At 67.7% G+C, this 113,967-nt stretch carries 103 protein-coding genes and 5 tRNA genes (2 of these 108 cut by a window edge); 52 read left to right on the forward strand and 56 right to left on the reverse strand.

From position 1 onward, the window contains the following. Positions 1-154, reverse strand: partial view of a DUF5937 family protein gene (locus ABTV68_RS17950; RefSeq protein ID WP_433675038.1) — the 5' portion only. Its footprint begins 857 nt before the window's first position; only the first 154 of its 1,011 coding nucleotides appear in the window; it begins with the start codon at positions 152-154; its stop codon lies beyond the left edge, outside the window. An 81-nt stretch (positions 155-235) separates the two neighbouring features. Here ABTV68_RS17950 and ABTV68_RS17955 point away from each other — a divergent pair, with 81 nt between their 5' ends. From ABTV68_RS17955 to ABTV68_RS17975, 5 genes are all read left to right on the forward strand, one after another. Continuing rightward, positions 236-592, forward strand: coding sequence for a cupin domain-containing protein (locus tag ABTV68_RS17955; RefSeq protein WP_433675039.1), 357 nt, complete (start codon positions 236-238; stop codon positions 590-592). A 21-nt stretch (positions 593-613) separates the two neighbouring features. Further along, a complete protein-coding gene (locus ABTV68_RS17960) occupies positions 614-907 on the forward strand; it encodes a DUF4287 domain-containing protein (protein ID WP_433675040.1) in 294 nt (97 codons plus the stop codon). A gap of 16 nt (positions 908-923) precedes the next feature. After that, positions 924-1,568 carry a dihydrofolate reductase family protein gene (locus ABTV68_RS17965; protein ID WP_433675041.1) on the forward strand — a complete coding sequence of 215 codons (645 nt, stop codon included), beginning with the start codon at positions 924-926 and terminating at the stop codon, positions 1,566-1,568. Between the two features lie 46 nt (positions 1,569-1,614). Next, on the forward strand, positions 1,615-2,136 hold the full coding sequence (locus ABTV68_RS17970; protein ID WP_433675042.1) for an ATP-binding protein: 522 nt from the start codon (positions 1,615-1,617) through the stop codon (positions 2,134-2,136). A gap of 159 nt (positions 2,137-2,295) precedes the next feature. Beyond that, positions 2,296-2,661: a VOC family protein gene (locus ABTV68_RS17975; RefSeq protein ID WP_433675043.1), complete on the forward strand. Its 366-nt coding sequence runs from the start codon at positions 2,296-2,298 to the stop codon at positions 2,659-2,661. 19 nt (positions 2,662-2,680) lie between these two features. Here the strand turns inward: ABTV68_RS17975 and ABTV68_RS17980 are convergent, their stop codons facing one another. After that, positions 2,681-2,986: an ArsR/SmtB family transcription factor gene (locus ABTV68_RS17980; RefSeq protein ID WP_433675044.1), complete on the reverse strand. Its 306-nt coding sequence runs from the start codon at positions 2,984-2,986 to the stop codon at positions 2,681-2,683. 82 nt (positions 2,987-3,068) lie between these two features. Between ABTV68_RS17980 and ABTV68_RS17985 the strand changes: the two genes are divergently transcribed. Further along, complete coding sequence (locus ABTV68_RS17985; RefSeq protein WP_433675045.1) at positions 3,069-4,295, forward strand: MFS transporter; 1,227 nt, start codon at positions 3,069-3,071, stop codon at positions 4,293-4,295. Here ABTV68_RS17985 and mmuM read toward each other — a convergent pair whose 3' ends face one another. Beyond that, complete coding sequence (mmuM, locus tag ABTV68_RS17990) at positions 4,296-5,189, reverse strand: homocysteine S-methyltransferase (protein ID WP_433675046.1); 894 nt, start codon at positions 5,187-5,189, stop codon at positions 4,296-4,298. Beyond that, positions 5,186-6,427: a trans-sulfuration enzyme family protein gene (locus ABTV68_RS17995; RefSeq protein ID WP_433675047.1), complete on the reverse strand. Its 1,242-nt coding sequence runs from the start codon at positions 6,425-6,427 to the stop codon at positions 5,186-5,188. The genes mmuM and ABTV68_RS17995 overlap by 4 nt, the downstream gene beginning before the upstream one ends. Positions 6,428-6,535: 108 nt before the next feature. On the opposite strand from ABTV68_RS17995, the gene ABTV68_RS18000 reads away from it, so the two are divergent. Then, entirely contained in the window at positions 6,536-6,979 is a 444-nt protein-coding gene (locus ABTV68_RS18000; protein ID WP_433675048.1) for an Lrp/AsnC family transcriptional regulator, read from the forward strand. Between the two features lie 51 nt (positions 6,980-7,030). Here the strand turns inward: ABTV68_RS18000 and ABTV68_RS18005 are convergent, their stop codons facing one another. Then, positions 7,031-8,431: an aldehyde dehydrogenase family protein gene (locus ABTV68_RS18005; protein WP_433675049.1), complete on the reverse strand. Its 1,401-nt coding sequence runs from the start codon at positions 8,429-8,431 to the stop codon at positions 7,031-7,033. Further along, positions 8,428-9,483: a homoserine dehydrogenase gene (locus tag ABTV68_RS18010; RefSeq protein WP_433675050.1), complete on the reverse strand. Its 1,056-nt coding sequence runs from the start codon at positions 9,481-9,483 to the stop codon at positions 8,428-8,430. Before ABTV68_RS18010 ends, ABTV68_RS18005 begins: the two co-directional genes overlap by 4 nt. A 277-nt stretch (positions 9,484-9,760) precedes the next feature. Here ABTV68_RS18010 and ABTV68_RS18015 point away from each other — a divergent pair, with 277 nt between their 5' ends. Genes ABTV68_RS18015 through ABTV68_RS18025 form a run of 3 tightly spaced genes read left to right on the forward strand, consistent with a single transcriptional unit; the run spans position 9,761 to position 13,167 of the window. Further along, positions 9,761-11,266 (forward strand): amino acid permease, encoded by a 1,506-nt coding sequence (locus ABTV68_RS18015; protein ID WP_433675051.1) that lies wholly within the window; start codon positions 9,761-9,763, stop codon positions 11,264-11,266. Beyond that, positions 11,266-12,402, forward strand: a complete 1,137-nt coding sequence (gene alr, locus ABTV68_RS18020) for an alanine racemase (RefSeq protein WP_433675052.1) — start codon at positions 11,266-11,268, stop codon at positions 12,400-12,402. Before ABTV68_RS18015 ends, alr begins: the two co-directional genes overlap by 1 nt. A 12-nt stretch (positions 12,403-12,414) precedes the next feature. Then, positions 12,415-13,167, forward strand: a complete 753-nt coding sequence (locus ABTV68_RS18025) for an IclR family transcriptional regulator (protein ID WP_433675053.1) — start codon at positions 12,415-12,417, stop codon at positions 13,165-13,167. Positions 13,168-13,169: 2 nt separating this feature from the next. Here ABTV68_RS18025 and ABTV68_RS18030 read toward each other — a convergent pair whose 3' ends face one another. From ABTV68_RS18030 to ABTV68_RS18040, 3 genes are read right to left on the reverse strand one after another with little or no spacing between them, the layout of a single operon-like run. Further along, entirely contained in the window at positions 13,170-13,955 is a 786-nt protein-coding gene (locus ABTV68_RS18030; protein ID WP_433675054.1) for an IclR family transcriptional regulator, read from the reverse strand. A 33-nt stretch (positions 13,956-13,988) separates the two neighbouring features. Continuing rightward, the gene (locus ABTV68_RS18035) at positions 13,989-16,394 is read right to left on the reverse strand and encodes a glycoside hydrolase family 2 TIM barrel-domain containing protein (RefSeq protein ID WP_433675055.1); all 2,406 of its coding nucleotides are present in this window, start codon (positions 16,392-16,394) and stop codon (positions 13,989-13,991) included. 13 nt (positions 16,395-16,407) lie between these two features. Then, a complete protein-coding gene (locus tag ABTV68_RS18040; RefSeq protein WP_433675056.1) occupies positions 16,408-17,052 on the reverse strand; it encodes a TetR/AcrR family transcriptional regulator in 645 nt (214 codons plus the stop codon). 175 nt (positions 17,053-17,227) lie between these two features. On the opposite strand from ABTV68_RS18040, the gene ABTV68_RS18045 reads away from it, so the two are divergent. The 9 genes from ABTV68_RS18045 to ABTV68_RS18085 all read left to right on the forward strand — a co-directional run bounded on the left by ABTV68_RS18045 (position 17,228) and on the right by ABTV68_RS18085 (position 32,133). Further along, the gene (locus ABTV68_RS18045; RefSeq protein ID WP_433675057.1) at positions 17,228-18,772 is read left to right on the forward strand and encodes an ABC transporter substrate-binding protein; all 1,545 of its coding nucleotides are present in this window, start codon (positions 17,228-17,230) and stop codon (positions 18,770-18,772) included. A 71-nt stretch (positions 18,773-18,843) separates the two neighbouring features. Further along, positions 18,844-19,785 (forward strand): ABC transporter permease, encoded by a 942-nt coding sequence (locus ABTV68_RS18050; protein WP_433675058.1) that lies wholly within the window; start codon positions 18,844-18,846, stop codon positions 19,783-19,785. Then, positions 19,782-21,665 carry a dipeptide/oligopeptide/nickel ABC transporter permease/ATP-binding protein gene (locus tag ABTV68_RS18055; protein WP_433675059.1) on the forward strand — a complete coding sequence of 628 codons (1,884 nt, stop codon included), beginning with the start codon at positions 19,782-19,784 and terminating at the stop codon, positions 21,663-21,665. Before ABTV68_RS18050 ends, ABTV68_RS18055 begins: the two co-directional genes overlap by 4 nt. Next, complete coding sequence (locus ABTV68_RS18060; protein WP_433675060.1) at positions 21,662-22,513, forward strand: ATP-binding cassette domain-containing protein; 852 nt, start codon at positions 21,662-21,664, stop codon at positions 22,511-22,513. The genes ABTV68_RS18055 and ABTV68_RS18060 overlap by 4 nt, the downstream gene beginning before the upstream one ends. Continuing rightward, the gene (locus tag ABTV68_RS18065) at positions 22,510-24,915 is read left to right on the forward strand and encodes a glycoside hydrolase family 3 protein (RefSeq protein ID WP_433675061.1); all 2,406 of its coding nucleotides are present in this window, start codon (positions 22,510-22,512) and stop codon (positions 24,913-24,915) included. Before ABTV68_RS18060 ends, ABTV68_RS18065 begins: the two co-directional genes overlap by 4 nt. After that, the gene (locus ABTV68_RS18070) at positions 24,912-26,042 is read left to right on the forward strand and encodes a serine hydrolase domain-containing protein (RefSeq protein ID WP_433675062.1); all 1,131 of its coding nucleotides are present in this window, start codon (positions 24,912-24,914) and stop codon (positions 26,040-26,042) included. Before ABTV68_RS18065 ends, ABTV68_RS18070 begins: the two co-directional genes overlap by 4 nt. A gap of 13 nt (positions 26,043-26,055) precedes the next feature. Then, positions 26,056-27,585, forward strand: coding sequence for a family 43 glycosylhydrolase (locus tag ABTV68_RS18075; RefSeq protein ID WP_433675063.1), 1,530 nt, complete (start codon positions 26,056-26,058; stop codon positions 27,583-27,585). Next, on the forward strand, positions 27,582-30,365 hold the full coding sequence (locus ABTV68_RS18080) for a family 78 glycoside hydrolase catalytic domain (RefSeq protein ID WP_433675064.1): 2,784 nt from the start codon (positions 27,582-27,584) through the stop codon (positions 30,363-30,365). Before ABTV68_RS18075 ends, ABTV68_RS18080 begins: the two co-directional genes overlap by 4 nt. A gap of 13 nt (positions 30,366-30,378) precedes the next feature. Beyond that, the gene (locus ABTV68_RS18085; RefSeq protein ID WP_433675065.1) at positions 30,379-32,133 is read left to right on the forward strand and encodes a DUF5605 domain-containing protein; all 1,755 of its coding nucleotides are present in this window, start codon (positions 30,379-30,381) and stop codon (positions 32,131-32,133) included. A gap of 43 nt (positions 32,134-32,176) precedes the next feature. Here the strand turns inward: ABTV68_RS18085 and ABTV68_RS18090 are convergent, their stop codons facing one another. Beyond that, positions 32,177-32,500 (reverse strand): hypothetical protein, encoded by a 324-nt coding sequence (locus ABTV68_RS18090; RefSeq protein WP_433675066.1) that lies wholly within the window; start codon positions 32,498-32,500, stop codon positions 32,177-32,179. Positions 32,501-32,606: 106 nt separating this feature from the next. Here ABTV68_RS18090 and ABTV68_RS18095 point away from each other — a divergent pair, with 106 nt between their 5' ends. The 3 genes from ABTV68_RS18095 (at position 32,607) to ABTV68_RS18105 (ending at position 34,517) form a co-directional block, all read left to right on the forward strand. Next, the gene (locus ABTV68_RS18095) at positions 32,607-32,966 is read left to right on the forward strand and encodes a nuclear transport factor 2 family protein (RefSeq protein ID WP_433675067.1); all 360 of its coding nucleotides are present in this window, start codon (positions 32,607-32,609) and stop codon (positions 32,964-32,966) included. A 91-nt stretch (positions 32,967-33,057) separates the two neighbouring features. Beyond that, positions 33,058-33,807, forward strand: coding sequence for an SDR family NAD(P)-dependent oxidoreductase (locus tag ABTV68_RS18100; protein WP_433675068.1), 750 nt, complete (start codon positions 33,058-33,060; stop codon positions 33,805-33,807). Positions 33,808-33,896: 89 nt separating this feature from the next. Further along, positions 33,897-34,517, forward strand: a complete 621-nt coding sequence (locus ABTV68_RS18105) for a TetR/AcrR family transcriptional regulator (protein ID WP_433675069.1) — start codon at positions 33,897-33,899, stop codon at positions 34,515-34,517. Positions 34,518-34,582: 65 nt separating this feature from the next. On the opposite strand, the gene ABTV68_RS18110 is transcribed toward ABTV68_RS18105, so the two are convergent. The 13 genes from ABTV68_RS18110 to serS all read right to left on the reverse strand — a co-directional run bounded on the left by ABTV68_RS18110 (position 34,583) and on the right by serS (position 47,463). Then, positions 34,583-36,670 (reverse strand): beta-galactosidase, encoded by a 2,088-nt coding sequence (locus tag ABTV68_RS18110; protein WP_433675070.1) that lies wholly within the window; start codon positions 36,668-36,670, stop codon positions 34,583-34,585. Between the two features lie 30 nt (positions 36,671-36,700). Continuing rightward, positions 36,701-37,597, reverse strand: coding sequence for a carbohydrate ABC transporter permease (locus tag ABTV68_RS18115; protein WP_433675071.1), 897 nt, complete (start codon positions 37,595-37,597; stop codon positions 36,701-36,703). After that, positions 37,594-38,532, reverse strand: coding sequence for a carbohydrate ABC transporter permease (locus ABTV68_RS18120; protein WP_433675072.1), 939 nt, complete (start codon positions 38,530-38,532; stop codon positions 37,594-37,596). Before ABTV68_RS18120 ends, ABTV68_RS18115 begins: the two co-directional genes overlap by 4 nt. Next, entirely contained in the window at positions 38,529-39,875 is a 1,347-nt protein-coding gene (locus tag ABTV68_RS18125) for an ABC transporter substrate-binding protein (protein WP_433675073.1), read from the reverse strand. Before ABTV68_RS18125 ends, ABTV68_RS18120 begins: the two co-directional genes overlap by 4 nt. A 61-nt stretch (positions 39,876-39,936) precedes the next feature. Then, positions 39,937-40,971, reverse strand: coding sequence for a LacI family DNA-binding transcriptional regulator (locus ABTV68_RS18130; RefSeq protein WP_433675074.1), 1,035 nt, complete (start codon positions 40,969-40,971; stop codon positions 39,937-39,939). Positions 40,972-41,175: 204 nt separating this feature from the next. Further along, positions 41,176-42,420, reverse strand: coding sequence for a hypothetical protein (locus tag ABTV68_RS18135; protein WP_433675075.1), 1,245 nt, complete (start codon positions 42,418-42,420; stop codon positions 41,176-41,178). Positions 42,421-42,582: 162 nt separating this feature from the next. Then, complete coding sequence (locus ABTV68_RS18140; RefSeq protein ID WP_433675076.1) at positions 42,583-43,188, reverse strand: hypothetical protein; 606 nt, start codon at positions 43,186-43,188, stop codon at positions 42,583-42,585. Between the two features lie 37 nt (positions 43,189-43,225). Beyond that, complete coding sequence (locus ABTV68_RS18145) at positions 43,226-43,579, reverse strand: hypothetical protein (RefSeq protein ID WP_433675077.1); 354 nt, start codon at positions 43,577-43,579, stop codon at positions 43,226-43,228. A gap of 52 nt (positions 43,580-43,631) precedes the next feature. Continuing rightward, positions 43,632-43,725: transfer RNA gene (locus tag ABTV68_RS18150), tRNA-Ser, on the reverse strand. Positions 43,726-43,812: 87 nt separating this feature from the next. Next, entirely contained in the window at positions 43,813-45,135 is a 1,323-nt protein-coding gene (locus ABTV68_RS18155; RefSeq protein WP_433675078.1) for an LCP family protein, read from the reverse strand. 75 nt (positions 45,136-45,210) lie between these two features. Then, positions 45,211-45,295: transfer RNA gene (locus ABTV68_RS18160), tRNA-Ser, on the reverse strand. Positions 45,296-45,394: 99 nt separating this feature from the next. After that, positions 45,395-46,201, reverse strand: a complete 807-nt coding sequence (locus ABTV68_RS18165) for an HAD family hydrolase (protein WP_433675079.1) — start codon at positions 46,199-46,201, stop codon at positions 45,395-45,397. Then, on the reverse strand, positions 46,198-47,463 hold the full coding sequence (gene serS, locus ABTV68_RS18170) for a serine--tRNA ligase (protein ID WP_433675080.1): 1,266 nt from the start codon (positions 47,461-47,463) through the stop codon (positions 46,198-46,200). Before serS ends, ABTV68_RS18165 begins: the two co-directional genes overlap by 4 nt. Positions 47,464-47,524: 61 nt before the next feature. On the opposite strand from serS, the gene ABTV68_RS18175 reads away from it, so the two are divergent. Next, positions 47,525-48,517 carry a diacylglycerol/lipid kinase family protein gene (locus ABTV68_RS18175; protein ID WP_433675081.1) on the forward strand — a complete coding sequence of 331 codons (993 nt, stop codon included), beginning with the start codon at positions 47,525-47,527 and terminating at the stop codon, positions 48,515-48,517. Between the two features lie 21 nt (positions 48,518-48,538). On the opposite strand, the gene ABTV68_RS18180 is transcribed toward ABTV68_RS18175, so the two are convergent. The 3 genes from ABTV68_RS18180 to ABTV68_RS18190 all read right to left on the reverse strand — a co-directional run bounded on the left by ABTV68_RS18180 (position 48,539) and on the right by ABTV68_RS18190 (position 51,011). Further along, positions 48,539-49,267, reverse strand: a complete 729-nt coding sequence (locus tag ABTV68_RS18180) for a hypothetical protein (protein WP_433675082.1) — start codon at positions 49,265-49,267, stop codon at positions 48,539-48,541. Positions 49,268-49,307: 40 nt separating this feature from the next. Then, positions 49,308-50,756, reverse strand: coding sequence for a cardiolipin synthase (cls, locus tag ABTV68_RS18185; RefSeq protein ID WP_433675083.1), 1,449 nt, complete (start codon positions 50,754-50,756; stop codon positions 49,308-49,310). A gap of 66 nt (positions 50,757-50,822) precedes the next feature. Continuing rightward, positions 50,823-51,011, reverse strand: coding sequence for a hypothetical protein (locus ABTV68_RS18190; RefSeq protein ID WP_433675084.1), 189 nt, complete (start codon positions 51,009-51,011; stop codon positions 50,823-50,825). 172 nt (positions 51,012-51,183) lie between these two features. Here ABTV68_RS18190 and ABTV68_RS18195 point away from each other — a divergent pair, with 172 nt between their 5' ends. Next, on the forward strand, positions 51,184-52,296 hold the full coding sequence (locus tag ABTV68_RS18195; protein WP_433675085.1) for a DUF4192 family protein: 1,113 nt from the start codon (positions 51,184-51,186) through the stop codon (positions 52,294-52,296). Between the two features lie 95 nt (positions 52,297-52,391). Here ABTV68_RS18195 and lysS read toward each other — a convergent pair whose 3' ends face one another. Next, a complete protein-coding gene (lysS, locus tag ABTV68_RS18200) occupies positions 52,392-53,927 on the reverse strand; it encodes a lysine--tRNA ligase (protein ID WP_433675086.1) in 1,536 nt (511 codons plus the stop codon). Positions 53,928-54,282: 355 nt separating this feature from the next. Here lysS and ABTV68_RS18205 point away from each other — a divergent pair, with 355 nt between their 5' ends. Genes ABTV68_RS18205 through ABTV68_RS18215 form a run of 3 tightly spaced genes read left to right on the forward strand, consistent with a single transcriptional unit; the run spans position 54,283 to position 58,784 of the window. Beyond that, entirely contained in the window at positions 54,283-54,759 is a 477-nt protein-coding gene (locus ABTV68_RS18205; protein ID WP_433675087.1) for a DUF2975 domain-containing protein, read from the forward strand. Then, complete coding sequence (locus ABTV68_RS18210; RefSeq protein WP_433675088.1) at positions 54,760-54,981, forward strand: helix-turn-helix domain-containing protein; 222 nt, start codon at positions 54,760-54,762, stop codon at positions 54,979-54,981. Further along, positions 54,978-58,784 (forward strand): SCO7613 C-terminal domain-containing membrane protein, encoded by a 3,807-nt coding sequence (locus ABTV68_RS18215; protein ID WP_433675089.1) that lies wholly within the window; start codon positions 54,978-54,980, stop codon positions 58,782-58,784. Before ABTV68_RS18210 ends, ABTV68_RS18215 begins: the two co-directional genes overlap by 4 nt. 1 nt (position 58,785) lies before the next feature. Here ABTV68_RS18215 and ABTV68_RS18220 read toward each other — a convergent pair whose 3' ends face one another. The 10 genes from ABTV68_RS18220 to hpt all read right to left on the reverse strand — a co-directional run bounded on the left by ABTV68_RS18220 (position 58,786) and on the right by hpt (position 67,844). Next, on the reverse strand, positions 58,786-59,523 hold the full coding sequence (locus tag ABTV68_RS18220) for a DUF2520 domain-containing protein (protein ID WP_433675090.1): 738 nt from the start codon (positions 59,521-59,523) through the stop codon (positions 58,786-58,788). Continuing rightward, on the reverse strand, positions 59,520-61,316 hold the full coding sequence (locus tag ABTV68_RS18225) for a PH domain-containing protein (protein ID WP_433675091.1): 1,797 nt from the start codon (positions 61,314-61,316) through the stop codon (positions 59,520-59,522). Before ABTV68_RS18225 ends, ABTV68_RS18220 begins: the two co-directional genes overlap by 4 nt. Further along, a complete protein-coding gene (locus tag ABTV68_RS18230; RefSeq protein ID WP_433675092.1) occupies positions 61,313-62,290 on the reverse strand; it encodes a PH domain-containing protein in 978 nt (325 codons plus the stop codon). Before ABTV68_RS18230 ends, ABTV68_RS18225 begins: the two co-directional genes overlap by 4 nt. Beyond that, complete coding sequence (locus tag ABTV68_RS18235; protein ID WP_433675093.1) at positions 62,241-62,723, reverse strand: DUF3180 domain-containing protein; 483 nt, start codon at positions 62,721-62,723, stop codon at positions 62,241-62,243. Before ABTV68_RS18235 ends, ABTV68_RS18230 begins: the two co-directional genes overlap by 50 nt. Continuing rightward, entirely contained in the window at positions 62,720-63,244 is a 525-nt protein-coding gene (gene folK, locus ABTV68_RS18240) for a 2-amino-4-hydroxy-6-hydroxymethyldihydropteridine diphosphokinase (RefSeq protein WP_433675094.1), read from the reverse strand. The genes ABTV68_RS18235 and folK overlap by 4 nt, the downstream gene beginning before the upstream one ends. Beyond that, positions 63,241-63,600, reverse strand: a complete 360-nt coding sequence (folB, locus tag ABTV68_RS18245) for a dihydroneopterin aldolase (RefSeq protein WP_433675095.1) — start codon at positions 63,598-63,600, stop codon at positions 63,241-63,243. Before folB ends, folK begins: the two co-directional genes overlap by 4 nt. A gap of 157 nt (positions 63,601-63,757) precedes the next feature. Then, positions 63,758-64,558: a dihydropteroate synthase gene (gene folP, locus ABTV68_RS18250; protein WP_433675096.1), complete on the reverse strand. Its 801-nt coding sequence runs from the start codon at positions 64,556-64,558 to the stop codon at positions 63,758-63,760. Continuing rightward, the gene (gene folE / locus ABTV68_RS18255; RefSeq protein ID WP_433675097.1) at positions 64,555-65,163 is read right to left on the reverse strand and encodes a GTP cyclohydrolase I; all 609 of its coding nucleotides are present in this window, start codon (positions 65,161-65,163) and stop codon (positions 64,555-64,557) included. Before folE ends, folP begins: the two co-directional genes overlap by 4 nt. 1 nt (position 65,164) lies before the next feature. Continuing rightward, positions 65,165-67,165, reverse strand: a complete 2,001-nt coding sequence (gene ftsH / locus ABTV68_RS18260; protein ID WP_433675098.1) for an ATP-dependent zinc metalloprotease FtsH — start codon at positions 67,163-67,165, stop codon at positions 65,165-65,167. A 127-nt stretch (positions 67,166-67,292) separates the two neighbouring features. Further along, positions 67,293-67,844: a hypoxanthine phosphoribosyltransferase gene (hpt, locus tag ABTV68_RS18265; protein ID WP_433675099.1), complete on the reverse strand. Its 552-nt coding sequence runs from the start codon at positions 67,842-67,844 to the stop codon at positions 67,293-67,295. 114 nt (positions 67,845-67,958) lie between these two features. Between hpt and ABTV68_RS18270 the strand changes: the two genes are divergently transcribed. The 3 genes from ABTV68_RS18270 (at position 67,959) to ABTV68_RS18280 (ending at position 69,072) form a co-directional block, all read left to right on the forward strand. Next, positions 67,959-68,510, forward strand: coding sequence for a DUF937 domain-containing protein (locus tag ABTV68_RS18270; protein ID WP_433675100.1), 552 nt, complete (start codon positions 67,959-67,961; stop codon positions 68,508-68,510). 128 nt (positions 68,511-68,638) lie between these two features. Continuing rightward, complete coding sequence (locus ABTV68_RS18275; RefSeq protein WP_433675101.1) at positions 68,639-68,872, forward strand: hypothetical protein; 234 nt, start codon at positions 68,639-68,641, stop codon at positions 68,870-68,872. Beyond that, a complete protein-coding gene (locus ABTV68_RS18280) occupies positions 68,869-69,072 on the forward strand; it encodes a hypothetical protein (protein WP_433675102.1) in 204 nt (67 codons plus the stop codon). Before ABTV68_RS18275 ends, ABTV68_RS18280 begins: the two co-directional genes overlap by 4 nt. Positions 69,073-69,080: 8 nt before the next feature. Here ABTV68_RS18280 and tilS read toward each other — a convergent pair whose 3' ends face one another. Continuing rightward, a complete protein-coding gene (gene tilS, locus ABTV68_RS18285) occupies positions 69,081-70,055 on the reverse strand; it encodes a tRNA lysidine(34) synthetase TilS (protein WP_433675103.1) in 975 nt (324 codons plus the stop codon). A gap of 641 nt (positions 70,056-70,696) precedes the next feature. On the opposite strand from tilS, the gene ABTV68_RS18290 reads away from it, so the two are divergent. Together ABTV68_RS18290 and ABTV68_RS18295 are read left to right on the forward strand one after the other, a co-directional pair. After that, positions 70,697-71,368 carry a TMEM175 family protein gene (locus tag ABTV68_RS18290; RefSeq protein WP_433677641.1) on the forward strand — a complete coding sequence of 224 codons (672 nt, stop codon included), beginning with the start codon at positions 70,697-70,699 and terminating at the stop codon, positions 71,366-71,368. 42 nt (positions 71,369-71,410) lie between these two features. Beyond that, the gene (locus ABTV68_RS18295) at positions 71,411-71,902 is read left to right on the forward strand and encodes an inorganic diphosphatase (protein WP_231091430.1); all 492 of its coding nucleotides are present in this window, start codon (positions 71,411-71,413) and stop codon (positions 71,900-71,902) included. 618 nt (positions 71,903-72,520) lie between these two features. Here ABTV68_RS18295 and ABTV68_RS18300 read toward each other — a convergent pair. Then, on the reverse strand, positions 72,521-73,822 hold the full coding sequence (locus tag ABTV68_RS18300; protein WP_433675104.1) for a M23 family metallopeptidase: 1,302 nt from the start codon (positions 73,820-73,822) through the stop codon (positions 72,521-72,523). 360 nt (positions 73,823-74,182) lie between these two features. Here ABTV68_RS18300 and ABTV68_RS18305 point away from each other — a divergent pair. The 3 genes from ABTV68_RS18305 (at position 74,183) to ABTV68_RS18315 (ending at position 74,491) form a co-directional block, all read left to right on the forward strand. Next, positions 74,183-74,255: transfer RNA gene (locus ABTV68_RS18305), tRNA-Glu, on the forward strand. Between the two features lie 22 nt (positions 74,256-74,277). Continuing rightward, positions 74,278-74,351 (forward strand) — tRNA-Asp (locus tag ABTV68_RS18310). A 67-nt stretch (positions 74,352-74,418) separates the two neighbouring features. Next, a tRNA-Phe gene (locus tag ABTV68_RS18315) sits at positions 74,419-74,491 on the forward strand. A gap of 198 nt (positions 74,492-74,689) precedes the next feature. Here ABTV68_RS18315 and ABTV68_RS18320 read toward each other — a convergent pair. Further along, positions 74,690-75,592, reverse strand: a complete 903-nt coding sequence (locus tag ABTV68_RS18320; RefSeq protein WP_433675105.1) for an RNA polymerase sigma-70 factor — start codon at positions 75,590-75,592, stop codon at positions 74,690-74,692. Positions 75,593-75,778: 186 nt separating this feature from the next. Here ABTV68_RS18320 and ABTV68_RS18325 point away from each other — a divergent pair, with 186 nt between their 5' ends. Continuing rightward, the gene (locus ABTV68_RS18325) at positions 75,779-76,534 is read left to right on the forward strand and encodes an SDR family oxidoreductase (RefSeq protein ID WP_433675106.1); all 756 of its coding nucleotides are present in this window, start codon (positions 75,779-75,781) and stop codon (positions 76,532-76,534) included. Between the two features lie 290 nt (positions 76,535-76,824). Here the strand turns inward: ABTV68_RS18325 and ABTV68_RS18330 are convergent, their stop codons facing one another. After that, entirely contained in the window at positions 76,825-79,134 is a 2,310-nt protein-coding gene (locus ABTV68_RS18330; protein WP_433675107.1) for a transketolase-like TK C-terminal-containing protein, read from the reverse strand. A gap of 219 nt (positions 79,135-79,353) precedes the next feature. Here ABTV68_RS18330 and ABTV68_RS18335 point away from each other — a divergent pair, with 219 nt between their 5' ends. Beyond that, on the forward strand, positions 79,354-79,815 hold the full coding sequence (locus ABTV68_RS18335) for an Lrp/AsnC family transcriptional regulator (RefSeq protein ID WP_433675108.1): 462 nt from the start codon (positions 79,354-79,356) through the stop codon (positions 79,813-79,815). 596 nt (positions 79,816-80,411) lie between these two features. Here the strand turns inward: ABTV68_RS18335 and ABTV68_RS18340 are convergent. Then, positions 80,412-81,290, reverse strand: a complete 879-nt coding sequence (locus ABTV68_RS18340; protein ID WP_433675109.1) for an NAD(P)H-binding protein — start codon at positions 81,288-81,290, stop codon at positions 80,412-80,414. A 73-nt stretch (positions 81,291-81,363) separates the two neighbouring features. On the opposite strand from ABTV68_RS18340, the gene ABTV68_RS18345 reads away from it, so the two are divergent. The 3 genes from ABTV68_RS18345 to ABTV68_RS18355 all read left to right on the forward strand — a co-directional run bounded on the left by ABTV68_RS18345 (position 81,364) and on the right by ABTV68_RS18355 (position 86,582). After that, the gene (locus ABTV68_RS18345; protein WP_433675110.1) at positions 81,364-81,936 is read left to right on the forward strand and encodes a YdeI/OmpD-associated family protein; all 573 of its coding nucleotides are present in this window, start codon (positions 81,364-81,366) and stop codon (positions 81,934-81,936) included. Between the two features lie 177 nt (positions 81,937-82,113). Next, complete coding sequence (locus tag ABTV68_RS18350; RefSeq protein ID WP_433675111.1) at positions 82,114-83,436, forward strand: SWIM zinc finger family protein; 1,323 nt, start codon at positions 82,114-82,116, stop codon at positions 83,434-83,436. After that, positions 83,433-86,582: a hypothetical protein gene (locus tag ABTV68_RS18355; protein WP_433675112.1), complete on the forward strand. Its 3,150-nt coding sequence runs from the start codon at positions 83,433-83,435 to the stop codon at positions 86,580-86,582. Before ABTV68_RS18350 ends, ABTV68_RS18355 begins: the two co-directional genes overlap by 4 nt. A gap of 53 nt (positions 86,583-86,635) precedes the next feature. On the opposite strand, the gene pyrE is transcribed toward ABTV68_RS18355, so the two are convergent. From pyrE to ABTV68_RS18370, 3 genes are read right to left on the reverse strand one after another with little or no spacing between them, the layout of a single operon-like run. After that, complete coding sequence (pyrE, locus tag ABTV68_RS18360) at positions 86,636-87,214, reverse strand: orotate phosphoribosyltransferase (protein ID WP_433675113.1); 579 nt, start codon at positions 87,212-87,214, stop codon at positions 86,636-86,638. Between the two features lie 17 nt (positions 87,215-87,231). Further along, the gene (locus ABTV68_RS18365; RefSeq protein ID WP_433675114.1) at positions 87,232-88,146 is read right to left on the reverse strand and encodes an ROK family protein; all 915 of its coding nucleotides are present in this window, start codon (positions 88,144-88,146) and stop codon (positions 87,232-87,234) included. A 60-nt stretch (positions 88,147-88,206) separates the two neighbouring features. Continuing rightward, the gene (locus ABTV68_RS18370; RefSeq protein WP_433675115.1) at positions 88,207-88,668 is read right to left on the reverse strand and encodes a MarR family winged helix-turn-helix transcriptional regulator; all 462 of its coding nucleotides are present in this window, start codon (positions 88,666-88,668) and stop codon (positions 88,207-88,209) included. Positions 88,669-88,877: 209 nt separating this feature from the next. On the opposite strand from ABTV68_RS18370, the gene ABTV68_RS18375 reads away from it, so the two are divergent. Both ABTV68_RS18375 and ABTV68_RS18380 read left to right on the forward strand, forming a co-directional pair. After that, on the forward strand, positions 88,878-89,420 hold the full coding sequence (locus ABTV68_RS18375; protein ID WP_433675116.1) for a YbhB/YbcL family Raf kinase inhibitor-like protein: 543 nt from the start codon (positions 88,878-88,880) through the stop codon (positions 89,418-89,420). Positions 89,421-89,453: 33 nt separating this feature from the next. Next, positions 89,454-90,296, forward strand: a complete 843-nt coding sequence (locus ABTV68_RS18380; protein WP_433675117.1) for an exodeoxyribonuclease III — start codon at positions 89,454-89,456, stop codon at positions 90,294-90,296. 43 nt (positions 90,297-90,339) lie between these two features. Here the strand turns inward: ABTV68_RS18380 and ABTV68_RS18385 are convergent, their stop codons facing one another. After that, positions 90,340-90,759 carry a VOC family protein gene (locus ABTV68_RS18385; protein ID WP_433675118.1) on the reverse strand — a complete coding sequence of 140 codons (420 nt, stop codon included), beginning with the start codon at positions 90,757-90,759 and terminating at the stop codon, positions 90,340-90,342. 139 nt (positions 90,760-90,898) lie between these two features. Between ABTV68_RS18385 and ABTV68_RS18390 the strand changes: the two genes are divergently transcribed. The 3 genes from ABTV68_RS18390 to ABTV68_RS18400 are packed head-to-tail and all read left to right on the forward strand — an operon-like array spanning position 90,899 to position 93,443. Further along, entirely contained in the window at positions 90,899-92,164 is a 1,266-nt protein-coding gene (locus ABTV68_RS18390) for a sensor histidine kinase (RefSeq protein ID WP_433675119.1), read from the forward strand. Further along, positions 92,161-92,841, forward strand: a complete 681-nt coding sequence (locus tag ABTV68_RS18395) for a response regulator (RefSeq protein ID WP_433675120.1) — start codon at positions 92,161-92,163, stop codon at positions 92,839-92,841. The genes ABTV68_RS18390 and ABTV68_RS18395 overlap by 4 nt, the downstream gene beginning before the upstream one ends. A gap of 23 nt (positions 92,842-92,864) precedes the next feature. Further along, entirely contained in the window at positions 92,865-93,443 is a 579-nt protein-coding gene (locus tag ABTV68_RS18400) for a DUF6630 family protein (protein ID WP_433675121.1), read from the forward strand. A 58-nt stretch (positions 93,444-93,501) separates the two neighbouring features. Here ABTV68_RS18400 and ABTV68_RS18405 read toward each other — a convergent pair whose 3' ends face one another. Then, on the reverse strand, positions 93,502-94,071 hold the full coding sequence (locus tag ABTV68_RS18405; RefSeq protein WP_433675122.1) for an NADPH-dependent FMN reductase: 570 nt from the start codon (positions 94,069-94,071) through the stop codon (positions 93,502-93,504). A gap of 211 nt (positions 94,072-94,282) precedes the next feature. On the opposite strand from ABTV68_RS18405, the gene ABTV68_RS18410 reads away from it, so the two are divergent. Together ABTV68_RS18410 and ABTV68_RS18415 are read left to right on the forward strand one after the other, a co-directional pair. Further along, complete coding sequence (locus ABTV68_RS18410; protein WP_433675123.1) at positions 94,283-95,167, forward strand: ABC transporter ATP-binding protein; 885 nt, start codon at positions 94,283-94,285, stop codon at positions 95,165-95,167. Continuing rightward, positions 95,164-96,264: an ABC transporter permease gene (locus ABTV68_RS18415; RefSeq protein ID WP_433675124.1), complete on the forward strand. Its 1,101-nt coding sequence runs from the start codon at positions 95,164-95,166 to the stop codon at positions 96,262-96,264. The genes ABTV68_RS18410 and ABTV68_RS18415 overlap by 4 nt, the downstream gene beginning before the upstream one ends. Before the next feature lie 46 nt (positions 96,265-96,310). Here ABTV68_RS18415 and ABTV68_RS18420 read toward each other — a convergent pair whose 3' ends face one another. Then, positions 96,311-98,089: a glycoside hydrolase family 15 protein gene (locus ABTV68_RS18420; protein ID WP_433675125.1), complete on the reverse strand. Its 1,779-nt coding sequence runs from the start codon at positions 98,087-98,089 to the stop codon at positions 96,311-96,313. 57 nt (positions 98,090-98,146) lie between these two features. Between ABTV68_RS18420 and ABTV68_RS18425 the strand changes: the two genes are divergently transcribed. Continuing rightward, positions 98,147-99,511, forward strand: coding sequence for a glucose-6-phosphate dehydrogenase (locus ABTV68_RS18425; RefSeq protein WP_433675126.1), 1,365 nt, complete (start codon positions 98,147-98,149; stop codon positions 99,509-99,511). 1 nt (position 99,512) lies between these two features. On the opposite strand, the gene ABTV68_RS18430 is transcribed toward ABTV68_RS18425, so the two are convergent. Beyond that, positions 99,513-100,766 (reverse strand): hypothetical protein, encoded by a 1,254-nt coding sequence (locus ABTV68_RS18430; RefSeq protein WP_433675127.1) that lies wholly within the window; start codon positions 100,764-100,766, stop codon positions 99,513-99,515. 131 nt (positions 100,767-100,897) lie between these two features. Then, positions 100,898-103,102 carry an ATP-dependent Clp protease ATP-binding subunit gene (locus tag ABTV68_RS18435; protein ID WP_433675128.1) on the reverse strand — a complete coding sequence of 735 codons (2,205 nt, stop codon included), beginning with the start codon at positions 103,100-103,102 and terminating at the stop codon, positions 100,898-100,900. Between the two features lie 228 nt (positions 103,103-103,330). Between ABTV68_RS18435 and ABTV68_RS18440 the strand changes: the two genes are divergently transcribed. Together ABTV68_RS18440 and ABTV68_RS18445 are read left to right on the forward strand one after the other, a co-directional pair. Further along, the gene (locus ABTV68_RS18440; RefSeq protein WP_433675129.1) at positions 103,331-105,544 is read left to right on the forward strand and encodes a choice-of-anchor A family protein; all 2,214 of its coding nucleotides are present in this window, start codon (positions 103,331-103,333) and stop codon (positions 105,542-105,544) included. Between the two features lie 125 nt (positions 105,545-105,669). Beyond that, positions 105,670-106,437: a hypothetical protein gene (locus ABTV68_RS18445; protein ID WP_433675130.1), complete on the forward strand. Its 768-nt coding sequence runs from the start codon at positions 105,670-105,672 to the stop codon at positions 106,435-106,437. Positions 106,438-106,492: 55 nt separating this feature from the next. Here the strand turns inward: ABTV68_RS18445 and ABTV68_RS18450 are convergent, their stop codons facing one another. From ABTV68_RS18450 to ABTV68_RS18470, 5 genes are all read right to left on the reverse strand, one after another. Then, positions 106,493-106,831: a protealysin inhibitor emfourin gene (locus tag ABTV68_RS18450; RefSeq protein ID WP_433675131.1), complete on the reverse strand. Its 339-nt coding sequence runs from the start codon at positions 106,829-106,831 to the stop codon at positions 106,493-106,495. Further along, the gene (locus tag ABTV68_RS18455) at positions 106,812-107,909 is read right to left on the reverse strand and encodes a M4 family metallopeptidase (protein WP_433675132.1); all 1,098 of its coding nucleotides are present in this window, start codon (positions 107,907-107,909) and stop codon (positions 106,812-106,814) included. Before ABTV68_RS18455 ends, ABTV68_RS18450 begins: the two co-directional genes overlap by 20 nt. Before the next feature lie 145 nt (positions 107,910-108,054). Further along, entirely contained in the window at positions 108,055-109,215 is a 1,161-nt protein-coding gene (locus ABTV68_RS18460; RefSeq protein ID WP_433675133.1) for an acyl-CoA dehydrogenase family protein, read from the reverse strand. A gap of 175 nt (positions 109,216-109,390) precedes the next feature. Beyond that, on the reverse strand, positions 109,391-110,374 hold the full coding sequence (locus ABTV68_RS18465; RefSeq protein WP_433675134.1) for a M15 family metallopeptidase: 984 nt from the start codon (positions 110,372-110,374) through the stop codon (positions 109,391-109,393). 89 nt (positions 110,375-110,463) lie between these two features. Further along, positions 110,464-111,306, reverse strand: a complete 843-nt coding sequence (locus ABTV68_RS18470) for a D-alanyl-D-alanine carboxypeptidase family protein (protein WP_433675135.1) — start codon at positions 111,304-111,306, stop codon at positions 110,464-110,466. A 76-nt stretch (positions 111,307-111,382) separates the two neighbouring features. Between ABTV68_RS18470 and ABTV68_RS18475 the strand changes: the two genes are divergently transcribed. Both ABTV68_RS18475 and ABTV68_RS18480 read left to right on the forward strand, forming a co-directional pair. After that, a complete protein-coding gene (locus ABTV68_RS18475; protein ID WP_433675136.1) occupies positions 111,383-112,300 on the forward strand; it encodes an NADP-dependent oxidoreductase in 918 nt (305 codons plus the stop codon). Between the two features lie 59 nt (positions 112,301-112,359). After that, positions 112,360-113,406, forward strand: a complete 1,047-nt coding sequence (locus ABTV68_RS18480; RefSeq protein WP_433675137.1) for an Rv2578c family radical SAM protein — start codon at positions 112,360-112,362, stop codon at positions 113,404-113,406. A gap of 102 nt (positions 113,407-113,508) precedes the next feature. On the opposite strand, the gene ABTV68_RS18485 is transcribed toward ABTV68_RS18480, so the two are convergent. Then, on the reverse strand, positions 113,509-113,967 hold the 3' portion of the coding sequence (locus ABTV68_RS18485) for a YceI family protein (protein ID WP_433675138.1). It continues 90 nt past the right edge of the window; only the last 459 of its 549 coding nucleotides appear in the window; its start codon lies beyond the right edge, outside the window; its stop codon occupies positions 113,509-113,511.

A 113,967-nucleotide genomic window follows, 5' to 3' on the forward strand; every position in this document is an offset into this window, starting at 1 on the left:
ACTGCAGCGGAAACTGGGCGGGACGCAGCAGCGCGCGCACCGCGTGCGCTGCTTCGTGTCCCGGCGAGATCCCGAACCGGACGGCTTCGATGTCTCCCGCACTGAGGCGGAAGTCCACCCGGTGGTCGGGATGCTCGACCCCCTCGCGGGGCATGTTTCGATCCACATCGAAACACTACGGTCTGCGTCCGGCGAGCGAAAGAGTGAGAGCAGCAACGGACAAGGAGCAGCGCACATGATCGAGACGCCCACCGCGGCATCGCGAGTCTCCCCCGAAGAGATCCGCATCGGTGCCGGCAACAGCAGGCGATTCCAGGGCAGCGACCACGGTGCCGCCGTCTCCTACTTCTACGTCGACAATCAGCCGGGCCAGGGTTCGGGACGCCACTGGCACCCCTACCCCGAGACGTGGGTGGTAATCGAAGGCAGCGCCACCTTCTTCGTCGGCGACGAGACGATCGAGGCCTCCGCCGGCGACACCGTCACCGCGCCGGCCTTCGTCCCGCACCAGTTCCTCAACACCGGCACCGACACGATGCGACTCATCTGCATCCACGCTTCGCCGGTCATCATCCAGACCAACCTCGACTGACCGATAGACAGGAAAGAACACATGTCATTCCAGGCATATCTCGACAACATCGAGACCAAGACCGGTCTCACCCCGCGCCAGTTCATCGAGCTCGCCACCGAGCGAGGCTTCGGTGCGGGCACGAAGGCCACGCCCATTCTCGAGTGGCTCAAGGAGGATTACGATCTCTCCCGCGGGTACGGCATGGCTCTCGTGCACGTGATCACCAAGGGCCCGAAGATCAGCGACAAGCACGTCGGATCGGGTGGCGTGCACGCCGATGCGTCCGATGAGCTCTGGCTGGACGGCGCAGCCACCAACCCCGCGAACGCCTGAACCAAGGAGCATCACGATGGCAGTGCGCATCGACCTCAACGTGTCCCTCGACGGATACGCCACCACCACCGACCAGACTCCGGAGAACCCCTTCGGTGAGGACTGGGGTCGCCTCGTCTCGGCCTACACCGCCACGCGCACGTTCCGAGCCCGCGTGCTGGGTGACACCAGCGGTGCCGGAACCACGGGGATCGACGAGAAGTACGCCCAGCAGTACTTCGAAGACCTCGGCGCCGAGGTCATGGGAGCCGGGATGTTCGGTCTCCACGACCACGGTGACGACCCCGATTGGCGGGGCTGGTGGGGAGAGGAGCCGCCGTTCCACGTTCCGGTCTTCGTGCTGACCCACACACCGCGCCCATCGATCTCGTTCGACAACGGGACCGTGTTCCACTTCGTGGACACGACCGCCGAGGACGCGCTGGCGCGGGCGACCGAAGCGGCGAACGGCGGTGACGTGCGTGTCGGCGGCGGCATTCGCACGGCACGTCAGTTCCTGCAGGCGCGACTCGTCGACCGGTTCCACCTCGCGATCGCGCCGATCGTCCTGGGGCGCGGCGAGTCGATCTGGGAGGGGCTGCGCGGGCTGGAGGACGGCTACGACGTCACGAGCGAGGTCGCCGAATCCGGCACCACGCACGTGGTCTTCACTCGGCGCTGAACACCGAGTGTCGGGCTTCCGGAGCCCGTTCGTTAGCATCGAGTCCGTGATCGTATGGCTCAACGGCGCGCATGGCGTCGGCAAGACGACGACGAGCACCCTGGTGCAGGAACTCATCCCCGGGTCGCGTGTGTTCGATGCCGAGAAGGTCGGCGAGACGCTCATGGACGTTCGGCCGGGGTTGCCCGAGATGGGCAACTTCCAGCACTGGCCTCCCTGGCGACCGCTGGTCGTTGAGACTGCTCGCCGAATTCTCGAGTACACGGGCGGGACTCTCGTGATGCCGATGACCGTGCTGGTCGAGTCCTATTGGCGGGAGATCAGCGGCGGCCTCGCGTTGCATGGGATCCCTGTGCGCCATTTCGTGCTGCACGCAGACCAAGACACGCTTCGTCGACGAATCCAGGAAGACACGGAGTTGGGCGCATCCACGTTCCGGATGAGCCATCTCGACCCTTACGCCGAGGCGTTCGACACGTGGCTTCGCGAGGAGGCAGACGTTGTCGACACGACCGACCTTTCGCCCGCCGAGGCCGCTCAGCTGATCGCCTCAGCAGCGTCGGACTAGCAGTCTCTGCAGCCAGATGGAACCCCGGCCGGGGACCGGCGAAGATGCAGGTCCGAGAGCGTCGCTGTATCGCGCACCATCACCGTCGCTGACTCGACTCTTGCCAGTGTCGGAGACCAGGTTCAGACTGGCGTCGTCAACACGACGAAAGGGAGCATCATGGCGCACGGAGACATCACTCACATCGACATCCCGGTGAGCGATCTGAAGCGCGGAGCGGAGTTCTACTCCAAGCTCTTCGGCTGGCAGATCGCGGAGATCCCCGGGTTCGAGGACTACCCCATGTGGCAGGCACCGAACGGCATCTCTGGCGGTGGGCTGGCGCCGCGTGGCGAGGGCTTTGTCGAGCCGCGGTCTTACGTCGAGGTGGACTCGATCGACGAGACGATCGCGCTGGCGCAGGAGGCGGGAGCCACGGTTGCGCAGGCCAAGCAGCCGATCACCGAAACCAGCGCGTGGGCTGTGATCGTTGACCCCGATGGCAATCACATCGGCCTGTTCGAGGGCGTGGTCAACGCGGGTTGACCACGCAACACGCCGCAACCTAGGCGTTGAGCACAGCGTCCAGAAGACCGGGGAAGCGCTCGTCGAGATCCTCACGCCGCAGCGTGAGGATCCGCCGGCGCCCGTTCGGCTCGTTGCGAATGACGCCGGCCTCCCGCAGCACCTTCATGAAGTGTGACTTCGTGGACTTCGGGAGGTTCGGGTCGGTGGCGTGGCACGCCGCCATATCCAGCGGACCACCGACGAGCTGGCGGGTGATGGCGAGACGTTCCGGATCGCTGAGGGCGAAGAGCACATCTGTGAGCTGGATCTCGGAGAGCTCAGGGTGCGGAAGGTCACCAGGCATAGTTCGAGAATAGTTGAACAATTGCACGAAGGCGAGTAGCCTCCGATAGTTCGATCTTCTTCGAACCATTGAGGAGCCCGCCATGACCACCACTGAGCCCATCGTCTCACCACGGTTGGTGACCGCCGACGCCGCCCTGTCGCAGCGCCGTCGCTTCGGTTTCGCACTCGCGATCGTCGCGCAGATCGTCATGATGTTCGCAGCGAGCGCGCCATCACCGTTCTACCCGGTGCTGGCGCAGCAGATCGGTTTCGATGCGAGCGTGATCAGTGCGGTGTTCGCGGTCTACGCGGTCATCCTTCTGTTGACCCTGCTCACCGCCGGGTCGCTGTCGGACCACGTTGGTCGTCGACCGGTCGCCATCACCGGATTCCTCCTCCTCGCTGCCAGCATGGTGCTGTTCTGGCACGCCGAGACCGTGCTGCTCCTCATTCTCGCGCGCGCTCTGCAGGGTGCCGCGAGCGGACTGCTCATCTCAGCACTCTCCGCGGCCGCGCTGGATCTGGCACCTGCCGGCCGGCCGGGAATCGCGGCGCTCTGGAACTCGCTCAGCCCGGGCATCGGACTGGCATCCGGCGCACTGGTGTCCGGCATCGTGCTGGATCTGACGAGCGCACCGCTCTTCGACGTCTTCGCTCCGCTCACGGCCGCCTACATCGTCCTGGCAGCGCTGTTCCTCCTGGCACCGGAAACCGCGCCGCTCCGGCCGGGCGCGTGGGGCTCACTGAGTCTCCGGCTCTCGATCCCCGCTCCCATCCGCGCCGACTTCTGGCGCGCGGCGCCCGCCGTGATCGCCGGTTGGGCGACCGGTGGCCTCTTCCTCTCGCTCGGTGCCAACATCGTGCGCACCGAACTCGGTGGCGAGGCTCATCTCTGGCAGGGGCTCGCCGTCGCCCTGCTCGCCGGAGTCGGAGCGCTCACAGCGCTCGCGCTGCGGAAGGTCTCGGCCCGATCCACCGTGCTGTTCGGCACCGCGGCTCTCGCCATCGGAACCCTGCTGTCGCTCATCGCCCTGCGGTCGGGATCGCTCGCGTTCTACCTCGTGGCAGCAGGTGTGACGGGCATGGGCTTCGGCACCGCGTTCGCCGGTGTCGTCGCATCCTTGGCGCCGAAGATCCCCGCCGACGCACGGGCAGACACCTTCGCCGTCATCTACCTGCTCGCCTACCTCGCGTTCGGTGTCCCGGCGGTCATCGCCGGAATGCTGGTCGGAGTGGTGGGCCTTGACGCCGTCTGCGTCGGCTACGGCATCGTGGTCATCACCCTCGCCGCCACCGCCTTCACGATGCGGTTACGGCGGCGCAACTGACTACTCGCCGAGCGCCTGGGCCATCGCGGCGATGCTGGCGGGGCCCACGCGACAGCAGCCGCCGATGAACGTGGCACCGGCGTCGGCCCACGACGCCGGAAGCGACGGGTCGAAGGCGGAGGAACCGAACCAGCGACGGGCATCGCCGTCCCACGTCTCCCCCGAATTGGGGTACGCGATGGCGGCTTTGCCGCTCACCTCGATCGCCGAACGCACCGCGGGCAGCACGTCCGCCGGTGCGCAACAGTTCACGCCCACGGCGACGATCACATCGTGGCCGGCTGCAAGCGCGAAGGCCTCGGCGGCGGGCCTGCCGTCACGGAGGTCGGTTCCCGACACGGTAACGGACAGCCACGCGGGAATCGCGAACTCATCCGCGAGCGCGACCAGCACGGCCGCCTCGTCCAGATCGGGAATCGTCTCGAAGGCGAACATGTCCGGTTCCGCACCGGCAAGCAGTTCGAGTCGGGGCGCGTGGAAATCGCGGAGCTGAGCACGAGTCAGTCCGTAGCGTCCCCGGTACTCCGCTCCGTTCGCGAGCACCGCACCATAGGGACCGACGGAGGCGGCAACGAGCCGGGGCACACCATCGCCTGCGGAGGCGGCGAACTCGTCCCGCACCCCACGGGCGATCACCACGCTCCGCCTGATGAGTGCTTCCGCCTCGGAGCGGATCATGCCGTGACGTTCGAACCCGGCGACGCTGGCCTGGTAGCTCGCGGTGGTCGCGACGTGGGCGCCGGCTTCGAAGTACGTGCGATGCACGGCGGCGACTTCGCCGGGGGCGTCGCGCAGCAGACGCGCGGTCCACAGGTCGTCGGTGAGGTCATGACCGCGTTCCGTGAGCGCGTTCGAGAGCCCCCCATCGAGCACGATCACGGAACGCCGGGTCACGCGGACACCGTCTCCCCTGCCGGCGCGACAACGTGCGACGGGAACGTCGCATCGAGCGCCGCCGCCAGATCGGCCAGCAGATCGTCCGTGTCTTCGATGCCGACCGAGAGCCGCAGGTGTCCGAGCGTGCGGAACGGCAGCGGATACGTGGCCACGCGCCCGCCTTCGGTCCCGGTGTGCACGATCAGCGAATCATCATGCCCGAGGGAGAAGCCGGACGTGATGAGTCGGAGATTCGCGACGAATCGGTTCTGTGTCTCGGGATCGCCGACCACCGCGAACGCCATCATCCCCCCGTACCCACGACCGCCGAACTGCCGCGTGGCCAGCTCGTGGTCCGGATGCGACGGCAGGCCCGGGTAATAGATGTACGCGACCCGGGGGTCACTCTCGAGGAACTCGGCGATGGCGAGCGCCGACTTCAGGTGCTGGGCGAGGCGCAGCGGGAGAGTCACCGAACCGCGATGGATCTGCCAGGCGTTGAAGGGCGAGATGATCCCGCCGACATCCACCATCGCGTCCGCCTTGATCGGCTCGATGAGCTCGCGCGTGCCGATGACCGCACCGCCCATCGCGTCACCGTGACCGTTGATGTACTTGGTCAGGGAGTGGACGACCAGGTCCGCCCCATCAGCGATCGGACGATAGAAGGGCGGCGGGGTGAAGGTGGAGTCCACCATGAGGATGGCGCCGGCGGCGTGACTGATCTCTGCGATCGCCGCGACGTCCGCCACCTTGGTGGTGGGATTCGCGATGGCCTCGATGCACACGAGCTTCGTGTTCGGACGGATGGCCGCGCGCAGTGCGTCAAGATCGCCGACATCCACGAAGGTCGCCTCGATGCCGTATCGCTGCGGCAGGAGTTCGGTCCACAGCCGCCACGTGGCCTCATAGGTCACATCCCCCACGACGACGTGATCGCCGACCCGGACGTGCGTGAAGAACACCGCGTGCAGTGCCGCCACACCCGATGCCAGCACCACGGCGTCCTCCCCGCCGTCGAGGGCAGCGAGCTTGTCCTGCAGCGCCGCCTGGTTCACACCGGTGTTGCGGGTGTAGAGGCCCGGCGCTGTGGCCGACCAGCTGATCTCGCTCGGGTCGTCGGGGAGCTCATACGAGTTCGCCATGACGAGAGGCGTGCGCAGCGCCTTCGTGGAGTCCATGCGATTGCCCGCGTGCACGGCGAGGCTGAGGTCCGACAGGGTCTCGGCCCGTCGGCGGTCCGGTCGTTGCGACATTGCATTCCTACCTTCCACTGGGCGATGGCATCTGCTGTGGACGACATCGCGGATCTACGATAACGTGTGCGATTAACACTTGCAATTGCTAATAACGCACGGAGCGAAATGGGCGCATCGAATCTGGACGACATCGACCAGCACCTGCTCGCCGCATTGAGCGCAGGGGCCCGGGTATCGATGGCGACGCTGGCGACGCAGGTGCACCTGTCACGCAACGCCGTGCGCCAGCGCATCGAGCGCATGGAGCGCGACGGGGTCATCGCCGGCTACACCGTGGTGCGCGGGAACGCCTCCCGCCCCCGCGTCACTGCGATGGTCATGGTCTATCGCGCCGATCGGATGCGTGGCGAGCACGTGATCGATGCGCTCCGCGGCATCGCCGAGGTCACGCGCTGCGACGTGCTCTCGGGCGCCTACGACCTGTTCGTGACCATCGAGGCCGACTCGATGGAGCGCGTCGGGCAGATCTGGGAGCAGATCGCCGCACTGCCCGGTGTCGCCGACACCGTGACGTCCGTGTCGCTGTCCCGGGCCATCGATCGACGCTGACACGCGAGCCCGCGCCCGCGATCCGCTCGCGGGCGCGGGCTCGTGCGCTCGTCAGGCGTTGATGCAGACGACCTTCGGCTGGGTCATCTCCTCATAGGCGAAACGCACACCCTCGCGGCCCATGCTGCCGTACTTCGCACCGCCGAACGGCATGCTGTCGATGCGGTAGTCGGAGGAGTCGTTGATCATCACTCCCCCAGCTTCCAGCTGCTCCGATACCCGCAGCGCGCGGCCCAGGTCGCGCGTGAACGTGGCGGCGTGCAGCGCGTAGTCGATCTCGTTGGCCTGCGCGATCGCCTGCTCCTCCGTATCGAAGGGCGTCAGCACGACCACCGGCGCGAATGCCTCGTCCGCCCACAGCTCGCACGAGAACGGCACGCCTTCCACGACGGTCGGCCAGTGCACCGCGCCCTCCCGGCGCTGACCCGCGAGCACGCGGGCACCGGCAGCCACCGCGTCGGCGACCAGCCGCTCAGCGCTCTCCGCGGCGGCGACGGAGATCATCGGACCCACGTCGGTGGCCTCATCCCACGGATCGCCCGCCTTCAGCGCCGCGGTGCGGACCGCGAACAGGTTGCGGAACTCCTCGTAGGCCGAGCGCTCCACCAGGATGCGCTGTGCTCCCACGCAGTTCTGGCCGGCCGCCCAGAACGCGCCGGACACGCACGCGTCCACCGCGGCGGGGATGTCGGCGTCGGAGAAGACGATGACCGGAGCGTTGCCACCCAACTCCATCGCGAGCTTCTTCAGACCGGCGGAGCGCGCGATCGCCTCGCCCGTGGCGAAGCCGCCGGTGAAGGACACCATGCGCACCTCGCGCGCGGAGATGAGAGCCTGCGCCAGGTGGCGATCCCCGTGCACGACGGTTACGACCTCTTCCGGCAGGCCGGCGTCGACGAGCAGGTTCACCAGGAACCGCGCGGTCAGCGGGGTCAGCTGGGACGGCTTGAGCACGACCGAGTTTCCCCCCGCGATCGCGGGGCCCAGCTTGTGCGCGACGAGGTTCAGCGCATCGTTGTACGGGGTGATGGCGACGATGATGCCCAGCGGCTCACGCGTGAACCAGCCGCGGCGGTTCTCGGATCCCTCGAACGCGTCGAAGGGAATCACCTCGCCCGCATCGGATCGGGCGGCGTCGGCGGAGAGCGAGAGGGTCATGACGGCGCGCGCCACCTCGCGACGCGCCTGCCGAATGGTCTTGCCCGCCTCACTGACGATCAGACCGGCGGCCGTCTCCGCACGTTCGCGCAGCAGCGCGGAGGCGCGATCGAGAATCGCGTGCCGCGTGAAGCGCGACAGCGCGCGCGAACGCTGCAGCCCCGTGCGAGCGCGGTCGAGGATCTGGTCGAGCTGGTCGGGTCCGGACTGCGGCACCACACCGATGGTCGCGCCGTCGAACGGGTTGGTGACCACGAGGTCCGGGTAGGCCGGAGCGCTCACCACGTCGCTCACGAGGAGACCTCCACCTGCGCGCGCTGGTGCGCGTCGATCGCGATGATGTCGGACAGCAGCGCGTACGCGGTCTCGATTCGGCCGGCACCCGGACCGGAGACGGTCACGGTGCCCAGCAGATCGGTGTCGAACGACACGGCGTTGGTGGGGCCGCTGATGCTCGCCAGCGGGTGCGTCAGCGGGAGCGCCATCGGCTCCACCTTCGCGGTGACGCCGCCCGCCGCGTTGCGGAACGCCGATCCGATCAGCTTGTAGCGCTTGCCCTGCGCAGCCGCCTCGACGATGTCGGTGGCCGAGAGCTCCGAGATGCCGCGTCGACTGACATCGGCGGTGGTGAGGTTCGCGCCCAGGATCTCGTTGGCGAGGATGACGACCTTCAACTGCACGTCCGATCCCTCGATGTCGGCCGTCGGGTCGGCTTCCGCGTATCCCAGCGCCTGCGCCTCCGTCACCGCGGCCTCCAGGGTCATCCCCGACTCCATCTGGCCGAGCACGTAGTTGCTGGTGCCGTTCAGGATGCCCTCGACCGCGTTGATCTGCAGACCCGTGAGGGTTTCGGATGCGAATCGGAGGATCGGGGTGCCGCTCACCACTGACCCCTCGTACTGGAACGTCACGCCGTTCGCGGCGGCGAGGCGGTTGAGCTCGACCCCGCCCAGGGCGACGGGACCCTTGTTCGTCGTGGTAACGCTCTTGCCGCTCTCCAGTGCGGCACGGACGTGGGAGATGCCCGGCTCGCCATCGATCGGGTTGGTGAAGGTGGCCTCGACGACGATGTCGGCGGTGGTGTTGCGGATCACGTACTCGTTCTGCGGCTCAGCCGCGCCTCCCGACATGCCGGCGAAGGTCTCGCCGTCCGTCATGGCGAACACGTGCGCGAGGTCGATACCGTCGGCCTGCATCAGCGACCCGAGTCGGAGATCGGTGATGGCGACCACGCGCAAGGCGAAGCCGAGGTCGGTCGCGAGTTCGTCACCGCGATCGAGAATGATCTGCGCCAGCGCACGGTTCACGCCGCCGAAGCCGATCAGTGCAATGTCATGACGGTTCACGTCGGGCTCCTTTGAAGGATCAGGGGAAGGACTGGCTCAGCCTCTCCGGTGATCGCGTCCGTGCGCGCCTGTCGGATCGCTCACGGCGGATGCCGATTCGACCATCTGACGGAGGGTCTGCTCGAATCACCCCCGACGGTGTCGGATTCTGCGGATTCGCTTGTGTCACTCACCCGGCGCAGGTAATCTGCCGACACGCCACGTGCACCATTGACACAAAGTTGTGATGATTTAGCACAGGCCTTCACCCTGATCTCCTCCTCGATTGCGAGAAATCATGAGCCCGTTGCCCGAACAGAGTGCGCTGCCCAACGCCCTCCCTCACACCACCGCCACCCAGGTGCCGCTGCGACGTCTGCAGCGATCCATGGACGCACGACACCTCATCATGATCGCCCTCGGCGGCGTCATCGGCTCGGGCCTCTTCCTGAGCTCCGGCTACACCATCAGTCAAGCGGGCCCCCTCGGCGCGATCATCGCCTACCTCATCGGCGCGTTCGTCGTGTGGCTCGTGATGGCATGCCTCGGTGAGCTGGCCCTGGCCTACCCGGTCTCGGGCGCCTTCCACATCTACGCGTCGCGCTCCATCGGTCCTGCCACGGGCTTCGCTACGGCCTGGCTGTACTGGCTGTGCTGGGTGGTAGCCCTCGGCTCGGAGTTCACCGCAGCCGGCATCCTCATGCAGCGCTGGTTCCCTGGCGTCGACGTCTGGGTCTGGTGCCTCATCTTCGCCGTCGGGCTGTTCAGCATCAACGCCATCTCGGCGCGCGTGTTCGGCGAGGCCGAGTTCTGGTTCTCGCTGATCAAGGTGGTCGCGATCGTCGCGCTCATCGTCTTCGGCGCCATGGCCATCTTCGGATTCACGCCGCTGTCCACCGAGCACCCCGCCGCCCCGCTGTTCAGCAACTTCGTCACCCCCGAGGGACTCTTCCCCGGCGGCATCGCCGGTGTCGTCGTGACCGCTCTCGCCGTCTTCTACGCGTTCAGCGGGTCGGAGCTGATCGGCGTGGCTGCGGGCGAGACCAAGGATCCGGGAAAGAACATCCCGAAGGCCATCCGTTCCACGGTGCTCCGTCTGCTGATCCTGTTCGTCGGATCGATCACCGTGATCGCCGCCATCCTGCCCTACGAGGACGCCGGCCTCACCAGCAGCCCCTTCGTCGACGTCTTCGAGTACGTGGGCATCCCCTACGCCGCAGACATCATGAACTTCGTCATCATCACCGCGCTGCTCTCGGCCGGCAACAGCGGCCTGTTCTCCTGCGCGCGGATGCTCTTCTCGCTGGCGGAAGAAGGGCACGCCCCGGCGGTGCTGGGTCGTCTCACCCGGCGCGGGATCCCGCTGGTGGCCCTGACGGTGAGCCTCGGCCTCGGCCTCGTCTCGCTGGTCTCCAGCGTGATCGCGCCGCAGACCGTCTACCTCGTGCTCGTGTCGATCGCCGGCTTCGCGGTGGTGGCCGTGTGGATGTCGATCGTGGCGTCGCTGTTCTTCCACCGCCGCCGCTTCGTCCGCGAGGGCGGTGACGTCACGAAGCTGGCGTATCGCTCGCCGCTGTATCCGGTGCTGCCGATCGTCGCCTTCGTGCTGCTGTCGATCTCGCTCGTGGCCATCGCCTTCGACCCGAACCAGGTCGCCGCACTGTACTTCGGCGTTCCGTTCGTGGGTCTCTGCTACCTGTACTTCTGGTGGCGCTATGGTCGTCGCGGCGCGAAGCCCGTCACCGTCCTGTCGGAGGAAGCCCCGATCGACGCGGAGCAGCCGGCGTCCGACCTGTCGCGCTGATGAGCGCCGCCACTCCTGTCTGGGTCGAGATCGACGCCGGAGCCATCGCCCACAACCTCGACATCGTCCGGAGCCGACTCGGCGAGACGACCCGGTTCTGCGGCGTGGTGAAGGCGGACGCGTACGGGCACGGCATCTCAGCCACCCTGCCGGTTCTGATGGGGGCGGGCGTCGACATCATCGGCATCACCTCGAATGATGAGGCCGCCGAGGCGCGGCGACTCGGCTTCACGGGGCGCATCCTGCGCGTCCGCGTGGCGCTGCGCGAGGAGATCGAGGAGGCCGGCGAACTCGGCATCGAGGAGTGGCTGGGCGGCGGTGATCACGCACGCGTCGTGACCGCCGCCGCCCGCACCCTCCGGCGCCCGATCCGCGTCCATATCTCGCTCAACTCCACCGGCCTCACCCGGGACGGCATGGACGCGGAGGACGCGCAGACGCCCGCCCTGCTGGGACAGATCGCCGCGAGTCCAGAGCTCGCGGTGGTTGGCATCTGCTCGCATTTCCCGTGCGAAGATGCCGACGATGTCCGCGCCGGCACCGCAGCGTTCCGGTGGCAGGCCGCCTCTGCCGCTCGGATGCTGGGTGCCGGGGCGGATGTCGAGCTGCACAGCGCCACCTCTTTCGCCGCCTTGACCGTCCCCGAGTCGCGCATGGACCTGGTCCGAATCGGTGCCGCGCTCTATGGCGACACGTCGGCACCCGTTCCGGAACTGCGCTCCGCGATGCGCCTCGTGTCGCGCATCGCGGCGATCAATCCGTACCCCGCGGGTCGGACCGTCGGATACGACCGCATGGCACGACTGGACCGCGCCAGCCGGCTGGCCGTCGTACCCGTGGGCTACGCCGACGGCTACCCGCGCACGCTCGGCGGCCGGGGTCACGCCCTGGTTCACGGGCGGAAAGTGCCGGTGGTGGACCGCCTCGCGATGAACAGCCTGGTGATCGACGTGTCCGACGTCCCCGCGGTTGGCATCGGTGACGAAGTGGTACTGTACGGGCGGCAGGGATCGGCGGAGATACGCTCCGCGGACATCGAACGCGACAGCGGCAGCATCGCCGCCACCGCATACGCCGCTTGGGCTCGACTGAACCCGCGGGTCGTCGTGAACCTGCCGACTCCCGCGATCCGATAGAGGCATCCACCAATGACACCCCCGTCCTCACTCCTGCAGGGACTCGCGCTGCTCGAAGCGGCCGTGGCCCAGGAGCGATCGGGGCGGCAGGGTCACAACGCCTCACGACTGTCTGAGGCCACCGGCATCGAGCGCAGTCGCGTCTCACGCCTGACTCGTGAACTGCGCGAACTCGACTATCTCGATCGTGACGAAGCCGCGGTGCTGAAGGCCGGCACCGGGTACTTCCGCACCGCGGGGGCGCTCAGCCGGCCGTGGCTGCGAGCGGCGCGGGAGAGTCTGCGGGTGCTGGCGTCCACGCTGGGCGTATCCGCCCAGCTGGTCGCCGCGGATGGGCCGGCTGCGATCCTGCTGCGCACGGAGAAGGGGCCCGGGGTCTCGGCGGATTACCTGCGTCCGGGAAGCCTGACGCCCATCTGGTGCACGGGCCCCGGCCGCGCGCTGTTGTGGGACCACGCGCGTGAGAGTCTCGACACGCTCCTCGCAGGCGTGCAGTTCGTCGGCGTCGGCGGCCCCGGCGCGGCGCATTCCGTCGACGAGCTTCAGGAACTGCTCGACCGCGACCGCGGATCGGGCATCATCGATGCCCGCGACGAGTATGTCGAGGGCGTCCGCGACTTCGCCCTTCCGATCCGCGACCACCGCGGCATCGTGGTGTCGATCGGGATCAGCGCCGGCAAGCTCTCGCAGCGACGCACGCAGGAGGCCCAGAGCGCTGTACGCGGTGCAGCCGCGCACCTGAGCCGACTCATCCAGGCTTCGTGAGATCAGCTCTCGCGCGCACCGAGCATCGCTGACAGACGACGCGCCGCGTCAGCGCACGCCTCCCCGAGGGCCGGGGACCGCGGTTCCAGTCGCCGACGTTCCCCGACGATCTGCATGCCGGCGATGACTTCGCCCCGGAAGTCCCAGACGGGTGCCGATACCGAGTACAGACCGGGCTCGGCTTCCTCCGCCACGATGGCGTAACCCCGCTCTCGTGAGGCCGCAAGGCGCCGCAGGAACTCGTCCACGGACGTGGCCGCGTTCGGCCCGGCGCTGCGGAACTCGGTGCGGCTGAACACTCCGCGGACCTCGTCGTCCGACGCGTCCCACAGCACGGCCTGGCCGGCATCGCTGCAGAAGGCCGGGTAGGCGCGCCCGATCCACGAACCGATCAATCGGGCAGCCGTCGGCACGCTCTCCACGATCGTGACCGTGGCATCGCCCTCGAGCACGCCGAGGAAGCAGGCCTCCCCCGCGCTCTCCGAGAGTTCGTCGAGAATGGTGCGACCCTCGACGCGCAGTCGCCGCTCCACCAGCTGCTCCGCCGAGGCGTACCAGCTCCACGCCAGTCGGTAGCGACCGTCGGAGCCGCGCGAGACGAGCTGCTCCTCGGCCAGCGCGGCGAGCGTGCGGGAGATCTGCGACCGATCCCGCTCCAGCGCCCGCGCGATGTCCTGAACCGACACACCCTGCTCCCCGGCCGCCGACATGTCAGCGAGGCACGAGATGACGTCCATCCCACGCCCCATGCTGGTGCGTTCGGAGATGGCGTCATCAGGCAGGCTCACACCGCGATGATATCGGGGGCAGCGCCGCTGGGCTCAGCGGACGCCGATGACGGCATCCGCGGAGCCGAGGCCGTCGGCGGTCACGCTGATGCGCACCTGGTCTGCCGTGGGATCAGCGCGCACGATGGCCAGCGCTCGTCCGTCGAAGGTGGTGACGGCATCAGCCCCGAACGACTCCTCCGTGCGTGCTCGCCCCGAGCCGAGCCCCGCCAGAGATCCGCCGGACACGGTGACGGAGACGAGGCGGTCCGCATCGCAGAGCAGGACTCCGTCGGCGTCCGCGATCGCGATCTCGACATAGCCCAGCCCGTCGGCCGCCATCTCCGCGTGCTCCGCTCGCACCACGAGCACCGGATCCGCGGCGGACCGCAGCGACGAGCGTCCGATCTCCACATGGTCTCGATATGCGACAGCGGTGAGCTCACCGCGGCGGTACGTCGTCTCGAATCGGGCGATCAGTGCACGCGGCGATCCGACCGCGGACCGACCGATCGACACACCGTCGAGCAGCAGGTCGACCTCCTCCGCGTCCGCATAGACGTCGACCGTGACCGGTGAGCCCGGTGCCACATCCCAGCTCCAGCTCGACACCACGTCATCCCACGACCACGGCGTCTTCGCGACGGGACGGCCGTGATGCTGCGGGCGGTGCACGGCGATGGTCGGCTCGGTGCGAAGGCCGTACGCGATCTCGCGGTAGAAGGATGCGGGGAGTCGATGCCCGGTGATGTCGATGTCACCGCAGGCCGCGAGGAGGTACGGGAAGGGACCGGCGGTGCCGGTCGGCTCGTAGCCGGGTGCATCGGTGTAGTCCACGCGTCCGATCCCCGCCTCGCCGATGTAGTCCCACCCGGTCCAGGTGAAGTCACCGATCACGTGCGGCAGGCGCCGAACGTCCGCCCACAGCGAGGCGATGCGATCAGGGAAGGTCTCCGACCCCACGATCACGCGGTTCGGGAACAGCTCCGCGTCCAGGTCGTAGCGCGAGTCGGCGTAGTTGAAGCCCACGACGTCGAGGACGGCCGCCGACTCTTCGATCGAATCCGTGATGAACGCAGACGCGTTCATCAGCGCCATCCGCTCGCCCATGTCGGCCATCATGGTGTTCGGATCGGCGGCGGCGATCTCGGCGAGGTGACCCAGGTTCGCGATGATCCCGTTGATGCCGTTGGTGACGAATCGAGTGGGGTCCAGGCGACGGAACTCCTCGGCCAGGCGCCGACTCCACGTCGCGCCGTGCGGCGTCGCGAGTTCGAGGATCTCGTTGCCGATCGAGTACAGCACGACGCTGGGGTGCGAGCGGTCCTTCGCGACCAGTGCAGCGACGTCGCACCGCCAGCGCTCGTCAAAGCCGATCGAGCTGTCGAACGCCGTCTTGGATTTCGTCCACACGTCGGTGAGTTCGTCCATCACGAGCATGCCCTCGCGGTCACAGGCGTCCAGCAGCGCACGACTGGCGGGATTGTGAGCGCTGCGGATCGCATTGAACCCGGCTTCCTTCAGCCGACGCACGCGGCGCTGCTCCGCATCCGCCACCGATATCGCGCCGAGCGGACCGTTGTCGTGATGGATGCACGCGCCACGGAGGTCAACGGTCTCACCGTTGATTCGGAGACCGCGAGCAGCATCGAGCTGCAGCCGGCGGATACCCAGGGGGGTCTCGTCCTCGTCGATCACTGCGCCCGCAGCGTCGGTGAGTTCGGTGCGCAGGCGGTAGAGGTACGGAGAGTCGGGCCCCCAGAGGCGCGGTTGCGCAACGGGCACCCGGAGCCGCGCGGTGGCCTGCTCACCGGGGAGCACCGTGATCGGCGCATCACCTGTCGCCACCGCGGCGCCGTCGGCATCGACGATCGACCAGCGCACCCTCCGCGTGGCGGTGTGACGGGTGCCGTTCTCGACGATGGTCGCGATCTCGACGATCGCTCGGTCGGCGTCGATATCCGTGGTGGTCGCCGTCGTGCCGTCGAGGGCGATGTGCACGGGATCGGCGACCACGAGATGCACCGGCCGATAGATTCCGCCGCCGGTGTACCAGCGACTGTCGCGGTGAACGCGCGCCTCCACCGTGAGGGTGTTCTCCTCCCCGAAGCGCAGGAAGGGATCGGCATCGACCACGAACGCCGTGTAGCCGTTCGGCTCGTGCGCGGCAAAGTCGCCGTTCACAAACACGGTCGCATCCCGGTACACGCCCTCGAACTCGATGCGCACGGTCTTGTCCGCCCATTCGCGGGGCACGTCGAAGCTGCGGGCGTACTCGAACACGCCACCCGGGATGTACCCCGCGTGCACGCCCTGCCCGCTCTCCGCGGAACGCGGCAGATTGCGCAGCGCGTCGTGCGGGAGCGTGACGGGAACGGAGGCGGTGGCCGCAGTGCGCGATTCGAACGCACCGAGCTTCGGGCCGACACTCCATCCGTCGTGGAAGGGGATGCGGATCATGTCTCTCCTCGGGTCAGGCGGGCGGGTCTTCCACGTCCCAGTCGATGTCGACGAAGCTCGCGATCAACCGCTGCAGAGTCTCCGCCATGTCGACAACATCCCGGTCCAACAGCCACTGCACCTGCAGACCGTCCATCATGGCGATCAACGTGATCGCTGCGCGTTCCGGGGTCAGGCCCGCCGTGACGCGGTTCACGGCGGCGAGCGAGGCGAAGGCGCGTGTGATGTTGTCGCGCGTGTAGTTGTAGCGGCGGACGAAATAGGCGTGTGCGGGATGGTCGGGCGACGTCGCCTCCGCCGACAGCGTGCAGAACAGCTCGACGACACCGGGCACAGATGCGTTGTGCGCGGCGAGGCGAACGAGACCACGCAGCAGCGCAGCGCCGTCGTCCCCCTCGATCGGCACCAGCTTGCGCGACATCTCGTCGCGTCGATCCAGCACGGCTTGCAGCAGCGCCACCTTGTTCGGGAAGTGGTGCAGCAGTCCGGCCTCGCTCATCGACACGCGTTGAGCGACCTCGCGAAGAGAACCAGCGCGATAGCCCCCCTCGGCGAACACCTCGAGCGCGGCATCGAGGATCGCCTCGCGGCGTTCCTTCGTCTTGGCATATTCTCCGCGCGCTCGCCGCGGTGCTGTGGTCGTCATTGCCTTCGTCATCGCTGTCACCGTACCCCAGGTGCCCGCGGCATCGCGGGCTTCGGGATACTCCTCACAACCGTTCTATAACGAAATTCTAAGAAGCACTAGGTTTCTCTTCCAAAAAGCTAGTGCCCACTCGTTTTTGCTGCTAGCTTCGCTCGACAGAGGCGATCCGCAGGGGTATCGCCCACCGATGAAGGGACCAAAGATGTTCCGCTGGAAGGCCACAGCAGCAGCCGCCATCGCCATCGCAGCTCTCGCTCTCACCGGTTGCGGCAGCGCAGCCGACGAGGGCGGTTCGAGCGGCGGAAGCGGCGGCACCCTCACCCTCGGCGCGATCATCGCCCCGACCACCCTCGACCCGTCCGGTGCCGAATGGGGCAACCGCGCCCCGTACTACCAGGCCGTCTTCGACACCCTGCTTCTCGCCACCCCCGAGGGCACCATCGAGCCCTGGCTCGCGACCAAGTGGTCGTACAACGACGACAACACCGTGCTCACGCTCACGATCCGCGACGACGTGACGTTCTCGGACGACTCCAAGCTCACCGCGCAGGTCGTCGTCGACAACCTGAATCGCTTCAAAGAGGGCACCTCGCCCGACGCGAACTACTTCGCCGGCGTGACGAGCTTCGAGGCTCCGGACGACACCACCGTCGTCATCACGCTGGGCGCGCCCGATCCCGCGCTGTTGAACTACCTGACACGCGACCCGGGTCTGGTCGCCAGCGGCGAATCGCTCGGCAACGACGACCTCGCCACCAACCCCGTCGGCTCCGGCCCCTACATCCTCGACACCGCCGCCACCGTCACCGGCACCAGCTACTCGTACACGAAGAACCCGGACTACTGGAACCCGGACGCACAGCACTACGACAAGCTCGTCATCAACGTGCTGGCCGACGCCACCGCATCGCTCAACGCGATCAAGGCCGGCGAGGCCAACGGCGTCAAGCTCGCCAGCAACGACAACCTCGCCGAGGTCGAGGGCGCCGGCTGGACAGTGAACGCCAACGAGCTCGACTTCCAGGGTCTGCTGCTCCTCGACCGCGCGGGAACGATGAACCCGGCGCTCGCCGATGTGCGTGTCCGCCAGGCCCTCAACTACGCGTTCGACCGCGAGGGTCTGCTGAAGGCGCTGCAGCTCGGCAACGGCACGGTGACCACGCAGGTGTTCCCGAAGTCGTCCGCGGCCTACGATCCGGCACTCGACGACTACTACACGTACGACCCGACGAAGGCGAAGGAGCTCCTGGCCGAAGCCGGGTACGCGACGGGGCTCACCCTGTCGATGCCGTCGTCAACCCTGCTCGGCGCCACGACGTACACGCTCATCGAGCAGCAGCTCAACGACATCGGCGTTCAGGTCGAGTACACCGACCCGGGCAACAACTTCATCGCCGACCTGCTCGCCCCGAAGTTCGCCCAGTCGTTCATGGCGCTGGAGCAGAACCCGGACTGGCAGCTGATTCAGTTCATGATCGCCCCCACCGCGATCTTCAACCCGTTCCACTACGACGACCCGAAGGTCGACGAGTACATCAAGCAGATCCAGTACGGCGATGAGGCGACGCAGGCGTCGGTGGCCAAGGAGCTGAACAAGTACATCGTCGAGCAGGCCTGGTTCGCCCCGTTCTACCGCGTGCAGGGAAGCTTCGCCACGGACGCGAACACCACGGTCAAGGTGCTCCCGACAAACGCCTACCCCGCGATCTACGACTTCACGCCGAAGTCCTGATCGGCCCGTCCGGCCCGCCCGCATCGGCGGGCGGGCCGGATCCCGATTCCTCTGAGACACAGGAGCGCAGCATGCTCATGTTCATCGTCCGCCGTGTGATTTCCGGCGTCGTCCTGCTCGTCGTCATCTCGATCGTGACGTTCGGGCTCCTCTTCCTCGACAGCGCGAACATCGCGCGTCGCATCCTCGGCCAGAACGCCACCGCCGAACTCGTCGCCCAGAAGTCGACCGAACTCGGCCTCGACCGCCCGCTCGTGGTGCAGTACTGGGACTGGCTCACCTCCGCACTCGCCGGCGACCTGGGTCGATCGTGGTTCAACGGGCAGCTGGTCGCCGTGAGCCTCGGCGGCCGCCTGAGCGTGAGCCTGTCCCTCGTGATCGGCGCGACCATCATCTCCGCCGTGCTCGCCATCGTGCTCGGCGTCCTCGCCGCCCGTCGCGGCGGCTGGGTCGACGCGCTGGTCCAGTTCATCTCGGTGGTCGGCTTCGCGATCCCGGGCTTCCTGATCGCGCTGTACCTGGTGCTGATCTTCGCGATCAACCTGCGCCTCTTCAAAGCCACCGGGTACATACCCATCACCCAGTCGTTCGCCGGCTGGCTGGCATCGGTGACGCTGCCGATCATCGCCCTCTCGCTCGGCGCGATCGCCGCCGTCGCACAGCAGATCCGCGGCTCCGTCACCGACGCGATGTCGCGCGACTACGTCCGGACGCTGCGTGCACGCGGGCTCTCCTCGGGAAGCGTGGTCTACAAGCACGTGCTGCGCAACGCCGGCGGCCCCGCACTCGCCGTGCTGGCCGTGCAGTTCATCGGCCTCCTCGGCGGAGCCGTGATCGTCGAGCAGGTCTTCGCCCTTCCCGGCATGGGCCAGCTCACCGTGTCGGCCACCACGCAGGGCGACATCCCCGTCGTCATGGGTGTCGTGATCGCCTTCGCCGTGATCGTGCTCATCGTCAACCTCGTCATCGACCTCGCGCAGGCCGCTCTCAACCCGAAGGTGCGACTCTCATGACCGCCATTGCCACGCCCCCGGCGGTGCCGACGCCCGCCGTCAAGACCTCGCTGCTGAGCCGGCTCGTGCGCCGTCCGGTCGCGCTGGTGTCGCTGATCTTCCTCCTTCTGGTAGCCGTGATCGCGGTCATCGGCCGGTGGATCGCTCCCTTCGACCCGAACCTGGCCTCGCTCGACCTGGTGCTCGCCACCCCGAGCGCCGAGCACCCGCTCGGCGCCGACAGCGCGGGCCGCGACGTGCTATCCCGCCTCCTGGCCGCCACCCAGATCACGCTGGCTGCCGCCATGGTCGCCGTCGTGACGGCCCTGGTCATCGGCGTGGTCTCCGGCCTGATCGCCGGCTACTACCGCGGTCGTTTCGACACCGTCGCCTCGTGGGTCACGTCCCTGGTGATGGCGCTTCCGGGCATGGTCGTGCTGCTTGCGGCACGCACGGTGCTCGGCCCCAGCGTGTGGCTGGCGATGTTCATCTTCGGCATCCTGCTCGCTCCCGCGTACTTCCGCCTGGTGCACGCCGCCGTGACCGCGGTGCGCGGGGAGCTCTACGTCGATGCGGCCCGTGTGTCGGGACTGTCCGACCTCCGCATCATCGGTCGACACATCCTCTCTGTGGTCCGCGCACCGATCATCATCCAGTCGGCGATCATCACCGGCATCGCGATCGCGATCCAGTCGGGGCTCGAGTTCCTGGGGCTCGGCGACATGAGCGTTCCGACCTGGGGCAGCATGCTCAACGATGGCTTCGCGAACATCTACAAGCAGCCGCTCCTCATGGTCTGGCCCTCGCTCGCCATCGCGGTCACGTCCATCGCGCTGACGCTGCTCGCCAACGGCATGCGTGATGTCCTGGAGCGCACGACCGTCGTCCGCCGTCGTCGCCGCCGCGCTGTCACCACCGCCACCGGGTCGATCGCGGCTGTCACCACGTCCGTCAACCTGTCGGGCGGAGATGCCGACGCGCTCGAGGACTCGGCGGAGCTGCCGATCATCGGCGAGACCATCGTCCATCCCGACGATGAGCGCACGAGCGCCCTGGGCGGCGCACCGATCCTCTCCATCGACGACCTGCGGGTGGCGTATCAGCAGCCGCGCGGTGCCGACATCGAGGTGGTGCACGGCGTCTCCCTGCAGATTCGCAGAGGCGAGGTGCACGGCCTGATCGGAGAATCCGGATCCGGCAAGACGCAGACCGCGTTCGCCGTGCTCGGGCTGCTCCCCCGTGGCGGGCAGGTCACCGGCGGCTCGATCCTCCTCGAGGACACGCAGCTGGCCGGCGCCTCCGAGCGGGCGTACTCCGGGATTCTCGGAACGCGGATCGGCTACATCCCGCAGGAGCCGATGAGCAACCTGGATCCCTCGTTCACCATCGGCTACCAGCTGATCGAGCCGCTGCGCAAGCACCTCGGACTGTCCAAGAAGGACGCCACCGATAAGGCGCTCGCGCTGCTCGACCGGGTCGGCATCCCGAACCCGAAGCGCACGTTCGACGCCTACCCGTTCGAGGTCTCCGGAGGCATGGCGCAGCGCGTCCTCATCGCGGGCGCCGTGTCTACCGATCCCGATCTGATCATCGCGGACGAGCCGACCACCGCTCTCGACGTGACCGTGCAGGCGGAGGTGCTCGATCTGCTTCGCGACCTGCAGCGTGAGCGCCAGATGGCCATGCTCCTGGTTACGCACAACTTCGGCGTCGTCGCCGACCTCTGCGACCGCGTGACGGTGATGCAGCAGGGTCTGTTCGTCGAACAAGGCCCGGTTCGCACGATCCTGCGCACCCCGTCGCACCCGTACACGCAGTCGCTGCTCGACGCGATCCTCGACGAGGGACCGGCCCGCGGGCCGCTCGTGAGCGCGACCACCACCGAAGGAGGCCGGTCATGACCGCCCTGCTCGAGGTCTCCGACCTCAACGTCACCTACCCGGGCAAGGGATTCCGCGCCCAGCCGTTCCACGCCCTCAAGGGAGTGTCGATCGACATCCGCCCCGGCGAGACGATGGGGCTGGTGGGCGAGTCCGGATCTGGCAAGACCACGCTGGGCCGCGCCGTTCTCGGCCTCGCTCCGGTGACGGGCGGCTCGGTGACGTTCGAGGGTCGCGAGATCGGTCATCTGAACCGCCGCGAGCGCCGCGGACTCGCGAGCGACATCCAGGTCGTGTTCCAGGACCCGTACTCCTCGCTGAATCCGTCGATGACGATCGCCCAGATCCTCGCCGAGCCGCTGACCGCGCGGGGGGTCGCCTCCCGTGAGGCTCTCGCTCGCGTCTCCGACCTGCTCGATCGCGTGGGCCTGCCGGCGGATGCTGCCCGTCGACTTCCCCGCGAGTTCTCCGGCGGGCAGCGCCAGCGCGTGGCGATCGCCCGCGCGCTGGCGCTGGATCCCAAGCTGATCGTGTGCGACGAGCCCGTGTCCGCCCTTGATCTCTCGACCCAGGCTCGCGTGCTCGACCTGTTCATCGAGATCCAGGAGCGCACGGGCGTCGCCTACCTCTTCATCTCGCACGACCTCGCCGTGGTCCGCCACATCAGCCATCGCGTGGCTGTCATGTTCCGCGGCGAACTGGTCGAGACCGGCGATGGTGATCAGGTCACCTCCCGCCCGCAGCACCCCTACACCCAGCGACTGTTCCTGGCAGCGCCCGTCCCCGATCCCGACGCGCAGCAGAAGCGGCGCGCAGACCGCCGCGCCCTCATCGACGCGCAGACCTCCGCGGAAGGAACCGCAGCATGACCGCGACCACCGATCACCTCCTCCCGCTCCTGGCGAAGCTGACGCTCGAGCAGAAGGCGGCGCTCATCCAGGGTGCCGACTTCTGGACGACCACCCCGCTGCCGGAGATCGGCCTGCGTGCTCTCACCCTCTCGGACGGCCCGGCTGGCGTCCGCGGACCCCGGTGGGACGAGCGCGAACCATCGCTGAACATGCCGTCGGGTTCGGCGCTGGCCGCGTCCTGGGACATCGATCTCGCCTACCGCTACGGCGCGGCTGCGGCATCGGAGGCTCGCAGGAAGGGCGTCGACGTCGTTCTCGGTCCCACCATCAACCTGCATCGCTCGCCGCTCGGTGGACGCCACTTCGAGTGCCTGAGCGAGGATCCCGAGCTCACCGCTGAACTGGGCGCCGCCTACGTCCGCGGGCTGCAGGAGAACGGCGTGGCCGCCACACCGAAGCACTACGTGGCCAACGACTCGGAGACCGATCGCTTCACGGTGGACGTCGAGGTCGACGATCGAGCGCTGCGAGAGCTCTACCTCGCGCCGTTCGAGCGTGCGGTCGAGGCCGGCGCGTGGTCGATCATGAGCGCGTACAACTCGGTGGACGGCGTCACGATGACCGAGAACGAGCTGCTGGAAGACCCGCTGAACAGCGAGTGGGGCTTCGACGGCGTGGTCGTCAGCGACTGGACGGCCGTGCGCTCGCTCGACGCGATCGCCGCCGCGCAGGATCTCGCGATGCCCGGTCCCGCTCCCGCCTGGGCGGATCTCGTCGCGGCGGTCCGCGACGGCCGAGTGCAGGAAGCCGACATCGATCGCAAGGTGCTTCGCATCCTGCTGCTCGCCGAGCGCGTGGGCGCGCTGGAGGGTTCCGACGCCATCGTTCCCGCCCCGCTGGACGCCTCCGCGTTCGCACGGGAGGCCGCCATCGAGGGAACGGTGCTCCTGCAGAACTCCGGTGTCCTCCCGCTGGATGCCGCCGCGCTTCGCCGCGTGGCCATCATCGGCCACAACGCGAAGGATGCCCGCACCCAGGGCGGCGGCTCCGCCACGGTGCTGCCGGAGAGCGTGGTCTCTCCGCTCGATGCCCTGCGCGCGTCGTTCGCGTCGGCCGACGTGCACTACGAGATCGGCGCCGTCGTGCAGGAGGGCGTCGCCGAGATCCCGCTGGGGGCCATCACGAACCCGGTCACCGGCGCACCTGGCCTGCGCGTCTCCTTCCTCGGGGCGGACGGCACCAAGCTGTTCGCCGAGGATCGCCGCTCCACCGCCCTGGTCTGGTTCGGCGGCGACGCTCCGATCGGCGCGAGCCGCACGGTCGTTCTCGAAACCCGTTTCACGCCGAGCGAGAGCGGCGAGATCCAGCTCGGCTTCGCCGGCGCCAACCCCGGCCGCGTCTTCGTGAACGAACAGCTGGTGCTGGACGACGTTCCCGTGCTGGAGGGCACAGACCTCGGTGCCGCGTTCCTGAACCCGCCGTCGGTCACCGCCGCCGTCCGGGTCGAGGCGGGCCGAGCGGTGGACATCCGCGCCGAGTTCACGCGTGAGTCCCGCGGTGCCATCGACGGCGCGCTCAGCGTGACCCTCGGCATCGCCCCCGAGCGCACCGACCCCGACCTCCTCATCGCGCGCGCTGCGGAAGCAGCACGCGCGGCCGAGGTGGCCATCGTCGTCGTAGGGACGAACTCGGCCGTCGAATCCGAGGGCTACGACCGCGCCGATTTGGACCTGCCGGGCCGCCAGGATGATCTGGTCCGTGCTGTCGCCGCCACCGGCACTCCCACGATCGTCGTGGTGAACGCCGGCTCTCCTGTCGTGCTTCCGTGGGCGTCGAGCGTCGCCGCGATCGTGCAGGGCTACTTCGGCGGGCAGGAGTTCGGTCACGCCGTCGCGGATGTGCTCACCGGTGCCGCCGAGCCCGGCGGTCGACTGCCCACCACCTGGCCCGCGACCCTCGCCGATGTGCCGGTGAGCGATGTCACCCCGGTCGACGGACGTCTCCACTACGACGAGGGCATCAACATCGGCTACCGCGCCTGGCTCAAGAACGCGGCCGAGCCGGCGTTCCCCTTCGGCCACGGTCTCGGCTACACGCAGTGGTCGTGGGATGCGGCCCGCCGCACCGGCGACACTGTCGAGGCGACCGTCACGAACACCGGCGAGCGCACGGGCAAGCAGGTCGTTCAGGTATACGCCGAGCGCACCGACTCCCGCGTCGATCGCCCGGTCCGCTGGCTGGTCGGCTTCGCGGTCACCCAGGTGGCGGCCGGCGACACGGCGACGGTCACCATCCCCGTCCCCGCCCGCCGCCTGGCCCACTGGGCCGGTGAGTGGGTCGTCGAGCCCGGCACGTACACCCTCGCCGTGGGCTCCTCGGTCGCCGAGCTTCCGCTGCGCGTCGAGTGGACGCAGGAGTGACTCACTCCGAGCTCACGGGTCTCCTCCGGGGGCGCGCCGACGATCGACTCTCCGATGTCGTCGCGCGCCTGGAGGGCTACCTCGCCCACGACGCCGACCTCTCCTTCCAGGTGGCGGCCTACCACGACGGTCACGTCGTCCTGGATGCCTGGGGCGGACCTCACCTGGGTGAGGACTCTGTCACGGTCCCGTTCTCGGTCACGAAGAACACCATCGGGCTGTCGATCGGACTGCTGGTCGAACGGGGCGAGCTCGACCTCGACCAGCCGGTCGCGCACTACTGGCCGGAGTTCGCCGCGAAGGGCAAGGCCGCGGTCACCGCGCGCCAGCTGCTGTCGCACCAGGCGGGGCTCCCCCAGACCTCTCCCGCGCTGACCACGGCGGAGCTGCTGGACCATCACGCCGCCGCCGAGCGTCTCGCGGCCAGCCGGCCGTTCTGGCATCCGGGATCCGCCTTCGGATATCACGCGCTCACGATCGGCAACCTGGGCGACGAGCTCGTCTTCCGGGTGACGGGACGGACGCTGCACGAGTTCTACGAGCAGGAGATCCGCGCCCCGCACGACATCGACTTCTTCCTGGGACTCCCCGAGACGCAGGAGCATCGGCTGGTCACGCTGCTGCCGATGGTGCGTCCGGTATCTGACACGACCGTGCCGTCGTTCTCGCCGCTCGGCCCGGTCGTCTTCGCCTCGCCCGGCGGCGACGTGGACCTGGGACGGGATCCGTCCAGCTGGCGTTACGGCCACCCCGGCGCCTCGGGAACCGGAAGCGCGCGGGGCCTCGCCCGACTGTTCGCGGTGACGGTGACCGGAGTCGAGGGAGCCGCTCCCCTGCTCGGGGCCGACACGACGGAGATCATCGGGCAGCAGCAGATCCGCGGCTACGACGAGGTGCTTCATCAGCACGACCGCGCGCACGCGATCGTGTTCCAGAAGCCGTCCCAGGCTCTGCCCTTCGGCGGACCTCGCGCGTTCGGCCACGACGGCGCGATGGGCGCGTTCGCGTGTGTCGACCCCGACACCGCCTTGACATTCGCCTGGACCATCGCGCGCGGCCCCTGGCCCGGCGGCGCGGACCCGCGCGCCACGGCGCTCGCCCGTGACCTCGGTCGCCTCCTGGCATGATTCATCTCCCGATGTGGAAAGCACTCTCATGACGACGCTCTACAACCCGCTGATCAACGGCTTCCACCCCGACCCGTCGGTGGTGCGCGTGGGGGACGAATGGTTCCTCGCCACATCCACGTTCGAGTACCTTCCTGGCATCCCGATCCACCGCTCGACCGACTTCGAGACCTGGGAGCTCATCGGCCATGTGGCCACGACCTCCGATCAGCTCGCCGTGGCCGAGGTCCCCACGGCGGGCGGCGCGTGGGCGCCGACGATCCGGCATCGCGACGGCGTCTTCCATCTCGTGATCACCGATGCGATGGGCCGCGGCATGCTGCACTTCACGGCGACGGATGCGGCAGGGCCGTGGAGCGACGGCGAACTGATCCTGAAACAGGACGGCTCCGCATCTCTCGACGGGATCGACCCCGACATCGCGTGGGGGGACGATGGCACGGTGTACATCACGTTCTCGGGGCTGATCCTCTCCGGCGAGGGTGCCGGACAGCACCTCGGAATCCAGCAGGTGCGTGTCGATCTCGACGCCCATCGCGCTCTCGAAGAGCCGCGCTCGCTGTGGTCGGGAACGGGCGGACAGTTCCCCGAGGCACCGCACCTGTATGCCGTGAACGGCCGGTGGTACCTCATGATCGCCGAGGGCGGCACCGAGCGCGGCCACGGCATCTCCATCGCGCGCGGCGACGCTCCCGACGGCCCGTTCGAGACCGCGCCGCAGAACCCGCTGGTCTCCGCCCGATCGACCATCCGCCCGATCCAGAACACCGGCCACGGCGACCTGGTCGTCGGCCCGGACGACGAGTGGCTGTGCGTCCTGCTCGGGGTGCGACCCCGCAGCATGACCCGCGCTTTCTCGGCGCTCGGTCGCGAGAGCTTCGTCACCACCGTGCGCTGGGAGGAGGACGGCTGGCCGGCGATCGATCCGGTCCTGCTGAACCCGCGCCCCGGCACGCGCGTGGACATCGATTTCGGCGAGACGCGCGCGCTCGACGGGGAGTGGATCGCCGTGCGCGCCACTCCCGCATCACTCGCCGACCTCGACGCGCGCGCCGACGCCGTCGTCCTGCACGGTGAGGGCCGAACGCTCGACCACCCTCGACCGGTCTTCCTCGGCCGACGGCAGGAGCACCTGACCAACGAGGTCACCGTCCGCATCGATGCGAGTGCAGGCGTCGGTGGGCTTGCGGTGCGCTACGACGAGCGCTTCCACGTGGAGGTGGAGGTCGGCGGCGGCACGGTGACCGCCCGTGCGGTGGTCGCCGATCTCGTGCAGGAGTGGTCGGTTCCCGCCGGGGACGGAGTCATCGATCTGCACATCGCCTCGCGCAAGCCCGCGGCGAGTGCGGGCTTCCTGCGGACCAGCGACGTGTTCCATCTGGGCGCGACGATCGCCGGTGAGCGGGTCGAGATCGCACAGGTCGACGGGCGCTTCCTGTCCTCCGAGACCGCCGAATCATTCACCGGTCGCGTCATCGGCGTGTACGCCGTGACCGGCGATATCGCGCTGCTGTCCTGGCACGCGGAGGGAGACGACGAATGAACGCTGCAGCACACGTCAGTCAGCTGAAGGCCGAACTGCGCGATGACACCGCGATGGTCGCCACCGCGACCCCCCGGCTGAGCTGGACGGTGTCGTCGGTCGAGCCGGGGTGGCTGCAGGCCTCCGCGGAGCTCTCCGACGGCGATCAGACGATCCTCATCGATGGTCGCGACAGCGTGCTGGTGGCGTGGCCCTTCCGTCCGCTCGTCGCCGGTGAGATCCGGCCGGTGCGGGTCCGCGCGACCGCTGACTCGGGTACGCAGACCGAGTGGAGCTCACCGCTGCCGGTCGAGGCCGGGTTCCTCGCCGAGGGCGAGTGGATCGCCGAACCGATCGGGCTCGCTGACCCCGATCGAGAGGCGCAGCCGGCCGAGGTGCGCACGACCTTCACCGTCGAGCGTCCCGTCGCCCGCGCGGTGCTGTTCTGGACCGCGCTCGGCGTCGCCGAGCCGACGGTCAACGGCGCGGCTGTGTCGTCCGATGTGCTGGCACCCGGGTGGACGGCGTATCGCGACCGGCTGGTGCACGAGAGCGTGGACGTCACCGCGCTGATTCAGGACGGTGTGAACGAGCTCGCGGCGACCCTTGCGGGCGCGTGGTACACCGAGAAGTACGGGTTCTTCACCTTCACGAACCGCCTGTACGGCACGCAGCCGTCGTTCCTCGCGCAGCTGCGGGTGACCTATGCGGACGGTGGGACCGAGACGCTTGCCGCGACGGGTGCCGATTGGGAGGCAGCCGGAGATGGTCCGGTGGTCGACAGCGGCATCTACGCCGGCGAGCATCAGAATCTCCGACGCGCACCCTCGTCGTGGGCTCCGGCTCGTGTCGGAGCAGCGGCGCTGCCCGGCTTCGAGAACGTCCCGGTGCCCGAAGCGCGCATCGCTCCCCCGGTGCGTCGGATCGAGGCTCGTCCGGTCGCCGACGTCATCACGACTCCCGACGGCCGGACCATTCTCGACTTCGGCCAGAATCTGGTCGGGCGCCTGCGGATCCGCGCGCGGGGGACCGCCGGAACCCGCGTGGTGGTCCGTCACGCCGAAGTGGTCGAGAACGGCGAGCTGGCCCTTCGTCCTCTGCGCAATGCCGCGGCCACCGCGACCTTCGAGCTATCCGGGGACGACGACGTGCTCGAGTCGCGCTTCTCGTTCTACGGCTTCCGCTATGCGGAGATCTCCGGCCTCGAGGTATCCCCCGGCGATGTCGACGCAGTCGTGCTGCACACCGACATGACCCGGTCGGGGTGGTTCGCGACCTCGGACCCGTTGGTCAACCGGCTGCACGAGAACGTCGTGTGGGGCATGCGCGGCAACTTCCTCTCGATCCCGACCGACTGTCCGCAGCGCGACGAGCGACTGGGCTGGACCGGAGACATCCAGGTCTTCGCGCCGACGGCGAGCTTCCTCTACGACTGCAACGCCTTCCTCACTTCCTGGCTGCGCGATCTCAGGCACGAGCAGAGGCGCGAGGGCGGGTCGGTTCCCGTGGTGATCCCGGCGGCTCTCCCCGGCTTCGCCGGTTCCGGCGGCGCTGCCCCCGCCGCGTGGGGTGATGCCGCCACCGTCGTGCCGACCGTGTTGCACGACCGCTTCGGCGATCTGTCCGTGCTCGCGGCGCAGTACTCGAGCATGCGCGACTGGGTCGACACCGTGCTCCGCGATGCCGACGATCGGGGGCTCTGGGCCGGCCGCATGCAGCTGGGCGACTGGCTCGACCCGGACGCACCCGCTGATCAGCCCGGCGCGGCGAAGGTTGATTCCGACATCGTCGCTTCGGCCTACCTCGCACGCTCGCTGCGGCAGGTGTCGCAGGCAGCGGCGCTGCTCGGTCATGACGCGGATGCCACGCGTTACGCGGAGCTGTCCGAGCGTTCCCGCGCGGCCTTCGTCGCCGAGTACGTGACTCCCGCCGGTCGCATGATGAGCGACGCGGTCACCGCCTACGCACTGGCCCTCGAGTTCGACCTGGTGACGGTTGCTGCGCAGCGCGTGGCCCTCGGCGATCGCCTGGCGGCTCTGGTTCGGGAGGGCGGCTACCGCATCGCCACCGGTTTCGTCGGTACACCGCTCGTTGCAGACGCCCTCACCTCCGCCGGTCATCTCGCGGCGGCCGAACGACTGCTGCTGCAGACCGAGTGCCCGTCGTGGCTGTACCCGGTGACGCAGGGAGCCACCACGGTCTGGGAGCGCTGGGATTCTCTCCTGCCCGATGGGTCGGTCAATCCGGGTGAGATGACCTCCTTCAACCACTATGCGCTGGGAGCCGTCGCCGACTGGCTGCACCGCTCGGTCGCGGGCCTCGCGCCTGCGGCACCCGGGTATCGTCGGCTGCGGATCGCCCCGCGGCCGCTCGCGGCACTCGCGCACGCCGAAGCCCGACACGAGACGCCGTATGGGACGGCGTCGGTGTCATGGGTGCGCGAGGGCGACGAGATCGTCGTGACGGCCGTCGTGCCAGCGAACACCACCGCGGAGGTCTCCCTCCCGGGGGCGCCCGCCGAGGTCTCCGCCGGCACGCACGTCTGGCGGTATCACGCCGAGACGACGCCCGTGCGTCCACCGCTGCCCGGCCTCGCCGCATCGCTGGCCGATGTGATCGATGACCCGCGCGCGTACCGCGCGCTTCTCGACACGTTGGCGGCCATCGATCCGGACCGTGCCGAATCGGTGCGCGCCGGAACCGTGTGGGGCGCGGGTCGACCGCTGTCGACCGCCCTCATGTTCACCCCACCCGACGTGCTGTCCCGCGTCGATGACGCCATCCGCACCGCGACCGCCTGACGAAGGAGACTCCATGTTCGATCGCCGTTCCACCTTCGGAGAAGCCCTGGACAACCCCGCGGCTCGTGCCGTTCTCGAGCGTCTGATGCCGGGCTTCGCCGCGTCCCCCATGGCCGTGCAGTTCCGTGATGGTCGCCTGGGTTCTCTCATCGCCCTCGTGCCCGCGCTGGAGACGGAGGAGGCGCGCGCGCAGCTATGGGCGGAGCTGGCCGAGATCGATGACGATGTGGTGCGTCCCCCGTATGCGCCGGCCATCGATCCCGATCCGGCATACGAGTCGGACGATGTCCCGCGAGCCTCCGCCGTCGTGACTCTGCCGCACGACGTCACGCTGTGGGCTCCGCTGCAGATCCGCCTCGCGGGCCCCTCGCACGGCAATCCGTTCGTCGATGTCGAACTCGACGCCGTCTTCACGCGCGCCGGAACCGAGATCCGCGTGGGTGGGTTCTACGACGGGGACGGCACCTACGTGATCCGCGCGCTGGCTGACGCGGAGGGCGAGTGGAGCTTCGTCACGCGATCGACCGCGCGTTCTCTGGATGGGCTGACGGGGACGGTCACGGTCGGCAGCGCAGCCGAGGGAGCACACGGCCCGGTTCGCGTCGACGGGTTCCACTTCCGGCACGCGGACGGCACGCGGCATCGTCCCCTCGGCACGACGGCGTACGCCTGGACTCATCAGCCCGACGAACTGCAGTCCCGGACCCTCAGCACGCTGGCCGAGGCACCGTTCACGAAGATCCGCATGTGCGTGTTCCCGAAGTCGTACCTGTACAACGCGAACGAGCCGGCCGACTTCCCGTTCGTCGGATCACTCGCGGACGGCTTCGATCTGGAGCGCTTCGATCCCGAGCACTTCCGCCGCCTGGAGCAGCGCATCCGGGAGCTGTCCGAGCTCGGCATCGAGGCCGATCTGATCCTCTTCCACGCCTACGATCGCTGGGGCTTCGCCGATCTCGGACCGGCCGTGGACGACCGCTATCTGCGCTACGTCGTGCGCCGGCTGTCCGGCTTCGCGAACGTGTGGTGGTCGATGGCCAACGAGTACGACCTGCTGTGGGCGAAGGACACCGCGGACTGGGAGCGGCTGGCCGCGATCGTGGGTGCCGAGGATCCGTTCGGGCACCTGAACTCGATCCACAACTGTCGTCCGTTCTACGACTATTCGGCGCCCTGGATCACGCACGTGAGTGTGCAGCGCGTGGACGTGTATCGCACGGCGGAGAACACCGACGAGTGGCGCGAGCGCTGGGGCAAGCCGGTCGTGATCGACGAATGCGCCTACGAGGGCGACATCGACCAGGGCTGGGGCAACATCACCGCCGAAGAGATGGTCCGGCGGTTCTGGGAGGGTGCGGTGCGCGGCGGCTACGTCGGCCACGGGGAGACGTACCTGCCCGCGGCCCTGGGGCTCGACGACGAGGTGCTGTGGTGGTCGAAGGGCGGGGTTCTGCACGGCACGTCCCCGGAGCGCATTGGCTTCCTCGAGCAGCTGCTGGCCGAGGCGCCGGAAGGTGTCTGGGACCCGCTTCCCGGCGACTGGGACGTGCCGTGGGGTGGTGTGGCCGGCGAGGTGAAGGTCGGCTACTTCGGTTTCAACCGTCCTCGTTTCCGCAACGTCATGCTCGACCCCGGCGAATGGGTGATCGACGTCATCGACACCTGGAACATGACCGTCGACCGGCTGCCCGGCACCTTCGCGACCGGATCCGCACGGATCGAGCTGCCGGGTCGGCAGTTCATGGCGGTTCGTCTCACCCGCGTGTGAGAACAACGTGGCGGCGCATCCTCGATGCGCCGCCGCGCTGTTCTCACGCGATCCGCGTCGCCGCCAATACGATCACGGCGACGACCACGATCAGCACCTCGACCGTGAGGAGAGCGACGGCGTGCGTGCGGCGCCCGCGCGGTGAGCGACGCACGAAGGGAACCGTCGCGAGCCCCACGAGCAGCACGGCAGCGCTGCCGAAGAGCGTGGAGGTCGTCGCGTAGTCCAGTCCGTGCGCGGCAGCAGTGGTCGTCGGCCACAGTGCGATGCCGGACACGATCATGACGCCCGGTGCCAGGAACACGAGGATGAGCGTCACGACCCACAGCGTCGGCGCGAGCTCCCGGGTGTTCGTCTCGGTCATCATGTCGAGGCCATTCTGCTACGGGTCGCCGTCACAACGACCCTGAGTCCACCGCACGCGAGAGATCATAGGCCAGGACGCCGTCCGCAGCCGCCCCGAGAGGACCCTCATGCCTTCTGTCGCCGAACTCCTGACCGCCAACCTCCACCAGGTCTTCAACAATCGGGACGCCGATTCGCGAGCGGCTGCGATCGAGAACGTCTATGCGGAGGACGTGTCGTTCACAGATCCGGAAGGCACTGTCGTCGGGCGCGCCGAGCTCGGATCGAAAGCCGCCGCACTGCTGGCCGACGCTCCGGCGGACTTCGTCTTCACCGAGGACAGCATCGCGTATGTCGGTGAGGACACCGGTGCGCTTGCGTGGGCGTTCGGGCCGACAGGCAGTCCGGTGGTGCGCGGGATCGACATCATCACGGTGCACGACGGCGTCATCACCGCCCTGCGCACCCTCGTCGTACCCGTCTCGTAATTCAATACCGATCAGTACGGAATATCTTCGGCCAGCACTCCGTTTCCCCCTCTATCCGTACCAATCGGTACGCAATGAGATGGGAAAGATCATGGCAGAACTTGCCGAAAAGACAGCGCTCGTCACGGGCGGCACCTCCGGCATCGGACTGGCGGTTGTGCGCCGCTTCGTCCAGGAGGGCGCGCACGTCTTCGTGACGGGGCGCACCTCAGCCAAGCTCGACGCGGTGAAGGCAGAGCTCGGTGACGCCGTCACCGTCATCACCGGCGATGTGTCCCGGCCAGAAGATCTGGACGCCCTCTTCACCACCGTGAGCGAGTACGGCAGGGGCATCGATGTGGTGCTTGCCAACGCGGGTGGCGGCGAGTTCGCCGCTCTTGAGGAAATCACCTGGGAGCACTTCACCGAGACGTTCGAATCGAACGTCGGCGGCACCGTCTTCACCGTTCAGAAGGCGCTGCCGTTCCTGAACCCTGGCGCGTCGATCGTCCTGACCTCCTCGAACATCGACGTCAAGGGCAGCCCCTCGTTCAGCGTGTACGCGGCGTCGAAGGCGGCCATCCGCAGCTTCGCCCGCAGTTGGGCGGCCGAGCTGGTGGACCGAGGGATCCGTGTGAACGCCGTCGCCCCGGGCCCGATCGCCACCCCGGGATTGGCCGGTCTGGCTGCGGAACCCGAACAGGCCGAAGCCCTGCTCGGCGGACTGGCCGCCGGAGTGCCCATGCGCCGACTGGGCTCGCCCGACGAAGTGGCGGAGGCGGTGCTCTACCTCGCGTCCACGCGCAGCTCCTACGTCACCGGCACCGAGCTCTACGTGGACGGTGGCGCGAGCCAGATCTGATGCCAGGTCAGGCGCGGCGGCTGTCCGACGCGCCTGACCGCAGCTCGGAATCACCTAGGTTGGGAGGGTCCACCGGCGAGGAGGTATCCATGAGCGCGAAAGGTCGACCCCGCGAGTTCGACGTCGACGAAGCACTCGATCGCGCCATCGAGCTGTTCTGGCGACAGGGATACGAGGGCACGAGTCTGACCGATCTGACCGACGCACTGGAAATCACCCGTCCTAGCCTCTATCGGGCGTTCGGCAGTAAAGAGGGAGCGTTCCGTCTCGCCGTCGACCGATATGCCCGCATCGACATGGCCTACGTGGAGGACGCGCTCGCTGAGCCCACGGCCTACGGCACCGCGCGTCGCTATCTGCTGGACAATGTCGATGCGATCACCACCCCCGGGCGCCCGCCCGGATGCCTGTCGATCCAGGGCGGGCTGGCCAGCGGTCCGGCGGATGCGGGCGTGGTGCGCTATCTCGAAGAGCGTCGGGCCGAGGGGCAGGCTCGCTTCGCGGCCCGTTTCGCTGCTGCGATCGAGGCCGGCGATCTCTCCCCCAGCGAGGATCCCGCCGAGCTCGCGCGCTACCTCTCCACCGTGTCGGCCGGTCTCGCCGTTCAGGCGGCTGCAGGCGCGAGTCGAGAAGAGCTGCGCGCGGTGGCGCTGCGGGCGCTGCGCGGCTTTCCCGCCTCACAACCGCGCATCTCACAACAGCCCGCCTGACACAGTCGACGGCTCCGGCACGGACGCGGCGGCGCATCATCGATGCGCCGCCGCGTCCGTCTCTGTCACCGGGACGCGAACACTCGCACGTCCCACGCCCCGAGTCGCACCTCGGCACCCGCGGCGAAATCCTCACCGCTCAGCACGTCCTGCGCGGACGCGGGCAGCGTGTAGCTGCTGGCGTCCCACGACCAGTTGTGCACCACGTGGATCTGCTCACCCGCCGCGTTCGTGGCGTTCTGCACCGACTGCGTGTCGTGGTCGGGCCGCCACCCGGGCTCTCCCGCGCCCACCCGCACCGCCCACTCCGCCAGAGTGGCCGCGAGCGCGCGATCGGGCACGGTGCCGACGTAGGTGACGCGCCCGGCTCCATGCTGACGCGTGGTGACGGCAGGCCAGCGTCCGAAGTGCGGGTGCACGTACGAGGCGAGGATCTCCGCGTCCTCGACCTGCAGGCCGTCGACCCACAGCGTCGCGTGTGCGTCGGCGGGAACCTCGAACGCCTCCGTTCCGACCACGCGAAGCGGCGTCGTCAGGTTGGAGAACTCGTCATACCAGACACCGGCGGCGTCGTCGAGAAGGGCGGGCTTGCGCTCGAGACGAGCCCGCGCCTCCTCGTCCTCGTACCCGGTCCGCACCCCCACCACGAGGTGTCCGCCGGCCGCCGCGTACTCGCGCAGCCACACGAGGTCCGCGTCGGTCGCGATGGTGAAGGCCGCGGCGATCAGCACCGGGACCTCCGCCGCGTACGCCGCCGGGTCGATCTCGCGTAGCTGCGCGGGGTGCACCGCGCGGCCCTGCAGACCGGCTTCGAACACGCCGCGGGTGAAGGCGTCGCGCACCGTCTGGAACGCGCGTCGATCCGGCTCACCGCTGCGCGCCAGCGACGGATGCTCCGCCTGCGCCCACTTGCTGTCTGTATCGAACAGGATCGCGATGTCCGCGGCCGGCGTCAGTCGCGTGACACGGTTTCCCGCCGCGGCGAACTCCGCGCCCAGCCGCGCGATCTCGCGGTACACCCGCCCGGGCTGCTGGCTATGCGGCAGCACGCCGCCCCAGTAGGTCTCGGCCCCCGCGTGGAGGGTGTGGAAGTGCCAGTACTCGATCATCGTGGCCCCGCGGGAGACCAGGGCCCAGGCCGCCTGACGCCACTGGCCGTCGAAGGCCGGCTCGTTGAACCAGGGCATCCCGATGGCCTGTGCGTTGGTCTCGGTGACGAGGAACGGCGCCTGTTTGGTGCCGTACATCCGATCGGCGGAGTTGATCAGCGCCCAGACTCCCGTGCTGGTCCAGTACTGAGCCGCGTCGTCGCTGCTGGGCAGTTCGAACGCATCCTGCATCCGGTAGTACGGGTTTCCTGCCGTGATGTCGAGGTTGCGGGTGAGCTGCACTTCGTCCGCCGTTTCGCGATCGTACGAGATGCAGGTGGTGACGAACTGGTCCTCCCGCGCGTACTCGCGCACGATGTCGGCCTGCCAGGAGATGAAGGTGCTGGTGATCTCCCCCTGGAACCGACGCCAGGCCAGCGAGTACTGCGGCTGCGCGTTGCCGTCGGGACGCCAGAGGTCGGCCCAGTCCGCCAGCCGGTGCGACCAGTAGGTCAGCCCCCACGCGTCGTTCAACGCGTCGACGGTGCCGTACTCGCGCCGCAGCGCATCGACGAACCGCTGGAACACCTGATCGTTGGCGAACGGCACCATCCCGGGCTCATTGTCCACCTGGTAGCCGATCACCGCGGGGTGATCGGCATACCGTGCGATGATGCGTCGGATCACGCGCTCCGCGTGGAACAGGAACGCTGGGTGGGCGTAGTCGATCTCCTGACGTGCGCCCCAGCCCATGCGCTGCCCCGTCCGCCGCTCCACGTTGATCTCCGGCAGCTGGCGCACCAGCCACAGCGGTGCCGCGTAGGTCGGGGTGCCGAGAATCACGCGGATGCCGTGGGCGTGGGCGGCATCGAGCACCGGCGCGAGCCACTCGAGGTCGAACACCCCATCGTCCGGCTCCCACGTAGACCAGACCGACTCCCCCACGCGGATGACCGTGAACCCGGCCTCCTTCATCAACCGCATGTCTTCCTCGAGCCGCGGCGTCGGAAGGTATTCGTGGTAGTACGCGGCACCGAAGAGTACGGACTCGTCGAGATGGGACATGGAATTCCTTTCGGGAGTGGTCATGGCGGATCAGCCCTTCACAGCACCGGCCGTGAGGCCTTCGAGCAGCTGCTTGCGCAGTAGGATGAACACCAGGATGGTGGGGATGGAGGCGAGCACGGCGCCCGCCAGCACGAGGTCGTAGGAGCGGTTCTCGGACGCGAACAGGATGTTCAGTCCGAGCGGCACGGTGTACTGGTCGGCGTCGGAGACCAGCACCAGCGGCCACATGAAGCTGTTGTAGCTCTGCAGGAAGCTCCACACCGCGAGCGCGCCGAGCGAGGGTCGCAGCAGCGGCAGGACGACGCGGGCGAAGGTTCCGAACTCGCTGCAGCCGTCGATGCGAGCAGCCTCGATGATGTCGTCCGGCACCGCCTGCACGATGAACTGCTGCATCATGAAGATGCCGAACGCGGGTGCCACCCAGGGGACGATGAGCGAGAACCACGGATTGGCGAGTCCGCTCTTGACCACGAGGATGAACAGCGGCACCAGGATCACCGCGAACGGCACGGACAGCGAGCTGAACATCACGGCGAACAGCACGCGCCGTCCGCGGAAGCGGAACTTCGCGAACCCGTAGCCGGCGAGCGCGCAGACGAACACCGAGACGATCGTCGCGATGAGTGCCGTCCCCACGCTCATCCCGAACCATGCGAGGAAGGGCTGCGTCGAGAGCAGGTTGACGTAGTTCTCGAACGTCACCGGATCCGGGATGAGCGTGGGCGGCACGGCGAAGATATCGCCGCGCCGCTTCAGAGATCCGCTCACGGCCCACACCAGGGGTGCGATGAACACCAGCAGCAGCGCGATCAGGGTTGCGTACAGCAGGACGCGCCGTGCCGTTCGTCCGGCCATGGGCCGGCGACGGGTGACTGGAGGCACCGGAGGCGTTGTCACGGGGCGTTCCACGGTGAGTGCGGTCATGATTCCCTCCCGATGCCGAGCAGGCGGTTGAGCCCCTGGCTGACGATGAAGACGACGGCGAACAGCACGACACCGGCTGCCGCTGCGTAGCCGAACTGCTGCCGTTCGAAGGCGGCGCGATAGATGAACATCGCGACGCTCAGGGTCGCCTCTCCCGGTCCGCCCTTGGTGAGCAGGTAGGGCTCGTCGAACAGCTGCGCCGCGCTGATGAAGGACGTGACGATGACGAACGCCGTCACCGGGCGGATCGACGGAAGGGTCACGGTGACGAAGGAGCGCACCGGTCCTGCGCCGTCGAGGGCGGCCGCCTCGTACAGCTCCTGCGGCACGTTCTGCAGTGCGGCGAGGAAGAAGATCGTCAGGTAACCGACCGTTCGCCACAGCAGCACGAAGCCGATGGCGCCCTTCGCAAGGGTCGGATCCCCCAGCCAATCGACGTTCGGAACACCGATCACGGCGTGCAGGGTGGCGTTGAGGAGCCCGTAGTCGCGATCGAAGATCAGGCTGTAGATCAGGGCGATCACGATCGGCGAGAGCACCATCGGCACGAAGAACGCGACACGGAACAGGTCACGCAGCTTCAGTCCGCGGGCGTTGAGCGCCTGGGCCACGAGCAGCGCCACCGGGACGACGATCAGCACGGCGATGAGCGTGTAGATCGCGGAGTTCACGAGCGCATTGCCGAAGCTGGTGTCATGCGCGAGGTCGACGTAGTTCTGCACGCCGATCCAGTTCGGAACCCCCAGCCCGACCCACTCGGTGAGGCTGAGCACGATCGCGGCGCCGATCGGGATGATCATGAACAGCCCGTACAGCACGTAGAACGGGGCGATGAACAGATACGGTGCCGCGCCGCCGCGGATGCGGCCGCCGCGCTGGCGTCCCCCACGCAGTCGGGGAACGGTGTTGGTCTCGGTGTAGGTGGTGGCGCTCATCCGCGGGCCTGCCCTCGGTAGTCGGCTGCCGCGTCGCGCAATGCCTGTGCCGGGGAGACCTGCCCCTTGTAGGCACGCAGCAGGTGACCGGACAGCACGGTGGTCATGATCGAGCTGTTGGCGCTCTGGTGGACCTCGGGCACGTCATCGACGATGTCCTTGTACGTCTCGAAGAGCCGCTGGCCGCCGAAGTACTCGTCCTCCAGCGCGGCCAGTTCCGCGGACTCGAACACCGAACGCCGTGTCGGCAGGTAACCCATCGCCTTGTAGCGGGCGATCTGCTGTTCTGGTTCGAGGTAGGCGGTGGTGACGAGGGCGATGCCGGCATCGGTCGCCGACTTGTCACGAAGTGTGCCGAAGCCGGTGCCGCCGCCGACAGCCGTGCGTCCGCCGCCACCTTCGAATCGAGGGAGCGGGGCGATGCGCCACATTCCCGACTGCTCGGGCACGTTCGGCTTGATTCCGTAGCTGGCGTACCAGGACGGCATGTTGACCCCGAGGATCTTGCCCGACTTGAGTCCGCTCTGAACGCTCGGGCCATACATGTCGGCGACCGTGGCGATGGCGCCGGACTGCACGCCCTGTGCGACGAACGTCAGGGCATCTTCCGCCTCCGGCGTCTCGAGTGTGGCGTTGCCGTCCGCGTCGAAGAGGTCGCCGCCGCGCTGGAGCAGGTGGATGTGCCAGTTCTGCACGGTGCCGCCGGGGTCGCTCGTCGCGACCGCGCTGAGAGCCACGCCCTCCTTCTCCGCGATGCGCGCACCCACCCTGCCGAATTCCTCCCAGGTGCCGAAGTCGGTGGTCAGCCCGAGCCTCTTGTACTCGTCAGCGCGGTGGTAGAGCACGGTGAGTGGGGTGTCGGAGTCTAGGGCGTAGACCTTGCCGTCCTTACTGAACGGGGTGAGTCGTGCGGTGATGAGATCGTCCGCGATCGGGGCGATGGCATCGCTGAAGTCGGCGAGCAGCTCCGGGGCGATGTCGCCGCGCAGCATCCGTGCGAAGGCACCGATCTCCAGACCCACGACGTCCGGCGTGCCGGTACCCGCGACGGCCTGGGCGATGAGTTTGGTGACGATGTCGGAGGCACCGGCCTTCGTGATGTCGAGGTGGTAGCGGAAGGCTGAGTTCGCCTCGGCAAGCGGAACGGCGTCGGTGAAGAAGGCGATGTAGCCGTCGTCGTGCGTCCAGAAGGACAGGTCGACATCACCCGACGTCGACGGGCGAGTGTTGGCGGGAGCGCAGCCAGCGAGGCTCGAGCCCAGCAGAGCCGCGCCGCCGCCGATGGCGAAGAGGCGGAGGACGTCCCTGCGCGTCAGTCCTGGTGGATGAGGGGATCTGGTCATGCGAAATCCTGACTACGTTGTCATATTGCGGAACGCCGACGCCTCCGGGGTGGGGAGAACGTCAGCGGATGGAGGGGTTTCGGCTCGACTCGCGGATGACGAGGTGAGCGCGGAGGGTGCGGTGCGTACTCTCGGGCGCGTGCCCGTCGAGCGCGCGCAGCAGCCGGTGCATTCCGATCCGGGATGTCTCGGCGAAGTCCTGGCGAACGGTGGTGAGGGGAACGGGGAGGTAGGCGGAGACGTCGATGTCGTCGAATCCAACGACGGCGACGTCCTCGGGGATACGAAGCCCGGCAGCCTGGATGGCGGACATCGCACCGATCGCCATCTGGTCGTTCGCGACGAACACGGAGGTGCACGGGCCGGCCTCGAGAATCGCGGCCATCGCGGCGTATCCGCCGGCCGGGGTCCAATCCCCTTCGACCGGCTCGGTGACCGGGGCCCCTTCATCGGCGAGCGCCCGCTGCCACCCCTCATGGCGTCGCTGACTGGAGAGCCAGTTCATCGGGCCGGAGATGTGGTGCACGGTGGCGTGCCCCTGGACCAGGAGGTGCTCGGTCGCGTCGCGAGAACTGGCCTCTTCGTCGGCGCCGATCACCAGTTCGCGCGGACTGCTGGTGACGGGAGCCATGCCGAACGTGAGCACCTCGACGCCGTCGGGAATGCTGAGCGGCCCGCGACCGAAGTCCACCGGCTCCGAGATGACGATCGCCTCGGCCCCCTGACCCGCGAGTGCATCGATCGCCGCTTGGATGTCCGCTCCCTCGCCCGGGTCGGTGCGCATGACGCTCAGTGCGTAGCCCGCACCGCGAGCGACGGACTCGACGCCGGCCAGCACGGAGGTGGGGCCGTAGAACGCGGTGCCGCCCATGGCGACAACACCGATCCGCCGGGTCCGCTGGGTGACGAGCGCGCGAGCCGCTTCGTTCGGGCGGAATCCGACGCGATCGATCACCTCGAGCACTCGCTCTCGGACGGCGTCCGTAACATACGGCTCGTCGTTGATGACCCGTGAGACGGTCTTCTGGGAGACGCCGGCGATGCGCGCGACGTCCGTCATGGACACGCGTCGTGCGCGGGGAGCCGCTTCGCTCACAGCCTCTCCTCTCTGAATGGGCGTGGCCATCGTATGGTGATTCTGACTACGTAGTCAAGGATTGAAACTTAGAGGCTGTCAAGGAGACCCAGTGATACATATCCCCTGCCCATGGGAAACGGGATGAGGCGAGCTCTGCGAACAAACGAAGGACGCCTCACACGTGATCATGCGAGGCGTCCTTTCTTGCTGCAGGGGCTCTCGTTAGCTCAGGTTGCCCTGCTTGCGGGTGCGGTACAGAGCCACTCCGCCGATCGCGAGCAGCAGGGTCGCAACTGCGCCGAACCCGACTGCCGCTGCACCGTCAGCGCCCGTCTCCGCAAGCACACGCGTCGGCGCGCTCGTCGATGCGGTCGAGACAGGGACGCTGGTGCTGGGCACCGGCGATGCGGTGGGCTCCGACGTCGGCGTGGCAGTCGGCGTTGCCGTGGGCGTCGCGGTCGGCGTGGCCGTGGGGGACGGAGTGGTCGTGGGCGACGGGGTCGGGGTGCTCGCAAAGGTTACGGACGTCGTCACGGGGTCAGTGATCGCCACGAGAAGGAAGAGCTGTGCCGTGACGTCGTATGTGTCGTCCGCAAAGTCACCCGGGAGGACGGCCGAGATCGTGCCATCTGCACCAACCGGAACCGAAACGGTTGCACCGTTGCTCGCCGTGATCACGACATGCAGCGACTCAAGTGCCTCACCCGTGACGTATGGCAGGTCGGCCGTGCCAGTGACCACAATGCTGCGCTTGCCACCGTCGATGATCCCAGCCGCGGTGACGCTGGTGATCGTCGCGCAGGGAGCCGGCGTGAACGAGGGAAGACCGGGCCAACCGGCCGGTGGGACGACGTTATCGCCGAACTCGAAGCCGACAACGATCGGATCCGGTCCCGTGGCGATGATCCCACCGATCGACGGGGTGCCGTTGATCGTGTAGGTGCCCATGGCAGAGTTGATCGTCGGCAGCGAGACGCGAGTCTGCGGCCCCTGCTGCTGATGGCACACGATCTGCTCGAACGTCGGCGCCGGCGGCGTGAAGGTGGTCGGCTCCTCGGTCGGACAGTCGTCCGGGATGGTCACCGCCTGATAGTCCACGAAGCGCAGCCCATCACCCACCTTGTAGTTGTACAGGTATCTACCCGGGCCGTCCGCCAGCTCCCAGGAGTCGACGTACTCGGAGGGCAATGTGATGGCCTTCCGCTCGAACTCCGTGCGCGTGCCGTCAGGCGAGACGATCGCCGCGGTGAAAGACGATGGTCCGCTGGTGTGACCCTGATTGTCGCTCGTCAGAGTTCCCGAGAAACCGAGAACCGGAACAGGACCCGAGCAGTCGAGGGAATAGCCGGCGGAGAGACCGCCATCCGTGTCAGCGGACGCTGCCTGTGGGGCGATGAAGGCGGTGACCGCAGCGACGGCGGCAATGCCTGCGGCCGCGGCGATGCGCCGGAGAAGGGATCGGGACATGTCGTGTGCTCTCCAGAACGGTGGACGGGAAGCTTGAAACGACACGACACGCGGCCGCCGCCCCTCAAGCCACTTTTATTATGCCTTTCTCATATGACTCACAGCAAGCACGCTCCCCCGCTGTGATCACAGTCGGTCACTCACTCGCACAGGAGACGAGATCTAGCTGAACGTGACGGTGAGCATGCCGTCGATGAGTTCCCACCTGTTCCACTGAATGAGCGCGGCCCGGGTGGTCACGTCGTCGGGGGTGCGCGTGAAGTGGATCTTTCCCAGTTCGGCATCCACCGTGATGAAGGCGTACAGGCCCGTGGCTTCCAAACGGCCAGTGAGATCGTTCGCGAGTTCGTCCGTCGGCGAGTCCCACCAGAAGTCGGTCTGCCACACGTCGCCCGCGACAAGCTCGCCGACGGGGGTCACGACGATGAGGTCCGTCGCGCAGATCGCGCCGGCGGCATCGAACCCGTGCCGGGCAGCAGCCTCGGCGATGTCAACCTCAACAGCCTTCACGCTCGTGTCCGCCGCATACAGCTGCAGCATGTCCTCCGTGCACCCAGCGGCATCGATCGGCGCGGACTGCTCCTCGGTTTCCTCCACGACTGGCTCTTCCGAGGGCGGCGCTTCGCTCGACGCCGGCGCCGACGAGGGCTCTTCGGCGACAGAAGACTCATCACTCCAGTCGTCCACCGCCGATTGAGCCGAACAGCCGGACACGACCCCGCCGATCAGGAGCAGCGAAACCGCAAGTGCGCGCACGGATGTCTTCATGACGTTCCCCTCTCGCCGTGAACGCCGCTGAGGACGATCACAAAGCCATATGAACGAGGCCTACCGTATCAGCGACAAGCACCGAGAAACGCGTCTCGCGTGAACGACACGTCGCCCAGGCATCCGAGCCCTGAGCAGAGCCAAGCATCCAAAGCAGCGCCTCGTGCAGAGCATGCACGAGGCGCTGCCTCGATCGAGCCAGCCGCGGCGCTCGGGACCGTGGAGTGTGGCAGTTGTTGATCTCGAGAAGCGACCGATCCTTGGTCCGCACGCCGAGGCGGATGAGGACTGCCGCGACGACCAGCAGCGCGATCATCGTGATCCCGGCGGCGACAGCCTCCGCATTGATCATGATCGGGAGGATCACGAACGGCGCGACCGATAGAGTCATCGACCGACGACGCTATCAAGAGCACAGAAACCAGTGCCAAGCAGGGGATAAATGGCGGAGACGGTGGGATTTGAACCCACGGACCCCCGTAAGGGGGTCTCCACCTTAGCAGGGTGGTGCACTAGGCCGAACTATGCGACGTCTCCGTGATTTTCACTCTGACGAGCGAAGCACACCTGGCAATACTAACGGGTCTCGCCGCGATGCGCGAATGCACGCACGCCGGGCGGGGCTCAGTTGACCTGACCGTTGGAACAGGTGCTCTGCGCGGCCGTCGTTCCGGTGATCTGCGAGGGCAGCAACACGGATCCGTCGGCGGCGGTGGACGGCGTCGGCTCGATCACCGCACCGTCCGCGGGGGCCTCGCCAGCTCCGGTGTCGGTACCGTCCGTCGCGCCGTCGGTGGACGTCGCGCCATCCGTGGACGTCGCGCCGTCGGTGGGCGTGGCACCCTCCGCCACGACTCCGACGCCGGCGTCACCGGTGATCTGCAGGGAGTTGTTGTTGGCCAGCGCCGTCAGGAGAACACCGGCGGCTTCCTCATCGGGAACCACGCGGTTGGGGTCGTAGGGGTCGTCGTACACGGGGTACTGCACGAACACGATATCCTCGAAGGGGACGTCCTTCACGGCCATCGCCAGCTGAACGAGCGTGACGGGGTTGGTCAGCGAGGTCGACGGATCGATGGCCGACAGCGTCGTCTTCGCGAGCTTGAGCAGGGTGGCCGGGTTGGTGAGCACCTCGGAGCTCATCATCTTCTTCGCGAGCCGCGACATGTACTGCTGCTGGTTGCTGATCCGACCCAGGTCGCCACCGTTGCCCACACCGTGACGGGTGCGCAGGAACTGCAGCGCTTCATAGCCCTGGATCGTGCGCTCGCCGGCCGGCCAGTCGATGCCGGTGTAGGGATCGCGGATCGGTGTCGCCAGACACACGGTCACGCCCCCGACAGCGTCGGTGATCGCCATCACACCACCCCAGTTCACCGATGCGGCGTACTGGATGTCCATGCCCGTGAGCTGCTCGATCGTCGCGACGGTGCACCCCAAGCCACCGGTGTCGAAAGCGGAGTTGAGCATCTGCTTGCTCATCGCCGAGGTGACGTTGCCGTTGGCGTCGGTGCACTCCGGGATCGGCACCATGAGGTCACGCGGGAAGCTGATGACGGTGATCTTGCGCGGCTCGTCCGAGATGTGCACGAGCAGGTTCACGTCGCTGCGCGCGCCTTCTTCTGCAAGGCCCTCGGCGCAGCGGTCGCCGAAGTACTGCGCGTACTGCGGTTCGCAGACGTCGGTTCCGGCGACGAGGATGTTCGCGCCGCCCTCGATCTCCGCGATCGACGGGGGCACTTCCCCACCGATGTCGGTGGCGTCCGCCGCGTACGACGACGCGAGATCATACGTGACGTACCCGGCGAGGCCGATGCCCGCGACCATCACGGTGGCGACGGCGACACCCACCAGGGTGAGCAGCTGCGCGATCGGTCGCGGACTGCGGAGCCGACCGTGTCGTGCGATCGTGCGACGACGAGAGCGTTCGGGGGACGCTGCGCTCACACGCTTCCTTTCAGCCTCGGGACCTGCAGCCCCGTGGCGTGCAGGCGGATGCTCCCGGGGTGAACCGGATCAGAGCGGAGGGTGTGGGATTCGAACCCACGGGACATTGCTGCCCACTGGTTTTCAAGACCAGGTCCATCGGCCGCTCGGACAACCCTCCCAAGCGGCGCACCGCTCGTGAGGACGAGTCTATCCGACCTCATGCTCCCCGATTGCGCTGGGCGCGCGCTGGACAGGTGCTCAGTGCGGGCTGTGCGCGTCAAGACGCATCGAGGAACAACCGGTGCAGGATGTGAGCAACGCCGCCATCAGCCACCGAGTGTGTGACGATCGACGCGGCCGCACGCACCTCGTCCGGTGCCTGCCCCATCGCGACGGCAGTTCCCTCATGCGAACGCGACCACTCGAACATGCCGAGATCGTTGCGACCATCACCGATCACCACGGAGTGCGCGGGGTCGAAATCGGCCCACTCGCTGATCAGCTTGAGAGCGGTTCCCTTGTCCACACCCTGCGGCGCGATATCCAGCCACGCCGTCCAGCCGATCGCGTACGAGACCTGGTTGAGGCCGATGTCCTCGATCAGGCGCGCGAAGTCGTTCTCATCGTGGTCAGCAGAGACCACCACGACACGCGACACATGCTGCGCCGAGAGCTGGGAGAACGGGACCTGGTGTCCCGACTTCACGTTCCAGTGCTCCATCTCCTCGGTGAACAGGCGCGTGCCGTCCTCGAGCTCCACCATGTAGTGCGCGTCGGGGAGCTGCTCGCGCAGCAGCTCCAGAGCGGTCGTGGGGTCGAAGGTCTCGGTGTGGAAGCGCTCGTAGTCCTCGCCGACACGGCGATAGACGACGGCACCATTCGACGACACGACGTAGTCGGGCGTGATGTCGAGCAGCTCCAAGATGGGCTGGGTTGCATTCCAGCTGCGGCCCGTGGCCAGAGTCACCTCGTGCCCGGCTGCGATAGCGGCGTGCACCGCGTCGATCACTCCCGGGCTCGGCGTGCCGTCTTCCAGGACGACAGTCCCGTCGACGTCCAGCGCGATCAGCGCACGCGTGGTCACTCGGCGGGCTCCATCACCTCGAGTCCACCGAGGTAGGGACGAAGCACCTCCGGCACAGTGACAGATCCGTCGGCGCGCTGATGCGTCTCCAGCAGAGCCACGATCCATCGCGTGGTCGCGAGCGTTCCGTTCAGGGTCGCGACGGGCGTGGTCTTGCCGCCGTCGGGACGATAACGGATGTCGAGGCGGCGCGCCTGGTACGTGGTGCAGTTGGAGGTGGAGGTGAGCTCGCGGTACTTCCCCTGCGTGGGAACCCACGCCTCGATGTCGTACTTGCGCGCAGCGGAGGATCCGAGATCGCCCGCGGCCGTGTCGATGACACGATAGGCGAGGCCCAGATCCGCCATCATCTGCTCCTGCAGCGCCAGCAGACGCTGGTGCTCGGCCTCGGCGTCTTCCGGGGTGGTGTAGACGAACATCTCCAGCTTGTTGAACTGGTGCACGCGGATGATTCCGCGGGTGTCCTTGCCGTAGGAGCCGGCCTCGCTGCGGTAGCAGGTGGACCAGCCCGCATAGCGCTTCGCTCCGCGACCGAGATCCAGGATCTCGTCCATGTGGTATCCGGCGAGAGGAACCTCGCTGGTTCCCACCAGGTACAGGTCCTCCTTGTCGAGGTGGTAGACCTCATCGGCGTGCTCGCCGAGGAAGCCGGTGCCCTGCATCACCTCGGGGCGGACCAGCGTGGGAACGATCATCGGGGTGAACCCCGCCTCGATGGCGCGGTTGAGCGCCAGGTTCATCAGCGCGATCTCCAGACGTGCACCGATGCCCGTGAGGAAGTAGAACCGCGAGCCGGACACCTTGGTGCCGCGCTCCATGTCGATAGCGCCGAGCTTCTCACCCAGCTCCAGGTGGTCGCGCGCCTCGAAGTCGAACGCCGGGATGACGCCCTCCTCGCGCAGCACGACGTAGTCATCCTCGCCACCGGCGGGAACACCGTCGATCACGATGTTCTCAATGCGCGCGAACGCCTGCTGGGCGGCTTCTTCCGCCGCAGTGACGTCACCCTGGGCGGCCTTGACCCGGTCGGAGAGCTCCTTCGCCTGCGCCACGAGAGCGGGCTTGTCCTCCTTGGGAGCCTGTGCGACGGTCTTTCCGAACGCGTTCTGCTCCGCACGCAACGCCTCGAAAGCGTTGATCGCGGCACGGCGCGCGGTGTCCGCGGCGATGGCCTCATCGACCGACTCCGGCGAGTTGCCACGGGCCTGCTGAGAGCGGCGGACGAGGTCAGGATTCTCACGGAGGAGTGCGGGATCGATCACCCTCATCAGTGTAGTCGGGGCCACGGACACGCCGCGCGAGTGCGGGGGCTAGGCTGACCCCATGCCCGCGCCCTCCTCGTCCGCCGCCGAGCGGGACGATCGGTTTGCGGCACTCGTCTACAACCCGGTGAAGGTGGACGGCGCCGATCTGCGCTCCGCCGTGATCGCCGCATCGCATCGCGCGGGCTGGAGCTCGCCGATGCTGCTCGAGACTACCGTTGAGGATCCGGGGCAGGGCGCCACACGCGCGGCGCTCGATGCCGGAGCCTCCGTGGTGCTGGTCGCGGGCGGCGATGGCACGGTTCGCGCCGTCTCGGAGGCGATCGCCCGGACCGGCACGCCGCTGACCATCATCCCCAGCGGCACCGGTAACCTCCTCGCCCGCAACCTGCAGCTCCCCCTCTCCGAGCCGGAGCGGATGATCCGCGCTGCATTCAGCGGCAGGCGGCGCGCTGTCGACATCGGGTTCGCGAACGTGAAACGCGCCGATGGGTCGGTGGAGGAGCACGCGTTCGTGGTGATGGCCGGCATCGGGCTGGACGCGGCGATGATCCGCAACACCCGCGACGACTGGAAGAAGTCCTTCGGCTGGGTGGCGTACATCGATGGCGCTGCCCGCTCGCTGACCACCGTCTCACCCTTCCGCGTGATGTTCCAGGTGGACGACGAGCACATCCTGACCACCCGCGCGCACAGTGTGCTGTGGGCCAACTGCGGCCAGCTTCCCGCGGGGATTCAGCTCCTGCCGGAGGCCGCGATCGATGACGGCCTGCTGGACGTCGCGATCTTCCGCCCCCGCTCCTGGTGGGGCTGGCTGGCCGTGTGGCGAACCGTCTGGTGGCAAAACAGCGTGCTGGGTCGCACCCGAACCGGTCGGCGAGTGATCGCGATGAGCCGCGGCAGCAAGGCGGTCAAATTCCTGCAGGGTGCGCGCATGGACGCGGCGGTGTCCTCACCCCAACCAATCGAGTTCGACGGCGACGAGTTGGGCGAGGCGGTGGGACTCGACGGCCGGATCGAGCAAGGCGGCCTGGTGGTGATGGTCCCCGCCTGAGCGGGAACCATCACCGAAGTCTCAGTCCTGAACCGTGACGGAAACCGGATCGGCCGATCCGTCCAGATTCACCAGGCTGAGCTGCGATCCCACGGCGGCACCGTCGATCTTCAGGGGCGTCGCGCGCGGCGAGTAGTCCATCGTGCATGCCTGCTCGATGGTCTTGAAGGTGATCGTCGTGCCGTCGATCGTGTCGACCACCGGTGGGCAACTCGACGAGCCGTAGGTGATCAGCACCACACCGAGCGGTGTGAGGGTGGCGGACGGCTCACCGACGGGCGTCGTGGCGGCATCTGCCGGACGCGGTGCCAGCGCGATGTCCTGCGTCTCCTCCGCTGTGGTCAGCGTCACCGTGGCAGCGGCCTTCGAATCGACACCCTCCGGCAACCCCACCAGAATCAGTTGCTCACGCAGGTCCTCCGTGCAGACGCCGTTCACCGTGGGCCCGGTCAGGGTGACGGTGATGTCCTGGTTCGCAACGGTCAGATCCTGCACCACGGGATAGCACGATCGACTGCCGCTGCCCCAGGTGACCACACCGAGCGACTTCCCACCGTCGAGCCAGACGACCGAGGCGTTTTCGAGGCTGGGCGGCGGTGCCGTCCACTCGTCGCTGAGCGACGGCTCCGTGGGCGTGGGCGTTGGAGATTCGGGAGCATCCCCGGGGGCTGCGGCGTTGGTGGCGCAGCCCGTGAGAAGCGCGGCTACGGCCAGCACGGATCCGATGAGAAGGGGTCGCATGATGCTCATACCCTTCAGTGTCCCGGAAGACGAGATCGTCTCGCCACGGCTACTGCAACGCCGACGTGAGGCGGGCGAGGTTGTCGAGCACCGTGGAACGCAGCGGCTGCTTGGACCACTCCTCCGCCGTCAGCTCGCGGCTGAGCTCCCGATACTGGTCTTCGACTTCCCGCATCTCCTGCACGAATCCGGCGTCGCGCACGAGCAGCGATACCTCCAGGTTCAGACCGAAGGATCGCATGTCCATGTTGCTGGAGCCGATCACGGCGATGTCGTCATCGATGGTCAGGCCCTTGGTATGCAGGATGTACGGCTGGCGGTACATCCAGATGCGAATTCCGGCTCGAAGAAGCGCTTCATAGTAGCTGCGCTGGGCGTGCCACACGATGGCCTGGTCGCCGATCTCGGAGACGAACAGCTCGACCTTCACACCGCGTTGCACGGCCGAGGTGATGGCGATCAACAGCGCTTCATCGGGGACGAAGTACGGGCTGATGATGTTGATGCGCTCTTGCGCGGCGTAGACCAGTGCGACGAACATTCGAAGGTTGTTCTCCACCTCGAACCCCGGGCCCGACGGGACGATCTGGCACTGCAGATCGCCGTCCGCGCTCGGGGGTGCGATGGCGACATCGCCGTCCGAGATCAGCTCGTCGGTCTCGGTGAACCAGTCGGTCAGGAACACGGCCGCCACCGAAGAGACGACTGGGCCCTCCAGCCGCACCATCAGATCCACCCAGTGCAGACCGCGCTTGATGTTCTTCTTCAGGTTGTAGCTGGAGTCCGTGATGTTCTGAGAGCCCATCCACGCCACGATCCCGTCGACGACGAGGAGCTTGCGGTGGTTACGCAGATCCGGACGCTGTGTCTTCCCGCGCAGCGGCTGTACCGGAAGCATCAGGTGCCACTTCGCCCCCATCGCGTCCAGCCGACGCAGGGTGGCCCGGTAGTACGGCTTCCAGCGGTTGGCCCAGTGATCCAGCAGCACGCGCACGGTCACGCCGCGCGCGGTCGCATCCTCCATCGCCTGGAACAGCGTCTCCGTGGTGTGGTCGGCCTGGAAGATGTAGAACTCGATGTAGACGAACTTCTCGGCACGACGGATCTCATCCGCCATGCGGTTGATGCTCGCCTCGTAGTCCGGCTCCAGGTGGGCGTCGTTGTGATCCAGCATGGGCATCGCACCCAGTCGCCGATTCATGCGCACGAGAGACGTGAACCACGCGGGCTGCCCCTCCTCCGACGAGCGCGCGTCGAGATTGGCACTGGCCTCACGGATGTAGTCGTTGACCAGCGACTGCTTGCGGCGACGGGCGCGGGGCAATCGCGGGTTGCCGATGAGGAGAAACAGGAGCACCCCGAAGTACGGGATGAAGTAGATCGCCAGGAGCCACGCCGTGGCGGAGGTGGGACGCCGGTTGCGCGGCACCACGATGATCGCGGCGATGCGGATGGCGAGATCGACGGCGATGCCGATCACGACCCACCATGTGATCACGTGTCCTCCCGGCCTTCAGCCTAGCGTCCGGGTACGACACTCCCTGATGCGTACTTCCCGGGCGCGTCAGTCGACCTTCGTCGCGCCGTCCGAGGCGGGCATTCCGCGCTTGGCGCGCTCTTCCGCTTCGATCTGCGCGTACACCTTGCGCTCGGACCGATCGAATCGAATGATGCCGCGCAGCACGAAGAAGAACACGACAAGGACCACGGCCGTGGGAAGGAGCGACCAGAGAGCTGCGAGCCAGAAGTCCATGCCCCCATGCTACGCCGAGCCTCCTGGACACAGGATCGGAGGCATCGCTTCCTCCCCAGGCGAATTTCTTCCGCGCCACCGCGGCCGGATCCGCGTCATCTCGCCGATCCTGTGCGCGATGCCTGTCGACAGCCGCCGAGCCGGGCACGCGACCGTTGCAAGCATCGAGCGCATGAGAACGATCATCACTGCTGACTCCTCCGCCGAGCTTCTCGCACTCATCCCTCACCTCTCCGGCTACGTCCCTCGGGAGAGCGTCGTCGTGGTCCCCTTCCGCGCAGGCCGCTCGCTCGCCATGCTTCGGGTGGATCGGGTGACTGACGACATCGACGCCTTCGCCGCGACGACCATCGGGACGGCGTGTCGAGTGCCGGATGTCGATGCGGTGGTCCTCGTCGTCTACGCGGATGGCGTGCTCGAGACGAGCGGGGCTCGGGACGTTCTCGAGGCCCTGCGCATTCGTGCGGATGCGTGCGGGCTGTTCGTCATCGACACGCTCGCCGTCGCGGAGAACGGCTGGGCGAGCTACCGCGTCGATCAGGACCCCTCGCCTCGTTCTCTCGACGAGATCGCGCGAGCGGCGCCGGCCGGCCTGCTGCGACCTCGAGATGACCAGGCGGGTGGGAGCACGCTCGTCCGCGCACCGAAGGAACGCCGACGACGGGTGTCTGCGGCCCTGGTGGACACCGAGCGGGCTGCCAACCTCCTGCTCATGCAGGCGCGCGCCTCGACCGAACCGTCCGACGAGGTGGACGCACGAGCGGCGCGAATCCTCGCCGCGCTGACGGACGTCGCAACCTCCTGGGAGACGGCGCTCGAGTTCACCTCCCTCGACGACGACATCCTCACCGACGAACGAGCCGCGCTCCTCCTGTGGTGCCTGGCGCGGCCGTCGCTGCGCGATGTCGCGCTCGCACACTGGTGCCATGGCGCAGACGCCGCTCGTCGGGTTCTGAGCGCCCAGCTGGAGTGGGAGGAGTCGGGCGACTATCCCGCGGGTCCGCTGTTTCTCGCCGGGGAAGGACCGCGGCCTGACCCGGTCCGGCTGCATCGCGCTCTGCGGATGCTGCGGGGACTCGCTGCGCTCGCCACGGGTCGATCCCGTGGCACGGCACTGGCATCGGCCGCGTGGGTGGCGTGGGCGCTCGGTTGGGGGACGCATGCCGGCGCATACGCCCATGCGGCGCTGTCCGTCGACCCTGGCCAGCGCCTGGCGGAGATCATCGACGAGTTGTCATCGCACGGACATCTGCCCGGCTGGGCGTTCACACGGGCGGAGCCGTGATGCCGAGGTGCGCGTCGGCGGTGAGCACGACGCGGCCCGCCAACCGGATGGTCGACGGGCCGCGTTCAGTCCGGGTGTCGCAGCACCCGGCAAGCTCACTTCACGAGCGGGAAGAGGATCGTCTCGCGAATGCCCAGGCCGGTAATGGCCATCAGCAGACGGTCGATTCCCATGCCCATGCCGCCCGTGGGAGGCATGGCGTGCTCGAGCGCACGCAGGAACTCCTCGTCCACGCTCATCGCCTCATCATCGCCCTGCGCGGCGAGCTTCGCCTGCTCGACGAAACGCTCGCGCTGGATGACCGGATCCACAAGCTCCGAGTAGCCGGTGGCCAGCTCGAATCCGCGGATGTACAGGTCCCACTTCTCGACGACGCCGGGAATGCTGCGGTGCTCGCGCACCAGAGGGGAGGTGTCCACCGGGAAGTCCATCACGAAGGTCGGACGCTCCAGTCCACCCTTCACGAAGTGCTCCCACAGCTCCTCGACGTACTTACCGTGCGTCGCGACCTTCTCGGGGACCTCGACGCCCACCGACGCCGCGAGCTCCTTGAGCTCCGAGAGGGAGGTCTGCGGCGTGATGACGACGCCGGCCGCGTCAGAAAGCGAGTCGTACATCGAGATGCGCGCCCACTCGCCGCCGAGGTCGTACTCCGTGCCGTCGGCCCAGGTCACCACGGTGGAGCCAGAGACGGCGATCGCCGCGTTCTGCACCATCTCCTGCGTGAGGTCGGCGATCCCGTTGTAGTCGCTGTAGGCCATGTACGCCTCGAGCATGGCGAACTCGGGGCTGTGCGTGGAGTCGGCACCCTCGTTGCGGAAGTTGCGGTTGATCTCGAAGACCCGTTCGAGTCCACCCACCACGGCGCGCTTGAGGTACAGCTCGGGTGCGATGCGCAGGTAGAGCTCGGTGTCGAACGCGTTGGAGTGCGTCACGAAAGGACGAGCCGAAGCGCCACCGTGCTGTACCTGCAGCATCGGCGTCTCGACCTCGATGAAGCCGTGGTCGGCGAAGGTCTGACGGAGGCTGGCGTTCGTCTTGGCACGCGCGATGACGTTCTCACGCGCCTTGTCGCGGACGATCAGGTCGAGGAAGCGGCTGCGGACCCGCGTCTCCTCGTTGAGATCGGCGTGGAAGTTGGGCAGCGGCAGAATGGCCTTGGCGGCGATGGTCCAGTCGGCGACCATGATGGACAGCTCGCCACGACGGGAGGAGATCACCTCACCCGTCACGAACACGTGGTCGCCGAGGTCGACGAGCTCCTTCCACGCCGCCAGCGACTCCTCGCCCACGTTCGCGAGCGAGACCATCGCCTGAATGCGCGAGCCGTCGCCGGCCTGCAGCGTGGCGAAGCAGAGCTTGCCGGTGTTGCGGCTGAATACGACACGACCCGCGACACCAGCGGTGACGCCGGTCGCGGTGTCGGCTTCGAGCTCGCCATACTGCGCACGCAGGTCGGCGATCGTGGTGGTGACGGGAACGGAGACCGGGTAGGCGCCGCCGGCAGCGTCGGAACGCTGCTCGATGAGCTTCGCACGCTTCGCCAGACGCACCGCCTTCTGCTCGAAGATGTCCTCTGCGGTGGGCTCGTCAGCGGCTCCGCCAGGCGCGGCGGACGGCGTTTCAGTCATGCGGGGCTCCTTGTGAAAGTCTCTCCAGTCTATCGAGGCCCGCACCGCGGCCCCCGCCCACCTCCGGCCCGCAGCCGCGGCCGCAGGAGTGCAACCAGAATCCGCTGCCAACGGGCGACGGGCGACGAGCACCGGCAGAGCGGAGACGCGGTGATCGCGAGACGCCGCCGAGCGCGGTGACGCCGCCGTTGGGCGATAGCCACGGGCACGGTTTCCCGGAGATTCGCCGGCCACGGACAGACGTCGCCGCCTTGGAATCTGCTGTGCGCGGCTGGCGGAGTACTCCCCTGTTCCCTATTGTTTCGCGATAGGTACGTATCGAAAAACGATAGATATCGATGGTTCAGGGGGAATCATGCACGTCAGAGTCGTCATCGCACTCAAGGTCCTGCTGGTCGTGTTGCTCGCGATCCTCGTCGCGTGCCAGATCTTCCTGGTGCCCAGCTTGGCGGCGGTGACCGCGGCTAAGGAACCGCAGGTGGCGTACCTGCAGGTGCCGGGAGTGATCGTCGCGGACATCTTCCTGCTGTGCGTGCAGATCGCGCTGCTCTGCCTCTGGCGCCTGCTGTCCCTGGTGGCTGAGGAGACGATCTTCTCTCCGCGGTCGTACCTGCTGGTGGATACGATCCTCGTGCTGGTCCTCATCGCCACGGGCATCGTCATCACGGCGACGATCGGCCTCCTCGCCTTCGGCATCGGCTCGGGTTCCGTGCTGCTGGTGTGCCTGTTAGGGGTGGTGCTCGGGCTGTCCAGCGCGCTGCTCGTCATCGTCCTGCGCGGGCTCGTGCGCAAGGCCGCCGCGTTGGAGCAGGATCTGTCGGAGGTGGTCTAGGTGGCCATCGTCATCAACCTCGACGTACAGCTGGCGAAGAAGAAGATGTCGGTCGCGGAGCTGGCGGCAGCCATCGAGATCACTCCGGTGAACGTGTCGGTGCTGAAAAACGGACGAGCCAAGGCCGTGCGCTTCAGCACCCTGGATGCGATCTGTCGCGTGCTCGACTGTCAACCCGGCGACATCCTGGTCTGGGTTCCCGATGAGGAGGCGGGCGCATGACCCCGGATTCCCGGGCGGGAGCAGCCTGGACCGAGCAGACCATCGCGAAACTCGCGGATCGCCAAGCGTGCCCTCTGTGCCTCACCGGTGTCGTTGGTGACGGAGTGTGCCTGGAGTGCACGGCCGATCTTCGCGGCGAGCGTGGCGCCGAGCTGTGGCGCATCACGGCGGCTTCGATCGACGCCTTGTCCGCACGACGTCGATGGATGGCCACGATCCCGACATCGCACGCCGCAGGGTGGAGCAGCGCCGGACAGACCGCCGCCGTTCCGATGCGGTCGCCAGGCGGTGCCCCTGCGAGCGACGGCTCGACCACTTCTCCCACCGCGACCACGGTTCCCACGACGGCGGGACGCGTGAGCATCGGCGGCGGCAGCACCTCCGGGGGCCGCCGTCCCAGCCCACCGCCCGTCGCGCCGGCAGCGACGAACCCGCCACGCCCTTCGAGCCCGCGCTCATCGGCCTCGCTGCAGTCCGTCCTCGCCGTGGCGGGAGCCGGCCTGTTCGCCGTCGCCGCCGTGGTGTTCTCGTTCTTCAACGCCGACCTGTCGTCGCCGTGGCAGCGGCTGCCCATCCTGGGCGGAATCGCCGCCGCGTTCATCGCGCTGGCGTGGGTGCTCTCGCGTCGACGGCTCGCTTTCTCGGCCGAGGCGATCGGCGCCTTGGGCATGGTGTTCGTGGCCCTCACGATCGCGTCCGTCGCACAACCCGTCACCTACCCGTGGATTGCGGCCGCCGTCGGCACAGCGGTCGCCGCTCCCGCAGCCATCGTCCTCGGCCACCGAATCCGCCTGCGCAGCTGGCTCTGGATGGGACTCGTGGGAGCCTCGATGGTCCCCGCCATGGTGAGCTGGGCGGCTGTCGGCGGTGCCGGACAGGTGCTCGGACATATCCTCACCGCCGCGACGGCGTGCGCCCTGATCGACCTGACACGACGACTCGCACCCCGGTTCGATGCTCCCCTGAACGCCGAGCAGCGTGCTCTCACCACGGTGCAGTTGTTCATCGGGGCGACGGTTCTGCCCCTCGCCCCGTTCGCCGGTCGGGACTTCCCGGCTCTCACCGACAGCGTGGCGACGTGGGTGCCGATAGCGGTCACGGCAGCCGCCCTCGGCCTGATCGCACGGGCGTCCGTTTCGCACCCGCTCCCCCGTTGGTGGAGCTTCGTCTCTGGCGCACTGCTCACCGGCAGCCTCGTCTTCGGCGCGCTCGCCTTCGCTCCGCAGGAGGACGGCACAGCCGTAGCCATGACAGCCACGGGTGCCGCACTCGCACTCGTGGTGTTCGGAGTCCTGTTGCCGATGCCGCGAGCGACCAACCGGACGCTCTTCCTGGGTGGCATTCTCGCCGTGGGAGTCTGGCCTGCGATGCTGGCCTTCGTCGTCGCATTCCGGGTCGGTGCGCTGACCATTGGTGAGGCGCTGATCCCCGACCGCATGCACGACGTTGTCTCCACCACAACCACCATCGCGGCGGCGATCGCGCTGCTGATCATCTCCGCGGGTGTGGCGCTGTTCGGCCGCCTGGACGCGGGACGAACGACCGGAGCGGCCGCTGTCACCCGGCCACTGGCCCTCGCCCTCACGGGAGCCGCGTCGCTCGTCATCGCCTGCCTGCCCGTCTTCCGACCCACCGGAACCGTCATCGTGGCGCTGCTCATCATCGGCGCTCTCACCCTTCTCGGACGTACGCGCTGGATCGCCTCTCAACGCCGCGCCGATCCCACGCGGATCGTCATCGCGGTGGGAGCGCATGTCGCCCTGGCGCTGGCCGGCGTCGTCTCGTGGAGCTCGCTCGAGTCGGGAACGGCGTTCGGACTCGCTGTGATCGCCGGCATCGCCGGCATCGCACCCCTCGTCCCGGCCAGCATCCGGTTCTTGCATGTCGGCGCCGGCTACGCGTACGCCCTCGTGGTGATCGCTGTCGGTCTGCACCTCCTGCGCCTCGACGACGTCGTCGTGCTGTGCGTGACCTCGGCGCTCGGATCGCTCGGGGCCGTCGCCGCCACATTCCTTCCGCGCCCGCGCTCCCGCGGCTGGACGGCGATCCTCGCGGTGACGGCCGTCCCCTACCTGCTCGGGGTTGTCCAGGTGTTCTTCGAACGCAGCGGATGGACCGCGCTGGCCACCGCCGCGATGTTCATCCTCACGCTGACCCTGGTGCTCACCCGCCACCGACCGGTGAGCACGCTCGTCCGCAGCGCCGCCGCTTTCCTCCTGGTGCCCACCCTGGCGGTCATGACCACGTGCCTGTGCGCTCAGCTGCCCGCCAGCGGATCACCCGTCGCGCTGCCCATCATCGCGGTGCTCGTGGCGCTCACTCTGGCCAGCGGTTCGACGATCGAAGACGTGCTGATCGCACGACGGCTGCCCGCAACGAGCATCGGCGCGAGTCGACTGGCGATCGAGGCTTCGGCCCTCGTCACCGGCGGACTGGCCGTTCTTCTCGCGCTGTGGCGCGTGGCGGCAGGCCTGCCCACCGCGAGCCTCGTGCTGCTGATCCTCGCGATCGGGGCGGCGGGAGCTGCCATCTGGTCGCATCGGCCGTACGGCTGGTGGCTGGCCGGTGCCAGCGCGACAGGAGCCCTCTGGTGTGTTTGGGGCTTGCTCAGCATCGGAGAGCTGGAGCCGTATCTCCTCCCGCCGACCATCGCCGCCGTGCTCGTGGGGCTCTGGCTCACGGCGCGCGGACGGCGCTCCACCGCGCTGTATGCCGCTGGGCTCTCCCTAGCGATTCTTCCGATCCTGGTGATCCTGGCGATCCGCGGCACGCCCGGCGACGGCCCGGTTCCGTGGCGAGCCTGGGCGCTCATCGCGACAGCGTGGGTGCTCACTGTCGCTGCGCTGCTGCTGTTCCGCCGCTCTGCCCGCTGGCAGAGGCTCGTCACGCCGACGCTGGGGATCGCGATCCTCGCCGCAGCAGCGGCCGTGGTGCAGAGCGTGCGGTGGGGCGTGGGCCTCGATCCCCTCTACGTCGGCTTCCCTCCGCTGTTCGCGGGTCTGATCATCGGCACGGTGGCAGCCATTCCCGCGGCGGCGGCTGCGGGTGCCCTTCCTCGGCGGTGGCGCGGGGTCGCGCTGCTGGCCCCGGTCGTCATCGTGCTGGCGAGCGCATGGCCGCTCATGCGCGATGATGACGTCTCGATGTGGACCATGTGGGCCGTGATGATCGTGACGCTGACGATGATGGTGGGCGTGGGCATCCTGCTGCGACGCGGCGTCCGGGATCTCCCGCCGATTCCGGCTCTCTTCCTGCTGGCGTTCGTCACCTCGATCGTCGCGTGGTCCACGCGGGAGCTTCGCGTGGAGTGGTTCTCACTACCGCTCGGTCTGTTCCTCCTCAGCGCCGGCCTCGTGTTCCGCGATCGCATCGCCCCCAACGGTGTTTGGAAGGGTGCTGCACCGCTCACCGATCAGACCCGACTGCTGACCTGGCCGCTCGGCGCCACCGGGTCCTGGCCGATTCTCGGTCCGGGTGTCGCCATCACCGTGCTGGCCTCGATCATCGCGACGTTCACGGACCCGCAGACGTGGCGGGCGATCCTCGTGATCGTGCTGGCGCTCATCGGCATCCTGTGGGGTGCGCGGGCCAAGCTGCGCGCTCCGTTCCTGATCGGCGTGATCGTGTTGCCGGTGGAGAACGTCTGCGTGTTCGCCGTGCAGTTCGGTCGCGGCATCGAGTCGATGCCCTGGTGGATCACGCTCGCCGTGGTGGGTGCGGTGCTGCTGATCCTCGCCGTGACCTATGAGCGACGAGAGGGTGAAGAGGCGGGGATCACGGCACGGCTGCGCGATCTCCACTGATTCACTCCTCCTCGTCGTCCTCATCGGGGTCGTCGAGGAAGCCGGCCGCGAGCATGTCATCGCCGCGGCCGGCCGCCGTCAGAGCGCTGTCGATGCTCGAGTGCGCGAGAGCTTCGAGGTATCCGCCGGGGTTACCCACCCCGATGCTGCGAAGCAGATCCGCCGACTGGCGCACCACCTCTGCGGCCAACGTGGTGACAGTGGCGATCGCCTCCGCGTACACCGAACGATCCTCTTCCGCCACCACCACCGGCTCGCAGCCCATCTCCACCGCGAGCGCCTGCGCGATCGGCAGCACGGGTCCAGGTGCCGTCACCGCGGCGTATGCCCCGGAGAGCCGTCGCAGGTCCATGCTCGTGCCGGTGAAGACGATTGCCGGGTGAACGGCCAGCGGAATGACCCCCGCCGGCCGAGCGGGTGCGAACACGTCCACACCGTACGCGGGGTCGGTGTGCATCACGAGCTGGCCCATCTGCCACGCTCCGACGGCAGCCAGCCCGGAGATCAGTTCGGGGAGCTCCTCATGCGGCACCGCGATGATGACGAGCTCGCTCCGGCGAGCCACCTCCACCGCGTCCACCTGAGGGACGTCGGGAAGCATCGCCGCCACACGGTCCGGGTCGGATCCCACGGTCACTGCCGTCACCGCATGGCCCGCGCCGGCGAGGGCGGACGCCACAACAGGCCCCACCCGTCCGGCACCGATCACGCCGATGCCGAGCCGTCCGTCCCCGATCACCGAACGATCTCCGCCCAGCGGTGGGTCCGGTCGGCACGGGCCGCATTGATGGCGCGAGACTGCGCGTCCTGGAACAGGGTCATGAGCTGTGCACGATCGACACCCGACAGCACGCCACTCACCTGACCGGGCACCACGTGCACGTGAAGCGTTCCGATGCGCGCTGCACGCGCGAGCGGCCCCTGGCGCACATCGATGCTCTGGGATCGCGCGAGCGGGAACATCGCGAGCGTGCGCACGAGAGCGCCTCGGCGCAGCAGCAGGAACTCTCCGGTGAGAACGAATCCGGTGCGCTTCCAGCTCAACGGGTGCACCCACCAGGCGCGTGCCGGGGTGTTGACGTACGGATCGGACGACGGCCGTTTGCCGAGGCCGTCCACCAGCATGCGGTCCACATCCGCGGTGGCGAGCTGATCGAACAGCAGCATCAGCACACGCTCCACGTCGGCGCGCGTTCCCACCGGGAGGATCGTGGTGAACGGGTCGGTCTGCTGGCTCTCCGCACTCTTGCCGCTCAGCCGGTTGATCTTGATCGAGTACCACCCGAACGGCCGCCAGAACAGCGACTGGTGCACCTCGACGGCGTGAACGCGGCCCGGCGGGATGGTCTCCGTGATGGTCGTGGTCAGGCCGAACGTGATCCGCAGTCCGTCGGGGGTGGGTGCGATCGAGTAGCGCAGCACCTTCATCAGGCTGCGGAACCAGTACAGACCGACACCGAATACGGCGGGAAGCAGCGCGAACAGAACGTACTCACTGCCGAAGATGGAGCCCACCACCACGATCGCGATGTAGATGAGCAGCATCAGCGTGGTGGGGCTCCACAGGTGCGAGCCGATCAGCCGCCCGACCGGAATGTGCACGACGCTCGCCGGCTCGGCAACAGGTGCCTCGGCCCCATCGATGATGCCGGTGATGCCGCCACCCACCGTCTGGATGAACTCTTGCGCGCGGGTCTGCGGCACGGGCTGAACGCTCTGGCGCTGTTCGCGCGCCCGGCGCAGTCCCGACGCGCGACCGAGGATGTCGGCACGCACTGCCTCGGCGTCGGCGGTCCGGAGATACTCCAGCTTCACGTTCGCGTCGGCGCCGGCGCCGACGACCTCGAGCTTCGCGAGCCCGATGAGGCGTGCCACGAACGGCCTGGTGAGGTTGACGCCCTGGACGCGGTCCAGCGGAGCGCGGCGCTGCTTGCGCATCAGCACGCCCTGCTTGACCTCCACATCCGAATCGGAGATGCGGAACTGGTGGAAGCGCCACGACATGTAGAACGCGGCGATCAGAAGCACGAGTACGGCGAGCACGACGCCCAGCGCGACGAGCACCAGGTTGTTCGTGAAGATCCAGTCGACAGGATCTCCGGCATAGCGGTCTTCATAGTCGCGGAACTGGGGTACGAACAGGGCGATCAGGCGGTCGCGCATGTTCGCGACCACGATGCCGATCACGACGATGAGGAACAGCCCGCCCTGCATCAGCGGAGTGAGCGGGTGCATGCGGTGCCACTCGCCGTCGGCGAGATCACTCTCGACCCGCTGCGGCTGGGGCACGCCTCCCGCGGGTGCGGCAGGGAATCCGGCGCCGGGCAGGGGTGCACCGGGGAAACCGGCACCGAGGTGAGGTGCTTCGGGCAGTGCGCCCATCGGTGCGCCAGCGTTCGGCGCGAACGCCGACTGCGCGGGAGCTGGAGGCAGGTGGGCGGGTGCCTGCGGCGGCACGACAGGGGTCTGCGGCGGCATGTCGGGTGCCTGCGGCGGCACGTCCGCGCTCGGATACTGCTGGTTGTCGTTCACAGGCCGGTCCGTCGAGACTCGGCCACTTCGATGAGGGTGTCACGGAGCTGCTCGGCACCCGCCTGGGTCAGGCCGGGGATCGTCGCGCCCGTGGTGGCCGCGGCAGTCACCAGCTTGAGCTGCGCGATGCCGAAGGCGCGGTCGAGCGGACCATGCGTGACGTCAACGAGCTGCATCCGACCGTAGGGAACGGCGACCATGCGCTGCCACAGGATCCCGCGGCGGAACACGATGTCGTCGGCGCGCAGCATGTAGCCATACGCGCGTGCCTGGCGAGGCAGGATGGCCATGGCCCAGCCGGTCGCGACCACGACAGCGGCCGCAGGGATGAACGCCCACATCTGGTGGAAGACGAGTCCCACCACGATCGCCGCGGCAATCGCCAGAAGCAGCACGAAGCCGTTCGTGATCAGTTGCACGGCGACGTACTTCCGCGAGATCTGGTGCCATGAGCCGTCCAGCTCGAGGCGTGCGGCGCCGCGCGGCTCCTTCAGCGCCGTGAAGGTCCCGTCATCCAGCACGGGCGATGCGGGCACTGGTGACGGGGCTCCGGGAACCTGCACCGGAGGCACCTGAGCCTGATCTCCGAAAGCGGGAGACCCGGGCTGAGGCGCCGCGGGGAACCAGGGTGCGGGCGCGTCGGGCATCCCGAAAACCGGCGTCGGTGAAAGCTGCGCGATCGGCTCGTGTGCGGCCGCCGGCTCACCTCCAGGAACCTGAGCAACGGGAGCAGGTGCCCCCGGAACCTGGGCCCCCGCACCCGCGGGTGCGGGCACGTCGGATGCGGCCCGTCGGGCGTCCGACCGGCGGAGCACCGGGGCCGCAGACGGCTGCACGGCTGCGCCGGAATCTTGGGTCGGAGCCGGAGGAACCGAACCGTTCGTTGAGGAAGCGCCGGCCGCGGGCTCCGCCGCCGGGAGGAGGTCAGGGGTGGGCGGGAGCTGCGGGTTCGTCGGGTCCTGGGGCGTTGTCATCGTCGTCCTTCGGGAGCGTGCAGAAACTCTCGGCCACCAGCGCCGCGATGACAAGCAGTACGCCCGTCCCCACGGTCACGGCGATGACCGTAATCGAGCCTACCCGGGGTGGCACCGGTCGCAGCAGCAGGAAAACCGCCAGTCCGAGGGCGAATCCACCGATGGCGGACCCCAACACGCTCGATGCTTTGGCCAACACCGCCACCCGCAGCGCCCGGAACGGGTCGACGCGCGCACCGCCGTGAGTCGCGCGACGGATCGGCCAGGCCAGAACCAGCACGGCGATCGCGATGATCACCTGCGCCACCGAGAGCACCCAGTCGGGGGTGAAGGTCGGTCGCCCGAAGCTCGTCAGCAGCAGATCCGTACCGTAGCCGAGCACCGCGGCGATCACCGCGATCAGTGCGAGCACCGCTCCCCGGGTGCGCTTCATGACCGCAGCCCGGCCAGCAGATCGGCGACCCGGCCGCGCCCCGGAAGGACAGCGTCCGGATCGAGCTCGGACCACGGCCCCAGAACGAACTCACGCTCGTGCGCGCGGGGGTGCGGCAGCGTGAGTTTCGGGTCGGTGCTGTGCAGGTCTCCGTAGGAGATCATGTCCAGGTCCAGCGTGCGATCGCCCCACCGCTCGAGGCGAACACGACCGTGCTCGCTCTCGATGCGCTGCAGATAGCCCAGCAGCACCGTCGGTGCGAGTCGGGTGCGAATGATCGCGATCGCGTTGAGGTACTCCGGCTTGCTCGGGTCGGGGCCGGTGGGCGTGAGCGCGACCGACCGGATCACCGGAGAGAGCCGCACGTCGTCGACCAGGGGAAGCCGACCGATCTCCGCGGCAGCCGCCTCCAGCGTGCCTTCGCGATCGCCGAGGTTGGACCCCAGCGCGATCACGACGTCCACGGCTTCGCGACCGACGCGCTCCGGAGTCGGCAGGGTGCGGGCGAGGTCGCGGCTCATGAGCGCTCCCGATGCACGGTGACCGAGACGTCGGAGAAGGCTCGTTCGATCGGCGCGTGCGGCTTGTGCACGGTGATCGACACCGACCGCACGCGTGCGTCCGCGAGCGCCGCGGTGGCGAGGCGATCGGCCAGCGTCTCGATGAGGTCCACGGGCTCGCCGCCGATGATCTCCGCGAAGGCCTCTGCGAGCTCGCCGTAGTGGACGGTGTCGCGGACATCGTCACTCGCGGCGGCGGGTGCCAGGTCGAGCCGCAGCGTGGCGTCGACGGTGAAGTCCTGTCCCTGCTCGCGCTCGAAATCGAAGACCCCGTGCCGTCCGAAGACGGTGAGGCCGGTCAGCGTGATCTCATCCATCACTGCCACCCTCCCATGCCCGGCATGCATCGCACACGCCGAGGGTCGCGCGCCGCCTCGACCGGTTCACGGAAGGCGGCGCGACCGACGGGAATCGGTGCGCGAAGTTCCCGGCGGCTGAGGTCCGACGGGAATGGCTCCTTGCGGAAGTGCTCGGTCATCGCGTCTCTCCCTCCCAGGCCGATCGCACGGCGAGGGCATCGCGCGTGGCTGCGGCGTTGTGCACGCGCACAGCCCATGCACCGGCATCGGCGGCGAGCACGCTGGTGACCGCGGTGGCGAGATCCCGACGTTCTTCTGTCGCATCGTCGCCGAGCACTGGCAGCAAGAAGCGCTTGCGACTCGTGCCGATGAGGACGCGCAGCCCCAGGGCGGTGACGGCGTCGAGTTCGCGCAGCAGTGCCCAGTTCTGCGCGGCCGTCTTCGCGAAGCCGATGCCCGGATCCAGCACGATGCGCGAGGGGTTGATCCCGGCGGCGGCTGCCTGCTCGACGCGATCGAGGAGTTCCGCGGCCACCTCATGGCCGATGCGCGTGTACTCCGCCCGCGCGTACATGTCGGACGACGGGCCGCGCCAGTGCCCCAGCACGTAGTCGGCATCGGTCTCGGCCACGGCGGCGAGCATGTCGGGATCGGCCAGACCGCCGGCCACGTCGTTCACGTATCGAGCGCCCGCGGCCACCGCTGCGACTGCCGTGGCTGCGTTCATGGTGTCCACCGACACCGCGGCGCCCTCCGCCGCAAGTGCCTCGATCACCGGCACCACGCGATCGATCTCGACGGAGACGGGAACGCGCTCCGCGCCGGGCCGCGTGGATTCGCCGCCGATGTCCAGCACGGTGGAGCCGTCGGCGCGGAGGCGACGTCCGTGCTCCAGAGCGGCGGTCTGCTCGAGGTAGCGCCCGCCATCGCTGAACGAGTCGGGGGTCACGTTGACGATGCCCCAGATGCCGATCATCGGCGGTCCGTTCCGGGATCCTCGCCACGGGCGATCAGCGCGATGATCTCGCTGCGGGCAGCGGGCTCCGCGAGTGCGCCGCGTGCCGCAACGGTGATCGTGGAGGCCGCGGGCTGACGGCCACCGCGGGCGGTGACGCACTGGTGGCTGGCGTCGAGGACGACGAGCACTCCGCGTGCCTCCAGAGCGGTGGCGATCGTGTCGGCGATCTGCTCGCCGAGTCGCTCCTGCACCTGCGGCCGCGCGGCGAGGATGTCGACGACCTTGGGCAGCGCGCCGAGCCCCACCACCGAGCTTCCGGGCAGATACGCGATGTGGGCGATTCCGAGGAAGGGCAGCAGGTGATGCTCGCACGTGGAACGGAACTGCACATCGCGCATCACGACCGCACCGCTCGGCTCGGTCTCCGGCGCCGGGCCGTGCGCCACGCTGATCGTGTGGGCAAGCGGAGCTGCGGGATCCTCACCCACCCCGGCGAAGAACTCCGCGTACGACGCCGCGACCCGGTCCGGTGTTCCCACCAGACCGGGACGTGCGGGGTCTTCGCCGATCGCCTCGATCAGCTCCCGGACGAGGGCGGCGACGCGAGGCTGGTCGACGCTCACGTCAGGCGGTAGCCGGTCGGGGGTGTCCGCCACCCGTCTCGGGCTGCGCCGCACTGGTCGCGGCGGCGGTGTGCGCATCGGCCTGCTCCGCCGCGGCGTTCGCGGCGCGCGGGATCTGGATCGGAGGCAGCGCCGACACCGGACGCTGGTCGCTGGAGAGCCACTGCTGACGCGGCGGCAGCTTCTTCACGTCCTTGAAGATGTCCTCCAGCTGCACGTGATCCAGCGTCTCCTTCTCCATCAGCTCCAGAGCGAGACGGTCCAGGATGTCACGGTTCGCGTTGATGACTTCGTAGGCCTCGTTGTGCGCCTGCTCGATGAGCTCGCGCACCTGCTGGTCGACGCGCTCGGCGACCGACTCGGAGTAGTCGCGATCGTGACCCATGTCGCGGCCGTAGAACATCTCGCCACTGCCGCCGCCGAGCTTCACCGGACCGACAGCGGCGGTCATGCCGTACTCGGTGACCATCTTGCGGGCCGTGGAGGTCGCCTTCTCGATGTCGTTCGCGGCTCCCGAGGTGGGGTCGTGGAACACGATCTCCTCGGCCACACGACCACCCATGGCGTACGCCATCTGGTCCTGCAGCTCGTTGCGGGTGACGGAGTACTTGTCATCCAGCGGCATCACCATCGTGTAGCCGAGCGCCTTGCCGCGGGGCAGGATCGTGATCTTGGTGACCGGGTCGGTGTGGTTCATCGCCGCCGCGGCGAGAGCGTGACCGCCCTCGTGGTACGCGGTGATGAGCTTCTCCTTGTCGTTCATCACTCGCGTGCGACGCTGCGGACCGGCGATGACGCGGTCGATGGCCTCGTCCAGCGCGCGGTTGTCGATGAGCTGAGCGTTGGAGCGCGCAGTGAGCAGCGCGGCCTCGTTGAGGACGTTCGCGAGGTCGGCACCGGTGAAACCGGGGGTCTTGCGGGCGACCACCTCGAGGTCGACCGAGTCGGCCAGCGGCTTGCCGCGTCCGTGCACCTCGAGGATGCGCAGGCGGCCCTTGAGGTCGGGCGCGTCCACACCGATCTGTCGGTCGAAGCGCCCCGGGCGAAGCAGCGCGGGGTCGAGGATGTCGGGACGGTTGGTGGCCGCGATGACGATGACGTTGGCCTTAGGGTCGAAGCCGTCCATCTCCACGAGCATCTGGTTCAGGGTCTGCTCGCGCTCGTCGTGACCGCCGCCCATACCCGCGCCGCGGTGGCGACCGACGGCGTCGATCTCGTCGATGAAGATGATGGCGGGAGCGGAGTCCTTGGCCTGCGTGAACAGGTCGCGGACACGGCTGGCACCCACACCGACGAACATCTCGACGAAGTCGGAACCGGAGATCGAGTAGAAGGGGACGCCTGCTTCGCCGGCGACGGCACGCGCGAGCAGGGTCTTACCGGTTCCGGGAGGGCCGTACAGCAGCACGCCCTTCGGGATGCGGGCGCCGAGCGCCTGGAACTTGCTGGGCTCCTTGAGGAAGTCCTTGATCTCCTCAAGCTCCTCGATGGCCTCGTCGGCACCGGCCACATCGGCGAACGTGACGCTGGGCATGTCCTTGGTGGCGAGCTTCGCCCGCGACTTGCCGAACTGCATCACCTTGCCGCCGCCCTGTGCGTTGGAGAGCATCAGCCAGAACAGCAGACCGAGCAGCAGCATGGGGATCAGCAGCGACAGCATGCTGCCCCACCAGTTGGGCTGCGGCACCGCGTCGTTGAAGCCCTCCTTGGGAGCGGCTTCGTTGACGGCCTCCACCACATCGGCCGCACGCGCTCCGATGTAGTAGAACTGCACCGAGGTGGCACCCTCGTACGCCTTGTCGAGCTTGAGGTCGACGCGCTGGTCGCCGTCGGTGATGACCGCCTCGGTCACCGTGCCGCTCTTCAGAAGGTCGAAGCCCTCCTCGGTCTTGACCTCCTTCGCGCCGGTGAGGCCTGAGATGAGGAAGAAACCGACCAGAAGCAGCACTCCGATGAGCGCCACATAGATGAGCGGGTTGCGCGTGAGCTTCTTGAAGTCCATGGTGCGGGGATTCCCCGATGCCCTTCTGTCGACAGACGCCTCTCGGCGTATCCCTCAGGCTATCGCGACGTTCCTTTGCCCTTGCTGGTATTCGCCCACGGCGTACGTGTGCGAATACTGCGCCGACTCAGCTGTAGACGTGCGGGGCGAGCACCGCGACGTCGCGCAGGTTGCGGTAGCTCTCGTTGTAGTCCAGGCCGTAGCCGACGACGAAGTCGTTCGGGATGTCGAAGCCGACGTAGCGGCAGTCGATCTCCACCTTCGCCGCTTCGGGCTTGCGCAGCAGCGCGAGCACCTCGACGGAGGCAGCGCCGCGGGACGCGAAGTTCTCCAGCAGCCACGACAGCGTGAGTCCGGAGTCGATGATGTCCTCCACGATCAGCACGTGCTTGTCGTGGATGTCGGTGTCGAGGTCCTTGCGAATCTGCACCACACCGCTGGACTTGGTGCTCGCGCCATACGACGACACGGCCATGAAATCGAGCGGAACCAGGATGGGCAGCGCGCGGATGAAGTCGCTCATCACCATGATCGCGCCCTTGAGGACACCGACCAGCACGAGGTCCTTGCCCTCGTAGTCCACCGCGACCTGCTGCGCGAGTTCGCGCAGCTTCTCGTGGATCTGTTCCTCGGTGACGAGGACGTCGGTCAGGTCATCGGCGATGTCGGCTGCACGCATGGAGCAATTCTACGGGCCGCGCCTGTTGTGCATTTCGCCGGCGGTACGGCACAGTGGGCTTGCGCGGGCTGCCCGATGGCCGATCACGCGCGCCTCTCTACGAAAGGATCTCCCATGGCTGGGATTGAGGACATCCTCGCGAATCTTCCGATCGGCGACATCGCCGCGAAGCTGGGCGTGGACCCGGCAACGGCGACGCAGGCGATCAAGGAGGGTGGAGCGACCATCCTCGGCGGTCTTCACCGCAACGCCGAGAGCGAGGATGGCGCTGCCGCCATCCAGCAGGCGCTGAAGAAGCACGACACCGACATCGACGTCAGCAACGTGGACGAGGCCGACGGTCAGAAGATCCTCGGGCACATCTTCGGATCCGACAAGCAGGTCGTCGAGCAGAAGCTCACCGAGGACAAGGCCACGGCCGGCATCGACTTCGGCAAGCTGCTGCCGATCCTCGCGCCGATCATCATGAACATCCTGGCGAAGCAGTCCTCCGGCTCTGCGCCCGCCACCGCGGGTGCCGAGAGCTCGGGCGGCGGCATCGGTGACATCATCGGCGGTCTGCTCGGTGGGCTCACGGGCGGCGGCAACTCGTCGTCCTCGGCCGGCGGCATCGACCTGGGTGGTCTGCTGAGCGGGCTCGGCGGCCTCTTCGGCGGCAAGAAGTAAGAACTCCTGCGAACGGCGGTGCTCCTTCGGGTGCACCGCCGTCTGCTGTTTTCGAACTGACCTCTGGTGCGATGCCGTGGCGGTCGCCATGATGGGCGCAAGCGGTCGCTGAACATATGGGGGTCGGTATGAACGCGCAGGAACGAGGCACGGGGAAGCAGGGTCGCGAGCGGATGGGGCCGTGGTTCGCAGCGCGCGTCTACGGCTTGGCCGGGATCTTCCTCATCGCCGTGGTGGCTCTGATGATCGGCTGGACGCAGGGTGCGGGCGGTCAGGCGGCCCTCACCGTCGGCATGATCGCGCTGGGTGTCTGCGGTGCTATCGGCATCACGTTCGCGATCTTCCCGGGGAGCAAGAAGTGACCGCGGCTGTGCCGGGATCGATCATCATCGTGCTGGCAGTGGTCGGCGCCCTGGCGGTCGTCGCGGCGGTGGCCTGGTTGATCGTGGGGCTCACGACATCGTGGAGGTCACGCCCCGCACGCGTCGTGCGGATGATCTTCTTCGTGCTGGGGATCGCGTGCGCCGTGCTGGGGGCGATCCTGGCCTGGGCCCGCCCCTGACCTTCGGTTCAGCGCGCGGTGAAGGTCAAGCGGATTCCGGCGCGAGCCGCGGTGCAGGACGGCAGATCGATCGGCCCTTGTCCGCGCCAATCGGTGACGAGTCGCGCGACCTCGAGGGTCTGAGCACGGGTGAGGCTGACGCCGAACTCACTCGATACGACGTGTCGGATGATGCGGTTGCGAAGCGCAGCGGGGTTCGCGACGAGCGCGGGCACCGATACGGCGATCCCGGCCTCGGCATGTTCGACGATGTCCTCGATGGTCTCCTCGATCATCTCGGCGAACGCCTCGTTGTCTTCACGCAGCTGTTCTGCGGTGCGGGCGAGTGCTTGCGCGATCCCCGGACCCAGCTCCGCCTCCAGCACCGGAAGCACCGTGGTGCGCACTCGGACGCGGGTGTATCTCTCATCGACGTTGTGGGGGTCGTTCCACGGTTCGAGGTCCTGTGCGATGCAGGCTGCCCGAACGGTCTCGCGACGGACGTCAAGCAGCGGACGGAGTCGACGGCCAGCGACCGGTGCCATCCCCTGCAGACTGGCAGCGCCCGACCCCCGCGCGAGTCCGAGCAGGACTGTCTCCGCCTGATCGTCAAGCGTGTGGGCGAGCAGGATCGGCCCGGCTTCCGCTTCATCGGCCGCGCGCTCGAGGGCGTCGTACCGCGCTGCGCGCGCGGCTGCCTCGGGCCCGTCGGGGTGGTTCTCGTCGACCGCGACGGGGACGACGACTGCCTCGAGACCAAGCTCACGCGCCTGAGTTGCTGCGTGCGCGGCAACCCCTGCCGAACCGTCCTGGAGGCCGTGGTCGATCGTGACCGCGAGGGCACGGATGTCGAGCTTCGGCGCCTCGAACGCGACCGCGGCCGCGAGGGCGAGAGAATCAGCTCCCCCCGAGAGGGCGACGATGACTGCCGTACCGCGATACGACTCCAGCGCGGTACGCACGGCGCGTCGGATCTCAGCGACGGCGGGGTTCAGGGACGGCACTCCCCCACGCTACCCGCTGCGTGCCGCGTCGCCCGTGGGGGAGCGCGTGCGGTGGCGTGCTGAGGTGAGGACGATGTCGTGGGGATAGGGCCTCCATCCGCGTCTCGTCCTCATCTCGCGACATTCCCCTCCGCTCGCGACCGAAGTCGCCCCGACGTACTGGGTTCGCGCTCGACTTCCGGCCCCTTGGAGGATCAGGGCCATCGCGGTGCTCGCCGCCCGGGAGCTCAACTCTCGCCCACGGCTGGTCGGAGGAGGTGTGTCACGAGAATAGGACGACGTCGCGGAAATAGTGCCAGCACGCAGGCCGCGTCCTAGATATGTGACGTTCCCCTCCGCTCGCGACACCACAGCGAGGCTTACGAGCAGAGTCATGCGTGGGAAGACCAACACCGCACCGCTTCCTCGAGAGGGCCGAGCCACCGCACTCTCGCACACGGATCGGCCGCTGTCGCGAGAAGAGGACGATGTCGTGGGGATAGGGCCACCATCCGCGCCTCGTCCTAGATCCGCGACATTCCCCTCAGCTCACGACCCACGTCACCGCCCCGAGGTCCTGGAACTCGCCTCCCCGCAGATCCGGACCAGTGCGCGTCGATCCTCGCGCCGCCCGGCGTTCCGCGTAGATTCGCGCCGTGACCATGACGGAACTTGTCGCCTGGGGTGCGGAGCGGTTCAAGGCCTTCGCCGACGCGGTCGTCGCCATCGCGATGACGCTGCTGATCCTGCCGCTCATGGAGGCTGTGACGGACGCGGCGCGCTCCCAGGCGGCCGACAGTTCCTACGGAACGGCGGATTTCCTCGCCGAGCATCAGGGTCAGATCGTCAGCTTTGCGCTGAGTTTCGTGCTGATCGCGGTCTCGTGGCTCAGCCATCATCGTCTCTACGACCGGGTGGAACGGATCACCTCACGCCTGCTGTGGATCAACATGGCGTGGATGTTCACCATCGTCTGCCTGCCCGTGACGACGGCGCTGCTCGGAGCGATGTCGGCCGATCCGCTGCAGGCGATTCTCTACATCGGAAACCTCGCCCTCACACAGATCACCTCGCTGATGGCGCGCGTCTACCTGCTGCGACATGACGGGCTGAGCACAGCCCCACGAGAGAGCATTCGCCGCGGGGCGATCGCCGACGCCGCCACCGCCACGCTGTTTCTGGTGGCGATGGCGATCGCGACCATCGTCCCCGGGCAGGGCTACTCCGCCCTCTTCCTGCTCCTGCTGACCCCGTTCCTGACGTCGCTGATCTCACGGGTGTGGCCGGGGAGTCGGTCGGATGCGCGGATGAAGCGCGCAGACTCGGGCGAGTAGGCTGGTCCCGCATTCCGTCCTGACTTCTCAAGGAGCACACGCATGGGCGCTTACACCGCCACCATCGAGATCCCCCGCGGCAGCCGCGTCAAGTACGAGGTCGACCACGAGACCGGCCGCGTCATGCTGGACCGTGTTCTCTACACGGTCTTCGGCTACCCGGCTGACTACGGCTTCTTCGACAACACGCTGGGTGAGGACGGCGACCCGCTCGACGTGCTTCTGCTCCTCGACCAGCAGCTCTACCCGGGCGTCGGCGTCGACGTCCGTCCCGTCGCCGTTCTGAAGATGAGCGACGAGGCCGGCGGCGATGACAAGGTTGTCGCGGTTCTCGCGAAGGACCCGCGCTGGGCTCACATCCAGGACGTCGACGACATCCCGGAGTACACGAAGAAGGAGATCGCGCACTTCTTCGAGCACTACAAGGACCTCGAGCCCAACAAGTGGGTCAAGGTCGACGAGTGGGCCAACGCTGCCGAGGCCGAGCGCCTCGTCACCGAGGCCTTCGACCGCGCCAAGACCGAGGGTCACTGACCCCACACGTCGAAACGGCCGTCCCGCAGGGGCGGCCGTTTCGCGTTTCCAGGGGCTGCAGAGAACTTCGGCCCGTTCCGGCGCAACACGGAGCGCCGGAACGATGTGCACGCCCGCTGGTTCGCGTCCTCAACCACCAGCTGCCGACCGACGGCGTCGATGCGGCGACGCGGGTTGGGCGTGCGCTGCGCACCGCAGGCTGGCACCCGCTGGGATGACTGCCGCGGCCATTGGTCTCACCAACAGCAGCCGCCGCGTCCTTGGCCGACCGTTCTTGAGACCAATTATGCGATTGGTCTCAGATGATGCAACCAGCAGGCGACATGAGCGCGGAATCTGAGACCGCATGCTCACGGCACGGCCTCCCCCGCGATGCGTCGTGTCCTGGCCGCACACCGCGGGCGCAACTCCCTGGGTTCCTGAGCGAAGAGTCCTGACGCCGGACACCACGGCGCCCCGGTTCCTGAGCGAGCGGAGCGAGACCAAGACCCCGGTGACGACGCAGCCTTCTCAAACTCGAGCGAGCTTGATGACGCCCAGCATCCGCCGTGCATTTCCAAACTGCCACAACGACGAAGGCCCCCGCCGAAGCGGAGGCCGTTGTCGTGATGCTGCGGATCAGACGTCGATACCGAACTGCGCCATGAACGGCGTCGGGTTCGTGGTCGAACCGTTGATATAGACCTCGTAGTGCACGTGGCATCCGAAGGAGTTGCCGGTGTTGCCCTCAAGCGCGATGACGTCGCCGGCGTTGACCCACTGGCCGTAGCTCACGAGCAGGCCACCGTACTGGATGTGTCCGTAGCCGGTTGCGATTCCGGTTCCGTCGTCGTTGGAGATGCGGATGTAGTTGCCGTAGCCGCCGTTGTAGCCGGAGTACGCCACGGTGCCGGAGTGTGCGGCGTAGATGTAGCTGCCGCAGCCAGAGGCGAGGTCGACGCCCTCGTGGAAGCTGGATGCGCAGTAGCCATTGCCGCACTGCGAGTAGCGGGGGCCGTAGTCGGAGGTCTCGACACCGTTGCTGGGTCGAACCCAGCCTCCGCTGCCGTTTCCGCCGCCGCCCGAGCTCGGCGGGGTGTAGTCGCCACCACCGGAATCACCACCGCCGGAGTTGTTGTTGTTGTTCTGCTGCTCCTGCTCGCGACGCTGACGCTCTTCCTCGGCTGCGCGCTGGCGCTCTTCCTCGGCGGCCTTCTCGCGGGCGATGCGCTCCTCTTCGGCAACGCGCACGCCTTCTTCGTAGGCGGCGACGACCTTCGTCGTGTTGTCCTTGAGCGCGGCGAGCTGTGCCTGGAGGGTGGCGAGGTTTGCCTGCTGCTCCTCGAGCGCGGCCTGGGCGGCCTGCGCTGCTTCCTGGGCCGCGGCGAACTTCTCCTGTGCCTCGATCTGGAGCCGGTCACGCTCGGCCCGCTGCACCTCGGCCTGGTTGGTGAGGGACTGTGCGTTGTTGCGAGCCAGAACGGCGGCGTCGTAGATCGCCTTGTTCTGCTCCAGCAGCATGTCGGCCTGACCCAGTTCGCTGAGGATGTCGTCGGCCGACTTCGCGGAGTCGGAGAAGAAGAGCTGGAGCGTGGTGTCGTCGCCACCGTTGCGGTAGAGCTGCGCGGCGACTTCGCCGGCCTTCTTCGCTGCGTCGGTGGCGGCCTGTGCCTGCTGGTCGGCCTGCGACTGGAGGGTGTCGGCCTTTGACGATGCGAGCGCGAACGCCTGCTGCGCGTCGAAGTAGGCACTACCGGCGTCCTGCGCGGCCTGCTGTGTCGTGGCGACGTTGTTGTTGAGGGTCGTGATGAGTCCCTCGATCTCGGTGATCTGTCCTGCCTTGGCGGACTCGTCGTTCTTCGCTGCCTGCACGTCGTCCCACGACGGGTAGGTCACCGCGAACGCAGCCGGCACACCGGGAGCCATGATGGTGCCCGTCACCGCGAAGGTGAGTGCCGCCAGGCCGACAATGAACCGGCGCTGTCGGGGGGATGTGTGGCGCGAGCGTGCGCTCGACGCGCCGCGCTTCCGACGCGCGTCAGTACCCGTAAGCAAGATGAGTCCTCCAGACTGCAGGGTCAGTCACATCAACCACAGTAACAACACGAGTCACATTTGTAACGGGCCGATCTCGAACTTTCTTGTGCACCTTGCACATGCGAGCGGCTCGCTTCCGGTCCGACCGGGGCTTTTCTCCGCTGCGGCGAGGCTCGCCACACCCGGGCGTGGGCCAGTTTGTTTTTCGCCTCAGTTTCCGCTTATGCTGGATCGTCGGCAAGTGCGGGACGCAAGCCCCGCTCCGGCCCCATCGTTTAGTGGCCTAGGACGCCGCCCTTTCACGGCGGTAGCACGGGTTCGAATCCCGTTGGGGTCACTCTATAATTGAATATCATCATGGCCCTGTAGCGCAGTTGGTTAGCGTGCCGCCCTGTCACGGCGGAGGTCGCGGGTTCAAGTCCCGTCAGGGTCGCTCCACAGCGACGGGCCCTTTCTCTGAGAGGGCCTTTCGTGTCGGATGCGGCAACATCAAGCCGTACGGCTCTGTAGCTCAGTTGGTAGAGCGCACGACTGAAAATCGTGAGGTCACGGGATCGACGCCCGTCGGAGCCACAAGGACCGTCGTTACAACGGTCCCAGAAACCCTCGCGTAGCTTCTACATCGCGGGGGTTTTGCTTTGGGCTGGTGAGGAGCTCAACCCACGCCGATCACCTCTACCGCATAGCAACGCCGCCGAGCCTGCACGTTCCGGTCGAGCTGAGCGCGACGTCTGTGGAGGCAGAGCGATCCACGGGCACTGCGGGCGTCAATCAGAAGCGTTCACTGGCATGCCCGAGCTTCGCGGGGCTCATCACCCAGAGCAATTGCTCGATCCCGTCGCCGCTGACGGTCACCGTCACCGCCGTAGTCACGGCACCGCCCTCAACAAGCAACGCCGCCGGCTGACCATTCACCTCCGCCCAGGTGATCACCTTCCCCGCCCAGAAGTGGTGCGAGAACGCGGCCACGAACTTCGCCACCCGTCCACGCCCCGCCACCGGGATCCGGGCCGCGAGCTTCACACCGTTGCCATCGGTATAACTCACCACATCATCCGCGAACAGCTGCTCCAGCTCCTCCGCATCACCTCGTCGTGCGGCCACGAGGAACGCCTCCAACAACCGCCGCTGCCGAGAGGGGGATATCTGCGCACGCTTCGCCGACGCGAGATGCGCACGCGCGCGGCTCACCAGCTGCCGCGCACTCACCACACTCGACGAGATGACCTCCGCGATCCGGTCGTATGGGTAGTCGAACGCCTCGCGCAGGACATACGCCGCGCGCTCCGTCGGTGTGAGTTTCTCCAGCAGAAGAAGGATCGCGAGCTGCAGCGCCTCAGCTCGCTCAGCGCCCAGCGTCGGATCCGCTTCCGTGTTCACCGGCTCGGGCAGCCACGGACCGATGTAGGTCTCGCGCTTCACGCGCGCCGATTGCAGAACGTTGATCGACAGTCTCGTGATCACTGTTGCGAGGAAAGCCGCGGGCTCCTCCACGTCACCACGGTCGGTGTTCTGCCACCGAATCCACGCTTCTTGGACGAGGTCCTCCGCGTCCGACACCGTGCCGAGCATCCGATACGCGATTCCGAACAGGCGACCACGTTGCTCGGCGAAGATCCGTACGGCCTCGTCAAGGTCAGTACCGACCTGACGCTCGTCGCCCACCGCAGTCACGCTCAACACTTTCCACCCGTCCCACTCACGCTGGCAACACCGACGACCGAAACTCCACACACGGATCCTCGACAGCTCAGACCGACGACGGCACCGATCTGTGACAAGTCGTCACACCTGCGAACTCCGCCCGGTCATCCCTGAAAGAGGCGCCGACATCGACGCCTCCCAAGGAAAGGCTGAAACATGGCAAAGATCGTCGTCATCGGAGGAACGGGTCTCATCGGCTCGAAGGTCGTCGCGAAGCTGAGCGAGCACGGGCACGAGGCCATCCCCGCCTCGCCCAACACGGGCGTGAATACCCTCACCGGCGAAGGGCTCGCGGAGGTGCTCGTCGGCGCAGACACCGTCGTGGACGTCTCGAACTCGCCCTCCTTCGCACCCGCAGACGTGCTCGCCTTCTTCACGACCTCGACCCGCAACCTTCTGGAGGCCGAGGCGACCGCAGGCGTCACGCACCACGTCGCCCTCACGATCGTCGGAACGAACCGACCGCAGAACATCCCCTACTTCGCCGCGAAGACGGCGCAGGAAGAGCTGATCCGCGAATCGGCGATCGGCTACTCGCTTGTGCACGCGACGCAGTTCTTCGAGTTCGTCGGCAGCATCGCGGACATCTCGACGGAGGGTGACGTCGTGACGCTTCCGGGCGCGCTCATCCAGCCGATCGCGGCCGAAGACGTCGCGACGGCCGTCGCGCGTACCGCGGCCGGAGCCCCCGTCGGCGACATCGAGATCGCTGGCCCCGAGCCGTTCGGGATGGATGAGTTCGCGCGTCGTGCTCTCGCGTTCCGCGGCGATGCGCGCACGGTCGTTCGCGACGACTCCGCTCCTTACTACGGCGCGCGGATCGAGGAGCGCACGCTGATTCCCGTCGAAGGCGCGCAGATCTTCGCGACGACGCTCGAAGAGTGGCTGCCGCTGAACCCGCCGCGCAGCTGAACCGTGCGGGGCGCGGCCGGAACGTCGCGCCCCGCAGGTTCCACCGCACCGAATCCGATCTCTCGCGACTGATAAGCGCGGGCGCGGCGGGCTCGGAGCCTGGATCTTCCGCGTTGATATTGGACACCGTGCTCGCCCAAAAGAACAGCAGCGCGGGAGACGTTCGTCGGGTCTCGAGCTCCCGAAAAGGCTGAGACCGCGCGAGCGCGATCCGTGCGGATCTAGAGCGCGTAGCGACGCAAGGTTCCCATCAGACCGCCTGAAGAGCGCGGATACGTCACGCCCGCAGTTCACCCCACAAGATCCAGCACCGCGCGCACCTGGGCGTCGGCGTCGATGCCGTGCCACCGATACACGTCCGCCAGATCCCCCGCCTGCCCGAACCGGCTCACCCCGAGGTGCCGCGCCGGCACGCCGTGCACGCCGGCAAGGAACGCGAGTGCATGCGGGTGACCATCCAACACCGTCACCATCGGAACAGCGCGGTCCGCCGGCAGCACCTGATCCAGGATCCACGAATCCCCGCTCCCCTGCCCGCCGCGTGCCTGCAGCGCCTCGAACAGCAGACCCGGACTGGTCACGCACACGACATCCACGGATACCCCGAGACCGGCCAGCCGCTCCGCCGCCGCGAGAGTATCGGGGACCATCGCACCCATCGTGACGAGAGTCGCATCCGGCGACGCCGCCGATCGCAGACGATACCCACCGGCCACCACCTGGCGACGCCGGCGCTCGCGCGCCGCCGCATCCGTCGGGATCGCGGCGAGCGACTGGTCCACCGGCTTCGTCGACAGACGCAGATAAGCAGACTTCCCGCCTGGCCGCCCCATCTGCGCCATGGCAGCCAGCAGCGTCCACTCCACCTCCTGCGCGAACGCAGGCTCGTAGCTCAGACACTCCGGCTGCTCCAAGCCGATTGACGGCGTCTTGATCGACTGATGCGCACCGCCCTCGGCAGCGAGTGAGACACCCGACGGAGTGCCGATGAGAATCGACTGCCCGCCGGCGTACATCCCATACGACCACGGCTCCAGCGCGCGCTCGACGAACGGGTCGTAAAGTACGCCGATCGGGAAGAGCGGCTGTCCCCACCGGCTCCACGTCGACCCCAGCTCACCCAGCAGGCTGACGAGATTCACCTCCGCGATCCCCAGCTCGATGTGCTGGCCGCTCGGCCGCTCCCGCCAGTGCATGATCGTCTCGGGATCGTCCTCGAACCAGTCCTGACGATCGCTCGTCGACCAGACACCCACCTTGTTGAGCCAGCCGGCGAGATTCGTGCTGGAACTCACATCGGGGCTCGCGGTGACCACCCGACGCGCCACCTCCGGCGCCGAACGCGTGAGGTCCAGCAGCACTCGACCCAGCGCCGCCTGCGTTGTGCCGGTCCCGCCGGGTGTGCGGCCGAAGTCCGCAGGAACCGCGGGCGGCGATGACGGAACGACCGGTTCCCGACGCAGGTTCGTCCCCGCGGCCGCGCAGAGCAGGCCCTCCGGAGAGTCCTCGTCGAACCGCTGCCACGGCGCAGACGGATCCATCCCCACAGCGGTCGCGAGTTCCGTGTACTGCTCGTGCGTCAGCAGTGATGAGTGGTTCTGCGGGTGACCCGCCGTCGGCAGGCCGTTGCCCTTGATCGTGTACGCGATGATGACGGTCGGACGATCGTCGTCGATCTCTGCGAACGCCTCCCGCAGCGCGGCGAGATCGTGGCCGCCCAGGTTGCGGATCGTCTCGACCAGCTCGGCATCAGACACCTCCGACAGCAGCGCGCGGATGGCGTCATCTGCTCCGGGGAGCCGATGACGCAGCTCGCTGGCCGAGCAGCGCAGCAGGCGCTGATACTCGGCGTTCGGCATCGCCAGGATCCGCTCGCGAAGCCGCCCGCCACCCGGACGCGCGAAGAGCTCCTCCAGCCGCGCCCCGAACGGCACCGTGATCACCTGCCAGCCCGCCGCGGCGAACATCCGCTCGAGCTTGCCCGCGGCGATGTTCGGCACCACACGATCCAGGGACTGACGATTCAGATCGACGATCCAGACGATCTCGCCGAGATCCGGCACGTGCGGATCCAGCAGCGCCTCCCAGACGGCCCCTTCATCGAGCTCCGCATCGCCCACGAGCGAGTACTGCCTGCCACGCGGGGAGTCGCCGGAGATCGTCGCGGCGTAACGACGGGAGATCGCTCCCCAGATCGGAGCCGTGGCACCGATGCCCACGGAGCCCGTGGAATAGTCGACCGTATCGGGGTCCTTCGACCGGCTCGGGTAGCTCTGAATCCCCCCGAACTGACGCAGTGAGGTCATCTGCGCATCGGACAGCTCCCCGAGCAGGTAGTGGATCGCGTGCAGCACCGGAGACGCGTGGGGCTTCACCGACACCCGATCCTCCGGCCGCAGCTGCTCGAACCAGAGCGAGGTCATGATGGTCGCTATCGAGGCGCTCGACGCCTGATGACCGCCGACCTTCAACCCGGAGACGTTGGGACGAACACGGTTGGCATGATGGATCATCGACGTCGCGAGCCACAGCACGCGCTTCTCGATGGCCGCGAGCGCGGTCAGATCCACGGGAGACGGAGCGAGGGCGGAAGAGGACATGACAACTCCTCGGAAGGCCGACGCGTCGTCGCGTCGGCAGCTGTGCTCCTGCCTTTCTGAGGCATCGCGCCGAGCGCGTTGTGAGCGAAGCGGCGGGGAGCGGTGGGAAGCAGATCTGTCGGATAGTCGACCAGCGAGTGTCGCAATGAGCAAGTTCCGACTTGTAGATTGATCGGAACGCGCAAATTCCGCCGATGTAAGCAAAGGAGCCTGATCATCGTGAAGCACCCTGCGGCCGCCGATCGAACGGACCGTTCGCTCCTGCGCCACCTCATCCGCGACCCCGGGGCCACCATCGTTGCCCTCGCGGAGCGCACGGGACTCGCCCGCAATACCGTGCGAGCGCGACTCTCGCGCTACGACGAAGACGGCACGCTCCGGTCGTTCGAACGCCGCATCGATCCCGCCGCGCTGGGGTACCCCATGAGCGCGTTCATCCTCACCCGCGTCACTCAGCGCAAGCTCGACAGCGTCGGTGCGGCGCTCGCCACGATCCCCGAAGTGGTGGAAGTGCTTGGCCTCTCCGGCATCACCGACCTCATGATCCGCGTGGTGGCTCGCGACGCCGATGATCTGTACCGGATCGCTGGTCGAATCCTCGACGTCGACGGCGTCAAGCGGACGACCACCGGGCTCATCATGCGGGAGATGGTCCCACATCGCGTACAGCAGTTGTTGTGACGACCGTCTCGGATCCTGTTCTGAAACGAGGAGATTGTCGTGAAAAGAGGACGACGACACCGAGTTGGCACTCCACTGGCGTCATCGTCCTCCTTTCGAAGCACGGTGCCGGCCCGGCGAGCGGGGGCGGGCCTACGCCCCCGCTCTGCAGGCGTCGTCGGGTCCGCCCTGCACCGGGGCTCTGAGGTCAAGCCGACGGCTAGGGTCGGATCCGCGCTCCTTAGTCAGGTCTATGCGTGACGGCTGAGGCTTTGCGCCGACATCGCGCGCACATGCCTCGTCCGGCGCACACCTTCTGAATGCGGTCCTCGGCGCAGAGCCAAGGCGCGGGCTCGGCTCGACTCCGATCTCGGTGCTACCGCCGCACTCAATCCGGCGCGCCGGACGCTGCCCACCTCGCCGGGCTCGGACGCTCGCGTCGCGATCAGTCCCTCGCCGTGTGAGTCGGAACCACGCTCTCACTCAACCGACGCGCGGGGCTCGAGTCCATACTGAAAGGAACTCTGCGCGCCGGGCTCGGCCCGACTCCCACCTCAGCGCTGCCAAGGACGCTTCGACGTCTACGCAACGCCCGACTCAGGTCCAGCGCTCCGAACTCAGCCCTGCGCGCCGGTGCGCTCCTCGAGGTACGTGCCGTCGGCCAGCTGCTCCAGCAGCGGACGCGCGACCGGCTGCCATCCAAGCTCAGCCCGCGCCTTCGCGCCGGTGGCCTGCTCGTCGAGCAGCAGGGCGTCGGCGAACGCCTCCCCAAGGCGTGCACGGCTGTCGTCAACGCCCTCCGCGCGCACGCCCGCGGTCACGCCGAAGCCGGTAGCGATCGCCTCACCCAGTTCGCGAACGGTCGGGTTGTGCCCCGAAGCGCCGATGTACGTCTGACCCGCGCGACCACTCTCCAGCGCACGAACATACAGCGCGGCGAGGTCATCGACGTCGACCGTGCTCCAGTGCTGACTCCCGTCGCCGATCAGCTGCACGCCGCCCTCGGTGTTGTCGGTGAGCAGGCGAATCAGACCAGCACCGCGGCCGGAGACCAGCGCGGGCACGACGACCGTGCCGCGGACGCCGGGTGCACCGAGCACTGCGGCCTCGCCCGCGCCGCGCCACGCGGTGAGAGCTGGCGGATCGATCGGGGACTCCTCGGTGATCGCACTCCCGTTGCCGTAGCTCCAGATGCCGCCGGTGTGCACGAACGGCTTGTCGGTGCCCTCGATCGCACGCAGCACCGCATCGATGAACGGACCGTCACCCTCGGGGGTCGAGGCCGTGTGGATGACGCCGTCCGCGGCCGTTGCCGCCGCGCCGATGAGCTCAGCATCGGTGACGTCGCCGATGAGCGCGGTCGCGCCGGCCTGCTCCACGATGCGGGCCTTCGCCTCGTCGCGCACGAGGGCGGTCACGTCGTGCCCCTCCGCGCGCAGGCGCTCGAGAACGGATGTGCCGATGTAGCCGGTCGCGCCGGTGAGAAGAACCTTCATGCTTTCGCGAACGTTGCGCGGACTCGGTCGTATTCCCCGTCTCAATGTCAGACGTTCCTGCCATGATCGGGGCATGGGGAAGCTCGAGGATGCCGAAGAGGTCGTGATCACGTCCGCGGCCGAGTGGCGCGCGTGGTTGGAGGCCAACGCCGCTACGTCCACCGGGGTGTGGGTGTCGATGGCGAAGGGGACCTCGTCCACACGCGGCGAACTGTATCCACCGCTGGTGGAGGAGGCGCTGTGTTTCGGGTGGATCGACGCCGTCGTTCGGGCCACGGAGACCCACTCGAAGCTCTGGTTCGCGCCGCGCTCGCCGAAGAGCGCGTGGGCGGCCTCCAACAAGGAACGCGTCAGCCGTCTCCTCGCCGAGGGACGCATGACCCCCGCGGGCCAGGCCCTGATCGATGCTGCGAAGGCGAACGGCATGTGGACAGTGCTCGAGGGTCCGGAAGCGGGGATCGAGCCTGATGAACTGCGCGCAGCCCTGGATGCGAACCCCGACGCCCGCGCCGCCTGGGACGCGTTCTCTCCCAGCGCTCGCAAGCTCGCGCTCACGAACATTGCCATGGCACGAACGCCCGCAACCACCACCCGACGAATCGACGCGATCGTCGCGGCGGCGGCCCGAGGAGAGAAGGCACTGTGACTGAGCGGGACCTCATGTTCATCGTCGCGATCACCATCGTCGGCGGAACTCTGGTGGCGTTCCTCGTGAACTGGTGGCGCGGTCGCGGCGGCGGAGACGGCGGGCAGCAGTGAACGCGGAGTATCCGAGCCGCGCGGCCCGGGGAGTGAGACACACGTGCTCGATAGGCTGGGCCGCATGAGCGCCCGCGGATACGCCACCGAATCCGAAGCGACCGATACCTCCCTCTCCCTGGCTCTCGCGCCAGCCCTCACGCCGGACGGGCTGACGGCGTCGCCCAGCTTCTTCCACGGCTTCGCCACCGAACCGCGAGCCGTGGCGCAAGGGTTGGTCACGCTCGCTGACATCACGGCCACGCGCTACTTTCAGCCCACGCCGACGACGATGCGCGACCCGGTTCTGACCGCCCACGGTGATCGCCTCCGCGCGGAGGTGTTCTCCGCTGACAACAGCGTCTACGCGCGTCTCGACCTCCTTCCCTCCGGTCTCGACGGCGGCGAGATCTCCTACGGGACCACCAACGTCGATATCGGCACCACGATGCGGCGAACGCTGGCCGCCATCACGCGTAACGAGCTCCTGCACCTGGACGTCGGAGCCGACGGTCTCACGGCATCCACCCCGGACGCATCTGCCGTTGAACGGCCGGTCACGATGCCCGATCGCTGGGTGCGTGCGCTGGGGAACGCGGCCGAATTGCACGCGTCGCTGGTCCCACGCTTCACCATCGCTGCGGCACCGGCCCGCGCGTTCGTGGCGTCGCTGCCGCCCGCCACCGGCAGCGGTCGCGACGGCTGGCTGACCCCGACGCCCACCGGCATCCGAGTGTCACCGCGTGCGAGCCCCGACGCGGTCCATGTGAGCGGACTGCACCGGCTCAGCGGTCTCAAACGTCTGCTCACCCAGTTGCAGTCCCTCACCGTGTATGGCCCGGCCGACGGAAGTGCCGGGGGTGCCGCGGTGGAGGTCGAGATCCCGGGTGCCCGGCTGTTGATCGCGCTGACCGAGAACGCGACGCGCGGATACTCCGGCGAGGGCGCCCTGCTCGCATCGCTTGCCAGCAGCGACGTTCTCGACAACGCTGCCATCCTGTCCGCGCTGCTGTCCTTCGACCCGCACATCGACATCGGTCGCCTCGCCGCAGATGCGGCACTCACTCCCGCAGACACTCGCGAGGCGCTGGCCGTCCTCGCCGCTTCCGGGCGCGTGGGCTGGGACATGCGGGAGCAGGCCTTCTTCCACCGTGAACTGCCGGATGATCCGGACCGCGTCGACGGCGACAACCCGCGACTGGTCCGCGCCCGCCGTATCGTCGATGCCGCCGGAGTCCGCAGCGACGGCGACACCTGGACCGTGGAGGCTGCGACCAGCACACATGTCGTCCGGGCCACGTCCGCGGACTTCTCCTGCACCTGCGTCTGGTACGCACGCCACGGCAGCGGCCGCGGACCGTGCGCCCATGTTCTCGCCGTGATGATCGCCGAAGGGACGGCCCGATGACCGCCACTGACACCACAGACCCAGCCCTGGCCGAATCGCTCCGGCTCTTCCGCGAGCTCGGGTGGGAGGAAGGGAGCGCCGACGACATCCTGACGCTCCCTCTCGGCGACGTCCAGCAGCAGAAGACGGCGAAGGCCGGGCTCCTGACGGGCGAGTGGTCGTCGCTCGGACAGACCAGCGACAACAGCTGGGGTTGGATCAATCACGTGGGTGTCGACACCGATCTCCTGGGTGCGTTCGCCATCCGACTCGGAGTGCCTGTGAAGCGGGCGCTCGAGGTGTTCCCCACCGGGCTCACCGTCGCAGCGCAGGGCGAACTCCTCGCGTCCCGCGGCGAGCAGTTCGTCACGCAGTTCCTCGCTCAACGGCGCGCCCGCGTGCGGTTCGCGGGTGCTATCGCATATGCCATCTCCAGCGCACCCGACATCGCCATCCCGAACGACCCCGCCTACCTGGAGAGTTGGGCCACGCGCGCCGACTCGGCCATCCGCGTCGCGGACGGCGAGACCACCGGATTCCCCGAGCATCTGCTGCCCTATGACACGGTGGCCGCTCGATTCGCGGATCACCTCCGCACGGCGCTGACCTCCGGCATCACGACCTCCGGGAACTGGATCGGCGTGATCGCCCGCGGCGTGGGCCGCGACCTCATCGACCGCGACGAGGTGCGCGATCTGGTGCTGCACGCCATGGAATCCGCGCAGCGGCCGATCGATCGCAAAGAGTTCGCGACGGTCCTCATGGACGACCTCGCAACCACCGATGCGTACGTGCTCGACAACGTCGGCGTCGTGCTGTCAGCGCTCTCCTTCGGTGACGACGCCCTGATCAACCGGTTCGCGCCGACGCTGCTCGCCGCGGGCGACGACGATCTCACGCTCCAGGTGATGCTGATCGGCCTCTCCGCCAAGAGCGCGAAGGCGAAGGCGGGCGTGCTCGAAGCGGCGCTCGCGCACCCCGCTCCATCGGCCGAGACGGCCGCGATGATCGGCGAATCGGCGGCCGAACTGCGCACCGCCAAAGACAAGAAGGTGAGCAAGCTCGCCGAACGCCTGCTCGACGAGTGGGGGATCAACGCCGAGGCTCCCGTCGCCGCCGCTCCCACCGGAGTCCGCGGACTCTGGCAGCCCACGCCCCCGCTGGCACCGGTGCCGCGCTTCGATGCCGGACCGCCGACCATCGAGAACCTCACCGCGCTCACGTCCACGCTGCTCGCCGGGCCCGGTGAGTCCTTGGACCTTCCGGTTGAGCGATTCCTGGCCACGGCGAATGCGGTGGCCAGAGAGGACATCGAAGCCGTCCGTCGAGCTCTCCGCGCCGTCCCGCAGCGGTGGAACCCCGGGCTGCACCCGGTGCACGGCTGGCGCACCGGCGGCTCGATCATCGGCTCCGACCAACCCGACGACAGCTCGAACCGTCGTCACTATGACAGCGCGCCCCGTGCGGCCGCCGCAGCCGTGTTCCAGCGCCTCGGGGAGATCCCGCTGCTGCTTTCCACGCCCAGCTGGGACGACTATCGCATCGACCCGGACGAGCTCGCCGACCGGCTCGACCGCTACGCCGCCGATGGCATCGCCGTGCTCGAAGCGGACCTCCAGCTCGCGCTCCCCCGTGTCGACCCCACCCTCCTCAACGAGGACGTTCGCGGGCGGCTCGAATCGTCCGCGGTTCCTATCGCGCTGCAGGACGGCAGCACGTTGCCCGTGACGACGGGCCAGGTCCTTACGACATGGTTCGCCACCCCGTTCGAGCACCCCGGCGAGGACAGCGACGGGTTCGTCAATCCGATTCCCGCGCATCCGGCACTCGTCGACTTCCCGGATCGTCGCGGCACGGGCCGCACCGTTCCGCTCACCGAGTACCCGAACTGGCCCGACAGCGAGCCGGGGTGGCGACAGCCGGAGCCCGCTCTCCTGCGAACCATCCCCAACGGTGAGATCCCGGCGTCCGCGTTGCTGTCGTTCGGTGAAGATGATGGCTACGGCCTCGACGCGGCCATCACCGCTTGGCAGAACGGTGTCCTGCTGCCAGGGGTTGCACGTGCGCGTCAGCTGAGTTGGCAGGGCGGCATCTCGGCGATCGCAGCACGGGTGCGTGCCTGGGAGGAGTTGGCCGAAGCCGGGATGCTCTCGGTGGTGTGGCCCCTCACGGCGGAGGTCGTCGAAGTGAGTGCGTCGGGTGCCCGCATCCCTCCCGGCGTCGCCGAGGCGATCGAGTTCCTGGAGCGCATGCTGCCCGAGATCGAGGCTGCCATCGCGGCCGGGCTCACGACGACCGACGCGCTCGCCCTGCCCGGAGTCCGCGTCATCGCCGCACGAACCGGGTCCTCCAACGCCGTTGTCGCAGCGCGCCGGCTCGTCGCCCAGCTGCCCGAGATCGCCGAGGCGCCCGCACCGGAGCGTGAAGAGCTGACCGACGACGAGTTCGTCGCCGCCTGGCCCACCGTCCCCGACCCGGAGGTCGTCGAGGACGGCGCCTCACTCAGCTTCTCGACCGTGCCGGCCAAGCGCGGCTCCGTGTTCCTCGTCACGCTCACCCTCGCGGACGGCAGCGTGCACGAGTTCAGCAGCGGATGGGCCTACGGGCTCGCCAACGAGGGGATCGCGTCACTCGACAGAACGTGGTTGGGGTACGACTCCGAGCAGAGCGCACTCGTTCAGCTCACGGAACGAGAGCGCTCACGGGAGCCGATCCTGTCGCGATCCCTCGTGGTGCTGTTCTTCGCCACCCAACTGCAGTCCACGCCCGAGACCTACTACTTCGCCGAGGCCACGGCGAAGATCCTCGGCCCGACCCGAGTCGCCGACGCTGTCGACGTCATGTTGGCGTTCGAGGAGTTCGATCCGTCGATGCTCGTGCGCCGCCTCTCGCACTACCCGGCCATGCTGCCGTCGCTGTATCCGGTGCTCACACACGCGATCCGTCACGCCAGCACCCTCGACGGCACGCCGCCACGCTGGCTGGTGCGGATCATCGACGTCGCCACGGAGTTCGCGCCCGCGCTGCGAGCCGCTGCTGCCCGCGGCCTCATGTTCCCCGAGGATGCGGGGTGGCCAGGTCTGGCGCATATCGCGGCCACCACGAAGTCCGCCGCGGTGAAACGCAAGTCCGCGGCGCTTCTCGACCTGCTCGATCTTCCACGCTGAGAACGAACGAGGGGCGCCCGGTCATCCGGACGCCCCTCGTCGAACAACTCAGATCACTGCGGCGCGAGCCCCAGGTCGTCGAGGTCGATCGCCGAACGCCACTCCAGGCCCTCCGCCTCGATGGCGGCCTGCGCTCCGGTCTTGCGATCGACGACGACGGCCACAGCCACGACGTTCGCGCCGGCAGCCCGCAGGACCTCGACGGCCTTCAGCGCCGACTGCCCCGTGGTGGACGTGTCCTCAACCACGACGACATCCTTGCCCTCGACCTCAGCCCCCTCGATCTGACGACCGCGACCGTGATCCTTCGGCTCCTTGCGGACGACGAAAGCATCCAGCGGCGCCTCCGACTCGGACGAGGCATGCATCACGGCGTTCGCGATGGGGTCGGCCCCCAGCGTCAGACCGCCGACAGCGGTGACCGTGGGGAAGTCCCGCAGCAGTTCACGCACGATGCGACCGATCGCCGGTGCCGCGCGGTGATCCATCGTGAGCCGGCGCATGTCGACGTAGTACGAGGCCGTCTTGCCGCTCGAAAGGGTGAAGTCACCGTGGAAGACGGCCTCGGCCTTCACCAGATCGATCAGCTTCTGACGGTCGGCTTCGAGCTCAGCGGTCGGCATCGTGGTCATGCTCCGATTCTACGGTTTCAGTCCGCACTCGCCGCGCGCAGGGCCACCGCCGCAGCACCGATCAACGGTCCCTCACCATGCAGCGCGCTACGCACCACACGGGTGGCGCGCGCGTAGTCGAGCACGGCATGCTCGCTGAGGGCCGCCTGCACCAGATCGATGTAGTCGGGTGCCGCCTGCGAGAACCCGCCGCCGATCGCGATCACCTCGAGATCCAGCAGTGTCGCCGCGTCCGCAAGTCCCCGAGCGACAGCGTGTGCCGAGCGCACGATTGCCGCACGCGCCACCTCGTCGCCCGCGGCGGCATCGCGGGACAGGTCTTCGCCGGTCTCCCCGAACCAGCCCTGCGATCGCGCCCAGGTGACGCTCGCAGGGCCCGAGGCGATCTCCTCCAGCATGGCGCCGTACTCGGCGATGTGCGTCTGGCCCAGATGGCCGGCGTTGCCCGAGCCGCCCGCGAGCAATCGCCCGTCCATGACGATGCCGCCGCCGATGCCCGTGGACACCACGATCGACATGGATGCCCGCGATCCCGCCGTGGCACCCAACCATGCCTCGGCGAGAGCCAGGCAGCTGCCGTCGTGTCCGATGCGCACGGGCACCACGCGTCCGAGTGCCGCCGCGGCAACGCCCGCCGCATCGGCCGCGAGGCGGTATCCGTGCAAGCCCGGCATGTTCACGGGCGCGATGGCATCCCCGCCCTCTCGGAACGGTCCCGCCGAGCCGATGCCCACGGCGACCACGTCCGAGGAGTCGGCGGTGGAGAGGACGCCCGCGATCACCTCCGTCAATGCAACATGCAGAGACTCGGGGGTGGAGTCGCGGCCGGTGGGACGTCGCACGCGCGTATCGGGGCGCACGGTGCCATCGGCTTCGATGAGCGCGCCTTCAAGCTTGGTGCCGCCGAGGTCAAGTGCCAGAACGGAAGTCATGCGTCCACTGAATCATCCCGCGCGGGCGCTGTCGTCGTTGTGACGACAATTGGCGGCGTGTCAGGACGCGGGACGCTCCCAGCGCCGATTCTCGAGGCCTTCGAAGGACTCATTGAACCGGCGTGCCAGCAGGGCGAATGCTCGGCTGTCGTCCTCTCCCCATTCGGCCGTGACGCGCTCGAGGGCTTCCTCATAGCGGGCCCGCTCTGCGATCAGGCGGTTGCGCCCGGTGGCGGTCACCCGGAACTTTCGAGCCACTCCGCCCTCCGGGTCCGGGATGCGCTCCGCGTGTCCGTCGCGAACGATCGCGGCGGTCTGACGGTTGAGGGTGGAGTCGTCCAGCCCGAGTGCCTCACGCAGTTCACGGATGGTCATCGGCCCGGAGAGGTCAAGGCGATTGAGCAGGAGGTAGGCACTTCGGTCGAGAGGAGGCTGCTCCCACTTCACCTGACGGTGCAGATGGTTGAGATGCCGCAGCATCATCATCATCTCGAATTGGAATGCGCTCGATGAATCGCTCATTGTGCCCCCGCACGTTCAGCCGGTCTCCGTCCCCCTGGAGACCCTGACCGGTTTCCCCACCGGTCGATACCCAACTTCTCCTCGCGTTCACGAGTACGTCAAGTCTGGCACAACCTCACCCCGCGAGCACCGCGGATTCCACTGTTCCGATCCCGGTGAGCGATCTAGGGTTGCACTGACGACCTGACGTCCTCACGAAAGGAGTCGATGTGTTCGATTTCGACCCGTACCAGCAGCTCGCCACCCTGCGCTCGTTCGATCGCCTGGAGCTCACCAGCGCGGACTTCGAGCATGGTTCTCCCCTGCCTCCCTCAGCATGGGGAGCGGGCACGATCGCGGAAGGTGCCGACGTGTCGCCCCAGCTGTCCTGGAGCGAAGTTCCGGAGGGCACGCGGTCGCTGGCGCTCAGCGTGTTCGATCCCGATGCGCCGACCGGCTCCGGGTTCTGGCACTGGGCGGTGTTCGACCTGCCCGCAGACCTCCGTTCGTTGCCCGCGGGGGCAGGCTCGGGGGACCCGACCGCGCTTCCCGGCGGGTCTGTCACGCTGCCGAACGAGATGCGACTCTCGCGATTCATCGGCGCCGCGCCTCCCGCCGGAACAGGCACCCATCGCTACTTCTTCGTGATCGACGCGCTCGATGTGACGCACCTGGACATCGCGGAATCCGCGACGCCGGCGATCCTCGGGTTCAATCGCCACTTCCACTCGCTCGCCCGCGGCGTGCTGATGGGTACCGCCACCCCCGAGTGAAGCGATGTCCGACGCACGACCTAGGCTGGTTGTATGCGTCTGGCCACCTGGAATGTCAACTCCGTCCGCGCGCGGGTGAACCGCATCGTCGACTTCGCCGTGCGCGAGAACATCGATGTGCTCGCCATGCAGGAGATCAAGTGCAAGCCCGAGCAGTTCCCCTACACGGAGTTCGAGGACGCGGGCTACCAGGTTGAGGTTCACGGGTTGAATCAATGGAATGGCGTCGCCATCGCCAGCCGCCTTCCCCTGGAAGACGTGCAGATCGCGTTCCCGGGAATGCCGGGGTTCGCGAAGGGTCACGAAGGACCCGATGCCCCGCAGGAGGCTCGCGCGATCGGTGCCACGGTCGACGGTGTACGGGTGTGGAGCCTGTACGTGCCGAACGGCCGCGCTCTCGATGATCCGCATATGACGTACAAGCTGCACTGGCTCGGCGCCCTCGCCGAGCACACGCGGTCTACCCTCGCCGCCGATCCTCACGCACGGTTCGCGCTCGTGGGGGACTACAACGTGATCCCTTACGACGAGGACAACGGCGACCCGGAAATCGTCGTGGGCCGCTCCACGCACGTCTCCCCCGAGGAGCGCGCCGCGTTCTTCGCGCTGCAGGAGGCGGGCGTCACCGATGTGGTGCGTCCGATCGTTCCCGAGGGCTACACGTACTGGGACTACCAGCGCCTCAAGTTCCCGCGCAATGAGGGTATCCGCATCGACTTCGTGCTCGGGTCGCCGACCTTCGCAGACGCGGTTGCTGGCGCGTTCATCGCGCGAGACGAGCGAAAGGGTGAGCAGCCCAGCGATCACGTGCCCGTGGTCGTCGATCTGGACCTCAACCCGTCCGATGACGACGACGTGCCGATGATCTTCGGCTGATGCACGTGAGGGCCGCCCCCTGCAGGGGCGGCCCTCACTCGCGTCAGGCCATGTCGGGCGGGCCAGATTCCGCCGTGGCCGGATCCATCCACAGGAACTCCAGCAGGTTGCCGTCCGGGTCGGCGATGGTGCGCGAGTACATGAATCCGAGGTCCTGCGGGTCCCGCGGCTGCGATCCACCCGCGGCGAGGCCCGCAGCCACCACAGCGTCCACGTCCTCGCGCGATTCCCGGCTCAAGGCGACGAGCACCTGGGTGCTCTGCGTGGCGTCCGCAACGGGCAGTGCGGTGAACGTCGAGAAGAACTCGCGGGTGAGCACCATGAAGTAGATGTTCTCGTCCCACACGATGCTCGCGGCGTTCTCATCGGTGAACAGCGGATTGATCTCGCATCCGAGCGCCGTGTAGAACGTCTTGCTGCGCTCCAGGTCGTTCGAGGCGAGGTTGACGAAGATCTGCGTCATAAACCGGTCCTTCCATTGTCGATTCGCGGGGAGCGAGGGCTTCGTGGGTCATCGTGCCACGGGCAGCCGACATCGGGAAGAGCGCATCTCCCCCGCACGACGGATCCGCCGTGTCGGACCCTCCCGCTACGGTGGACGGATGAACACCCCGCAGCGCGCAGCGGCGACCCCGCACGAGTTGCGGAACGACGTCTGGCTCGCGTGCGTGATCTTCGTGAGCGCGGTGATCAGCGCGGCTCTCACATCGGTGTCCGGCATGTTCGGTGCCCAGGCGGACCGTCTTCCCTGGGCTCTGCTCGTCGCCGTGGCGGTCTCGCTCCCGCTGGCCTTCCGTCGTCGGTACCCGGTGAGCGTGATGGTGGTGGTCTGTGTCGCCTACTTCCTCGCCGTCACCTTCCACATTCCGGAGGTCTACGCCGGCAACGTGTCGATGTTCATCGGCATCTACACGGTGGGCGCCTGGGTGAATGATCGACGCCGCGCCTTCATCGCGCGGGTCCTGATGATCGTCGCCATGTTCGTGTGGCTTCTGATCACGATGTTCATCTCGGCGACCGACCCGGATCCTCAGATCGATGAGACGTTCTCGCGCGCGGGAGTCTTCAGCCCGTTCGTCGCGTACATGCTGATCCAGCTGCTCATCAACGCCGGTTTCTACGGCGCGGCCTATTACCTCGGCGACCGTGCCTTCCGCAGCGCGCTGGAGCGCGAGGCACTGGATCAGCGCCAGCGGGAGCTCGAGCACGAGCGCGAGGTGACAGCGGCGCAAGCCGTCGCTCTGGATCGGGTGAACATCGCGCGTGAACTGCACGACGTGGTGGCACACCATGTGTCGGCGATGGGCGTGCAGGCGGGCGCGGCACGTGCCGTCATGGCGATGAATCCGGACGCCGCAGCAGAGGCGCTGCGCGGGATCGAGTCGTCGGCACGCAGCGCCATCGACGAACTCCACGGGCTGTTGGAGACCCTGCGAGCCCCCGGCGACACCGGCGCACCCGCCGACGTCGCGCCATCCACGCTGCGCGTCGAGCGGATTCCCGAACTGGTGGCGCGCGCTGTCGAGGTCGGCATGCCCGCACGATTCACCGAGGTGGGTCCGGCGCGCGAACTGCCGGACGTCACCCACGCCAACCTCTATCGCATCGCCCAGGAAGCGCTCACCAACGCCCGCCGCCACGGCGGTCCGCATACCGAGGCCGACGTCCGGCTCCGCTGGGAGGCGGAAGCCGTGGAACTCGAGGTGGCCAACTCCGGGCGCGATGCACGCGCGTCCCGCGCCGGTCTCGGGCAGCTCGGCATGCGAGAACGCGCGGCCGCCTCCGGCGGAACCATCGAAATCGGGCCACGACCACGCGGCGGATTCCTCGTCCGTGTGCGCGTGCCTCTGACCCCGGGAGCCGCATGATCCGCGTTCTGCTCGTCGACGACCACGCCGTCATGCGGTCGGGGTTCCGCATGATCCTCGAGGCGGGCGGTGATGTGACTGTCGTGGGTGAGGCGGCGACCGGTGCCGAAGCCGTGCAGCAGGCGATCCTGCTGCAGCCCGACGTGATCTGCATGGATGTGCAGATGCCCGATATGGATGGTCTGGAAGCGACCAGACGCATCGTTGCAGACCCCGCAGTCACGTCTGCGGTGCTCATCGTGACGACGTTCGATCGCGATGATTACCTGTTCGCGGCGCTGGAAGCGGGGGCTAGCGGCTTCCTCCTGAAGAACGCCGGTGCGGACGAGCTGGTGTCGGCCGTGCGAGTGGTCGCGGGTGGCGATGCGCTGCTCGCGCCGGAGGTGACGCGGCGCGTGATCGCCCGCTTCGCCACGACAAGTGCCGTTCCGACACCTGCCCCTGTGCCCGACGGCGCCTCACTGGTGACCGCCGCGGGTGTGCCCGTCGAGCTGACGGAGCGCGAACGCGAAGTGTTGCGCCTGCTGGCGCAGGCCAGCAGCAACGCGGAGATCGCCGCAGAGCTCTTCATCGGTGAGGCCACCGTGAAGACGCACGTGTCGAACCTTCTGGCTAAACTCGGCGTGCGCGACCGCGTGGCAGCGGTCGTCTTCGCGCACCGCAACGGCCTGGCCTGAGACGCCCGAGCCACTGGAGAACCATGACGATCCCATCCCCCGAACTCGCAGGACTTCTCGGCGACGCCGAGCGTGTCCCATCCTTCGTGGTCGACTGGTCCGGTGAAGACGAACCGGGCGATATCGCACGGTTTGCGCAGCGACGCGCCGAGGCACTCGGACTGGGCACCTTCGACTGGACGGCGGAGCAACAGGAGGCCGCGACGAGCGCCGCCGTGCGCGGCGATGCGGTACCGCAGCTGCTCGCGGCCGTGGACGCGGCACTCCGTGTGGTCGGCGGCGCCCTCAGTCAGATCGAGACGGGTGCGGACTACTACGAGCTGCTCGTCACGCGCGAGGCCGATGCCGAAGCACTGCGCGCCTTGACGATCGACGGTCAGCGCATCGTGCCGGTGGCACCGATCGCAGCGGGGGCACCGGTGCGCGAGCGCCTCATCACGGTCGTGTGCCCGACGTGCGGCGCGATGAACGTGTGGCAGCTGCCGGTCCCGGGCCCCGAGATGGACGACGGAGACACGTGCAGCTCCTGCGACCGCGCCTTCTTCACGCCCGAGGGTGATGCCCTCGACGGCGTCACCGTGGAGATCGACGAGCTCACCTGAATCCCGAACGCGAGACAGCGCAGGCCCCGAGATTCCCCGGGGCCTGCGCTGCAGCGGGTCAGGCCTCGACGAGCTCTGCGGCGGGCACGTAGCGCGCGATGAGGCGCTCGAAGGCCTCGAGGTAGGACACCAGGAACGCGGCGGTGTTCTCGTCGGCGATCTCACCGTTGTCGCCGAACAGGCCGGGGGTCGACTGCACGTAGCCCTCGGGCTGGCCGAGCGTGGGGGCATCGAAGTGGTTCAGGATCGCCTTCAGGTGCTGCTGCGCGGCGGCGGTGGAGATGTTGCCACCCGAGGTGCCGATGATGGCAGTGGGCTTGCCGGCGAAGGAACCCTGGCCCCACGGACGAGCGGCCCAGTCCAGCGCGTTCTTCAGCACACCCGGGATGGAGCGCGAGTACTCCGGCGTGATGATGATGACGCCATCGACGTCGGCGATGGCCTGCTTGAACGCGAGAGCCTCGGCCGGGTAGTTCGCGTCGTGGTCCGGCGAGTAGAAGCCCAGCTCGGCGATCGGAATCTCCACCAGTTCGGTGCCCTCGGGTGCGACGGCGGCCAGCGCCTTACCCAGCTTGCGGTTGATGGAGGTGCTCGAGATCGAGCCGACGATGTAGCCGATGGTGCTCATGTTCTTCTTTCGTGTGAGGGGTGGGCGTCCTGCTGCCCACGGGCCACAACAGACGGTCCCATCGTCCCTATTCCCGATTCATGCGAATGAATAGTTTTCGGGCGTGTCGGAAGCACCCCCCTGACGACGGAGACCCAAGATCCCCCTGACGGGGGAGGCCGCGAGCGCGGCGGATTCGTAGCGTGGAATCAGCGAAGAGAGAGGGCACGAGATGCTGCATCTGGAAGGACTGGTCAAGACCTACGGCGACCGGCGCGTGCTGGATGACGTGGGATTCGACGTGGCGCAAGGACGTCTCACGGGGTTCGTCGGCGGCAACGGCGCGGGCAAGACCACGACCATGCGCATCGCGCTGGGCGTGCTGAGCGCCGATGCCGGAACCGTGACGCTGAACGACGCTCCGATTACCGGCGATGACCGTCGGCGATTCGGCTACATGCCGGAGGAGCGCGGTCTCTATCCGAAGATGAAGGTGCTGGAGCAGATCGTCTACCTCGCCCGTCTGCACGGATTCAGCCGCACCGAAGCCGCCCGTCGCGCCGAGGCGCTGCTCACGGAGCTCGGCCTCGGCGAGCGCCTGAACGACAAGATCGAGACGCTGTCGCTGGGAAACCAGCAGCGCGCGCAGATCGCCGCGGCGCTCGTGCATGATCCAGAGGTCCTCATTCTCGACGAGCCGTTCTCGGGTCTGGACCCGATGGCGGTCGAGGTGGTCGCCCGGGTGCTGCAGAGTCGCGCCGCCGCCGGCGCCGCGGTGCTCTTCTCCTCGCACCAGCTCGATGTCGTGGAGCGTCTCTGCGATGACCTCGTCATCATCGCCGCCGGCCGCGTGCGCGCCCAGGGCACCCGCGATCAGCTGCGCGACGAGTTCTCCGAGCCGCGCTACGAGCTGGTCACCTCCGGGGACATCGGCTGGCTTCGCGATGAGCCCGGCGTCACCGTCGTCGAGTTCGACGGCGGCTACGCCCGCTTCGATGTTGACGACGACACGGCTGCACACCGCGTGCTGCGTCACGCCGTGGAGCGCGGCGACGTCACCGCATTCACCCCCCAGCGTCCCACGCTGGCCGAGATCTTCACGGAGGTCGTCAAGTGAGCACCGCAACACCCACCCGCGCCGTCAGCCCCCTCCAGGGAATCGGACTGGTCGCCGAGCGCGAGATCATGTCGAAGCTGCAGAGTCGGGCATTCGTGATCTCGACGCTGGTGCTGTTCGCTCTGGCCCTGGCCGCGGTCATGTTCGGCGGTTTCGCCGCGAAGCAGACCTCGGACACCCCGGTCGCGGTGACAAGCGACGCCTCGGCGTTCGTCGCGAACATCCCGGGGCTGGAGATCACAACGGTCGATGACCGTGCCGCTGCGGAGAAGGCGGTGAGCGACGAGAGTGTCGACGCGGCCGTCGTCGCCGATCCCGCGAGCCCGACCGGGTTCACCGTGATCGCGAAGACCTCGGCGCCGGACGGCCTCGTCATGCAGCTCGCCGAGCGCCCCACCGTCACCCTCCTGGAACCGGACACCACCAATCCGGGGCTGCGCTACATCGTCTCCTTCGGGTTCGGTCTGCTGTTCCTGCTGGCCGCGTCCACGTTCGGCGGCACGATCGCCTCGTCGGTGGTGGAGGAGAAGCAGACGCGCATCGTGGAGATCCTGATCTCGACGGTCTCCACCCGCACCCTGCTCGCCGGAAAGGTGCTGGGCAACACGGTGCTCGCGATCGCTCAGATCGTCGGCATGGTCGCCATCGCCGTCATCGGCCTCATCGTCACGGGGCAGACAGAGGTGCTGACCCTGCTGGGCTCGGCGATGGTGTGGTTCGCGATCTTCTTCCTGTTCGGGTTCATCCTGCTGGCATCGCTCTTCGCTGCGGCGGCGTCGCTGGTGTCACGTCAGGAGGATCTCGGCTCCACGATCACGCCGATCACCATGCTCGTCATGGCACCGTATTTCCTCGTGATCCTGTTCAACGACAACCCGCTGGTGATGACCATCATGAGCTACGTACCGTTCGCGGCTCCGGTCGGGATGCCGGTGCGGCTGTTCCTCGGCGAGGCGCAGTGGTGGGAGCCGGTACTGTCGCTGCTGATCCTGGTCGCCTCCTGCGTGCTGGCGATCCTCGTGGGGGCGCGGATCTACGATCGCTCGATCCTGCGCATGGGTGCCCGCGTGAAGCTCAGCGAGGCACTTAAGGGCTGATCGCCGACCGACACCTGTGGCTCCGTCTCGCGAGACGGAGCCACAGTCATTCCCCGATCGTGCCGTCGTCCGCGAGCGCGTCGGCGGCGCGCACGAGCGCGAGGTGGGAGAACGCCTGCGGAACATTGCCCGCTTGTCGACCCGCGTCCACGTCGTACTCCTCGCTGAGCAGCCCGAGGTCGTTCGTGAGCGCGCAGAGGCGATCCATCAGCTGAACGGCGTCGTCACGACGACCGGTGCGCGCGTACTGCTCCACGAGCCAGAACGAGCAGGCGAGGAACGGATTCTCCGGCTCGTCGATGCCGTCCACGCCGGTCGCGGCACGGTAGCGCATGAGGAATCCGTCGCGCATGAGGTCTGCCTCGATGCGGGCGACCGTGGCGAGCATGCGCGGATCATCCGCCGCGCAGAAGCCGATCTGCGGGAGCACGAGCAGCGACGCGTCGACCTCGTCGGTGCCGAAATACTGCGTGAAGTGTCCGCCCACGGATACGCCCTGCGCATCGATCTCCGCGCGCACCTCATCGCGCAGCCGCTCCCAGATCTCCAGATCGCCGTCGAGTCCGAACTCATGCATGGCGCGCACTCCCCGATCCAGCGCCGCCCAGATCATCGCGCGGGAGTGGGTGAAGCGCTGCGGCTCGCCGCGGATCTCCCAGAGGCCCTGGTCGGGGCGATCGACGGTCTCCACCACACGCCCGATCAGAGCCCGCTGCAGCGACCAGGATGATCCCTCCTCCGCGAGCCCCGCACGACGCGCGTCGTCCAGCGCGACGATCACCTCACCGATCACGTCCGCCTGGAACTGGTCCACCGCGCCGTTGCCCACGCGAACCGGACCGGATCCCTGGTAGCCGGGAAGCGTGGTGAGCTCGCGCTCGGGAAGGTAGCGTTCGCCCGCGATGCCGTACATGATCTGCACGTCTGCAGGGTCGCCGGCGATGGCCCGTAGCAGCCAGGATCGCCAGTGCCGCGCGGCCGTGAGGTGATGGTGTCGGATCAGCGACATGAGGGTGAGGGAGGCGTCTCGCAGCCACACATAGCGGTAATCCCAGTTGCGGGTGCCGCCGAACTGCTCGGGCAGGGAGGTGGTGGCCGCCGCGACGATGCCTCCGGTGTCGCGATGGGTGAGCGCGCGCAGCACCAGCAGCGAGCGCTTGACTTCATCGCGGTAGGGGCCCTCCCGGTGCAGGTCGGTGGACCACCGCTGCCACCACGTGCGGGTGCGTCGCAGCAGCGCGTCGACCTCGGGCATCTCCGGGTGGGGTTCGAACGACGGATACCAGGTGAGCACCAGGTCCCGTACCTCCCCCTCCGCGACGGTGAAGGTGCCCACGTGGCTGTTGTCGCGCGCGGTGAGGGTCACCCCACGCAAGAGCATGGCGTCGGGACCGGCGATCGCGGCGATCGCGGGCGGGCCGGCATCGCGGTGCTGGCGCACCCACGGGAGAGCTGCGGCATAGTCGAATCGGAAGCGGACGATGGTCTCGAGCTCGACCGATCCGCTGATGCCGCGTACGCGACGGATGATGTGCGTGTGGGGTCCGTCGATCGGCATGAGTTCGGTGATCTCGACCACCCCGCTGTCGGTGGTCCAGAGCGTGACCAGTGTGAAGTCCTCGGATTCGTACCGTCGCTGCGCCTGCCCGCCGCCGACGGGAGCGAGGCGCCAGTGGCCGTGGTCCTCGTCGCCGAGGAGGGCCCCGAACACGCTCGGCGCGTCGAAACGGGGTGGACAGAACCAGTCGATGCTGCCGTCCCGCGAGACCAGGGCACCGGTGCGCGCATCACTGATGAGGGCGTAGTCCTCGATTGCTGCCGACATGCCCCCGATTGTGCTCCCCCCTGCCTGGAAGCACCATCCGAGTCATAGGGTGTGGATGTGACCAACGAAAGCACTCTCGTGATTCTGGGGGCGACGGGTGATCTCACGTCGCGTCTGCTTCTTCCCGCTCTCGCACAGCTCCTGGAGCGCCAACAGGATCTGCGCATCCGCCTGGTGGGTGTGGGGCGTGAGGACTGGGACGAATCCACGTGGGTGACGCTCGTGCGTCGCACGTTCGAGGAGAACGCGGGTGCCGGATGCCTGCGCTCGCTGACATCGATCGAGTACCGACAGGCGGACATCACCGCGTCGGCGGATATGTCGAGCCTGCTCGGCGAGCTGTCCGGCTCGATCGCGCTGTACTTCGCCGTGCCGCCCGCGGTGGCCGCCGCTTCGTGTGAGGCGCTGCGCTCGGTCGATCTGCCGCCGGGCATCATGTTGGCGCTCGAGAAGCCGTTCGGGACGAACGCCGCGAGCGCGGAGGCGCTGAACGAATTGGTCGCGACCCTCGTTCCGGAGAATCAGATCTTCCGCGTCGACCACTTCCTCGGTCGCTCCACGCTCCTGAACCTTCTCGGCGTGCGCTTCACCAACCGTGTGTTCGAGCCGCTGTGGAACGCCGAGCACATCTCTCACGTCACCATCTCGTACGACGAGCAGCTGGGGCTGGAGAGTCGAGCCGGCTACTACGATCATGCGGGTGCGCTGGTGGACATGATCCAGAGCCACCTGCTGCAGGTGCTCGCGTTCGTGGCGATGGAGCCGCCGGCGACCCTCAACGAGCGCGACCTCCGCGACGCCACCGGAGCCACGCTGCGTGCCACCCGGGTCTGGCGCGATGACCCCTCGTCGTTCACTCATCGCGCCCGTTACACGGCGGGCTCGGTGGACGGACGCGAGCTGCCCAGCTACGTGGATGAGAAGGGTGTCGATCCGGCGAACGAGACCGAGACCCTCGCACAGGCCACGTTCGGCGTGGACAACGCGCGGTGGGAGGGAGTGCCGTTCACGCTGCGCTCGGGCAAGGCGATGTCGCACCCCCGCCGTGAAGTGGTGGTGCACTTCAAGCCCGTGCGACATGTCCCCGCCGGCTTCACGGGGAAGGCGGAGGGCGCCGTGCTGCGCTTCAACCTCAACCCGGACCAGATGTCGCTGGAGATCAACGTCAACGGTGGCGAGGATCCGTTCGCGCTGCACCGCGCCGAGCTGGATGCCGACCTCGCGGGAGGGAATGCCAAGGCCTACGCCGAGGTGCTCTCCGAGCTGCTGCAGGGAGACCCCGCACTGTCGGTACGTGGCGACGCCGCCGTCCAGTGCTGGCGAATCATCGAACCGATCCAGAAGGCGTGGCGGGACGGCATCGTGCCACTGCAGGAGTACCCGGCGGGCGTCACCGACACGGTGACGTGGCCGGCGCACTGACCTACTTCAGGATGAGGTTCGCCAGGATCTCCGCCCGGTCGCCGGTGAACATCAGTGCGAACTGGCGCCCGGAAGCAGGCTCGACCCGCACCATCACGCCCATGCCCTCCGATTCGGTGGCAAGGAACTCGTAGCTGCGCCCGTCCGCCCCGGTGACCCACACGCTCTCGACGCCCTCGACCGAGCCGACGGACAACAGCCGGAGGAGGTCCTCCGCCGCTGCCTGTGCGTCTTCGCCACCGATCTCGCCATACATTCCGGTGAGAGACGTCGCCCAGAACTCGCCGTTGTCGCCGCCGAGGAAGGTCGAACCGTAGTCGGCCCACGTGCTTCCGGGCGCCACGGCGAAGTCGGCTCCTTCCGGAAGGCCGGAGGCGACGTCAAGCGGAACCTGTCCGCCCGCCGACTGCTCTGCCGGCGTGGTGGGTGCTGTGGACGGATTCTCTGTGGACTGCGGAGCGGAAGGTGTCGGCCGGGGTGCTGCCGACTCCGAGGTCTCCATGACGGGCTGACCGGCTCCGCTGAACAGGGACTGCGCTTGATTGCCGATCCAGATCGCGAAGATGACGATCAGCGCGATCACCACAGCCACGATGACGGCGCCGACTCCGATCCAGAGCCCGGTTCGACGGCGCGGCTCGGGGACGGGTGTCGCGGGGTAAGCGGGTGATCCGTAGCCGGGTGGAGGGGTCTGGCTCGGCGGTGTGGGGGCGCCATACGGCGGTGAGGAGTTCGTCACCGGGGGCACACCGTACGGCTCAGCCGCGTACTGTCGGGATGCGTACTGCGCCGGCGCGTACTGTGCGGGTGCGTACTGCGGCGGTGTCCCGTATGGGGCCGGAGGCTCGTACTGCGGGGGCGCGACCGTGGGCGGCGGCGGTGCGTAGACGCCAGCGAGCGGCTCCGTCGGTGCCGTGAGCTGGGGTGCGTACACACCGGTCAGCGGTTCCGTCGGCGCCGTCGGCTGCGGCGTGGCGTCGGCCGGAAGCGGCACCGTCGGCGCGGTTTCCGAGGGCGTGCCGCCCTGCCACAGCGGGTTCGGCCGAGTGTCCCAGCTCTGCGGAGCCCCGGTCTGCCAGGTGTCGTTGGGGCGTGTACCCCACGCTTCGGGTGCACCGGTCTGCCACGCGTGGTTGGGACGTTGTTCCCACTCGTGCGCCGGCTGCGCCTGCCAGCCGTTCGGCTGCTTAGGGGAATGGGGGTTCGAATCCCCCGTGGGGTCAGGCTGCGGTTCTCGCGTCGATTCGTCGCTCATGCTCGCTCCTCTTCGCGCGAAATCTCGTCCCTCTATGATGCCCGTCGCCGTGTCCGCGTGGAATCCACCCCGGCGCGGCGAAGGCCCACCCGGATGCGCCCGGGTGGGCCTTCGCTCTGCTCAGCAGTGTGTCACTCAATGATCTCCGCGTCGACCACGTCGTCATCGTCACTCACCGGAGGAACCGGTGCCGCAGTCGCGCTGGTGAGCGCGAGCCCCTGCCCGTCGGCTGCAACATCCACCGTGACCAGGGATCCGTCGCGCACGTTTCCGGAGAGGATGCCCTTCGCCAGTCGGTCCTGGATCTCCTTCTGCATCAGGCGACGCAGCGGACGCGCTCCGAACAGCGGGTCGTAGCCGCGCTCGGCAAGCCAAGCGCGTGCGTCCGGGGTGACAGCAAGGGTGAGTCGGCGATCGGCGAGTCGCTTCTGCAGTGCGTCCACGGCGAGCTCCACGATCTGGGCGAGGTCGTCCTCGGTGAGCGCGTGGAACATCACGACGTCATCGAGTCGGTTCAGGAACTCCGGGCGGAACGCGTGACGGAGCGCCTCCATCACAGCCTCCCGCTTGACCTCCGCAGACAGCGTCGGATCGATGAGGATCTGCGAGCCGAGGTTGGACGTCAGGATCAGGATCACGTTGCGGAAGTCGACCGTGCGGCCCTGCCCGTCGGTGAGCCGGCCGTCGTCCATCACCTGCAGCAGCACATCGAACACCTCGGGGTGCGCCTTCTCCACCTCGTCGAGCAACACCACCGAGTATGGCCGGCGCCGCACGGCCTCGGTCAGCTGACCGCCCTGCTCGTAGCCGACGTAGCCCGGAGGGGCACCGACCAGTCGCGAGACGGAGTGCTTCTCGCCGTACTCGGACATGTCGATGCGGACCATCGCCTGCTCGTCGTCGAAGAGGAACTCCGCGAGGGCCTTCGCGAGTTCGGTCTTGCCGACGCCCGTGGGGCCGAGGAAGAGGAAGGAGCCGGTGGGACGGTTGGGGTCGCTGATTCCGGCACGCGAACGTCGCACCGCATCGGATACCGCAGCTACCGCCTCCTTCTGGCCGATGATGCGCTTGCCGAGCTCGGACTCCAGGCGAACCAGCTTCTCCCCCTCGCCCTGCATGAGTCGGCCGACCGGAATGCCCGTCCACGCGGAGATGACGTCGGCGATGTTCTCGTCAGTCACCTGGTCGTTGACCATGCGATCCTCGTTGTTCTCCGCCTTCTCGGCCTCTCCCAGTTCGCGTTCGAGCGCGGGGATGTCGGCGTAGAGGAGACGGGACGCGCGTTCGAGGTTGCCCTCACGCTGGGCACGCTCGGCTTCCGAGCGCGCCGCATCGAGACGGGTCTTCAAGTCACCCACGCGGTTCAGGGACGCGCGTTCCTCATCCCACCGCTGCTGCAGATCGCGCAGGCGCGACTCCTGCTGCTCGAGATCCTCGCGCAGCTTCTTCAGGCGAGCGCGCGAAGCCTCATCCTTCTCCTTCTTGAGCGCGAGCTCCTCCAGCTTCAGCCGATCCACATGACGGCGTAGCTCATCGATCTCCAGCGGTGCGGAGTCGATCTCCATGCGCAACCGGGATGCAGCCTCATCGATCAGGTCGATGGCCTTGTCCGGCAGCTGGCGCGACGGAATGTAGCGGTGCGAGAGAGAGGCAGCGGCGACCAGGGCGTTGTCAGCGATAGCGACCTTGTGGTGCGCCTCGTAGCGCTCCTTCAGCCCGCGGAGGATCGCGATCGTGTCCTCCACCGTGGGCTCTCCCACATACACCTGCTGGAATCGTCGCTCGAGGGCCGCATCCTTCTCGATGAACTCGCGGTACTCGTTGAGGGTGGTCGCGCCGATGAGACGCAGCTCACCACGAGCCAGCATCGGCTTGAGCATGTTGCTCGCCGCGACAGACCCTTCCCCGCCACCAGCACCCATGAGCACGTGCAGCTCATCGATGAAGGTGATGATCTCGCCGTCGGATTTGGTGATCTCCTTGAGGACGTTCTTCAGACGCTCCTCGAACTGACCGCGATACATCGCACCGGCCACCAGCGCGGACATGTCGAGCGAGATGAGGCGCTTGCCCTTCAAGCTCTCGGCCACATCACCCGCGACGATGCGCTGGGCGAGCCCTTCCACCACCGCGGTCTTGCCGACGCCGGGTTCGCCGATGAGGACGGGGTTGTTCTTCGTGCGTCGGGTCAGCACCTGGCTCACCCGGCGGATCTCCGAGTCGCGTCCGATGACCGGGTCGAGCTTTCCCTGACGGGCTCGTTCGGTCAGGTCGATACCGAACTGCTCGAGGGCGCTCTGCTGGTCCTCCTGACCCGGGTTCTGTGTTGCGTTCATCTGTCTCCTTGAAGTCTGCGCGGGACTCATCCGCAAAGTTGAGTCGCTATGGCTCAACTTTACCATCCGCTCCTCGATCCCGCCAGGCCTCGTACTGCAGGGAGCACATTTCGTTGATGAACCTCCCAGGCGTGTCGGATAGTGTATTTGTTCGGATAGGTTACAAATCCCGACTTGCGACAGATCCACCCCCCGATATCCCCGTCCCCACACAGAAAGCAGGCTTCTGTGCGTTTCCGCAATGCAATTGCGGGCGTCTCGGCACTGCTCATGGCTGCGGCTGGCACGATCGTGCCCGCAACCATGGCATCCGCCGCGCCCCGAATCACCCCGACCGCCGCATCGACCGGTGAGTGTGTTCCGTCCGGAGGCCTCGGTGCCCCCGGAGGGATCGTCGAAGCGAAGCCCGTCGACAGGAATGTCAACGTCTTCGCCGGTGGCGATTTCCACATGAAAGCCGGTGTCGAGATGGAGGGCCAGCTGGTCGTCGCCGGTGACGCCACGTTCGATGCGGGCTACCTCCTCGGTGCTGTGGGCGTCGGATCCGGCCTCTCTCCCGTTGCGGGAACGAGTGGCCTGCACGTCGGCGGTGACCTGCAGCTCGCGGCAAACGTGACCATGGCCACCTGGGCCGCAAACGGAAGCGCCAGCGCGCCCCTGAACGCCACCATCGGCGGCTCCATCAGCGGTGCGGGCAACCTCGACGCCAGCGGTGGTTCGATCACGACCGGCATGGGCAAGGACGCCGCACTCGGTGATCCGTACGCCGCATGGTCGGCGACCAATCCGGCAGCACTGCAGGCCTACGCGGACCGCATCACCAATGCTGCAGACACCGAGTACGTCACCGGTCTCACCAACGACTGGTACCTCACGCTCCGCGGCGACGGCACTCACAAGCGCCACGTCTTCGAGGTCGACGCTTCCAAGGTCAACAAGAACAACTTCTCGGTGAAGTACGAGAACATCCCCGTCGACGACATCGTCATCATCCGCGTCACCGGCACCGGCCCGATCAAGCTCGGCGTTGACAACCAGTTCGGCGGGCCCGACGGAAACACGATGCTCGACATCTCCGGAGCCGAGTACGGCGCACGCGCATCGCACACCATGTGGATCTTCCCCGACTCCGCCGACATCACGATCGCGGGTGGTCAGCCGGCGGGTTCGATGCTCGTGCTGAACCCGGCGTCCACAATCACCAACAAGGCGAACGGCATCAACGGTCGTCTGTGGGCCGCGGGCAACGTGATTCAGGACATGGGCACGGGCAGCGAGTTCCACGCGTTCCCGTTCCTCGGCGACGAGGAATTCACATGCGAGCCGCCGACCGACCCCACTACTCCGGAAACGCCGACGACGATTGATTCGCTCGCGAACATCGCCGTCGAAGCAGCCAAGTGCACGGTTGACGGCACGGTCGTCGACCCGACGGTCACTCTCCCCGAGAACACCGCCGACGTGACCTACGCGCTCACCGGTGAAGTGAAGGCCGGCAACACCGTCACGGTCACCGCGACCGCTACGGGCGACAAGGTCTTCGCTTCGACGATCACGGGCTGGGTCATCTCCGACGACCGCAAGACCGCGACCAAGGCGATCGAACTCGAGAACGTCGACTGCGCGGCCCCGATCAACACCCTCGCGAACATCGCGGTCGAAGCAGCCAGGTGCACGGTTGACGGCACGGTCGTCGACCCGACGGTCACTCTCCCGGAGAACACTGCGGACGTCACTTACGGGCTGACCGGTGAGGTCAAGGCCGGCAACACCGTCACCGTCACGGCGACCGCTACGGGTGACAAGGTCTTCGCTTCGACCATCGCGGGCTGGGTCATCTCCGACGACCGCAAGACCGCGACCAAGGCCATCGAACTTGAGAACGTCGACTGCGCGGCCCCGATCGATGCCCTCGCGGACATCGCCGTCGAAGCAGCCAAGTGCACCACCGACGGCACCGTCGTTGACCCCACGGTCACTCTCCGGGAGCACACCGTCGACGTCACCTACGCACTGACCGGTGAAGTGAAGGCCGGCAGCACGGTCACCGTCACTGCAACCGCCACGGGTGACAACGTCTTCGCCACGACGATCACCGGTTGGGTCATCTCCGACGACCGCAAGACCGCGACGAAGGCCATCGAACTCGCGGCGATCGACTGCACGAAGCCGGTCGAGCCGACCACCCCCGTGGAGCCGACCACCCCGGTGACGCCGACGACGCCGGTTACCCCGACGACGCCGGTGGACCCCACGACCCCGGTCGATCCCACGACCCCGGTCGACCCGACGACATCGGTCAGCCCCGCTGTCCCCACTGTGGAAGGCAGCCTTCCGACGACGGGTTCGCCGGCCATGGGCCTGTGGGCGCTTGGCGGATCAATCGTGGTCGCAGCCGGCGCAGTTCTGCTCGCAACACGACGCCTTCGCGCTCAGCGATAAGTCGCAGCATCCCGAGATGAGGGGGTGAGCACCACGGTGCTCACCCCCTCATCTCGTTCGCTCTGCCGGTGTACCGAGCGTGAACCGCGAGATAGGGTCGATCTCGTCAGCACGGAGGAGGCATCATGTCCACACCATCACAGCCCGACGAGCACGCTTCCCAAGGAAATCCAGGCGCGTCCGGGCAGCCGACTCCTCAGCAGTACGGTGCACAGGCGTCCCCGCAGCAGTACGGTGCACAGGCATCCCCGCCGCAGTACGGCACCGCGGCACCGCAACAACACGCCGGCTCTGCCCCGCAGTACAGCGGCGCCCCGCAACCGTATGGCGCGCCCCAGCAGTACGCCGCGCCCCAGCAGTACGCCGCGCCGCAGCAGTACAACTCACCGCAGCAGTACAACTCACCGCAGCAGTACAACTCACCGCAGCAGTACAACTCACCCCAGCAGCACGGCTCCCCCCAGCAGTACGCCTCGGCACCGCAACAGTCCGGGTCGGCACCCCAGCAATACGCCCCCGCGGCCCCGTCGGGCTCCGCTCAGGCACCAGCTGACCGTGTGAAGAAGCAAGCAACGGTCGGAATAGTTCTGGCCGCGAGCACGGTCGTCCTGGGCTTGGCACTGTCCATCCTGCAGACCGTCTTGCTGCGCGTCCTCATCCAGAACGGGAGCTACGACGCCTACGGTGCAGTGACCACGGGAATCAGCTGGCTCGGCGTGCTGGCAACGGTGGTGTTGGGGGTCATCGCTCTCATCCTGGGCCTCAGCGCTGCCAAGACCGGTCAGCATCAGGTGCGATCAGGCATCGCGATCGGCGCTGGTGCACTCGCCGTGGCCGGGGCAGTCGTCAACCTGATCCAGTTCCTCCTCAACTTCGCGCTGACCTCGTTCTGATCTGCCCTCTTGCGGCTGAAGTAGGTGTGAGCACACGCGTCACGCGGATTCAGGATCAGGAGGGCGGCCGCGTGGAGCCGTCCGCGCTGCGTACAGCCTCGACGAGTTCGCGCCAGGGCCCGGAGAGGTGCGCGTCGGCGACGACCTGCTCATGGTGGTCATCATGGAGCTGGACGCGGATGCGCCAGACAAAGCGATCGGCGCCCGACTGCGTGCTCTTGTCGTCATCCCACGGGCATCGGTCGATGAGCAACGCCCAATGGGTCTCTTCTTCTGGCGATGGTGCGACAGTCCACGTGCGAGGAACGCCGGTGAGCCCACCGCTGCGGACCACGGTGATGACCAGGTCGGCTGTGGTGTCCGCCGAGTCGTCTTTACCCTGACGTCTGCTCATGGTTCGACCTCGCAATCACGCCCACCGCGGTCCACGCGTCACGGAGCGCCCGCACCGTGGCGCGGTCAATCTTGCCGGCCTCCGTGATCGTGGCATCCGCGAACTCGGCGAAGGTGGCGTTGGTACGCAGACCACTCGACAGCGCGCGATACCAGACGCCGCCCGCCGTCTCCCATGCCTTCCCACCGAGCTCAAGCGCGAACAGCGCGAAAGCTCGATTCGGGATGCCGGAATTGATGTGCACTCCGCCATTGTCCTCCGAGGTGCGGACGTACCCGCTCATATCGGCCGGTTGAGGGTCGGCACCCAGCTCCGGATCGTCGTACGCCGTCCCCGGGTGCAGCATCGACCGCAGCGCAACGCCGTCCACCGAGGGCGTGAAGATCCCGGCACCGATCAGCCAGGTTGCTTCATCGGCCGACTGACCGAGCGAGTGCTGCTCGGTCAGCGCTCCGAACACGTCAGCAATCGACTCGTTCAGCGCACCCGACTCACCCTGGTACTCGAGTTCTCCCACGTGCTGGATCACGCCGTGACCCAGTTCGTGCCCGATGACACTGAGGGATGCGGTGAAGCCCTGGAACACCTGCCCGTCACCGTCACCGAAGACCATGCGCTCCCCGTCCCAGAACGCGTTGTCATAGTCGGCCCCATAGTGGACAGTGGCGTCGAGGCGAGAGCCGAGCCCATCGATCGAGTTGCGCTCAAAGGCATCGAGGAGCATCTGGAACGTGCTGCCGAGGCCGTCATAGGCTTGGTTGACGGCGACATCGGCGACGGCCGCATCGCCCTCGGCGCGCACCAGCACTCCGGGCAGCGTCTCGGCACCCTGCGCATCTCGAATCATGCGATCCGGCGCTGCTTCGACCGATGCCACCAGGGTTCCGTTTTCGTCGATCGACAGCTCCAGCTGCGCGCGCCGCTCCGCGGGCGGTCGGCCGATGAGCGTCTGGCGCGCTGCTTGCGCCGCCTGCGGGTAGCGGTCGGACTGCGCGAGTCGGTCAAGTAGATATGCGGGCACGATCCCTCGGAGGCGACCAGCGCTCTTCTCACGTTCGTCTTCGGCTGCGTTCATCATGTCGTCCTCCGCTCGCTGTGGTGACCCGACACTACGCCGGGCCTCTGACAGCGGCAGGAGGGTTGTGCACAGATGGAACGCCACCGCGATGAAAAGACGCGGGCAGGTTCCAATGGAACCCGCCCGCGCCTCAGCAGACCCGGTGTCAGCCCTTGATGAGCTGGCGTCCGACGATCTCTCGCATGATCTCGTTGGTGCCGCCGTAGATGCGGTGGACGCGAGCGTCGACGAACGCGCGCGCGATCGGGTACTCCATGATGTAGCCGTAGCCGCCGTGCAGCTGGACGCCCTGGTCGAGCACCTCCCACTCGCGCTCGGTCGCGTAGAACTTGACCTTTGCGGCTTCCTCCGCCGTGAGCTTCTGCTCGCCGTACAGCAGGATCGCGCGGTCGACATACGCCCACAGCGCATCGACCGTGGTGGCCATGTCGGCCAGGCGGAAGTACGTGTTCTGGAAGGCGATGACCGGCTGGCCGAACGCCTCGCGGCTCTTCGTGTAGTCGAGGGTCCAGAGCAAACCCGCTTCGGCGGCCGCAGCCGCAGCGACGCCGATCGACAGACGCTCAAGCGGGAGGTTGCGCATGAGTTGCACGAAGCCATGTCCCTCTGCGCCACCGATGAGGTTGGCGTCCGGAACGAATACGTCGGTGAAGCTGAGCTCTGCGGTGTCGTGACCCTGGAAGCCCATCTTGTGCAGCTTCTTGCCGTGCTCGAAGCCCTCCATGCCGTTCTCGATGAGAATCAGGCTGAAGGCGTCGGGACGGTTGCCCTCGCCGGTCTTGACGAACGTGACGACCACGTCGGCGGTCGCACCGGAGGAGATGAACGTCTTCGCGCCGTTGACGATGTAGCCGCCGTCGACCTTCTTCGCCGTGGTCTTGATACCGCGAAGATCCGATCCGGCACCCGGCTCGGTCATCGCGAGGGCGCCGATGATCTCACCGGTAGCCATTCCCGGCAGCCACTTCTGCTGCTGCTCCGGGGTGCCGAAGTGCGCGAGGTACGGAACGGCGAGGTCGTCCTGGATGCCGAATGCGCCCGCCAGCGAACCGAGCCCGGCCTTGATCGTCTCCTCGTTGACGATCGCGCGGAAGCGGTAGTCGAACAGCATCCCGGCACCGCCGAACTCGTCCGGCACCGACAGTCCGATGATTCCCGCTTCTCCCGCGGCACGCATGGTCGCGCGGTCGACCTGACCGTCAGCGTCCCACTTCTCACGCGCCTCGTTGGTGCCGTAGCGCTTGATGAACTCCTTGACGACGTCGCGGAACGACTCGTGATCCTCGTCATAGATGTTGCGGTCCATCGGGCTCCCTTTCTGACTTCTCGGTGCGATCTACAGCGATCACCCGATTGGCGAGTCTAGGCGAGTTTCCGCGCCGAAAACAGGGTTTGGTGGGATTCCGTTCCAGTTTTCAGGGAACTCGGTTCCACTGTTGTGGGAAGCCTCCAGACACCCCTCGACGGGATGCGCGCGCTCCTCAGGACGCGTAGTCGGGAGCCGCTGGGAGACCGAAGAACTCCTCCAGCGTGTGAAAACCGCCATCGTGATACGCCGCCGCCAGTTGCGGGCCGATGTAACGCAGATGCCAGGGCTCGGCTTCATAGCCCACGATGTCGTAGGCGCCCTCCTCGTACCGCACGATGAACCCGTAGCGCCACGCGTTCTCGCTCACCCACACGGACGTCTGCGTGCCGCCGAACGACTCGATGGAGCCGCCGGGAAGCTGCACATCGACGGTGGTGCCGAGCTGGTGCTCGCTGAATCCGGCGCGCGCGCTGGTTCTCTCCGCGGATTCGCCCTCGGCCGCGAGCTGGCGGTCGTGGTTGCCCACCTGATAGGAGTAAGACCGATATCCGCTGTTCGCGATGATGTCCGACATGCCGGCCGCCGAGGCATCGCTCACCATCGCGGCGAACGCGTCCGCGGAGGTCTGACGCATTAGCTGTCCACCAGAGATGGACACGAGGTCGTTCGGTTCCCATTCGAGAGGCTGGATCGCGCGGAGCTTGTCCACCACAACCCACGAGCGGGCAGGGTCATCGAGGGAGAAGCATGATGCGGTGCCGGCGACGATGGCCGCACGCACCGCGCTCCCACCTCCGGCTGCGACGATCGCCGCCTCGTCAGCTCCGGATGCGAGCGCGTCCGCGACGCCGGGGCGATCGCAGACACCGGCGGGTCCCGCCGGGTTGGCGACGGCGAATTCCGGCACGGGGAGTGCGGCGACCCCCTGAGGCCGTGGCAGGACGCCCGAGGTGAGATCGGCGCCGATCGGCGTATCGCCGCTTACGGAGCCCGACTCGTCGAAGGCCTGCGCGTTCGGTTGCGATAGAGCAGCCTGACCAGTGATGCCGATACCCACGCAGACGACAGCCAGCGCGACGACCCCTGCGGTCAGCAGGACCGAACGTCGTCGCGCTTCCCGCGCGCGATGGCGCGCGATCGGCGAGAGCATCTGCATCACTCCAGTATGTGCACAGTCCGTGTCCAAAGTGACCGTTCCCACACCGCAGGATCGCTGAGAAGATCCTCATCCGTCCTGGGGAGGAGTCAACGGACGGGCAGCGCGAAGAACTGCTGCAGGGAACTGTAGCCGCCGTCATGGAGGGCTCGGGCGATCTCGATTCCCACATACCGCAGATGCGCGTCCCGACCCGACGCGGTTGCGATCCAGCCGTACTGCCACGCATTCTGGATCAGCCAGGCACCTTGACTCGTGGTCGCGATCTCTGCTGCCGGGGCACAGCTCGCGCTGCCGCACGCAACGACATCTACCGCGAGACCCGTGCGGTGCTCTGCGGCGCCGGGATCCGCTGCACTCGGCTGATCCGTGTACCCGGATGCCAGCGCGATGTCACCGACATCGGCCGCAAGCAAGACCTGATGCAACTGATCGATCGATTCGGCCGCTTCAGCACGCAATCGCGCATCGGCGATCGAGGGGGTCTCCGGCACGACGAGATCCGACGGCGTCCAATCCGACGGAACCGGGCGCGCCGCATCGACGACGACCCAGATGCGCGTCGGATCACTGAGATCTATGCAATCCGCGCGCGCGGACACGACGGCAGCACGCAGAGCTGCGCCACCGCCTGCGGCAAGGACCATCCCGCCGTCGTCGTCGGCGGCACTTGCTTCTCGCATGGTCGGCAGGTCACAGATCGGACGTGATGCCGCCGCCGATCGCACCTGCGGCACGGGAAGAGCGGACACACTGGCGGGCCAGGAGCGCGCGGGCGCCGGCTCCGCTGCGGCGTCGACTCCGCCTGCGGCCGCGGCCACAGCGGCTGCGATGAGGGCACCGCCCCCGATCGCGAATGCCAGGAGTATCGCGGCTCGTCGCGGCGCCGCTCGGCGCACGGAAGATGACGGGCGGGACGATGAGTGCTGCATGAGAATTCCATCATCTCGTGGGGTACAGACATTCCCAGAATCAGACTCTCCGGGATGGGAGTGGGAGGATCAGAGAATGGGAACGCAGCGCGCCGTCATGTATGACCGAACCGGGGATCCCGGCGAACTTCACATCTCGATGGCGCCGGCTCCCTCTCCTGCTGAGGAGCGCGCACTGCTGGAGGTCCACGCCGTGGGGATCAACCCCTACGATGTGAAAGTTCTCACCGGAGCGGCGCCCCGAGACACCGCGTTCCCGCGTGGAATCGGCAGTGACGTAGCTGGCGTCATCCTGGCCCTCGGGGACGACGCGAGTGGCTTCCGGGTCGGTGATGCGGTGATGGGGTGGGGCCTCAACACTCTGCGCGAGCAGCTCGTCGTGCGAACCAGCAGCGTGGCGCTCGTGCCCCCTGGTCTGTCGCTGGATACGGCTGCCGCTCTCGTCACGCCCTCGATCGCCGCCACGGCGTGCCTGCGTGCGGTTCCCGTTTCGGCCGCCGACGTTGTGCTCGTGCCGGGGGCAAGTGGGTCCGTCGGCTGGATCATCGCCCAGCTTGCGCTGCGCGCGGGCGCTCGCGTCATCGGCACGACCGGCTCCGGATCGCATGACAGGCTTGCCGCCGCGGGGATCACCCCGATTCCCTACGGAGACGAACTGGCCTCCGCGCTCACCGCGTCTCTCGATGGCGCCACACTGACCGCCGTCCTGGGCGCCGCCACCGGCGATGTGATTCACACTGCCCTCGAAGCCGGCACCGACCCCCGTCGCATCGTGACCCTTGCGGGCGACGAGACGGCGAGTGAGTTCGGGGTGGTGTCCGCCGACACCGGACAGCGGACCATCGACCAGGTCAGCCTGGTGGCCGAGCTGGTTGCCACGGGTGCGATCGAATTCGAGGTCGCCGCCACGTACGCGCTGGCAGAATCGCCCGTGGCCTTTGAAGCCGTTGCTTCGGGACACAGCGGCAAGATCGTCATCAATCCTCAGCGTTAGTTCGTACACATCTTCGAATATAGCTTGACAACTCCCTCGGATTTCTGTTCTATTGCCCTATGCGTTGGCAAGGACAGGAACTCGGAGTCGCGGACACGGCCGCACTCCCCGGCATGGAGACCGTGGACGGCTTGGTGCGGTCAGTCACCACTCCCGAGTTCGCCGGCATCACCTTTCACGAAGTGCTCTGCAAATCCGCGCTCAATCGGGTTCCCGTGCAGTCGCGCATGCTCTTCGAGTGGACCGTGAACCCCTATCGCGGCTGTTCCCATGCCTGCGTCTACTGTTTCGCTCGAGGCACTCACACGTATCTCGACCTGGACGGCGGTCGAGACTTCGACACCCAGGTGGTGGTCAAGGTCAACGTGGCAGAGGTCCTCCAGCGCGAACTCTCCCGTGGATCGTGGCAACGCGGGCAGGTGAACCTTGGCACAAACACCGACCCGTATCAGCGTGCCGAGGGCCGATATGCGCTCATGCCCGGGATCATCGATGCGCTGACCACGAGCGGAACGCCGTTCGCGATCCTCACCAAGGGCACACTGCTAAGACGGGACCTTCCCCTGCTCAGTGCGGCGGCCGAGCAGGTCGACATCGACATCGCCATGTCGATCGCCGTCTTCGACGACGCCCTGCAGCAGTCCATCGAGCCGGGAACTCCCACGACAGCCGCGCGACTGGCCACGGTGCGAGCTGCGGCGGATGCGGGCTTTCGCGTGCGGGTTTTCCTCATGCCGATCCTCCCGCACCTCACGGACTCGATGGAGCTGCTGGACGACGCGCTGTCACGTATTCGCGCTGCCGGGGCGAGCGAGGTGGTGTGGGGAGCGCTACACCTGCGCGCCGGCGTGAAGCCCTGGTTCTTCGAGTGGCTGGAGCGTGAGCATCCAGAACTCGTGTCTTCCTATCGCGGGCTGTTCCCCGGCGTCGCGACCTATGCGCCGAAGGGATACCGACAATGGCTGGCGAAGCGGATTCGTCCACTGATCGCAGCGCACGGCCTGCGAGCACGCGCAGACGAGGACGCTCCTGAGGCGCCTCGACGCTCTTCGCTCACTCCGGTGCGACTGGTGCAGCGCCCAACGCAGCCGGCGATGCTGTTCTGAGCTGCCATGTCACTCACCGCCAGAGACGACGATGCGCCACCCCGTGCGGGATGGCGCATCATGCGACGCGTCTCCGCGACGCGTCAGGAGTTGACTGGCAGCTCAGGCGTCCTTGACGACGGAGATGTCGAGGTTGATCTTGATCTTGTCAGAGACCAGCCAGCCACCCGACTCCAGAGCAACGTTCCACGTGAGGCCCCACTCCTTGCGGCTGATGGCGAGGTCGCCCTCGAAGCCGGCGCGCAGTGCACCGTTCTGGTCGGTGTGAACGCCGCCCACCTCAACGTCAATGGAGACAGGCTTGGTCACGCCCTTGATGGTGAGGTCACCGTGCAGGGTGAACTCCTCGTCATCCTTGACGGAGATCCCGGTGGAGTGGAACTCCATCGTGGGGAACTGCTCGGCGTCGAAGAAGTCCGCCGAACGCAGGTGGTTGTCGCGGTAGTCCTGGCGGGTGTCGATGCTGGCGGTCTGGATGACCACGTCCACCTGCGCCTCGTTCTCGCCGGTCACGTTGATGGTGCCCGAGAAGTCGTCGAAACGGCCCCGGACCTTGGTGAC

The organism is Microbacterium gorillae (genome assembly GCF_050990725.1).
Lineage (GTDB): Bacteria > Actinomycetota > Actinomycetes > Actinomycetales > Microbacteriaceae > Microbacterium > Microbacterium gorillae_A.

What these genes read in the sequence shown, in the direction of transcription:
- ABTV68_RS18475 (WP_433675136.1), top strand. Translation starts at nt 111,383, where the DNA reads ATGGGAACGCAGCGCGCCGTCATGTATGACCGAACCGGGGATCCCGGC.
- folB (WP_433675095.1), bottom strand. Translation starts at nt 63,600, where the DNA reads ATGGATGAGATCACGCTGACCGGCCTCACCGTCTTCGGACGGCACGGG.
- ABTV68_RS18090 (WP_433675066.1), bottom strand. Translation starts at nt 32,500, where the DNA reads ATGATGACCGAGACGAACACCCGGGAGCTCGCGCCGACGCTGTGGGTC.
- lysS (WP_433675086.1), bottom strand. Translation starts at nt 53,927, where the DNA reads ATGACTGAAACGCCGTCCGCCGCGCCTGGCGGAGCCGCTGACGAGCCC.
- ABTV68_RS17955 (WP_433675039.1), top strand. Translation starts at nt 236, where the DNA reads ATGATCGAGACGCCCACCGCGGCATCGCGAGTCTCCCCCGAAGAGATC.
- ABTV68_RS17975 (WP_433675043.1), top strand. Translation starts at nt 2,296, where the DNA reads ATGGCGCACGGAGACATCACTCACATCGACATCCCGGTGAGCGATCTG.
- ABTV68_RS17985 (WP_433675045.1), top strand. Translation starts at nt 3,069, where the DNA reads ATGACCACCACTGAGCCCATCGTCTCACCACGGTTGGTGACCGCCGAC.
- ABTV68_RS18385 (WP_433675118.1), bottom strand. Translation starts at nt 90,759, where the DNA reads ATGACGCAGATCTTCGTCAACCTCGCCTCGAACGACCTGGAGCGCAGC.
- folP (WP_433675096.1), bottom strand. Translation starts at nt 64,558, where the DNA reads ATGATCGGCATCTGGGGCATCGTCAACGTGACCCCCGACTCGTTCAGC.
- ABTV68_RS17995 (WP_433675047.1), bottom strand. Translation starts at nt 6,427, where the DNA reads ATGTCGCAACGACCGGACCGCCGACGGGCCGAGACCCTGTCGGACCTC.
- ABTV68_RS18055 (WP_433675059.1), top strand. Translation starts at nt 19,782, where the DNA reads ATGACCGCCATTGCCACGCCCCCGGCGGTGCCGACGCCCGCCGTCAAG.
- ABTV68_RS18295 (WP_231091430.1), top strand. Translation starts at nt 71,411, where the DNA reads ATGGGCGCTTACACCGCCACCATCGAGATCCCCCGCGGCAGCCGCGTC.
- ABTV68_RS18420 (WP_433675125.1), bottom strand. Translation starts at nt 98,089, where the DNA reads ATGTCGGCAGCAATCGAGGACTACGCCCTCATCAGTGATGCGCGCACC.
- ABTV68_RS18115 (WP_433675071.1), bottom strand. Translation starts at nt 37,597, where the DNA reads ATGACCGCACTCACCGTGGAACGCCCCGTGACAACGCCTCCGGTGCCT.
- ABTV68_RS18175 (WP_433675081.1), top strand. Translation starts at nt 47,525, where the DNA reads ATGCCCGCGCCCTCCTCGTCCGCCGCCGAGCGGGACGATCGGTTTGCG.
- ABTV68_RS18480 (WP_433675137.1), top strand. Translation starts at nt 112,360, where the DNA reads ATGCGTTGGCAAGGACAGGAACTCGGAGTCGCGGACACGGCCGCACTC.
- ABTV68_RS18205 (WP_433675087.1), top strand. Translation starts at nt 54,283, where the DNA reads ATGCACGTCAGAGTCGTCATCGCACTCAAGGTCCTGCTGGTCGTGTTG.
- ABTV68_RS18230 (WP_433675092.1), bottom strand. Translation starts at nt 62,290, where the DNA reads ATGACAACGCCCCAGGACCCGACGAACCCGCAGCTCCCGCCCACCCCT.
- ABTV68_RS18060 (WP_433675060.1), top strand. Translation starts at nt 21,662, where the DNA reads ATGACCGCCCTGCTCGAGGTCTCCGACCTCAACGTCACCTACCCGGGC.
- ABTV68_RS18365 (WP_433675114.1), bottom strand. Translation starts at nt 88,146, where the DNA reads ATGACTTCCGTTCTGGCACTTGACCTCGGCGGCACCAAGCTTGAAGGC.
- ABTV68_RS18395 (WP_433675120.1), top strand. Translation starts at nt 92,161, where the DNA reads ATGATCCGCGTTCTGCTCGTCGACGACCACGCCGTCATGCGGTCGGGG.
- ABTV68_RS18095 (WP_433675067.1), top strand. Translation starts at nt 32,607, where the DNA reads ATGCCTTCTGTCGCCGAACTCCTGACCGCCAACCTCCACCAGGTCTTC.
- ABTV68_RS17965 (WP_433675041.1), top strand. Translation starts at nt 924, where the DNA reads ATGGCAGTGCGCATCGACCTCAACGTGTCCCTCGACGGATACGCCACC.
- ABTV68_RS18000 (WP_433675048.1), top strand. Translation starts at nt 6,536, where the DNA reads ATGGGCGCATCGAATCTGGACGACATCGACCAGCACCTGCTCGCCGCA.
- ABTV68_RS18275 (WP_433675101.1), top strand. Translation starts at nt 68,639, where the DNA reads ATGAACGCGCAGGAACGAGGCACGGGGAAGCAGGGTCGCGAGCGGATG.
- ABTV68_RS18110 (WP_433675070.1), bottom strand. Translation starts at nt 36,670, where the DNA reads ATGTCCCATCTCGACGAGTCCGTACTCTTCGGTGCCGCGTACTACCAC.
- ABTV68_RS18180 (WP_433675082.1), bottom strand. Translation starts at nt 49,267, where the DNA reads ATGAGCATCATGCGACCCCTTCTCATCGGATCCGTGCTGGCCGTAGCC.
- ABTV68_RS18190 (WP_433675084.1), bottom strand. Translation starts at nt 51,011, where the DNA reads ATGGACTTCTGGCTCGCAGCTCTCTGGTCGCTCCTTCCCACGGCCGTG.
- ABTV68_RS17960 (WP_433675040.1), top strand. Translation starts at nt 614, where the DNA reads ATGTCATTCCAGGCATATCTCGACAACATCGAGACCAAGACCGGTCTC.
- ABTV68_RS18465 (WP_433675134.1), bottom strand. Translation starts at nt 110,374, where the DNA reads ATGCAGATGCTCTCGCCGATCGCGCGCCATCGCGCGCGGGAAGCGCGA.
- ABTV68_RS18330 (WP_433675107.1), bottom strand. Translation starts at nt 79,134, where the DNA reads ATGTCCTCTTCCGCCCTCGCTCCGTCTCCCGTGGATCTGACCGCGCTC.
- ABTV68_RS18015 (WP_433675051.1), top strand. Translation starts at nt 9,761, where the DNA reads ATGAGCCCGTTGCCCGAACAGAGTGCGCTGCCCAACGCCCTCCCTCAC.
- ABTV68_RS18455 (WP_433675132.1), bottom strand. Translation starts at nt 107,909, where the DNA reads ATGATGAACGCAGCCGAAGACGAACGTGAGAAGAGCGCTGGTCGCCTC.
- ABTV68_RS18065 (WP_433675061.1), top strand. Translation starts at nt 22,510, where the DNA reads ATGACCGCGACCACCGATCACCTCCTCCCGCTCCTGGCGAAGCTGACG.
- ABTV68_RS18445 (WP_433675130.1), top strand. Translation starts at nt 105,670, where the DNA reads ATGTCCACACCATCACAGCCCGACGAGCACGCTTCCCAAGGAAATCCA.
- ABTV68_RS18040 (WP_433675056.1), bottom strand. Translation starts at nt 17,052, where the DNA reads ATGACGAAGGCAATGACGACCACAGCACCGCGGCGAGCGCGCGGAGAA.
- ABTV68_RS17980 (WP_433675044.1), bottom strand. Translation starts at nt 2,986, where the DNA reads ATGCCTGGTGACCTTCCGCACCCTGAGCTCTCCGAGATCCAGCTCACA.
- ABTV68_RS18050 (WP_433675058.1), top strand. Translation starts at nt 18,844, where the DNA reads ATGCTCATGTTCATCGTCCGCCGTGTGATTTCCGGCGTCGTCCTGCTC.
- ABTV68_RS18270 (WP_433675100.1), top strand. Translation starts at nt 67,959, where the DNA reads ATGGCTGGGATTGAGGACATCCTCGCGAATCTTCCGATCGGCGACATC.
- ABTV68_RS18105 (WP_433675069.1), top strand. Translation starts at nt 33,897, where the DNA reads ATGAGCGCGAAAGGTCGACCCCGCGAGTTCGACGTCGACGAAGCACTC.
- ABTV68_RS18080 (WP_433675064.1), top strand. Translation starts at nt 27,582, where the DNA reads ATGAACGCTGCAGCACACGTCAGTCAGCTGAAGGCCGAACTGCGCGAT.
- ABTV68_RS18380 (WP_433675117.1), top strand. Translation starts at nt 89,454, where the DNA reads ATGCGTCTGGCCACCTGGAATGTCAACTCCGTCCGCGCGCGGGTGAAC.
- alr (WP_433675052.1), top strand. Translation starts at nt 11,266, where the DNA reads ATGAGCGCCGCCACTCCTGTCTGGGTCGAGATCGACGCCGGAGCCATC.
- ABTV68_RS18435 (WP_433675128.1), bottom strand. Translation starts at nt 103,102, where the DNA reads ATGAACGCAACACAGAACCCGGGTCAGGAGGACCAGCAGAGCGCCCTC.
- ABTV68_RS18125 (WP_433675073.1), bottom strand. Translation starts at nt 39,875, where the DNA reads ATGACCAGATCCCCTCATCCACCAGGACTGACGCGCAGGGACGTCCTC.
- folK (WP_433675094.1), bottom strand. Translation starts at nt 63,244, where the DNA reads ATGAGCCGCGACCTCGCCCGCACCCTGCCGACTCCGGAGCGCGTCGGT.
- ABTV68_RS18120 (WP_433675072.1), bottom strand. Translation starts at nt 38,532, where the DNA reads ATGAGCGCCACCACCTACACCGAGACCAACACCGTTCCCCGACTGCGT.
- ABTV68_RS18470 (WP_433675135.1), bottom strand. Translation starts at nt 111,306, where the DNA reads ATGCAGCACTCATCGTCCCGCCCGTCATCTTCCGTGCGCCGAGCGGCG.
- ABTV68_RS18025 (WP_433675053.1), top strand. Translation starts at nt 12,415, where the DNA reads ATGACACCCCCGTCCTCACTCCTGCAGGGACTCGCGCTGCTCGAAGCG.
- ABTV68_RS18405 (WP_433675122.1), bottom strand. Translation starts at nt 94,071, where the DNA reads ATGAGCACCATCGGCTACATCGTCGGCTCGATCTCGAGCACCTCCATC.
- ABTV68_RS18085 (WP_433675065.1), top strand. Translation starts at nt 30,379, where the DNA reads ATGTTCGATCGCCGTTCCACCTTCGGAGAAGCCCTGGACAACCCCGCG.
- ABTV68_RS18350 (WP_433675111.1), top strand. Translation starts at nt 82,114, where the DNA reads ATGAGCGCCCGCGGATACGCCACCGAATCCGAAGCGACCGATACCTCC.
- ABTV68_RS18045 (WP_433675057.1), top strand. Translation starts at nt 17,228, where the DNA reads ATGAAGGGACCAAAGATGTTCCGCTGGAAGGCCACAGCAGCAGCCGCC.
- ABTV68_RS18325 (WP_433675106.1), top strand. Translation starts at nt 75,779, where the DNA reads ATGGCAAAGATCGTCGTCATCGGAGGAACGGGTCTCATCGGCTCGAAG.
- ABTV68_RS18340 (WP_433675109.1), bottom strand. Translation starts at nt 81,290, where the DNA reads ATGAAGGTTCTTCTCACCGGCGCGACCGGCTACATCGGCACATCCGTT.
- ABTV68_RS18235 (WP_433675093.1), bottom strand. Translation starts at nt 62,723, where the DNA reads ATGAAGCGCACCCGGGGAGCGGTGCTCGCACTGATCGCGGTGATCGCC.
- ABTV68_RS18450 (WP_433675131.1), bottom strand. Translation starts at nt 106,831, where the DNA reads ATGAGCAGACGTCAGGGTAAAGACGACTCGGCGGACACCACAGCCGAC.
- ABTV68_RS18355 (WP_433675112.1), top strand. Translation starts at nt 83,433, where the DNA reads ATGACCGCCACTGACACCACAGACCCAGCCCTGGCCGAATCGCTCCGG.
- pyrE (WP_433675113.1), bottom strand. Translation starts at nt 87,214, where the DNA reads ATGACCACGATGCCGACCGCTGAGCTCGAAGCCGACCGTCAGAAGCTG.
- hpt (WP_433675099.1), bottom strand. Translation starts at nt 67,844, where the DNA reads ATGCGTGCAGCCGACATCGCCGATGACCTGACCGACGTCCTCGTCACC.
- ABTV68_RS18215 (WP_433675089.1), top strand. Translation starts at nt 54,978, where the DNA reads ATGACCCCGGATTCCCGGGCGGGAGCAGCCTGGACCGAGCAGACCATC.
- ABTV68_RS18195 (WP_433675085.1), top strand. Translation starts at nt 51,184, where the DNA reads ATGAGAACGATCATCACTGCTGACTCCTCCGCCGAGCTTCTCGCACTC.
- ABTV68_RS18145 (WP_433675077.1), bottom strand. Translation starts at nt 43,579, where the DNA reads ATGACTCTATCGGTCGCGCCGTTCGTGATCCTCCCGATCATGATCAAT.
- ABTV68_RS18100 (WP_433675068.1), top strand. Translation starts at nt 33,058, where the DNA reads ATGGCAGAACTTGCCGAAAAGACAGCGCTCGTCACGGGCGGCACCTCC.
- ABTV68_RS18290 (WP_433677641.1), top strand. Translation starts at nt 70,697, where the DNA reads ATGACGGAACTTGTCGCCTGGGGTGCGGAGCGGTTCAAGGCCTTCGCC.
- ABTV68_RS18345 (WP_433675110.1), top strand. Translation starts at nt 81,364, where the DNA reads ATGGGGAAGCTCGAGGATGCCGAAGAGGTCGTGATCACGTCCGCGGCC.
- ABTV68_RS18410 (WP_433675123.1), top strand. Translation starts at nt 94,283, where the DNA reads ATGCTGCATCTGGAAGGACTGGTCAAGACCTACGGCGACCGGCGCGTG.
- ABTV68_RS18400 (WP_433675121.1), top strand. Translation starts at nt 92,865, where the DNA reads ATGACGATCCCATCCCCCGAACTCGCAGGACTTCTCGGCGACGCCGAG.
- ABTV68_RS18460 (WP_433675133.1), bottom strand. Translation starts at nt 109,215, where the DNA reads ATGGACCGCAACATCTATGACGAGGATCACGAGTCGTTCCGCGACGTC.
- ABTV68_RS18140 (WP_433675076.1), bottom strand. Translation starts at nt 43,188, where the DNA reads ATGAAGACATCCGTGCGCGCACTTGCGGTTTCGCTGCTCCTGATCGGC.
- ABTV68_RS18135 (WP_433675075.1), bottom strand. Translation starts at nt 42,420, where the DNA reads ATGTCCCGATCCCTTCTCCGGCGCATCGCCGCGGCCGCAGGCATTGCC.
- ABTV68_RS18370 (WP_433675115.1), bottom strand. Translation starts at nt 88,668, where the DNA reads ATGAGCGATTCATCGAGCGCATTCCAATTCGAGATGATGATGATGCTG.
- ABTV68_RS18390 (WP_433675119.1), top strand. Translation starts at nt 90,899, where the DNA reads ATGAACACCCCGCAGCGCGCAGCGGCGACCCCGCACGAGTTGCGGAAC.
- ftsH (WP_433675098.1), bottom strand. Translation starts at nt 67,165, where the DNA reads ATGGACTTCAAGAAGCTCACGCGCAACCCGCTCATCTATGTGGCGCTC.
- ABTV68_RS18035 (WP_433675055.1), bottom strand. Translation starts at nt 16,394, where the DNA reads ATGATCCGCATCCCCTTCCACGACGGATGGAGTGTCGGCCCGAAGCTC.
- ABTV68_RS18430 (WP_433675127.1), bottom strand. Translation starts at nt 100,766, where the DNA reads ATGAGCGACGAATCGACGCGAGAACCGCAGCCTGACCCCACGGGGGAT.